At 64.9% G+C, this 108,796-nt stretch carries 122 protein-coding genes (2 of these 122 running past the window's edge); 53 read left to right on the forward strand and 69 right to left on the reverse strand.

What is annotated here, in order from left to right:
* The 14 genes from mraY to XM53_RS02820 form a co-directional block, all read right to left on the reverse strand.
* Window positions 1–76, reverse strand: partial view of a phospho-N-acetylmuramoyl-pentapeptide-transferase gene (gene mraY, locus XM53_RS02755; protein WP_057789996.1) — the 5' end (the start) only. It extends 1,007 nt beyond the left edge of the window; 76 of the gene's 1,083 nt are visible here — the first part of the coding sequence; it begins with the start codon at window positions 74–76; its stop codon lies off the left edge, out of view.
* Entirely contained in the window at window positions 77–1,519 is a 1,443-nt protein-coding gene (locus XM53_RS02760; protein WP_057789998.1) for a UDP-N-acetylmuramoylalanyl-D-glutamyl-2,6-diaminopimelate--D-alanyl-D-alanine ligase, read from the reverse strand.
* Complete coding sequence (locus tag XM53_RS02765; RefSeq protein ID WP_057789999.1) at window positions 1,516–3,015, reverse strand: UDP-N-acetylmuramoyl-L-alanyl-D-glutamate--2,6-diaminopimelate ligase; 1,500 nt, start codon at window positions 3,013–3,015, stop codon at window positions 1,516–1,518. The genes XM53_RS02760 and XM53_RS02765 overlap by 4 nt, the downstream gene beginning before the upstream one ends.
* Before the next feature lie 24 nt (window positions 3,016–3,039).
* Window positions 3,040–4,824 (reverse strand): peptidoglycan D,D-transpeptidase FtsI family protein, encoded by a 1,785-nt coding sequence (locus tag XM53_RS02770; RefSeq protein WP_057790001.1) that lies wholly within the window; start codon window positions 4,822–4,824, stop codon window positions 3,040–3,042.
* Window positions 4,821–5,165, reverse strand: a complete 345-nt coding sequence (gene ftsL, locus XM53_RS02775; protein WP_057790003.1) for a cell division protein FtsL — start codon at window positions 5,163–5,165, stop codon at window positions 4,821–4,823. The genes XM53_RS02770 and ftsL overlap by 4 nt, the downstream gene beginning before the upstream one ends.
* A complete protein-coding gene (gene rsmH, locus XM53_RS02780) occupies window positions 5,165–6,154 on the reverse strand; it encodes a 16S rRNA (cytosine(1402)-N(4))-methyltransferase RsmH (protein WP_057790005.1) in 990 nt (329 codons plus the stop codon). The genes ftsL and rsmH overlap by 1 nt, the downstream gene beginning before the upstream one ends.
* A gap of 3 nt (window positions 6,155–6,157) precedes the next feature.
* Complete coding sequence (locus XM53_RS02785) at window positions 6,158–6,661, reverse strand: division/cell wall cluster transcriptional repressor MraZ (RefSeq protein WP_144435427.1); 504 nt, start codon at window positions 6,659–6,661, stop codon at window positions 6,158–6,160.
* A 753-nt stretch (window positions 6,662–7,414) separates the two neighbouring features.
* Window positions 7,415–7,912 (reverse strand): GNAT family N-acetyltransferase, encoded by a 498-nt coding sequence (locus tag XM53_RS02790; RefSeq protein WP_201455367.1) that lies wholly within the window; start codon window positions 7,910–7,912, stop codon window positions 7,415–7,417.
* A 199-nt stretch (window positions 7,913–8,111) separates the two neighbouring features.
* On the reverse strand, window positions 8,112–9,101 hold the full coding sequence (gene acuI, locus XM53_RS02795) for an acryloyl-CoA reductase (RefSeq protein ID WP_057790007.1): 990 nt from the start codon (window positions 9,099–9,101) through the stop codon (window positions 8,112–8,114).
* A gap of 153 nt (window positions 9,102–9,254) precedes the next feature.
* Window positions 9,255–10,358, reverse strand: coding sequence for a dimethylsulfoniopropionate demethylase (locus XM53_RS02800; RefSeq protein ID WP_057790009.1), 1,104 nt, complete (start codon window positions 10,356–10,358; stop codon window positions 9,255–9,257).
* Window positions 10,358–10,606, reverse strand: a complete 249-nt coding sequence (locus XM53_RS02805) for a hypothetical protein (protein ID WP_057790011.1) — start codon at window positions 10,604–10,606, stop codon at window positions 10,358–10,360. The genes XM53_RS02800 and XM53_RS02805 overlap by 1 nt, the downstream gene beginning before the upstream one ends.
* Before the next feature lie 4 nt (window positions 10,607–10,610).
* On the reverse strand, window positions 10,611–11,120 hold the full coding sequence (locus tag XM53_RS02810) for a DinB family protein (protein ID WP_057790013.1): 510 nt from the start codon (window positions 11,118–11,120) through the stop codon (window positions 10,611–10,613).
* An 11-nt stretch (window positions 11,121–11,131) separates the two neighbouring features.
* Window positions 11,132–11,836 carry a DUF1326 domain-containing protein gene (locus XM53_RS02815; RefSeq protein ID WP_057790015.1) on the reverse strand — a complete coding sequence of 235 codons (705 nt, stop codon included), beginning with the start codon at window positions 11,834–11,836 and terminating at the stop codon, window positions 11,132–11,134.
* A 3-nt stretch (window positions 11,837–11,839) separates the two neighbouring features.
* The gene (locus XM53_RS02820; RefSeq protein WP_057790018.1) at window positions 11,840–12,643 is read right to left on the reverse strand and encodes a DUF2182 domain-containing protein; all 804 of its coding nucleotides are present in this window, start codon (window positions 12,641–12,643) and stop codon (window positions 11,840–11,842) included.
* A 68-nt stretch (window positions 12,644–12,711) separates the two neighbouring features.
* Between XM53_RS02820 and XM53_RS02825 the strand changes: the two genes are divergently transcribed.
* A complete protein-coding gene (locus tag XM53_RS02825; protein WP_057790020.1) occupies window positions 12,712–13,479 on the forward strand; it encodes a FadR/GntR family transcriptional regulator in 768 nt (255 codons plus the stop codon).
* 135 nt (window positions 13,480–13,614) lie between these two features.
* Here XM53_RS02825 and XM53_RS02830 read toward each other — a convergent pair whose 3' ends face one another.
* The 9 genes from XM53_RS02830 to XM53_RS02870 all read right to left on the reverse strand — a co-directional run bounded on the left by XM53_RS02830 (window position 13,615) and on the right by XM53_RS02870 (window position 20,749).
* Window positions 13,615–13,809, reverse strand: a complete 195-nt coding sequence (locus XM53_RS02830; RefSeq protein WP_057790022.1) for a Trm112 family protein — start codon at window positions 13,807–13,809, stop codon at window positions 13,615–13,617.
* Window positions 13,806–14,450, reverse strand: coding sequence for an LON peptidase substrate-binding domain-containing protein (locus XM53_RS02835; protein WP_057790024.1), 645 nt, complete (start codon window positions 14,448–14,450; stop codon window positions 13,806–13,808). Before XM53_RS02835 ends, XM53_RS02830 begins: the two co-directional genes overlap by 4 nt.
* A gap of 27 nt (window positions 14,451–14,477) precedes the next feature.
* The gene (locus tag XM53_RS02840) at window positions 14,478–15,392 is read right to left on the reverse strand and encodes a thioredoxin family protein (protein ID WP_057790027.1); all 915 of its coding nucleotides are present in this window, start codon (window positions 15,390–15,392) and stop codon (window positions 14,478–14,480) included.
* A gap of 198 nt (window positions 15,393–15,590) precedes the next feature.
* Complete coding sequence (locus tag XM53_RS02845) at window positions 15,591–15,887, reverse strand: hypothetical protein (protein WP_057790028.1); 297 nt, start codon at window positions 15,885–15,887, stop codon at window positions 15,591–15,593.
* Entirely contained in the window at window positions 15,877–16,941 is a 1,065-nt protein-coding gene (locus XM53_RS02850) for a hypothetical protein (protein WP_057790030.1), read from the reverse strand. Before XM53_RS02850 ends, XM53_RS02845 begins: the two co-directional genes overlap by 11 nt.
* On the reverse strand, window positions 16,941–17,354 hold the full coding sequence (locus tag XM53_RS02855; RefSeq protein WP_057790032.1) for a DUF4383 domain-containing protein: 414 nt from the start codon (window positions 17,352–17,354) through the stop codon (window positions 16,941–16,943). Before XM53_RS02855 ends, XM53_RS02850 begins: the two co-directional genes overlap by 1 nt.
* Complete coding sequence (locus tag XM53_RS02860; protein WP_057790336.1) at window positions 17,351–18,838, reverse strand: FAD-binding oxidoreductase; 1,488 nt, start codon at window positions 18,836–18,838, stop codon at window positions 17,351–17,353. The genes XM53_RS02855 and XM53_RS02860 overlap by 4 nt, the downstream gene beginning before the upstream one ends.
* A gap of 195 nt (window positions 18,839–19,033) precedes the next feature.
* Complete coding sequence (locus XM53_RS02865; RefSeq protein WP_057790034.1) at window positions 19,034–19,822, reverse strand: exodeoxyribonuclease III; 789 nt, start codon at window positions 19,820–19,822, stop codon at window positions 19,034–19,036.
* Window positions 19,823–20,062: 240 nt separating this feature from the next.
* Window positions 20,063–20,749 carry a response regulator transcription factor gene (locus XM53_RS02870; RefSeq protein WP_057790036.1) on the reverse strand — a complete coding sequence of 229 codons (687 nt, stop codon included), beginning with the start codon at window positions 20,747–20,749 and terminating at the stop codon, window positions 20,063–20,065.
* 172 nt (window positions 20,750–20,921) lie between these two features.
* Between XM53_RS02870 and ribA the strand changes: the two genes are divergently transcribed.
* Window positions 20,922–22,004, forward strand: coding sequence for a GTP cyclohydrolase II (ribA, locus tag XM53_RS02875; protein WP_057790038.1), 1,083 nt, complete (start codon window positions 20,922–20,924; stop codon window positions 22,002–22,004).
* A gap of 1 nt (window position 22,005) precedes the next feature.
* On the opposite strand, the gene XM53_RS02880 is transcribed toward ribA, so the two are convergent.
* Window positions 22,006–22,236, reverse strand: coding sequence for a DUF2842 domain-containing protein (locus XM53_RS02880; RefSeq protein ID WP_057790039.1), 231 nt, complete (start codon window positions 22,234–22,236; stop codon window positions 22,006–22,008).
* A 25-nt stretch (window positions 22,237–22,261) separates the two neighbouring features.
* A complete protein-coding gene (locus XM53_RS02885) occupies window positions 22,262–23,557 on the reverse strand; it encodes an adenylosuccinate synthase (protein ID WP_057790041.1) in 1,296 nt (431 codons plus the stop codon).
* 141 nt (window positions 23,558–23,698) lie between these two features.
* Here XM53_RS02885 and XM53_RS02890 point away from each other — a divergent pair, with 141 nt between their 5' ends.
* The 4 genes from XM53_RS02890 to XM53_RS02905 all read left to right on the forward strand — a co-directional run bounded on the left by XM53_RS02890 (window position 23,699) and on the right by XM53_RS02905 (window position 27,105).
* Window positions 23,699–24,097, forward strand: coding sequence for a DUF6524 family protein (locus XM53_RS02890; RefSeq protein WP_057790043.1), 399 nt, complete (start codon window positions 23,699–23,701; stop codon window positions 24,095–24,097).
* A 123-nt stretch (window positions 24,098–24,220) separates the two neighbouring features.
* Window positions 24,221–24,586 carry a preprotein translocase subunit SecG gene (gene secG / locus XM53_RS02895; RefSeq protein WP_057790045.1) on the forward strand — a complete coding sequence of 122 codons (366 nt, stop codon included), beginning with the start codon at window positions 24,221–24,223 and terminating at the stop codon, window positions 24,584–24,586.
* 170 nt (window positions 24,587–24,756) lie between these two features.
* Entirely contained in the window at window positions 24,757–26,400 is a 1,644-nt protein-coding gene (locus tag XM53_RS02900; RefSeq protein ID WP_057790047.1) for a CTP synthase, read from the forward strand.
* A 132-nt stretch (window positions 26,401–26,532) separates the two neighbouring features.
* Window positions 26,533–27,105: an outer membrane protein gene (locus XM53_RS02905; protein ID WP_057790049.1), complete on the forward strand. Its 573-nt coding sequence runs from the start codon at window positions 26,533–26,535 to the stop codon at window positions 27,103–27,105.
* Window positions 27,106–27,169: 64 nt separating this feature from the next.
* Here the strand turns inward: XM53_RS02905 and XM53_RS02910 are convergent, their stop codons facing one another.
* Complete coding sequence (locus XM53_RS02910) at window positions 27,170–27,919, reverse strand: hypothetical protein (protein ID WP_057790051.1); 750 nt, start codon at window positions 27,917–27,919, stop codon at window positions 27,170–27,172.
* 68 nt (window positions 27,920–27,987) lie between these two features.
* Here XM53_RS02910 and XM53_RS02915 point away from each other — a divergent pair, with 68 nt between their 5' ends.
* From XM53_RS02915 to XM53_RS02945, 7 genes are all read left to right on the forward strand, one after another.
* Window positions 27,988–28,455, forward strand: a complete 468-nt coding sequence (locus tag XM53_RS02915; RefSeq protein WP_057790053.1) for a tellurite resistance TerB family protein — start codon at window positions 27,988–27,990, stop codon at window positions 28,453–28,455.
* 57 nt (window positions 28,456–28,512) lie between these two features.
* Window positions 28,513–28,950: a tellurite resistance TerB family protein gene (locus XM53_RS02920; RefSeq protein ID WP_057790055.1), complete on the forward strand. Its 438-nt coding sequence runs from the start codon at window positions 28,513–28,515 to the stop codon at window positions 28,948–28,950.
* On the forward strand, window positions 28,947–29,687 hold the full coding sequence (locus tag XM53_RS02925; protein WP_057790057.1) for a phosphate/phosphite/phosphonate ABC transporter substrate-binding protein: 741 nt from the start codon (window positions 28,947–28,949) through the stop codon (window positions 29,685–29,687). Before XM53_RS02920 ends, XM53_RS02925 begins: the two co-directional genes overlap by 4 nt.
* A 146-nt stretch (window positions 29,688–29,833) precedes the next feature.
* Window positions 29,834–30,610, forward strand: a complete 777-nt coding sequence (locus XM53_RS02930; protein WP_057790060.1) for an ABC transporter ATP-binding protein — start codon at window positions 29,834–29,836, stop codon at window positions 30,608–30,610.
* 29 nt (window positions 30,611–30,639) lie between these two features.
* Window positions 30,640–31,362 carry a transporter substrate-binding domain-containing protein gene (locus tag XM53_RS02935; protein ID WP_057790061.1) on the forward strand — a complete coding sequence of 241 codons (723 nt, stop codon included), beginning with the start codon at window positions 30,640–30,642 and terminating at the stop codon, window positions 31,360–31,362.
* A gap of 138 nt (window positions 31,363–31,500) precedes the next feature.
* On the forward strand, window positions 31,501–32,385 hold the full coding sequence (locus XM53_RS02940; RefSeq protein WP_057790062.1) for an ABC transporter permease: 885 nt from the start codon (window positions 31,501–31,503) through the stop codon (window positions 32,383–32,385).
* Complete coding sequence (locus XM53_RS02945) at window positions 32,385–33,191, forward strand: ABC transporter permease (protein WP_057790063.1); 807 nt, start codon at window positions 32,385–32,387, stop codon at window positions 33,189–33,191. The genes XM53_RS02940 and XM53_RS02945 overlap by 1 nt, the downstream gene beginning before the upstream one ends.
* Window positions 33,192–33,207: 16 nt before the next feature.
* Here the strand turns inward: XM53_RS02945 and XM53_RS02950 are convergent, their stop codons facing one another.
* The 3 genes from XM53_RS02950 to XM53_RS02960 are packed head-to-tail and all read right to left on the reverse strand — an operon-like array spanning window position 33,208 to window position 35,055.
* The gene (locus tag XM53_RS02950) at window positions 33,208–34,005 is read right to left on the reverse strand and encodes a DUF4336 domain-containing protein (RefSeq protein WP_057790064.1); all 798 of its coding nucleotides are present in this window, start codon (window positions 34,003–34,005) and stop codon (window positions 33,208–33,210) included.
* Between the two features lie 5 nt (window positions 34,006–34,010).
* Window positions 34,011–34,556: a peptidylprolyl isomerase gene (locus tag XM53_RS02955; protein WP_057790065.1), complete on the reverse strand. Its 546-nt coding sequence runs from the start codon at window positions 34,554–34,556 to the stop codon at window positions 34,011–34,013.
* Entirely contained in the window at window positions 34,549–35,055 is a 507-nt protein-coding gene (locus XM53_RS02960; protein WP_057790066.1) for a peptidylprolyl isomerase, read from the reverse strand. Before XM53_RS02960 ends, XM53_RS02955 begins: the two co-directional genes overlap by 8 nt.
* Window positions 35,056–35,186: 131 nt before the next feature.
* Here XM53_RS02960 and XM53_RS02965 point away from each other — a divergent pair, with 131 nt between their 5' ends.
* The 8 genes from XM53_RS02965 to XM53_RS03000 all read left to right on the forward strand — a co-directional run bounded on the left by XM53_RS02965 (window position 35,187) and on the right by XM53_RS03000 (window position 45,227).
* Window positions 35,187–36,371, forward strand: a complete 1,185-nt coding sequence (locus tag XM53_RS02965; RefSeq protein ID WP_057790068.1) for a phosphoglycerate kinase — start codon at window positions 35,187–35,189, stop codon at window positions 36,369–36,371.
* 123 nt (window positions 36,372–36,494) lie between these two features.
* Window positions 36,495–38,093, forward strand: a complete 1,599-nt coding sequence (locus tag XM53_RS02970; RefSeq protein ID WP_057790070.1) for a hypothetical protein — start codon at window positions 36,495–36,497, stop codon at window positions 38,091–38,093.
* A 147-nt stretch (window positions 38,094–38,240) separates the two neighbouring features.
* Window positions 38,241–39,134, forward strand: coding sequence for a fructose bisphosphate aldolase (locus XM53_RS02975; RefSeq protein WP_057790072.1), 894 nt, complete (start codon window positions 38,241–38,243; stop codon window positions 39,132–39,134).
* 89 nt (window positions 39,135–39,223) lie between these two features.
* Window positions 39,224–40,540, forward strand: coding sequence for a glutamine synthetase family protein (locus XM53_RS02980; protein ID WP_057790074.1), 1,317 nt, complete (start codon window positions 39,224–39,226; stop codon window positions 40,538–40,540).
* Window positions 40,541–40,744: 204 nt separating this feature from the next.
* Window positions 40,745–41,422: a type 1 glutamine amidotransferase gene (locus XM53_RS02985; RefSeq protein ID WP_057790076.1), complete on the forward strand. Its 678-nt coding sequence runs from the start codon at window positions 40,745–40,747 to the stop codon at window positions 41,420–41,422.
* Window position 41,423: 1 nt separating this feature from the next.
* A complete protein-coding gene (locus tag XM53_RS02990; RefSeq protein WP_057790078.1) occupies window positions 41,424–42,785 on the forward strand; it encodes a glutamine synthetase family protein in 1,362 nt (453 codons plus the stop codon).
* The gene (locus XM53_RS02995; RefSeq protein ID WP_236544400.1) at window positions 42,778–43,926 is read left to right on the forward strand and encodes a hypothetical protein; all 1,149 of its coding nucleotides are present in this window, start codon (window positions 42,778–42,780) and stop codon (window positions 43,924–43,926) included. The genes XM53_RS02990 and XM53_RS02995 overlap by 8 nt, the downstream gene beginning before the upstream one ends.
* Window positions 43,923–45,227, forward strand: a complete 1,305-nt coding sequence (locus tag XM53_RS03000) for an NAD(P)/FAD-dependent oxidoreductase (RefSeq protein ID WP_057790082.1) — start codon at window positions 43,923–43,925, stop codon at window positions 45,225–45,227. The genes XM53_RS02995 and XM53_RS03000 overlap by 4 nt, the downstream gene beginning before the upstream one ends.
* Window positions 45,228–45,233: 6 nt before the next feature.
* Here XM53_RS03000 and XM53_RS22940 read toward each other — a convergent pair whose 3' ends face one another.
* A complete protein-coding gene (locus XM53_RS22940) occupies window positions 45,234–45,515 on the reverse strand; it encodes a hypothetical protein (RefSeq protein ID WP_144435429.1) in 282 nt (93 codons plus the stop codon).
* 110 nt (window positions 45,516–45,625) lie between these two features.
* Between XM53_RS22940 and XM53_RS03010 the strand changes: the two genes are divergently transcribed.
* Together XM53_RS03010 and XM53_RS03015 are read left to right on the forward strand one after the other, a co-directional pair.
* Window positions 45,626–46,513: a LysR substrate-binding domain-containing protein gene (locus XM53_RS03010; protein ID WP_057790087.1), complete on the forward strand. Its 888-nt coding sequence runs from the start codon at window positions 45,626–45,628 to the stop codon at window positions 46,511–46,513.
* 189 nt (window positions 46,514–46,702) lie between these two features.
* Entirely contained in the window at window positions 46,703–47,938 is a 1,236-nt protein-coding gene (locus XM53_RS03015) for a DegT/DnrJ/EryC1/StrS family aminotransferase (protein WP_057790089.1), read from the forward strand.
* Here XM53_RS03015 and XM53_RS03020 read toward each other — a convergent pair.
* The 5 genes from XM53_RS03020 to XM53_RS03040 all read right to left on the reverse strand — a co-directional run bounded on the left by XM53_RS03020 (window position 47,935) and on the right by XM53_RS03040 (window position 53,396).
* Window positions 47,935–48,900: a LysR family transcriptional regulator gene (locus XM53_RS03020; protein WP_057790092.1), complete on the reverse strand. Its 966-nt coding sequence runs from the start codon at window positions 48,898–48,900 to the stop codon at window positions 47,935–47,937. The two genes, XM53_RS03015 and XM53_RS03020, sit on opposite strands and share 4 nt — an antisense overlap.
* Window positions 48,901–48,909: 9 nt before the next feature.
* The gene (gene phaR / locus XM53_RS03025) at window positions 48,910–49,488 is read right to left on the reverse strand and encodes a polyhydroxyalkanoate synthesis repressor PhaR (protein WP_057790094.1); all 579 of its coding nucleotides are present in this window, start codon (window positions 49,486–49,488) and stop codon (window positions 48,910–48,912) included.
* A gap of 225 nt (window positions 49,489–49,713) precedes the next feature.
* On the reverse strand, window positions 49,714–50,493 hold the full coding sequence (locus tag XM53_RS03030; protein WP_082630696.1) for a L,D-transpeptidase: 780 nt from the start codon (window positions 50,491–50,493) through the stop codon (window positions 49,714–49,716).
* Between the two features lie 475 nt (window positions 50,494–50,968).
* Complete coding sequence (locus XM53_RS03035) at window positions 50,969–51,427, reverse strand: phasin family protein (RefSeq protein ID WP_057790098.1); 459 nt, start codon at window positions 51,425–51,427, stop codon at window positions 50,969–50,971.
* A gap of 160 nt (window positions 51,428–51,587) precedes the next feature.
* Complete coding sequence (locus XM53_RS03040; protein ID WP_057790100.1) at window positions 51,588–53,396, reverse strand: PHA/PHB synthase family protein; 1,809 nt, start codon at window positions 53,394–53,396, stop codon at window positions 51,588–51,590.
* A gap of 159 nt (window positions 53,397–53,555) precedes the next feature.
* Between XM53_RS03040 and phaZ the strand changes: the two genes are divergently transcribed.
* Window positions 53,556–54,854, forward strand: a complete 1,299-nt coding sequence (gene phaZ, locus XM53_RS03045) for a polyhydroxyalkanoate depolymerase (RefSeq protein WP_057790102.1) — start codon at window positions 53,556–53,558, stop codon at window positions 54,852–54,854.
* Window positions 54,855–55,189: 335 nt separating this feature from the next.
* Here the strand turns inward: phaZ and XM53_RS03050 are convergent, their stop codons facing one another.
* The 5 genes from XM53_RS03050 to XM53_RS03070 all read right to left on the reverse strand — a co-directional run bounded on the left by XM53_RS03050 (window position 55,190) and on the right by XM53_RS03070 (window position 58,668).
* Complete coding sequence (locus XM53_RS03050) at window positions 55,190–55,918, reverse strand: alpha/beta fold hydrolase (protein ID WP_057790105.1); 729 nt, start codon at window positions 55,916–55,918, stop codon at window positions 55,190–55,192.
* Window positions 55,919–56,052: 134 nt separating this feature from the next.
* The gene (locus XM53_RS03055) at window positions 56,053–56,805 is read right to left on the reverse strand and encodes an alpha/beta fold hydrolase (RefSeq protein WP_057790107.1); all 753 of its coding nucleotides are present in this window, start codon (window positions 56,803–56,805) and stop codon (window positions 56,053–56,055) included.
* Window positions 56,806–56,877: 72 nt separating this feature from the next.
* The gene (locus tag XM53_RS03060) at window positions 56,878–57,057 is read right to left on the reverse strand and encodes a hypothetical protein (protein ID WP_057790109.1); all 180 of its coding nucleotides are present in this window, start codon (window positions 57,055–57,057) and stop codon (window positions 56,878–56,880) included.
* Between the two features lie 165 nt (window positions 57,058–57,222).
* Window positions 57,223–58,458 carry an MFS transporter gene (locus XM53_RS03065; protein ID WP_057790110.1) on the reverse strand — a complete coding sequence of 412 codons (1,236 nt, stop codon included), beginning with the start codon at window positions 58,456–58,458 and terminating at the stop codon, window positions 57,223–57,225.
* A 24-nt stretch (window positions 58,459–58,482) separates the two neighbouring features.
* Window positions 58,483–58,668: a hypothetical protein gene (locus XM53_RS03070; protein ID WP_057790338.1), complete on the reverse strand. Its 186-nt coding sequence runs from the start codon at window positions 58,666–58,668 to the stop codon at window positions 58,483–58,485.
* 331 nt (window positions 58,669–58,999) lie between these two features.
* Between XM53_RS03070 and thrS the strand changes: the two genes are divergently transcribed.
* Window positions 59,000–60,979, forward strand: a complete 1,980-nt coding sequence (gene thrS, locus XM53_RS03075; protein ID WP_057790112.1) for a threonine--tRNA ligase — start codon at window positions 59,000–59,002, stop codon at window positions 60,977–60,979.
* A gap of 110 nt (window positions 60,980–61,089) precedes the next feature.
* Here thrS and XM53_RS03080 read toward each other — a convergent pair whose 3' ends face one another.
* Together XM53_RS03080 and XM53_RS03085 are read right to left on the reverse strand one after the other, a co-directional pair.
* On the reverse strand, window positions 61,090–61,458 hold the full coding sequence (locus XM53_RS03080) for a hypothetical protein (protein WP_057790114.1): 369 nt from the start codon (window positions 61,456–61,458) through the stop codon (window positions 61,090–61,092).
* Window positions 61,459–61,476: 18 nt separating this feature from the next.
* Window positions 61,477–61,788, reverse strand: a complete 312-nt coding sequence (locus XM53_RS03085) for an arsenate reductase family protein (RefSeq protein ID WP_057790116.1) — start codon at window positions 61,786–61,788, stop codon at window positions 61,477–61,479.
* 212 nt (window positions 61,789–62,000) lie between these two features.
* Between XM53_RS03085 and XM53_RS03090 the strand changes: the two genes are divergently transcribed.
* Window positions 62,001–62,207 carry a cold-shock protein gene (locus XM53_RS03090; protein ID WP_057790118.1) on the forward strand — a complete coding sequence of 69 codons (207 nt, stop codon included), beginning with the start codon at window positions 62,001–62,003 and terminating at the stop codon, window positions 62,205–62,207.
* 32 nt (window positions 62,208–62,239) lie between these two features.
* Here XM53_RS03090 and XM53_RS03095 read toward each other — a convergent pair whose 3' ends face one another.
* The 4 genes from XM53_RS03095 to XM53_RS03110 all read right to left on the reverse strand — a co-directional run bounded on the left by XM53_RS03095 (window position 62,240) and on the right by XM53_RS03110 (window position 64,549).
* Window positions 62,240–62,536, reverse strand: a complete 297-nt coding sequence (locus XM53_RS03095) for a hypothetical protein (RefSeq protein WP_057790119.1) — start codon at window positions 62,534–62,536, stop codon at window positions 62,240–62,242.
* Window positions 62,537–62,713: 177 nt separating this feature from the next.
* Window positions 62,714–62,992 (reverse strand): hypothetical protein, encoded by a 279-nt coding sequence (locus tag XM53_RS03100; protein WP_236544401.1) that lies wholly within the window; start codon window positions 62,990–62,992, stop codon window positions 62,714–62,716.
* A 277-nt stretch (window positions 62,993–63,269) separates the two neighbouring features.
* Window positions 63,270–63,758, reverse strand: a complete 489-nt coding sequence (locus XM53_RS03105) for a dihydrofolate reductase (RefSeq protein WP_057790121.1) — start codon at window positions 63,756–63,758, stop codon at window positions 63,270–63,272.
* Complete coding sequence (locus XM53_RS03110) at window positions 63,758–64,549, reverse strand: thymidylate synthase (protein ID WP_057790123.1); 792 nt, start codon at window positions 64,547–64,549, stop codon at window positions 63,758–63,760. Before XM53_RS03110 ends, XM53_RS03105 begins: the two co-directional genes overlap by 1 nt.
* 234 nt (window positions 64,550–64,783) lie before the next feature.
* On the opposite strand from XM53_RS03110, the gene XM53_RS03115 reads away from it, so the two are divergent.
* The 6 genes from XM53_RS03115 (at window position 64,784) to XM53_RS03140 (ending at window position 69,705) form a co-directional block, all read left to right on the forward strand.
* A complete protein-coding gene (locus XM53_RS03115; protein WP_057790125.1) occupies window positions 64,784–65,755 on the forward strand; it encodes a hypothetical protein in 972 nt (323 codons plus the stop codon).
* Entirely contained in the window at window positions 65,736–67,121 is a 1,386-nt protein-coding gene (locus tag XM53_RS03120) for a surface lipoprotein assembly modifier (protein ID WP_144435430.1), read from the forward strand. The genes XM53_RS03115 and XM53_RS03120 overlap by 20 nt, the downstream gene beginning before the upstream one ends.
* Before the next feature lie 85 nt (window positions 67,122–67,206).
* A complete protein-coding gene (locus XM53_RS03125; protein WP_057790130.1) occupies window positions 67,207–67,635 on the forward strand; it encodes a VOC family protein in 429 nt (142 codons plus the stop codon).
* A complete protein-coding gene (locus tag XM53_RS03130) occupies window positions 67,635–68,243 on the forward strand; it encodes a DUF1287 domain-containing protein (protein WP_057790132.1) in 609 nt (202 codons plus the stop codon). Before XM53_RS03125 ends, XM53_RS03130 begins: the two co-directional genes overlap by 1 nt.
* Window positions 68,240–68,944 (forward strand): DUF1194 domain-containing protein, encoded by a 705-nt coding sequence (locus XM53_RS03135; protein WP_057790134.1) that lies wholly within the window; start codon window positions 68,240–68,242, stop codon window positions 68,942–68,944. The genes XM53_RS03130 and XM53_RS03135 overlap by 4 nt, the downstream gene beginning before the upstream one ends.
* Window positions 68,941–69,705 (forward strand): DUF1194 domain-containing protein, encoded by a 765-nt coding sequence (locus tag XM53_RS03140; protein ID WP_057790136.1) that lies wholly within the window; start codon window positions 68,941–68,943, stop codon window positions 69,703–69,705. The genes XM53_RS03135 and XM53_RS03140 overlap by 4 nt, the downstream gene beginning before the upstream one ends.
* 89 nt (window positions 69,706–69,794) lie before the next feature.
* On the opposite strand, the gene XM53_RS03145 is transcribed toward XM53_RS03140, so the two are convergent.
* From XM53_RS03145 to XM53_RS03155, 3 genes are all read right to left on the reverse strand, one after another.
* Window positions 69,795–70,295: a MarR family winged helix-turn-helix transcriptional regulator gene (locus tag XM53_RS03145; protein WP_057790138.1), complete on the reverse strand. Its 501-nt coding sequence runs from the start codon at window positions 70,293–70,295 to the stop codon at window positions 69,795–69,797.
* A 108-nt stretch (window positions 70,296–70,403) separates the two neighbouring features.
* Window positions 70,404–70,661 (reverse strand): FAD assembly factor SdhE, encoded by a 258-nt coding sequence (locus tag XM53_RS03150; protein ID WP_057790140.1) that lies wholly within the window; start codon window positions 70,659–70,661, stop codon window positions 70,404–70,406.
* An 8-nt stretch (window positions 70,662–70,669) separates the two neighbouring features.
* Window positions 70,670–71,065 (reverse strand): helix-turn-helix domain-containing protein, encoded by a 396-nt coding sequence (locus XM53_RS03155; protein WP_057790142.1) that lies wholly within the window; start codon window positions 71,063–71,065, stop codon window positions 70,670–70,672.
* 99 nt (window positions 71,066–71,164) lie between these two features.
* On the opposite strand from XM53_RS03155, the gene XM53_RS03160 reads away from it, so the two are divergent.
* Both XM53_RS03160 and XM53_RS03165 read left to right on the forward strand, forming a co-directional pair.
* On the forward strand, window positions 71,165–72,367 hold the full coding sequence (locus XM53_RS03160; protein ID WP_057790144.1) for a pyridoxal phosphate-dependent aminotransferase: 1,203 nt from the start codon (window positions 71,165–71,167) through the stop codon (window positions 72,365–72,367).
* A gap of 49 nt (window positions 72,368–72,416) precedes the next feature.
* Window positions 72,417–72,833 carry a hypothetical protein gene (locus XM53_RS03165; protein WP_057790146.1) on the forward strand — a complete coding sequence of 139 codons (417 nt, stop codon included), beginning with the start codon at window positions 72,417–72,419 and terminating at the stop codon, window positions 72,831–72,833.
* 126 nt (window positions 72,834–72,959) lie between these two features.
* Here the strand turns inward: XM53_RS03165 and XM53_RS03170 are convergent, their stop codons facing one another.
* Entirely contained in the window at window positions 72,960–74,429 is a 1,470-nt protein-coding gene (locus XM53_RS03170; protein ID WP_057790341.1) for a class I adenylate-forming enzyme family protein, read from the reverse strand.
* A 281-nt stretch (window positions 74,430–74,710) separates the two neighbouring features.
* On the opposite strand from XM53_RS03170, the gene accB reads away from it, so the two are divergent.
* A complete protein-coding gene (gene accB, locus XM53_RS03175) occupies window positions 74,711–75,214 on the forward strand; it encodes an acetyl-CoA carboxylase biotin carboxyl carrier protein (protein WP_057790148.1) in 504 nt (167 codons plus the stop codon).
* A gap of 10 nt (window positions 75,215–75,224) precedes the next feature.
* The gene (gene accC / locus XM53_RS03180; RefSeq protein WP_057790150.1) at window positions 75,225–76,577 is read left to right on the forward strand and encodes an acetyl-CoA carboxylase biotin carboxylase subunit; all 1,353 of its coding nucleotides are present in this window, start codon (window positions 75,225–75,227) and stop codon (window positions 76,575–76,577) included.
* Between the two features lie 315 nt (window positions 76,578–76,892).
* Here the strand turns inward: accC and XM53_RS03185 are convergent, their stop codons facing one another.
* The gene (locus XM53_RS03185) at window positions 76,893–77,597 is read right to left on the reverse strand and encodes a methyltransferase domain-containing protein (protein WP_057790152.1); all 705 of its coding nucleotides are present in this window, start codon (window positions 77,595–77,597) and stop codon (window positions 76,893–76,895) included.
* Window positions 77,598–77,693: 96 nt separating this feature from the next.
* Here XM53_RS03185 and aat point away from each other — a divergent pair, with 96 nt between their 5' ends.
* Entirely contained in the window at window positions 77,694–78,344 is a 651-nt protein-coding gene (gene aat / locus XM53_RS03190; RefSeq protein ID WP_057790154.1) for a leucyl/phenylalanyl-tRNA--protein transferase, read from the forward strand.
* On the opposite strand, the gene XM53_RS03195 is transcribed toward aat, so the two are convergent.
* From XM53_RS03195 to XM53_RS03215, 5 genes are all read right to left on the reverse strand, one after another.
* The gene (locus XM53_RS03195; protein ID WP_057790156.1) at window positions 78,308–78,685 is read right to left on the reverse strand and encodes a DUF2155 domain-containing protein; all 378 of its coding nucleotides are present in this window, start codon (window positions 78,683–78,685) and stop codon (window positions 78,308–78,310) included. The genes aat and XM53_RS03195 overlap by 37 nt on opposite strands.
* Window positions 78,682–79,149, reverse strand: a complete 468-nt coding sequence (mlaD, locus tag XM53_RS03200; protein WP_057790157.1) for an outer membrane lipid asymmetry maintenance protein MlaD — start codon at window positions 79,147–79,149, stop codon at window positions 78,682–78,684. Before mlaD ends, XM53_RS03195 begins: the two co-directional genes overlap by 4 nt.
* A 28-nt stretch (window positions 79,150–79,177) precedes the next feature.
* The gene (locus XM53_RS03205; RefSeq protein ID WP_057790159.1) at window positions 79,178–79,561 is read right to left on the reverse strand and encodes an NADH:ubiquinone oxidoreductase subunit NDUFA12; all 384 of its coding nucleotides are present in this window, start codon (window positions 79,559–79,561) and stop codon (window positions 79,178–79,180) included.
* A gap of 240 nt (window positions 79,562–79,801) precedes the next feature.
* On the reverse strand, window positions 79,802–81,064 hold the full coding sequence (gene clpX, locus XM53_RS03210) for an ATP-dependent Clp protease ATP-binding subunit ClpX (RefSeq protein ID WP_057790161.1): 1,263 nt from the start codon (window positions 81,062–81,064) through the stop codon (window positions 79,802–79,804).
* Window positions 81,065–81,253: 189 nt separating this feature from the next.
* Window positions 81,254–81,886 (reverse strand): ATP-dependent Clp protease proteolytic subunit, encoded by a 633-nt coding sequence (locus XM53_RS03215; protein WP_057790163.1) that lies wholly within the window; start codon window positions 81,884–81,886, stop codon window positions 81,254–81,256.
* A gap of 368 nt (window positions 81,887–82,254) precedes the next feature.
* On the opposite strand from XM53_RS03215, the gene ctaD reads away from it, so the two are divergent.
* The 6 genes from ctaD to XM53_RS03240 all read left to right on the forward strand — a co-directional run bounded on the left by ctaD (window position 82,255) and on the right by XM53_RS03240 (window position 88,386).
* Window positions 82,255–83,931 carry a cytochrome c oxidase subunit I gene (gene ctaD, locus XM53_RS03220; RefSeq protein WP_057790165.1) on the forward strand — a complete coding sequence of 559 codons (1,677 nt, stop codon included), beginning with the start codon at window positions 82,255–82,257 and terminating at the stop codon, window positions 83,929–83,931.
* A gap of 85 nt (window positions 83,932–84,016) precedes the next feature.
* The gene (locus XM53_RS23375) at window positions 84,017–84,175 is read left to right on the forward strand and encodes a hypothetical protein (RefSeq protein WP_160321353.1); all 159 of its coding nucleotides are present in this window, start codon (window positions 84,017–84,019) and stop codon (window positions 84,173–84,175) included.
* 130 nt (window positions 84,176–84,305) lie between these two features.
* A complete protein-coding gene (locus XM53_RS22375) occupies window positions 84,306–86,771 on the forward strand; it encodes a bifunctional metallophosphatase/5'-nucleotidase (RefSeq protein WP_082630700.1) in 2,466 nt (821 codons plus the stop codon).
* Between the two features lie 642 nt (window positions 86,772–87,413).
* Window positions 87,414–87,701: a putative quinol monooxygenase gene (locus tag XM53_RS03230; protein WP_057790167.1), complete on the forward strand. Its 288-nt coding sequence runs from the start codon at window positions 87,414–87,416 to the stop codon at window positions 87,699–87,701.
* 11 nt (window positions 87,702–87,712) lie between these two features.
* On the forward strand, window positions 87,713–88,153 hold the full coding sequence (locus XM53_RS03235; RefSeq protein ID WP_057790169.1) for a MarR family winged helix-turn-helix transcriptional regulator: 441 nt from the start codon (window positions 87,713–87,715) through the stop codon (window positions 88,151–88,153).
* Window positions 88,150–88,386 (forward strand): hypothetical protein, encoded by a 237-nt coding sequence (locus XM53_RS03240; protein ID WP_057790171.1) that lies wholly within the window; start codon window positions 88,150–88,152, stop codon window positions 88,384–88,386. The genes XM53_RS03235 and XM53_RS03240 overlap by 4 nt, the downstream gene beginning before the upstream one ends.
* 24 nt (window positions 88,387–88,410) lie before the next feature.
* Here the strand turns inward: XM53_RS03240 and XM53_RS03245 are convergent, their stop codons facing one another.
* From XM53_RS03245 to XM53_RS03260, 4 genes are all read right to left on the reverse strand, one after another.
* Window positions 88,411–89,166 carry a MipA/OmpV family protein gene (locus XM53_RS03245; protein WP_057790173.1) on the reverse strand — a complete coding sequence of 252 codons (756 nt, stop codon included), beginning with the start codon at window positions 89,164–89,166 and terminating at the stop codon, window positions 88,411–88,413.
* A 90-nt stretch (window positions 89,167–89,256) separates the two neighbouring features.
* Window positions 89,257–90,039, reverse strand: coding sequence for an MBL fold metallo-hydrolase (locus XM53_RS03250; RefSeq protein ID WP_057790176.1), 783 nt, complete (start codon window positions 90,037–90,039; stop codon window positions 89,257–89,259).
* 136 nt (window positions 90,040–90,175) lie between these two features.
* On the reverse strand, window positions 90,176–90,547 hold the full coding sequence (locus XM53_RS03255; protein WP_057790177.1) for a cupin domain-containing protein: 372 nt from the start codon (window positions 90,545–90,547) through the stop codon (window positions 90,176–90,178).
* On the reverse strand, window positions 90,548–91,480 hold the full coding sequence (locus XM53_RS03260) for a hydrogen peroxide-inducible genes activator (RefSeq protein WP_057790179.1): 933 nt from the start codon (window positions 91,478–91,480) through the stop codon (window positions 90,548–90,550).
* A 143-nt stretch (window positions 91,481–91,623) separates the two neighbouring features.
* Here XM53_RS03260 and XM53_RS03265 point away from each other — a divergent pair, with 143 nt between their 5' ends.
* A complete protein-coding gene (locus tag XM53_RS03265) occupies window positions 91,624–91,875 on the forward strand; it encodes a YdcH family protein (protein WP_057790181.1) in 252 nt (83 codons plus the stop codon).
* A 286-nt stretch (window positions 91,876–92,161) separates the two neighbouring features.
* On the opposite strand, the gene XM53_RS03270 is transcribed toward XM53_RS03265, so the two are convergent.
* Window positions 92,162–93,472, reverse strand: coding sequence for a glycine cleavage T C-terminal barrel domain-containing protein (locus XM53_RS03270; RefSeq protein ID WP_057790183.1), 1,311 nt, complete (start codon window positions 93,470–93,472; stop codon window positions 92,162–92,164).
* A gap of 225 nt (window positions 93,473–93,697) precedes the next feature.
* Between XM53_RS03270 and XM53_RS03275 the strand changes: the two genes are divergently transcribed.
* Together XM53_RS03275 and folP are read left to right on the forward strand one after the other, a co-directional pair.
* Entirely contained in the window at window positions 93,698–94,627 is a 930-nt protein-coding gene (locus XM53_RS03275) for a dihydroneopterin aldolase (RefSeq protein WP_057790186.1), read from the forward strand.
* A 151-nt stretch (window positions 94,628–94,778) separates the two neighbouring features.
* Window positions 94,779–95,789, forward strand: coding sequence for a dihydropteroate synthase (gene folP, locus XM53_RS03280; RefSeq protein ID WP_057790187.1), 1,011 nt, complete (start codon window positions 94,779–94,781; stop codon window positions 95,787–95,789).
* Between the two features lie 33 nt (window positions 95,790–95,822).
* On the opposite strand, the gene XM53_RS03285 is transcribed toward folP, so the two are convergent.
* Window positions 95,823–96,749, reverse strand: coding sequence for a DMT family transporter (locus XM53_RS03285; RefSeq protein WP_057790189.1), 927 nt, complete (start codon window positions 96,747–96,749; stop codon window positions 95,823–95,825).
* Window positions 96,750–96,851: 102 nt separating this feature from the next.
* On the opposite strand from XM53_RS03285, the gene XM53_RS23380 reads away from it, so the two are divergent.
* Window positions 96,852–97,016: a hypothetical protein gene (locus XM53_RS23380; protein WP_160321354.1), complete on the forward strand. Its 165-nt coding sequence runs from the start codon at window positions 96,852–96,854 to the stop codon at window positions 97,014–97,016.
* A gap of 58 nt (window positions 97,017–97,074) precedes the next feature.
* Here the strand turns inward: XM53_RS23380 and ilvC are convergent, their stop codons facing one another.
* Window positions 97,075–98,097: a ketol-acid reductoisomerase gene (gene ilvC / locus XM53_RS03290; protein WP_057790191.1), complete on the reverse strand. Its 1,023-nt coding sequence runs from the start codon at window positions 98,095–98,097 to the stop codon at window positions 97,075–97,077.
* Between the two features lie 154 nt (window positions 98,098–98,251).
* Here ilvC and XM53_RS03295 point away from each other — a divergent pair, with 154 nt between their 5' ends.
* From XM53_RS03295 to XM53_RS03310, 4 genes are all read left to right on the forward strand, one after another.
* On the forward strand, window positions 98,252–98,710 hold the full coding sequence (locus XM53_RS03295; protein ID WP_057790192.1) for an Lrp/AsnC family transcriptional regulator: 459 nt from the start codon (window positions 98,252–98,254) through the stop codon (window positions 98,708–98,710).
* 8 nt (window positions 98,711–98,718) lie between these two features.
* Window positions 98,719–99,177: an Lrp/AsnC family transcriptional regulator gene (locus XM53_RS03300; RefSeq protein WP_057790343.1), complete on the forward strand. Its 459-nt coding sequence runs from the start codon at window positions 98,719–98,721 to the stop codon at window positions 99,175–99,177.
* Window positions 99,178–99,381: 204 nt separating this feature from the next.
* The gene (locus tag XM53_RS03305) at window positions 99,382–99,726 is read left to right on the forward strand and encodes a hypothetical protein (protein ID WP_057790194.1); all 345 of its coding nucleotides are present in this window, start codon (window positions 99,382–99,384) and stop codon (window positions 99,724–99,726) included.
* A gap of 164 nt (window positions 99,727–99,890) precedes the next feature.
* On the forward strand, window positions 99,891–101,018 hold the full coding sequence (locus XM53_RS03310; RefSeq protein ID WP_057790196.1) for an aminotransferase class V-fold PLP-dependent enzyme: 1,128 nt from the start codon (window positions 99,891–99,893) through the stop codon (window positions 101,016–101,018).
* 223 nt (window positions 101,019–101,241) lie between these two features.
* On the opposite strand, the gene XM53_RS03315 is transcribed toward XM53_RS03310, so the two are convergent.
* The 3 genes from XM53_RS03315 to XM53_RS03325 form a co-directional block, all read right to left on the reverse strand.
* A complete protein-coding gene (locus XM53_RS03315) occupies window positions 101,242–101,916 on the reverse strand; it encodes a M50 family metallopeptidase (RefSeq protein ID WP_057790198.1) in 675 nt (224 codons plus the stop codon).
* Window positions 101,917–101,918: 2 nt separating this feature from the next.
* Complete coding sequence (locus XM53_RS03320; protein WP_057790345.1) at window positions 101,919–103,121, reverse strand: UbiH/UbiF family hydroxylase; 1,203 nt, start codon at window positions 103,119–103,121, stop codon at window positions 101,919–101,921.
* 144 nt (window positions 103,122–103,265) lie between these two features.
* A complete protein-coding gene (locus XM53_RS03325) occupies window positions 103,266–103,910 on the reverse strand; it encodes a pyrimidine 5'-nucleotidase (protein WP_057790200.1) in 645 nt (214 codons plus the stop codon).
* Window positions 103,911–104,015: 105 nt separating this feature from the next.
* Between XM53_RS03325 and XM53_RS03330 the strand changes: the two genes are divergently transcribed.
* A complete protein-coding gene (locus tag XM53_RS03330) occupies window positions 104,016–104,666 on the forward strand; it encodes a GntR family transcriptional regulator (RefSeq protein WP_057790202.1) in 651 nt (216 codons plus the stop codon).
* Here XM53_RS03330 and XM53_RS03335 read toward each other — a convergent pair.
* Together XM53_RS03335 and carA are read right to left on the reverse strand one after the other, a co-directional pair.
* Entirely contained in the window at window positions 104,640–106,556 is a 1,917-nt protein-coding gene (locus tag XM53_RS03335) for a glycosyltransferase (protein WP_057790204.1), read from the reverse strand. The two genes, XM53_RS03330 and XM53_RS03335, sit on opposite strands and share 27 nt — an antisense overlap.
* Window positions 106,557–106,649: 93 nt before the next feature.
* On the reverse strand, window positions 106,650–107,798 hold the full coding sequence (gene carA / locus XM53_RS03340) for a glutamine-hydrolyzing carbamoyl-phosphate synthase small subunit (RefSeq protein ID WP_057790206.1): 1,149 nt from the start codon (window positions 107,796–107,798) through the stop codon (window positions 106,650–106,652).
* Window positions 107,799–107,992: 194 nt separating this feature from the next.
* Between carA and XM53_RS03345 the strand changes: the two genes are divergently transcribed.
* Window positions 107,993–108,454: a GatB/YqeY domain-containing protein gene (locus tag XM53_RS03345; RefSeq protein WP_057790208.1), complete on the forward strand. Its 462-nt coding sequence runs from the start codon at window positions 107,993–107,995 to the stop codon at window positions 108,452–108,454.
* Window positions 108,455–108,476: 22 nt separating this feature from the next.
* On the opposite strand, the gene XM53_RS03350 is transcribed toward XM53_RS03345, so the two are convergent.
* Window positions 108,477–108,796: the 3' end of a sensor histidine kinase gene (locus tag XM53_RS03350; RefSeq protein ID WP_057790210.1), read on the reverse strand. The gene runs 868 nt beyond the window's last position; the window shows 320 of its 1,188 coding nt (coding positions 869–1,188); its start codon lies off the right edge, out of view — the gene reads right to left on this strand; its stop codon occupies window positions 108,477–108,479.

Raw genomic sequence — 108,796 nt, forward strand, 5'->3', positions numbered from 1 at the left:
CCGAGCGGAAGGTGATATAGCGAAACAAGTTGAAGACATCGCCGCCATCCGACAGTTCGGTTAACCAGTAAAGCATTCAAACGTCCTCTTTTTCCGCGACGGCCTGCGCCAGCCGGCGCAGCGCGGTGACAACTTCGCTCACGTAGCTGCCTTTCGATCCCTTCACCAGGATCACGTCGCCCGCATCGACCAGCCGGTGCGCCTCGGCGGCCAGTTCGCCCGCGCTTTCCACCCAGCGGCCCCTTTGCGCCTCGGGCAGCGCGTCGTAAAGCGTCTTCATGCGCGGACCGACGCAATGGATGACCTGTATGTCCTTCACGAACGGCAGGTCCGCGACCTCGCGGTGCATCCGCGTCTCGTCCGGTCCCAGTTCCAGCATGTCGCCCAGCACGGCGATCCGCCGGCCTGCGGCCACCCGCCCGATATCGTCGCGCACCCGGGCGGCGGCCAGCACTTCCAGCGCCGCGGCCATCGAGGTGGGGTTGGCGTTGAACGCGTCGTCGATAAGTTCGATCGACATCGCCTCCTCGACCATGTCCAGCACCAGCACCTCGCGCGTGCCGCGCCCCTTGTAGGGCCGCCATTGCCCAAGGTCGCAAACCGCCACGTCGCGGTCGGCCCCCAACGCCTCTGCCGCGGCGATCACCGCCAGCGCGTTCAGCGCGAAATGCCGGCCCGGCGTGCCCACCTTGAACAGGATGTCGTCACCGCCCGCCTGCGCCTGCCCCACCGTCGCGGCGTCATGCACCGTCACATCCGTCAGCCGCATCTCTGCCGCCTCTGAGGTGCCGAACCGCACGACCGTTTCGGCCTTCGCCTTTGCCGCCTTGAGCAGGACATCCGCCGTGCCCACATCGGCATTGATCACCGCTGTGCCGCCCGGCTCCAGCCCGTCGAAAATCGCGGCCTTCTCGTGCGCGATCCCCTCGATATTCTCGAACGCCTCCAGATGCGCCGCCGCGATGGTGGTGATCAGCGCCACATGCGGACGCGCCATCACGGCCAGCGGAGAAATTTCGCCGGGGTGGTTCATCCCGATCTCGATCACCGCGAACCGGGTATCCCGCGGCATCCGCGCCAGCGTCAGCGGCACGCCCCAATGGTTGTTGTAACTGGCCTCGGCGGCATGGGTCTTGCCCTGCCGATGCAACGCGGCGCGCATCATCTCCTTGGTCGAGGTCTTGCCCACCGAGCCTGTGATCGCCACCACCTTCGCGTCGGTGCGCGCCCGGCCCGCGCGACCCAGATCCTCCAACGCCCGCAGAACGTCCTCCACGATCAACAGCGGCGCATCTTCGGCCAAGCCCTCGGGCACGCGGGCAACCAGCGCCGCCGCCGCGCCCTTGTCCAGCGCCTGCGCCACGAAATCATGCCCGTCGCGCACGTCTTTCAGCGCCACGAACAAATCGCCCGGCTTCAGCGTCCGGGTGTCGATCGACACACCTGTCGCGGTCCAGTCGCAGGTGCTGCGCCCGCCCGTGGCCGCCACGGCCTCGTTCGACGTCCAGAGCGGGCTCACGCCACGCCCCCGTCCAGCGCGGACACCGCCACGCTCGCCTGCTCGCAATCGTCGAAGGGAAAGATATCGTCGCCCACGACCTGCCCGGTTTCGTGCCCCTTGCCGCAAATCAGCAGCGCATCGCCCGGTCCCAGCATGTCGACGCCGCGCAGGATCGCCTCGGCCCGGTCGCCCACTTCGATCATCCGGTCCTCGCCTCCCGCCTGGCGCACGCCCTCCATCACGGCGGCGCGAATGTCGCCAGGCGCCTCGCTGCGCGGATTATCATCCGTCACGATCACCGCGTCGGCATTTTCCGCCGCCGCCCGTCCCATCAGGGGCCGCTTGCCCCGGTCGCGGTCGCCGCCGGCGCCCACGATGGCCACCATCCGGCCCAGCACATGCGGGCGCAGCGCGTAAAGCGCGGTCGACACCGCCTCGGGCGTGTGGGCGTAATCCACGAAGACCGCAGCACCGTTGGCCCGTGTCGCCGCCAATTGCATCCGGCCCCGCACCGTGCGCATCACCGGCAAGGTGGCGAACACCCGGTCGGGATCCGCCCCCGCACCGATAGCCAGCCCCGCGGCCAGCATCACGTTGTCGGTCTGAAAGCCGCCGATCAGGTTCAGCTCCACCTGGTGCACCTGCCCCCGCCAGGAAAAGCGCAAGGTCTGCGCGGTGGGCGAAAACACCCGGTTCAGAATACGGATATCCGCGCCTTCCGCCCGACCAACGGCCAGCACGTCCTGCCCACGGCCAAAGGCCACGTCCGCCATACCCGGCCCGCGCGGGTCATCCACGTTGATGACGGCCACGCCGTCCTCGGGCAGCACCCGTTCGAACAGGCCCGCCTTGGCGTTGAAGTAATCGTCGAAATCGGCGTGGTAATCCAAGTGATCCTGGCTCAGGTTCGTGAACCCCGCCGCCACCAGCCGCACGCCGTCCAGCCGTCTTTGCGCCAGCCCGTGGCTCGACGCCTCCATCGCCGCATGGGTGATGCCGTTGGCCTCGGCCTCAGCCAGCACCCGGTGCAGCGTGATCGGCTCGGGCGTGGTATGCGCCAGCGGCGCCTCCCACGCGCCCTCGACGCCCGTGGTGCCCAGGTTGACTGCCTCCAACCCCAGCGCCATCCAGATCTGCCGGGTGAAGCTCGCCACCGAGGTCTTGCCGTTGGTCCCCGTGACCGCCACCATCGTCTCGGGCTGCGCGCCGTACCAAAGCGCCGCCGCGAACGACAGCGTCTGGCGCGGGTCTTCGGCCACCACCAGCGCCGCGTCGCTGTCGGCCAGCTCCTCTGCGGCCAGCGCCACGCCCTCGGGGTCGGTCAGGATCGCCGCCGCCCCCATGCGCAACGCATAGGATATGAACTCGCCGCCATGCACCTTGCTGCCCGGCAGCGCCGCGAAAAGATATCCGTCCTTCACCTCGCGGCTGTCCACCGCCAGCCCGGTGATCTCGGCCCGCCGGCCCCCTTGGGCGGTCAGGCCCAGCTCTGCCAAGGATTTGCTCTGCCCCACGCCGTCGGCCTTTGTCTCAACCCGTCAATTCGATGTCAGCGTTATACCTGTTAATGGCGCGGGTTCAATCTCGGGCCGCAACCCCAACAGCGGCGCGACGCGACGTGTGATTTCCGACGCCACCGGCACCGCCGTCCAGCCCGCCGTGCGGCGCGGCTCGGGGCCCGTCGTCTCCACCGGCTCGTCCAGCGTCACCACCAGAACATAGCGCGGATCGTGCGCCGGGAACACGCTGGCGAAGGTCGCGATCACCTTGTCCTCGTAATACCCGCCCGTGGGCTTGGGCTTGTCGGCCGTGCCGGTCTTGCCGCCTACCGCGTAGCCTTCGACCTCGGCGAACGACGCCGTGCCGTCGGTCACAACGCTGCGCAGCATCTGCAACGTCTGCCCCGCGGCGCGTTCCGACATCACCCTTGGCCCCAGCTGCCCCTTGGGTTGCTTGATCAGCGTCGGCTTCACCAACCGCCCGCCATTGGCGATCGTGGCATAGCCCGCCGCCAGGTGCAGCGGGCTGGACGACAGCCCGTGCCCATAGGAAATCGTCATCAGCGACAGGTCGGTCCATTTGCTGGGCAACAGCGGCTTGCCCCCTTCCGCCTCGACAATCTCGAACGGCGTCGGCTCGAAAAAGCCCAGCGATTTCAGGAAATCCTGTTGCCGGTCGATCCCGATCATCTGCGCGATCCGCGCGGTGCCGATGTTGGACGACTTGACCAGCACCGTTTTCACATCCAACTCGTTGCCGTAATTGCGGAAATCGCGGATGCGGTACTTGCCGAAGCGCAGCGGCCCCTTGGTGTCGATCATCGTCGACGGGTTCACCAGCCCAAGATCCAGCGCCTGCGCAATCGTGAAGGCCTTGAAAACCGAGCCCAGCTCGTACACCCCCTGCACCGCCCGGTTGAACAGCGGGCTGTCACCCGGCTTTTCGCCCTTGATCGGCGGACGCGGGCGGTCGTTGGGGTCGAAATCCGGCAGGCTGGCCAGCGCTACGACCTCGCCGGTCTGCACTTCCATCAGCACGGCGGCCGCGCCCTTGGCGTTCATCAGCATCATGCCGCCCTGCAACACCCGCTCGACCGCCGACTGCACCGACAGGTCGATCGACAGTTGCAGCGGTTGGTGCCCCATCGCCGGGTCACGCAGCCGCTTGTCATAGAACTTTTCCACGCCCGCGACACCGATCACCTCGGCGGCGTGCACGCCCTCGCGCCCGAAACTGGCCCCGCCCAGCACATGCGCGGCCAGCTTGCCATTGGGGTAAAGCCGCATCTCGCGCGGGCCGAACAGCAGCCCCGGCTCGCCGATGTCATGCACCGCCTGGCGCTGCTCGGGGCTCAGTTTCTTCTTCACCCACAGGAACTTGCGCTTGCCGGTGAAATCCTTCTTCAGCCGCTCGACCTTCAGGTCGGGAAAAATCGCCGCCAGCGCCTCGGCGGCGCGTTCGGGTTCGACCATCTGCTGGGGTTGCGCATAAAGGCTGTAGGTCTCGAAATTCGTGGCCAGGATGCGCCCCTCGCGATCCACGATATCGGCCCGCTGCGCCAGGATATCGGCGCCCGCAAAGCCCGTGCGCGGCTCGGCCGGCTCGGAATTGGCGAGAACGCCCATCCGCCCGCCGATCACGGCAAAGGCACAGACGAAAAACGCGCCCATCACCAGCAGCCGACCCTCGGCCCGCATCCGCGCACGGTCGCGCATTTCTTCATGGCGCAGCCGGATGTTCTCGCGCTCGATGGCGTCGGGATTTTCGCCCGCTTCCCGGGCTTTCAGGATACGCGCCAGCGGGCGCAAGGGTGTGCGGATCATGGCTGTTGCTCCCGCTCCATCACGTCGATCACATTGGAAATCGGCAGGGGCCCTTCGGTCGGATAGGACACCTGGTCGATCTTGCCGAACTGGTAGGGCTGGAACGGCAACAGTCCCAGCTGATCGAAATTGATCTCGACCAGGTCGCGCAGGCGGTCGGGCCGATTCAGATAGGCCCATTCCGCGTTCAGCACCCGCAACCGCTGCCGCTGATCGGCAATCTTCTGCTGCACGGCTTCCGACCGCGCCTGCGCGGCCTGCGTCTCGTAGTTTTCCCGGTAGGCCCAGAAGGCCAGACCGATGACCATGACGGCGGTCAAAACATAGAAGAAACTGCGCATTACCTCACCCCTTGTCGATTATGCGTCTTCAGCATCGGCATCCCGATGCTGCCCCTGTCCACCGGGCGCGGTGCGGCCTCCGTGCGCTGCGCGACGCGCAGCTTGGCACTGCGCGCCCGAGGGTTTTCGGCCAGTTCCGCATCGTCCGGCCCGATGGCCTTGCGCGTGTCCTGCCGAAACGTCGGCGGATCCTGCTCCACCACCGGCGCATGCCGGCTGCCGCCGCCGGTGTTCCCGGTCTTCTCGGCCAGAAAGCGTTTGACCATGCGGTCCTCGATGGAATGAAACGTCACCACGGCCAGGTGCCCGCCCGGCTTCAGCGCGCGCTCGGCGGCCTCCAGCCCCTCGACCAGCTCGCCGTATTCGTCATTCACCGCGATGCGGATCGCCTGAAAGCTGCGCGTCGCGGGATGCACCTGCCCCGGCTTGGGGCGCGGCAGGCATCCTTCAATGATGTCCGCCAGTTGCAGCGTCGTGACGATCGGCACGTCCTCGCGCTTTTTCACGATGGCCCGCGCAATCCGCCGGCTCGCCCGCTCCTCGCCGTAAAGAAACAGGATGTCCGCCAGCTCCGCCTCGTCCATCTCGTTGACCATGTCCGCCGCGCTTGGCCCGTCCTGGCTCATCCGCATGTCCAGCGGGCCATCTTTCATGAAGGAAAACCCCCGCTCGGCCCGGTCCAGCTGCATCGACGACACGCCAAGGTCCAGCACCACGCCGTCCAAGTCCTGCCCATACTCATCCAGCCTGGAAAACGTCCCCTGCACCAGCTGCACCCGCTCGTCGGCCCAGCCTTGCGCCATATCGATCGCCAGCGGGTCGCGGTCCACGCCGATCACCTTGTCGGCCCCGGCCTCCAGCAACCGGCGGGTATAGCCCCCCGCGCCCAGCGTACCGTCGAGCCAGACACCCTGCACCGGCGCCACCGCGCGCAGGATCGGCTCTATCAGAACGGGAACATGGGGATTGTTTGCGGCAGCACTCCCCATCGCTCATCCCTCCCCGGGCGGATCGATCAAGGTCAGCGGATCGAAATCGCCATCCTGCTCTTCCAGGAAGGCCGCAGTTTCCGCCGCCTCGACCTCTTCATAAGTGGCCGCGTTCCAGATCTCGAAATAGTCGCCCATCGCGACCATCACCGCCTCGCCTTCCAGCCCGATTTGCTGGCGCAACCGCTGAGGCAGCACAATGCGCCCGTCCTTGTCCACTTCCGTGTCCCAGGATTTCCCAAGGATCATCCGGCTCGCGCGTTTGCGCGCGTCCGACCCACGCGGCAACTTGCGAATGCCGTCCTCGATCTCGGCCATGGCGTCGATCGTGTAGGCATGAAGACAGTTTTTCAGATGCGGCCCGTGCAACACGACAACACGCGGCAGCGGGGCTTCAGGACAACGCGGATCGCCATCGGCCAGCACAGCGCGAAAATCGGCAGGGATCGACATCCGACCCTTGCCGTCAACCTTCTGGTTGAACTCGCCTCTGAAGCTCAGAACCACTGTCCGGCCCGTCCCTCGCCCCCCCCGCGTTTCAAAAAAGTACCGTCCGAAACACGAAACGGCGGATTGAGCTGCTGCCACTGCCCAATCCGCCGCCCTCGTCCCGCTCTCGCGGGGTGTCCAGCTGCGCGCGCCACCTGGGGGGATGTCTGCTCGCCCGCGCGCCGGATCTCTTCGTTCTGATGAAGCGGGTGCCTGTATGAAACCTGCTCTGGTCTTTGTTTTATTCGGGGTCGTTGTGTGCCCCTGTGTCCGTCCTCATCGTGGTTAAAGGTATGACATGGTACTTCATGGAACTCAACGAAAAAGTGCCGCGTTGAGGTACAGGATGTTGATTTTGACCCTTCACCAGATCAACATCCTGTGCCGTATTGCGCCAATTAAACGCAGAACCTAGCGGACCCAAAAATTAACAACACAATATATGGTATCCTCGTCACGAAGCGTACGTTTCCCACGCTTTCCCAATTTTTTTCTCCAAAGACGCCGGAAAGTGGGACGAACAGGGGGCATTTCCAACGAATCCCTCGTGAATCCCATGTCGTGCAGGCCCCCGATTCGCATGATTCCGCTTATAGGTCCATGAATTCCCAAGGACCCCTTGCATCGTTCCCATGATTTCCCGAAAAGACCCGCCCTCCGGCCCGTAGGGTGGGTGAAAACCCACCTTTGGTGGGTGAAAACCCCCGCGCCGTCCGGTGTCCCCCAAGGCCGTGGGCTTTCGCCCACCCTACCCCGCGCGCGGCCCGCGCCTCAGGGCTCCAACCACTTGAACATCACCAGCGCATCCACCAGGCCCTGCTTGGGATGCCGGAACGCCCGTGGCAGCCGCCCCACCGTCTCGAAGCCCAGCTTCGTCCACAGCGCGATTGCGCCCTCGTTGCTGGTCACGACGAAATTGAACTGCATCGCCTCATAGCCCAGCTCCCGCGCCACGCGTTGCGAATGCACACACATCGCCCGCGCCACGCCCTGCCCGCGCGCGGCGGGCGCGGTGATATAGCCGCAGTTGCACACATGACTGCCCCCGCCCGCCTGGTTGGTCTTGATGTAATAGGTCCCCAGGATCTGGCCGTCCCGCTCGGCCACGTAGGTCGCGCGCGGCGTCTCGCACCAGTATCCCATAAGGCGGCTTTGCGACAGCTCCGGCTCGATGGCATAGGTATCGCCCGCCCGCACCACGTCGCGCAGGATCGGCCAAAGCGCCTCGTGATCGGACTCCCGCACCCCCCGGATGCTCAGCTCGCTCATGCCACCGGCTCCCCCTTGCGCCGGTTCGATCCGGCTGCACTGCATCGGATGAACCGCCGCCGGCTCACCCTTTGCCCAACAGGTGCCATGTTTCCCCCGCGTCCGAAAGGCTTTATCGCGATCCCTGCCCGGCGCGCAGCCGGGTCTTTCCCGCATAAGCGGGCACGGGCACGCGACCCGCGCCCGCCCCCCTTTTGCCTTACGCGTTGACGTCGACGACGACGCGGCCCTTCACCTGGCCTTTCAGGATGTCGCGGCCCAGCCCCGGCAGGTCCGACAACGTCGCCGGCTGCACCATGCTCGCCAGCTTATCCATCGGCAGGTCCCTGGCGATCCGCTCCCACGCGCGCACCCGGTTGTCATAGGGCTGCATCACGCTGTCGATGCCCAAGAGGTTCACACCCCGCAGGATGAACGGCGTGATCAACGCGCCTTCGATCGCCGCGCCGCCCGCCAGGCCGATGGCCGCGACCGAGCTGCCGTATTCCATCTGCTTCAGCACCCGGCCCAGCATGGCACCGGCCACCGCGTCGATGCAGCCGCCCCAGGCTTCCGCCTCCAGCGGTTTCTTGGTGACTTCGGTCAAATCCTCGCGCGGCACGATCCGGCTGGCCCCAAGGCTCTTCAGGTAATCCTCCTGCTCCGGCCGCCCGGTGACGGCCGCCACCTCGTGCCCCAGCTTGGCCAGGATCGCCGTGGCCACGCTGCCCACGCCGCCCGCGGCGCCGGTCACCAGGACCGGCCCCTTCTTCAGCCCCTGGTCCTCCAGCGCCATCACCGCCAGCATCGCCGTGAACCCCGCGGTCCCCACCGCCATCGCCTGACGCGTGTCCAGCCCCTCGGGCAGAGGCACCAACCAGTCGGCCTTCACCCGCGCCTTCTGGGCGTAACCGCCCCAATGCGCCTCGCCCACGCGCCACCCGGTCAGCACCACCTTGTCGCCAGGGCTATAGCGGTCGTCCGAGCTCTCCTCGACCGTCCCGGCAAAGTCGATCCCCGGCACATGCGGGTACGTCCGCACCAGCCCGCCACCCGGCCCGATGCACAGCCCGTCCTTGTAGTTCACCGTCGAATACTCGACCGCGACCGTCACCTCGCCCTCCGGCAGGTCGTCCACTCCGATCTGCTTCACCTCCGCCGAGGTCTTGCCGCTCTCCTCGTCCTTCTCGACAACCAGTGCGTTGAACATGTCCAGTCTCCTGTCTTGCATAGCGAGGCTCCCCCGCTTTCATCGTTCCAAATATGTGCGGGGCCGCCCCGACGCCGCCCCTGCTTTTCCTCTGGCCAAAAATATCCCGGGGAGCGCGAGGGGCTGGCCCCTCGCTTCCCCCCGACGCAGGCGTCAGTTCCAGAAACCTTCCTGCACGACCCCGCGCCGGACCTGGTCCGGCGCCTCCACCTGCAGTTCGGTGCCCGCGTCCCAATGGGTCATCCGCACCATGCCGATGGCCACGTTGGTGTTGAAATCCGGACTCCACGCGGCGGAACTCACCCGCCCCACCCGCTTTCCATTCGCCGTCACCGGCCACCACCGGTCACAGCCCGGCACTTTCGGGCCATCGATAGCAATGGCGCAGATCTGCTGCACCGGGCCTTCCTTCGACACCCTGAGCAGCGCATCGCGCCCGATACACCCAATGGCGCTCTGCGTGTTGCAGAACCGCCCCAGCCCACATTCATGCGGCGTGTTGTCGTCGGTCATGTCGTTGCCATAGCTCAGCAGACCGCTCTCGATCCGCTCGATCAGGTTCGGACAGCCCGCATGCACGTCCAGATCCTTGCCCGCCTCCATCAGCGCGTTCCAAAGCGGCATCCCGATATCTTCGCCCTCGACATAGATCTCGAAGCCGCCCTGCTTGGAATAACCCGACCGCGCGATCACCATGTCCCGCCCCTGGAAATCGAACACACCGAAGCGGAAGAACCGCACATCGCGCACCCCGTCGCCGAAAACCCGCGCCATCAATTCGTCGGCTTTGGGTCCCTGCACCGCCAGCGGCGACACGTCCGGCTCGTCCACCAAAACATCCAGCCGCCAGCCATGCGCCGTGGCCTTCACCCAGTAGAGCAGGTCACTGTCGGCAATCGAGATCCACCAGCGATCCTCGGCCAACTTCACCGCCACCGGATCGTTCAGCATCCCCCCCGTCTCATCCACGATGGGCACGTAATAACACTGCCCCGCCGTCATCCCCCGCAGGTCGCGCGGCGTCAGCATCTGCATCAGCCGCCCCGCATCCGGCCCGCGCAGCTCCACCTGCCGCTCGCAGGCCACGTCCCAGACCTGCACCGCGTCCTTGAGATGCCGGTAATCCTCCTCGATGGACCGAAAGACCGTGGGCAACAACATGTGGTTGTAAACCGTGTAGCCTTTCACCCCGGCGGCCTCGACACCGTCGGAGAAAGGCGTGCGCCGCAACCGGCGCGACAGGGAAATCATCGGCATCAGGCAGATCCCTTCAGGTTGCTCTTGCAGATCACCGGCGCGTCGCCCGTGGCGGAATAGGCCGCGACCCCGCAGGACGCACAACGATACTCGACGAACCGGCCATTGCTGTTGCCGGTCTCGCTCCATTTGCACGCGCGCTTGGCGGGCTTGTTCCCCGGTCCGCCGAGGCGTCCACCCATGCGTCCGCGCCCCAGGCTCAATCCGACAGCCACGATCACCACCAGCGCCAGGACAAAGGCCAACATCGGCTCAGCCCTCCCCGGGCAGCAGGAAAAGGTCACTCACCGGCGCCTCCAGCCCGACGTCGGTCATCATCGCGTGCACCTGCCCGCGGTGGTGTGTCTGGTGGTTGAACATATGCGCCACGCACAAGGTCCGGGGCGAGACCATGTCGCGCTTTGCCGTGCCCGAGTACCAGTGCAGGTTCCCCGTCAGGTCCATCGCCCGCAATGAATTGGCCCAATGCCCGATCTTGCCGTCCACGTGATACCGCGCCGCACTCCACGCGCCCAGCGTCGGGTGCAGATCGACGCTCTGCTTCACGCCCACCGTCGGCGCCTCGACCGACGGATCGAACCGCGCCATCCACATCAAATCGCCCCACAGCAGGTGATTGAGCGTGCCAAGGATCGAGCCGAAGAACGCCCCGCGATCCTCGGTCAGCACCTCCAGCGACTGGCCGTCCAGCGACTCGGTCAGCTGCCGGTTCTGCCACGCGTTGTACCGCGCCATCATGCGGCAATATTCGGGTGTGATCATCGCCGGCTTCCCTACTTCGGGCCTTTCCAGTCGATCGGACAGACCTCCGCCGACATGCCACCGAAATCCCAGACCCGGCCGTAATCGCGCACCCGGCTTTTCAAGCCCTTCGCGGCGATGATATCCGGCCCCATCCAGTATTTCGAGTTCGTCACCATCACCGGATGGTCGGGGCTCGCGCCGTCCAGCATCTCGATCTCGCCCTGGATCTTGCGCCCGATGTAAAGCCCGCGCTTCTTGCCGTCGCGGACGATCTCGACCTTCTCGCGCTCGGCCCCGATGATCTCGCTCACCAGCATGGTGAACAGACCCGTCGTGCCTCCGGCAGCCCCGCTGAAGATCTGAAGGATCCCGTTATAGGCCTTCCCGCTGGCGCGCTCGTCCACATAGGCCGCGACCTTCCAGTTGCCTTCGCCCATGCGCCCCGGAATATCCACCAGCAGCCCCACATTCAGACCGCTCAGGTCCTCGCCCTCGTAATGCCCCTCGTCGATGGCGATGGCCATCCACGCATGACAATGCCCTTCCGTGGGCGGATGCGCCCCCAGGCTGACCACGCAGGGGCAGAACACGGTGCAAGAGCAGTTCAGAAACAGCTCGCCCTTGATCGCCCACTCGGTCGGCGTCATCTTGCGCCGCTTGGGGTTGGCCATCCGGTTGTCGATGCGCTGCGACACCGGCAGCTTGTCGGCGTCCTTGCGGCGTGTCAAAGCCATGCTCTATCCTCCCGTTACCAGCGGCGCGGCCAGAACCGCCACCCCGCCCGCGATCAGCGCCACACCCATCGGCCGGATCACCCGGTGCCCGATTTGCGGCAGTTTCTCCAATACCATGAAAAGCGTGGCCAGGCCCATCCAAAGCAGGCTCATCACGCCGCCCACGAAGCCCAGCGCCATGAAGCCCCAGCAGCAGCCCACGCAGAACGCGCCCAGCCCCAGCCCCATGCGCACGCCGCCGCCAAATCCCGTGCGCCAATGCCCCAGGAAATAGGTCATCGGGCTGTGACACACCCCGTGGCAAACCTCCTTGGCCCGCGTGAACTGAAACGCCCCCACGACGATCAGCAGCCCGCCCGCAATCACGGACGACTTCGCGATCCCCAGCATGTCGATCACCCCGCCATAAAGCAGCGCCACCTGCACGCCCGCGATCACCGCCGCGAACCCGACCCAGGCGATGGAATACCCCGCCAGCACGCCCAGCCACCCGGCGGTCGTACCATCGGCACTGCGGCACAGGTCGTCGTAACAGCGCAGCGTGGGCACCATAGTCGGCAGCATCATCGCCGCCATCATGATCGCCCACATGGCGAAAAGCGGCCCGAACCGGTCCATCGCCATCCCGCCGCCCATACCCATCTCCATGCCGGGCTGCATCGCCCGCATCTTTTCGCCCATCGGCCCGGGCCGGCCCAGCAGGTCCAGATCCATGCCGGTCGCCATCAGGTACATCACCACCCACGCCGCCAGGATCGCCGCGAAAAACGCCAGCCAGGCAAAAGAGCGTAGGGAAAGAGCCGACATGCCGAAGATCACCCTTGGTTCGAGTCACGATTGCCCTTATGAATGTCAGACAATTAAAGGTCTGACAAATGAAAACCGCCCATCCCGCCACGCCCCGCCAGGATCTCTCCGCCCAGATCGCCGAGGCGATCCGCGACGCCATCGTCGAAGGCCGGATGATCACCGGCGAACGCCTGCCGTCCGAGGCGGAGCTGTCCGAGCAATTCGGCGTCTCCCGCTCGACCGTGCGCGAGGCGCTCAAACGCCTGGCCGCGCAGTCGCTCATCCGCACCCAGCGCGGCGCGTTCGGCGGCGCCTTCGTCAACCGGCTCAGCTTTGAGGCGGCCTACAGCCAGCACATCACCACCTCCACGCTGCTTCTGTCGATGAACGCCGTCAGCTTCGAGACCGCCTGCGAGGCCCGCTATACCCTCGAACGCGCCTGCGCCCCCCTCGCCGCCCACCGCCGCACCACGGGCAGCCTCGCCACCATGCGCACCGAGATCGCGCGCCAGTCGCAACCCGACCTCTCGGATGAGGCCTTCTGCGCCTCCGACGTAACCCTGCACCGCGCCCTCGTTGACGCGGCGCAAAACCCCGTGCTCAGCTACCAGCTTGCCGGCGCGGTCGAGGCAATGCAGCCCTTGATGAACATGATCACCTTCACCGCCCGCTCCCGCGGCGAAATCGTCGCCCTGCACACCGCCCTTACCGACGCGCTGGAACATCAGGATGCCCAAGCCGCCGACACCGCCCTGCACCGGCTCGAGGCCTACACTCTCACCCTTGGCCGCGACGTGATGGCCAGCCGCGCGCGAAACGCGACCAAGCGCACGCCACCCTCTTCCTCTGGCTGAAAATATCCCCGCCGGAGGCCCCGACGGCACCAGCCTCACGACGACCGGATAGCGCGTCACACCTGAACCCGCCCCGAGGTGGCGGCCAAAGGCCGACGCCGAGACAACCGGCGTGCGGGCCCAGCGCGCACTCCGCTAGTCCAAGCTGCGCGCCTCGTCGATCAGCAGGATCGGAATGCCAGACCGGATCGGAAACGCAAGCCCGGCATTCCGGCTGATCAGCTCATGCGCGTCCGCATCGTATTCCAGAACCGAATGTGTCTGCGGGCAGATCAGCGCCTCCAGCATGTGCCGGTCGAACTCGGGCGCCGTCGCATCCGCGTCGCTCATTGCATCATCTCCCTGTCGTCGCCACTGCGCAGATCGTACTCGATCAGGGTCACCAATGTCTCGCGCCGCGTCGACAGGCTCGGCGCTTCCAAAAGCGCCTGCTTGTCCTCCGGCTCGAATCCCAGCAGCATCGACAGCGAGTTGATCAGCAACTCGTCCTCCGCCTCCTTCAGCGTCTCCCAGTCGGTCGAGAGTTCCCGCGCCTCGAAATAGCGCGACAGAAGGTTCATGAAGGAGTCGCGGTTGAATCCCGGATCGCTGTCGCCCGGCTCCAGATCCTGCTCGAACCCCTCCCAGCCGACCTGCGCCCGGCGATAGGGCGTGAACCCTTCCACCTCGGACGCCACGCGATACCGCGACACGCCCGACAGCGTGATCATGTACCGCCCGTCCTCGGTTTCGGAAAACTGGGTCACACGCCCGGCACAGCCGATCCGGTGCAGCCCATGCTCGCCGGCTCGTGCGCCGGGGTCCGGCTGCACCATCCCGATCAGCCGATGCGGCGTTTTCAGCGCATCGTCGAGCATCGCCAGATAGCGCGGCTCGAAGAGGTGCAACGGCAGTCGCGAGCGCGGCAAAAGCAGCGCACCCGGCAACGGAAAGACCGGGATTACCTCCGGCAGATCACCCTGTATTATCATGTCCGGTGACCTAGCCCGCGGGGCGCGTCAGGCAAATATCATCGAGCTCAATTTGCGGCGCCCCGCCTGCGCCACCGGATCGCTGGGTTTGAGCGCGTCGAATATGGTGAAAAGCTGCGTCTTCGCGGCGGCGTCATTCCACTCGCGATCGCGCCGGAAAAGCTCCAACAGTTCGTCCACCGCCTCCTGCGTCTGGCCCGAGGCGTGCAGCGCCTGCGCCAGGTCGAACCGCGCCTGGTGGTCGTCCGGGTTTGCCTCCACCTTCTCGCGCAATTCGCTGACCGGCCCCGCATCCGCAGCCTGCCGCGCCAGCGCCAGCTGCGCCGCCGCCGCTTCCAGTTCCGGCGCCTTGGAAATCTCCGCCGGCGCGCCGTTCAGGATCGCCTCGGCCTGCTCCAGGTCGTCCATCGCGATATGGCTCGACACCAGGCCCGCATAGGCGGCGGCGTTCTTGTCGTCCTCCTGCAGGATCGCGGCGAAGGTCTGCGCCGCATCCGCCGCCGCCCCCTGCTCCAGCATCTCCTGCGCCGCCGCGATGGCTTCGTCCAGCCCCGAGTCGCCCTCCGCGCCGCCCGCGGCCTGCACCACGCGGTTCACGAAAGCGTCGATCTCCGATCCCGGCACCGCGCCCTGGAACCCGTCGATCGGCTGACCCTGCCAGAAGGCATAGACCATCGGGATCGACTGCACCCGCAACTGCTGCGCGATCATCTGGTTCTCGTCGACATTGACCTTGGCCATCTTCACGGCGCCGTTCGCCTTGGTCACCGCCGCCTCCAACTGCGGGCCCAGCGTCTTGCACGGCCCGCACCACGGCGCCCAGAAATCCACGATCACCGGCACGGTCTGCGAGGCCTCGACGACCTCGGTCATGAAGTCCGCCTCCGAGACGTCCTTGATCAGGTCGGTCTGGGGTTGGGTCTGGCCACCAAGTTCAAGCATCGGATCCTCCGCATCGCGTGGGCATGTCATTTGCCGTCTAAATGGCCCACGCGGCCCCATGTTGCAAGGGGCGGCCGGGCCGGCGCCGGTTCGCACACCGTGCGCTCTGTTCACTCCAAGGGGCGGACAATGGCACCGACGCTTTACCGACGCAAATACCGACGCGATACCGACAGGCTTTCAGCGCCTCCGAATCGCTTAACTTTTGCCCGCGGGCAGCGGCAGACACCCCGGCAGCCCGGCGGGCAGAACCACCCGTCCGCCGGCCCGGTACAGCGCCAGTCCCAGCCCCGGCGCATCGCTGCGCACCGCGACGCATGCGCCTCCGCCGCCCACAACCGCAGCCCCGCGCGGCAGGTTGGCGACGAAATCCTCCTCGGGAAACAGCACGATAGCCCCCGGCGCCGCGTCCGTGGCCACCATCACCAGCATCAGTGTTCCGATCCAGCCCGCCACCACGCAGGCCAAAGCCAGCGCCCAGCGCCTAATAGTCATGGACGTGCTCCAGCCGCAGGCGCGCGACGCCCTCCGCCTCGTCCATCTCGCGCAATCGCTGGGCCAGGTCGGTCACGTTAACGATTACCAGATGCCGCGAATCGCCATAGCCCTGGCGTTCGAAGGAATGGATCGCCCCCGCCACCGTCTCGGCCTGCGACAGCGCCGTGAACATGATCTGGTCATTGCCCGCGATCTCGACGAAGTCTGCCCCCGCCCCGGCCATCTCCTGCAGGATGTGTGTCAGTGCGCGATAGCGCGGCGTCTCGATCTCGATGCCGCCGTCCACCGGCCCGACCACGTCGACCGTGCCCATGCCCTGCAACGCCGCCTCGCTGATCCCGGTCACGATCATGCGCAGGGTCAATGCGTCCGCGCCCACCTGCGCCACCGCGTCCTCGATCACCCGCGCATAGGCCGCCTTCGCGCCATATTCCAGACCCAGCGCAATCCGCCGTTCGCGGTCACGCAACACATCGGTGGCATTGGTCGCCAGATCCTCGCGGTCGGCCTGGAAATCCCACTTGTACCACGGCACCTGTTGCAGGAACTGCGCATAGGCCCGCGCCTGGTCGGCCGACAGATCGTCCAGCGCCGCGCGCTCGGGCCCGCGCCACCACGCCGCCAGCCGTCCCAGCGTTTCCTCATAGGCCGCCTTGGCCAGCAGCTCGGCGGTAAAGCTCACCCCGATCACATAGATCGTCTGCTTGCTCTGGGTGGTGAACCCGCCATGCTCGGCGCTCTCATGGCTCAGCGCACACAGGCTCGACCAGAACCCGCCGATCGCCTGCATGTACCCGAACTCATGCGGGTCGCCCGCGCTGATCACCTGCGCATAATCGTCATAGGCATGGACGATATGCCATTCCGGATAGGTCATCAGCGTCCGCGACTCCGCGCGCCGATGCTCGGGCGGCAGACGGGGCGTATAGGTCTCGGGCTTGGCCGCAGGGATACAGGCAAGCTCGTTATAGGCCACCGGCGCCAGCAGCCCCGCGATCAGCACGACCATGACCAGCCCCAGCCGCACCAGCCATCGAAAAAGACGCCGCATCAGGCGCGCGCGCCCCGGTCCAGCACGGTTCCCGCGAACAGCGCAAAGCCCCCCAGCGCGATATGCGGAAGGTTGGCAAGGATCCGCGGCACCGACAGCGAAAACCCCTGGGACGGGTTGGTAACGATTCCGAAATCAAGAAAACCGTAAGCTGTGAAGATTCCGAATATCCCGTCTGCCAGGTACAGCGCACCGAAAATAATCAGGAAAATTTTTGCCGCCCGGTGGCCGATGATCCCTGCCGCAAGCGCCCAAAGCGCAGACACCACGTGCAGCGCATCGTCGAACGGATCCAGCGCGAAGATCCCGAAGGCCAGACCGTCCTCATCGGTCAGCCCGGGAATGTAGTTTATCGAGGCCGCCGCCAGCAGCGCGGCGGTGTAGAAGAAACAAATCCTGCAAAGAAGGCTCATAACGTCACCAGATAACGGTCCCAAAGGTTGTTGCGGAATATAAGGTCCGGATCGAGCGCGCGTTTCGCCGCCGCGAACTCCGCCGCGCGTGGATAGGCGCGCAGCAATTGTTCGGGTGTGGCGTGGGGCCGGTACGGCAGATAGTAAGTTCCGCCGATCCCCGTCACCCCGTCGATCATCGCACGGGTCATCCGCGCCATGTCCGCCTCGGCCCGCGCGGTCATCTCCTGGCTGAACGACATGACGGCGGCAATCCGTGGCACGCCCGCATAGGCCAGCACGCTCTCGGAGTCGCGGTCGACAAAGCGCAGCGTGACGTTCAGAAACTCCTGGTAAGAGGCCGGAATGATCTCGCGGCAAAGCGCCAGGAACTCGGTGAACCGTTCCGGTGCCACGAAATATTCGTGCAGGATATCCGTCCGGTTCGGGTCGCGGTCATCCAGCGTGATCACCGGCTCGTTCATCAATGCATTGCGCGTCACCGCCCCACCGCCCAGCGCCGGGCCCAGTTCCGTCTCGAACCACCAGCGCAGCGACTTGAACGGCTCGTTCCCCAGTTGCCAGCGATAGACACGCGCCGCCACATGCGCCGCCATGTTCGACCCGCCCGCAGTCTCCAGCGCGTCCTGATCGTCGGTCGGCCGATAGGTGATCAATAGCGCCTTCTCAAAGAACGACGCGCGTTCGACGTTAAGCCGCCCATAGGCCATGCTGACCGTTTCGTCATTCAGCGCTTCAACGAACCGCGCCCCGAATTCCTCTGCCCGCATCTCCTCGAACTGGGGCACCAGCCGCCGGTTAGGCGCCATCTCGACCACCATCTGGGTGATCGCCCCGGTCAGGCCGTAGCCCCCCATCGTCTGCCCGAAAAGCTCCGCGTTCTGTTGCCGCGAGCAGGTCACCAACTCGCCATCGGGCAGGACCATGTCAAAGCTGCGCACCGTGGCCCCCATCGGCCCCAGCTTGACCGGCCAGCCATGCGCATTGACGCAAAACGTCGCCGCGACCCCGAAATCATTGTTGGATTGCATGACCTTGGGCCCGAACCCAAGCGGGTCCAGCGCGGCAATCACTTCAGACCAGCGTGTCCCGGCCTGCACCCGGAACGTGCCGTTGTCACTGTCGGGTTCCACGAAGCCGCCCTGACAGGTGATCGCGTGTCCGTCCCGCGGAATGGCCCGTCCGCCCATCGAATGCCGTGCCGCCCCCACGTTGACCGGTCGGCCTGCCGCCCGCGCGTTGGCAATCTCGGCGCGAAGGGCCGCAGCAAGCGCATCGCCCCGCTTGTCTTTGATGATCAGATGAGAGTGCACGGGCGTCGCGCTCAGTCCGCTGGCATCGTTCAAACGGCCCGGGCCGCCTTCGGGCCTGATCCACGACACCCCGTCATTGCCCGGCAGATCCGCGCTCAACCGCGACGTCAGCGCCCCGCCCAAAAGGGCTCCGCTGCCGAACAGAATCGCACGTCTGGACAGTTTGCGCATAAGATTTCCCTGCTGCGCCATTCCTTTATCACATGATCAGAGAAACGGGCGAAAATCACAGGTCCGGTTTTCCATACCCGGACCTTTACCGGGCTGAACCCGCGCTTCGGGCCCGCTGCCGAATGCGCGATGCCACCCGGCGCACACAAGAATTTTCAAAAATTCTGGCCCAAAAAATCCCCGATTTTTTGCCGGCTACAAATCGAACGTCGCAAAGACCGGCGCGTGGTCCGACGGCTTTTCCCAGCCTCTTGCGGCCCTGATGATCCGGCTGGAATGCGCCGCCGACTTGATGTCGTCACTGGCCCAGATGTGATCCAGCCGCCGCCCCTTGTCGGCCGCATCCCAGTCCTTGGCCCGGTACGACCACCAACTGTAAAGCTGTCCATCGGGAATGTCCGCGCGGGTGACGTCGGTCCAACCGCCAGCCTCCTGCGCGTTGTTAAGATGCTCCACCTCGACGGGTGTGTGGCTCACCACCTTCAAAAGCTGTTTATGGCTCCACACATCATCCTCGCGCGGAGCGATGTTGAGATCGCCCACAAGAATGGATTTCTGCGGCCTCTCCGCACGGAACCAGTCGCGCATCTCGGTCAGGTAGTCCAGCTTCTGACCGAACTTCACGTTCACCTCGCGGTCCGGCACATCGCCACCCGCTGGAACGTAGAAATTATGGATCACCACGCCGTTCTCCAACGCGCCCGCCACGTGACGTGCATGACCCAGCAAAGCAAAGTCCTTGTCGCCCACGTCGCGGATGGGCAGCTTCGACAGGATCGCCACGCCGTTGTACCCTTTCTGCCCGCGGGCGATCATGTGGGTGTAACCAAGCGCCGCGAACCCCTCGAACGGGATCTTCTCGACCGGTGATTTGCACTCCTGCAGGCACAGAATATCCGGCGCCTCCTCCTGCAACAGTTTCAGGACGATCGGCTCGCGCAGGCGGACCGAGTTGATGTTCCAGGTGGCAAGCGTAAAGGACATGAGGCTCCTGTCGGTTCGGTGTGTCGGGTCGCGGGGATATAAAACCCAGCGCCGCTCACAGCACAAGCCGGAAGGCATCCGGTGCAACCAAGATGTCCCAACTCGGAAAAACCATTCTGGTGAAAAAAGACCCCGGCCAGGCCGGGGTCAGTCCAACAGGGAGGTGCATAGGTTTAGACCCGTATGCGGCGGGTTGGTCGTATCTCTGCCGGGCGGCGCGGCACGCGGCCTGCCCCCCGATCAAGCCAGAAGGCGATAGCCGCCCGACTCTGTCACCAGCAAACGCGCGTTGGAGGGATCTGGTTCAATTTTCTGACGCAGACGGTAGATATGGGTTTCGAGCGTGTGGGTCGTCACCCCGGCGTTATAGCCCCAGACCTCGTGCAACAGCACATCGCGCGCCACAACGCCCTCGGGCGACCGGTAGAGGAACTTCAGGATATTGGTTTCCTTTTCCGTCAGACGGATCTTGCGATCCTCGTCGGTGATCAGCATCTTCATCGCCGGCTTGAACGTGTAGGGTCCAAGCTGAAAAATCGCATCCTCGGACTGTTCGTGCTGACGCAACTGCGCCCGAAGACGGGCCAGCAGGACGGGAAACTTGAACGGCTTGGTGATGTAATCGTTCGCGCCCGCATCCAGGCCCAGGATCGTGTCGGCGTCTCCGTCATGCCCTGTCAGCATCACGATGGGCGCCTTCACGCCCTGCTTTCGCATCAACCGGCATAGTTCGCGGCCATCGGTGTCGGGCAGGCCTACGTCAAGGATGACCAGGTCATGAATGCCCTCCTTGGCATGTGCCATGGCCTCGGCACCGTTCCCGGCTTCCAGGACGTCGAAGTCCTCGGTCATCACAAGCTGTTCGCTAAGCGCCTCGCGCAGGTCGTCGTCATCGTCCACAAGCAGAATTTTCTTCAGCTGAGCCATCGTCTTGTTCCTCGTTGCCTGCACGCTACTTGTGCCACCGCACCGCCACCGACAAGATCTGTGACAGGTCAATCACGGGCTAGTTATGGAACAGAGTGAATTGTTTCATTCGGTTACAAAAGACTGTAATCGAGAGCCTCTAACCAACGTCACGGATCAGGAAGGGCGCGTGATGCAGCTTGGCCCCGACAAGACGGAACTCCTTGCCCGGGCCCGCGCGGACCTTCGCATGGGGGTGCCGGTGGTGCTGCGCGACGGCGACGCGGTTGCGATTGTCGCGGCGGCGGAAACCTGCGATCCGGCCCGGCTGGCCGCGTTGCAATCGGCCGGGCTGGACCTGCACCTGGCGATTTCCGCCCGCCGCGCCGCCACGCTGAAGGCCCGTGCCTATGATGGAGATCTTGCGCGCGTCATAATTCCCAAGGAGGCGCCCCTGTCCTGGGTGCAGGCCGTTGCGGATCCCGCTGACGACCTTCGGAGCCCGATGAAGGGCCCGCTCACCTCGGCGCGTGACGGCAAGGCCGACACCCATCGCGCAGCTCTGTTACTGGTCAAGTCCGCCCGCCTTTTGCCTGCCGCGATTGTAATGACGATTCCACCCGATACGCTTGATCCCTCCCTGACCTCGCTCAACGTGGCCGACATCACCGCGCATCTGAAAGAGGCCAGTCCGATGGACAAGGTGGTCAGCGCCCGCCTGCCGCTGGAAGTGTCCGAGGCCGGGCGCTTGCACATCTGGCGCCCCGAGGACGGCGGCGAAGAGCATTACGCCATCGAGATCGGCAGCCCCGCGCGCGGCGCGCCCGTGCTGTCGCGGCTGCATTCGGCCTGCTTTACCGGCGACCTTCTGGGCAGCCTGAAATGCGATTGCGGCCCCCAGCTTCGCGCGGCCCTGGCGCAAATGGGCGCCGAGGGCGCGGGTGTGCTGCTTTACCTCAACCAGGAAGGGCGCGGCATCGGCCTTGCCAACAAGATGCGGGCCTATGCCTTGCAGGATCAGGGTTTCGACACGGTCGAGGCCAATCACCGGCTGGGCTTCGAGGATGACGAGCGCGATTTCCGCATTGGCGCCGACATCCTGCGGAGTATGGGCTTCGGCGCGGTCCGTCTGCTGACCAACAACCCAGCCAAGATCGAGATGATGAAAAGCTGCGGCATCGACGTGGTGGAACGCGTGCCGCTCAAGGTCGGCGAAGGGGCGCATAACCACGCGTACCTTGCGACCAAGGCCGCGAAATCAGGCCACCTGCTGTGACCTAATCGCGCGCGTCCGGGTCGGGCTGCCCGACCCCACGAAAGACGGGTTTCAGCGGCAGGATCCAGGCGATGCCAAGCACGATGAAGACGACCAGTTCCGTCAGGATGCCCACGTCGTACCGCATCCGCAGCCAGTCGGTCAGGTTGACCGCCACCACGATGTAAAGCGGCAGCGCGATCAGCAGGATCACCAGCGACCAGCGGCGGCGGGCTTTGTAACTCAGGGCCATGCTGTCCTCTTGCGGTCGTTCGATCTCAGTCGGCGAAGGGGTCGGTCACGAGGATCGTGTCCTCCCGCTCCGGAGAGGTGGAGAGTAGAGCGACGGGGCACTGGATCAACTCCTCGACCCGGCGCACATACTTGATCGCGTTTGCCGGCAGATCGGCCCAGCTGCGCGCGCCCTCGGTGGTCTCGGACCAGCCCTGCATTTCCTCATAGATCGGCTTGCAGCGCCACTGCTGGTCGGTCGCGGTGGGCAGATAATCCAGCTGCTTTCCGTCCAGTTCGTATCCCACACAGATCTTCAGCGTGTCGAACCCGTCCAGCACATCCAGCTTGGTCAGAGAAATGCCGTTCACGCCCGAGGTGGCACAGGTCTGGCGCACCAGCGCGGCGTCAAACCAACCGCAGCGGCGCTGACGGCCCGTGACGGTGCCGAACTCGCGCCCGCGCTCGCCCAGCCGCTGGCCGTCTGCGTCCTGCAATTCGCTTGGGAACGGCCCCTCGCCCACGCGGGTGGTATAGGCCTTGACGATCCCCAGCACATAATCGATGGCCCCCGGCCCCATACCGACGCCGGTCGCGGCCTGCCCCGCGATGACGTTCGAGGACGTCACGAACGGATAGGTCCCAAAGTCGATATCCAGCAATGCGCCCTGCGCACCCTCGAACAGGATGCGCTTGCCCGCCTTGCGCTGATCGTTCAGCACTTTCCAGACCGGCGCGGCATAGGGCAGAAGCTCCTGTGCAATCTCTTTCAGCTGCGCCACCAGCTTGTCGCGGTCCACGGGCTCGATCCCCAGCCCCTTGCGCAGCGGATCGTGGTGCTGCAACGCGCGGTCCACCCGCGCCTCCAGCGTGGCGTCGTCGGCCAGGTCCGCCACGCGGACCGAGCGGCGGCCGACCTTGTCCTCGTAGGCCGGCCCGATGCCACGGCCCGTGGTGCCGATCTTGGTGCCCTTGCTGGCGGCCTCTTCGCGCGCACGGTCAAGCTCGCCATGAATGGGCAGGATCAGCGGCGTGTTCTCGGCAATCATCAGCGTCTCGGGGGTGATTTCGACCCCTTGCTCGCGGATCGCGGCGATTTCCTTCAGCAAATGCCACGGATCCAGCACCACGCCGTTGCCGATCACGCTCAGCTTGCCGCCGCGCACCACGCCCGACGGCAGCGCGTTCAGCTTGTAGACCTTGCCGTCGATGACCAGCGTGTGGCCCGCGTTGTGCCCGCCCTGGAACCGCGCGATCACATCCGCGCGCTCGCTCAGCCAGTCAACGATCTTGCCTTTCCCCTCGTCGCCCCACTGGGCGCCGACAACGACGACATTTGCCATGAAAACCTCTCAGGCGGTGTTGGAACCCCGCGCCCGTATACCCACACCGCCAGCCTTGCGAAACCTGAATTTCGCGCACGGGCTGGACAGCCCGCCCCGGGCCGGGCACTTCTTGTTTGAACGCAAGGCAGGAGAGCGCGGATGACCGGATTTATCGTCAGATGGGCAATGGCCTTTGTCCTGCTGGCCGCGACGTTCAACCCGACCCGGTACAATTTCATCGTCTGGGCGCGGAACAACTGGGATGCGCAGATGCCGCTGACGGTGCTTTTCGCGCTGCTGCTTCTGGTGGGCTACATCATCTACCTGCGCGCCACGCTGCGCTCGATCGGGGCGTTCGGCATGGGCCTGATCCTCGCCATCGCGGCGGCCTTGGCTTGGGTGCTCGTGGACTATGGTTTCCTCGACCTCGATGATCCGACGCGGAACCTTTGGCTGGGCCTTGTCGCACTGTCGCTGGTTCTCGGCATCGGCCTCAGCTGGAGCCATGTGCGCCGCCGCCTGTCGGGCCAGTCCGACATGGACGACGTGGACGAGTAATCCTCAGTCCCCGAACGCCGCCCCCGTCCAGCCGCGCGCCTGTGTAACGGAAAAAACGGCGGGTTGCGGGGGACGCTCGAATTGCTTAGATACCGCCCATCCGAACCCGAGGGACCGCGTCTTATGGAAAATGTCATCCTGCTTGTTCACCTGCTGCTGGCGCTCGCGCTGATCGGTGTCGTGCTGTTGCAGCGCTCCGAAGGCGGCGGCCTGGGCATGGGCGGCGGTGGCGGCAACGTGTCCACCGGGCGGTCCGGCACCACGGCCCTGGGCAAGCTGACCTGGGTGCTTGGCCTGTCGATCTTTGCCACCACGCTGACCCTGACGGTCATCGCGGCGCAGAACGCGGGCGGATCCTCGGTTCTGGACCGGATCACCGACGACCGGCCCGCGGCCGAGGAAAGCAGCCCCGGCCTGGATGACAGCGGCGACGGCCTTTTGCCGCCGTCGGCAGGCGACGACGCTCCGTTGACACCCACCGCCGACTGACCCAGAAACACCACTAAGGCTTGCGGACGCGCATAGTCGCGTCACAGCATATTGCGCCTTTCATCAGAATCCTTTAAGGCTCGAGTCCCGTGGTAATGCGGTGCGCGAGGCGTCGATTCGACCGCATCTAACAGGCGTAAAACGCCGCAATCACGGGGGATTGCCAGCGCATGGCACGATATATTTTCATTACCGGCGGCGTTGTTTCCTCACTCGGCAAGGGCCTTGCATCTGCGGCACTCGGGGCACTTTTGCAGGCGCGCGGCTTTTCGGTCCGTCTGCGCAAGCTCGACCCCTACCTGAACGTCGACCCCGGCACGATGTCGCCGTTCGAGCATGGCGAGGTCTTCGTCACCGACGACGGCGCCGAAACCGACCTCGACCTTGGCCACTACGAACGCTTCACCGGCGTTCCGGCCCGCATGACGGATTCGGTCAGTTCGGGCCGCATCTATTCCAACGTGCTGGAGCGTGAACGCCGCGGCGATTATCTGGGCAAGACCATCCAGGTGGTGCCCCACGTCACCAATGAAATCAAGGATTTCATCGGCATCGGCGATGACGAGGTCGATTTCATGCTGTGCGAGATCGGCGGTACCGTGGGCGACATCGAGGGCCTGCCCTTTTTCGAGGCCATCCGCCAGTTCAGCCACGACCGCCCGCGCGGGCAGTGCATTTTCATGCATCTTACGCTTCTGCCCTATCTTGCCGCCAGCGGCGAGTTGAAGACCAAGCCGACCCAGCACAGCGTCAAGGAACTGCAATCCATCGGGATCGCGCCCGATATCCTCGTCTGCCGCTCGGAACAGCCGATCCCGGAAAAGGAACGCGAGAAGATCGCGCTATTCTGCAACGTCCGAAAGGAAGCAGTCGTAGCGGCGTATGACCTCAATTCGATCTACGAGGCGCCGCTTGCCTATCACCATGAAGGTTTGGATCAGGCCGTTCTCGATGCCTTCGACATCTCGCCTGCCCCGCGCCCCGACTTGACCATCTGGAAAGACGTCGTGGACCGCATTCACAACACCGACGGGGCGGTCAATGTCGCCATCGTCGGCAAATACACGCAGCTGGAAGACGCCTACAAGTCGATCAAGGAAGCGCTGACCCATGGCGGCATGGCCAATCGCGTGAAGGTCAACGTCGAATGGGTCGATGCCGAAGTGTTCGACCGCGAGGATGCCGCCCCGCATCTGGAAGGCTATCACGCCATTCTTGTTCCCGGCGGGTTCGGCGAGCGCGGCACCGAAGGCAAGATCAAGGCCGCGCAATTCGCCCGCGAGCGCAAGATCCCTTACCTGGGTATCTGCCTGGGGATGCAGATGGCGGTGATCGAGGCCGCGCGCAACAAGGCCGGGCTGAAGGACGCGGGCTCGGAGGAATTCGACCACGAGGCCGGCAAGAAGCGGTTCACGCCCGTCGTCTATCACCTCAAGGAATGGGTGCAGGGCAACGAGAAGGTCAAGCGCAAGGTGACCGACGACAAGGGCGGCACCATGCGCCTGGGCGCTTATGACGCCGTGCTCAAGGAAGGCTCCAAGGTGGCCGAGGTCTATGGCGGCACCGCGATCGACGAACGCCACCGCCACCGCTACGAGGTGGATATCGAGTACCGCAACAAACTGGAGGAGTGCGGACTGGTCTTTTCCGGCATGTCCCCCGACGGCCGCCTGCCAGAGATCGTCGAATGGAAGGACCACCCCTGGTTCATCGGCGTGCAGTTCCACCCCGAGCTGAAATCGAAACCGTTCAAGCCGCACCCGCTGTTCGCGGATTTCGTACGTGCCGCAGTGGAAACCTCTCGCCTGGTCTAACCCTCTATAAACAGGAACAAAGTCTGGTCATTGGAAATTTCTGACGACTGCTTTGAACCGTCTCTCATGTCGCGCCGACCTATGTCCGAGCCCCGGGATTGGCCCGGGCCGCGCATAGACATGAGGTACATTATGAAAAAGTTCTACAAATCCCTGACCGCCGCCGCCGCCCTGTCCGCGGCCCTGTCCACCACCGCCGTCGCCCAGGATGCCGAGAAATGGCAGGGCTTCTATGTCGGCGGACGGGTCAACATGCAAAACCTCGGCATCTCGGGTGTGCCCATCGGCATCGATCCAGAGATCAACGCCGGTGTCTTCGGCGGCTACAACCATGCCGTTGCCCCCAACTTCGTGCTGGGTGCCGAACTGGGCTATGACAGCAAACTGGATTACAGCGTGGCCGGCACCGGTCTGGATCTGGAAAACAACATCAGCCTGCGCGGCCGCGGCGGCTATGCCTTCGGCAACTCGCTGCTCTACGGCACGCTGGGCTATGGCTGGACGGAATGGGACGTGGCCGCGGCCGGTATCTCGGGCTCCGGTGAGGGCTTTTCCTACGGCATCGGTCTCGAAACGATGCTGAGCGAGAATATCACCACCCGGTTCGAATACACCCGCACCAACTATGACTTCTCTGGTCCCGCCTTGGGCGGCCGCAACGGCGAAGTCGACGCCTTCTCGGTCGGTGTCGCCTACAAGTTCTGATCCTTGCAAACCCAATCTGCCAGGGCGCCTGTTACCGGGCGCCCTGATGTCGTTCCCGCATGTGTCAGTACCGCAGATTCGTCAGGTCGTCGTTCGGGTCTTCCTGCGGCGGATGGAATCGCAGCATCCGGCGTGAGACACCAAGTTCGAGCACCGGACTGAAGAGATCCCGCAAAAGTGAGCGGCTTTGGTGATAGACGGCCGTCTCGGCGTTGCGGTCGAGGCGCAGCTGATTATCAAGAAGCGTCGCAACGATCCGCTCGTCCAAAATGTAACGGCCCTGCCGGCCTTCCCGACGGTCCTCGGATTGGGTCTCCAGCCATCGCAGGATGCGCGGACGATCCTCGACATCCTGGTCGGGCCAGACCAGGTAGAAGCCGGAATTCAGCCGCAGGCAGATCGAATCGAGCATCAGCGCCGCGCCGGCCAGCTCTTCGGGTATGTCGCGTTTCGGCATATAGTTGAAACGATGCGGCTGACCGTTCAGGAACACGGTCAGCGCCGTGCCAAGGTCCATGAATTTCTGGGCCATGACCCAGCCAAGAACGCGCCTCGGATCGCCGGACCAGTCGTAGTCCCGGACAAAACTGCGCGCCTGATCTTGTGAGCAGCCGCGCAGATACGCCAGCTGCTCCTCTGGCGCGGCGGTCGAACGGGTGGCAACAGGCTTTGCAACGTGACGCGGCATGGCGGACTTCACACTCGAAGATGTCATACGGATGAAGCCACTTTGACGCGCAAACTGGCCGTTAGTTTGGAGCAATTGTGTCACGTTTCCGGCCACACGCGCGGATGCGCGGATTTGCGCCTGCAATTTTGTTTTCTTGCGCGCGGGCGCTGCGCTAAACGGAACCAACCGATCTTCGATGCACGGAGCCGCCCATGCAGAAACCCTCGCTGCTACACCGTTTGTTGCACGCGTTCGACGCGCCCGAACCGCCGCCCCTGCCCGCCCCCGACGAAAAACTGGCGCTCGGCGCGCTGATGGTGCGCGTGGCGATGTCCGATCACAGCTACAAGTTTGCGGAGGTCCACCGGATCGACCTGCTGCTGCGCCGGCTTTTCGGACTCGGGCCGATCGAGGCGGCCAAGATGCGCGCCACCTCCGAGCGGCTGGAGCGGGAGGCGCCCGACACCGAGGAATTCGGCGACATCCTTCGCAAGACCGTCAGCTTTGCCGCACGCGTCGATGCGCTCGAGGCATTGTGGGAAGTGACGCTTGCCGATGGCGTGCGCCACGACGAGGAACTGGAAGTGCTGGAAGACGTGCGCCGCACGCTGGGACTTTCGCCCGAGGACAGTGAGGCCGCCCGCGCCCGCGCGGAAACCGAACTGGGCGGCAGCCAATAGCGTCCCGACGCGCAGATTCTCGTTGGCGGCGGCGGGCGGGTTGCCTATATCCCCTTCATGTTTGCTGATTTTCTGAAAAAACTCACCGACTCGACACCGGAAACCCTTCCGCAAGAGGATGCCCGGCTGGCCCTGACCGCGCTCTTGGTGCGCATTGCCCGGTCGGACGGGCATTTCGACACCGAGGAGCGGCAGCGCATCCTGGCCATTGCGCGCACCCGCTACCAGTTGTCCGAAGGCGATGCCGCGGCATTGCTGGAGCAGGCCGAACAGTTGGAAGGCGAAGCGCCCGATACCGTGCGATTTACCCGGGCCATCAAGGACGCCGTCGCCTATGACGACCGTCTGCGTGTGATCGAGGCGCTATGGCAAGTGGCGCTGGCCGATGGCGAGCGTGACGCGAGCGAGGATGCGATCATCCGCATGGCGTCGAACTTTCTTGGCGTGACAGACGTGGACAGCGCCCTTGCCCGCCAACGCCAGGAAGAAGGATGATCGCCAGCCTGCCGATGTATGACCGGCTCGAACTGAGGGCTGCGACCGACAGTTTCTGGCAGGCGATACGACAGGCTCTTGGACACGGTCCCGATCCATTGACGCGCGAAGGCGATTCCTGGGATCAATGGGAATCGCCGGACCTCTTACTGTCTCAGACCTGCGGCTATCCCTACCGCGCCCGCCTGCATGGCAAGGTTCAAATTGTCGGCACGCCGGATTACGGGTTGGAGGGATGCGGTCCTGGCGAATACCGTTCGGTCTTCGTGGCGCGCAAGGACGATCCCCGCAACGATCCGACCGATTTTTCCGCCGCCCGCTTTGCCTATAACGAGCCGATGTCGCAAAGCGGCTGGGCGGCGCCCGGCGCCTATGCTGGGTCACGCGGCTTTGCCTTTACCGACACGCGGCGCACCGGCAGTCACATCGCCTCGGCCCGCGCCGTGGCAGAAGATCAGGCAGACCTGGCCGCGCTCGACGCGCAAAGCTGGCGGCTGATGCAGCGCTACGACACCTTCGCCGACAAGCTGCACGTCATTGCCGCGACGCCGCCCACCCCCGCGCTGCCCTTCATCACAGCCAACGGTCAGGACGCGGACGCGATTTTCGACGCCCTTCTGAGCGCATTCAAGGCCCTGCCGACCGAGACCCGCGATGCGCTTGACTTGCGCGGGATCGTGCGGATCCCGCCCGAGGCCTACCTTGCGGTAGAGACCCCGCCCCCGCCGCCCGCTTGACGCAACGGCACCTCGCCGCATTCGCCCAAAACCCGGGCAATCCGCACGAAACGGACGAAAAAACATCGTTTTGCAAGTTGCATTGGCCCAAATTTACTGCCCTATTGTCCGGTGTGACTGCCTGACCTGCAAACCGGAAGCTGCCTTTGCCTGACGAAACGCCCGTCATAGAGATCCGCAATCTGCACAAGGCCTATGGCAGCCTTGAGGTCATCAAGGGCGTGGACATCACGGCGCCGAAAGGCAGCGTGGTGTCGCTGATCGGCTCTTCGGGGTCGGGCAAATCCACCATCCTGCGCTGCGCCAACCTTCTGGAAGACAGCCAGCAGGGCGATATCCTGTTCAAGGGCGAGCCGGTGACGTGGAAAGGGTCCGGCCTGAACCGGCACCCGGCGGACGCCAAGCAGGTGCTGCGCATCCGCACGAACCTGTCGATGGTGTTCCAGCAGTTCAACCTGTGGGCGCACCTGACCATTTTGCAAAACGTGATGGAGGCGCCGGTGACCGTGCTGGGCCGCCCCAAGGACGAGGTCGAGAAAGCCGCGCGCGGCTACCTGGAAAAGGTCGGCATAGGTGACAAGTGCGATGTCTATCCCGCGCAGCTGTCGGGCGGGCAACAACAGCGCGCCGCCATTGCGCGGGCGCTCTGCATGGAGCCCGAGGCGCTCTTGTTCGACGAGCCGACATCGGCGCTCGACCCCGAACTGGAACAGGAAGTGGTGCGCGTGATCAAGGATCTGGCCGCCGAAGGGCGCACCATGATGATCGTGACCCACGACATGAAGATGGCCCAGGACGTGTCCGACCACGTCATTTTCCTGCATCAGGGCCTGATCGAAGAAGAAGGCGATCCGAAGACACTTTTCGGGTCCCCCAAATCCGAGCGGCTGCGTCAGTTTCTAAGCTCGACGATGGCCGCCTGAACCAAAAGAACCAAGCAAGGGAGACACTTATGAAAAAGCTAGTTCTTTCCACACTTGCCGCGGCGCTTGCCGGCGGCATGGCGATGGCCCAGGACAAGACGATCCGTCTGGGCACCGAGGGCGCCTATGCGCCGTGGAATTTCGTCAACGATGCCGGCGAGATCGACGGCTTCGAGCGCGAGCTGGGCGACGAGCTGTGCGCGCGCGCCGAGCTGACCTGCGAATGGGTCAAGAACGACTGGGATTCGATAATACCCAACCTGGTGGGCGGCAACTATGACGTCATCATCGCGGGCATGTCGATCACCGACGAGCGCGACGAGGTCATCGACTTTACCCAGAACTACACGCCGCCCGATCCGTCGGCCTATGCCGGCATGTCCGAAGACGTCGATGTGGCCGGCGGCGTCATCGCCGCGCAGACCGGTACGATCCAAGCCGGTTACGTGGCCGAATCCGGTGCAACACTGGTCGAGTTTGCCACGCCCGAGGAAACCATCGCCGCCGTCAAGAATGGCGAGGCGGACGCGGTTCTGGCCGACAAGTCCTTCCTTGCCCCGATCGTGGCCGAGGATGCGGACATGATGTTCGTGGGCGAAGATGTTCCGCTGGGCGGTGGCGTCGGCATGGGTGTCCGCGAATCCGACACCGAGCTGAAAGAGACGTTCGACGCCGCCATCCAGTCGATGAAGGACGATGGCAGCCTGAACGAGCTGATCAAGAAATGGGAAGTCGCCTCGACTTTCGAATAAGCTGACTCTGCCGCGCCCCGGGCATTCCGGGGCGCGCGCTTTGGGCCTGACGGGGACACATGGCCGACACCACGCGCATCTTCACGCCGGGCGTATCGCGCTGGCCTTCGCCCTTGGGCCGGGCCGCGGAGCTATGCAATGTTTGAGTTCTGCTCCGATCCTTCGGTCCTTGGCGATTTTCAGTGGCTGGCCTGCTACCTGACGACCGCCAAACACGCCAATCTTTACTTCGCCGTCGGCCTTGTGCTGGTCCTCTTGGCCATAACCGCACCGACCGCGCTGGCCTTCGGCTTTGGCGCCGCAACCGCGGCACGGTCGAAATTCCGGCCGCTGGCCTGGCTGGCGCATGGCTACATCAACCTTGTGCGCGGCGTGCCCGACACGGCCTTTTTCCTTTTCTTCGTCATCGCGCTGGACCAGGCGTTCGAATGGATCCGGCACAAGATCAAATGCCCGGACTGGGACCAGCCCATCCGGCAGGGCAACGACTTCATCGTGTGCCAGGCAGCCAAGCTGCCCTTGGGCGAGGCGGACCAGTGGGTGCACGAAATCTACGGCTTTTTCATCGCCGTCCTGACCTTTGCGCTGGTCTTCGGCGCCTTTGCCGGAAACGTGCTTTACGGCGCGATGCGCACTGTGCCCCGCGGCCAGATCGAAACCGCCGAGGCCTATGGCATGACCCCGCGCCAAAGCTTCTGGCGCATCCTCGTGCCGCAGATGTGGGTCTATGCCCTGCCCGGGCTCAGTAATATCTGGATGGTGCTGACCAAGGCGACCCCGCTGCTGTTTCTTCTGGGCGTCGAGGATATCGTTTATTGGGCGCGGGAGCTGGCGGGCACTGCGCTGCCGAAGTTCACCGACTATCCCCACGGCGACTGGCGCATGTGGTATTTCCTGGCGCTGCTGGTCTTTTACCTTGGCCTGACGCGGGTGTCCGAAATCGTGCTCGACCGGCTGATGATCAAGCTGTCGCATGGGCAGGCCACCACCGGCGGCGAAGCCCTGCGCAAGGCGGCGGCGTGATGAGCTGCTGGCAGACGATTCAGGATTACGCGCTGCGGTCCATCGGGCTGGGCGAGCGCCTGTTGCCGCGTGAGGATTTCACGCTGTGCCAGCAGGTCACGCTGATCGGCTCGGGCATGATCTGGAATGTCTATTTTGGCGTGCTGGCGATCATCTTCGGCTTCGGCCTCGCCACGGTGGTGGCCGTCGGCAAGGCCTCGCCCAACCGCCTGCTGCAAAAGCCCTCGGCGTGGTTCATCTACATCTTCCGGGGCTCGCCTCTCTTCATCCAGTTCTTTTTCGCCTACGCAGTCTTTCTGAACCTCAAGTCGGTCTATCCGATCTTCGACGCGTTCACAGCCGCCTGGCTGGGTGCGTTGATCGTCCTGTTCCTCAACACCGCCGCCTATTCTGGCGAGATCTTCTACGGTGCCCTGCGCTCGATCCCCAAGGGCGAGGTCGAGGCGGCGGATGCCTACGGGTTCTCGGGCTTCACCCGGTTCCGGCGGATCATCTGGCCCACCATGTTGCGGCTGGCCTGGCCCGCCTATACCAACGAGGCGATCTTTCTCTTCCATGCCACCACGTTGGTCTTCTTCTCGGCCTTTCCGGCGTGGCAGCAACGAGGCGACGCGCTCTATTACGCGAACTACTTTGCCGATAAGACCTTCAACCCTTTCGTGCCCTACCCGATCCTTGCGGGGTATTTCATCCTGCTGACATTGGTCGTGATCTCGATCTTCGGGCTGGTGAACCGGCGGCTGAACCGTCACCTGCCGCAGGAACGCCGCGCCCGGATGCGGTTTCGCCCGAACATCATTCGCTGATAGGTCCGCCGCTGCCTTAGGCTTGGTCGTCGTCCTGCGCGCGGGCCTTCATGTCCCGCATCGCCCGGTCCCATTGGCGCGGCGCCAGCAACTTGCGAAAGGCACGCTCCAGTTCAGCCGTGCCGTTGCGCGCGTACCAGCGCCCGTGCGCGATGATCACGCGCCGCGCGCCCCAACCGACGATGGTCTCGATGTCCTCGGCAAACGCCTGTTTGTCGCGAAAGGTCCAGCGGATCAGGGGCGGCGTCTTGCCATCGGTTTCGTCGATCCCGTTCAGCCACACGAAAGGCCGGCACCGCGCGGGCAGCGTGGCGGTCTCGAACGCCTCGATCAGGTCGGTCAGGATTGTCGTGGCGGAGCCCTTGTGAAAGAACGCGATTTCTTTGTGCGTCCGGCTGCCGCGCACCAGTATCTGGGCGATCTGACCGTCCCACGGCACCTCTGCCTCCCGGGGCTGCAATTCCTGCCCGTCCGGCAAGCCGACCCCGTGCGTTGCCGCACGTTCCGGCGTACCAGGCGCCATCCAGAGTTGCGCTTCTGGAAAGGCCGCGGCCCATTCGGGAATGTGCAGAAAGTGAAACTGGTTCGGCGCAACGAGGTGGCGCACCGGCCCCAGCACCGCCAGGGCCTCCTGCAAATCGTGGGTAAGCGGGGTTGGAGAATGCACCCAGAGGTCGCCGTTCTCCAGCCGGATCACGGTGGCGCGGGTGGGAAAGGGAAACCCCATCACCGTCACGGGCGCACCGTCGATGATCCAAATGCTGTCGGCCACGGGTTTGAGCACATTCAGCGGCTCGTACCCCGTGGCCGTCACGCGTCTTACTCCGTGACCGTAACGGATACCATGCGGTCCGGCTCGCCGATGACGGCGCCGTTGGGGCCTTCGCCCCGCTTGATGTCATCCAGCACGTCCAGCCCTTCGGTCACGCGGCCCACGACGGTGTATTCCCCGTCGAGGAACGGGCCCGGCGCGAACATGATGAAGAACTGGCTGTTGGCGCTGTCAGGGCTCTGGCTGCGGGCCATGCCGACGACACCCCGGTCAAAGGTGATGTCGGAGAATTCGGCGGCCAGATCGGGACGGTCGCTGCCGCCGCGCCCGGCCATGGACATGTCGCCGCCCATCTTGCCGAATTCGACGTCGCCGGTCTGGGCCATGAAGCCGTCGATCACGCGGTGAAAGACCACGTTGTCATAGGCGCCTTTGCGGGCCAGTTCGGTTATCTGTTCGACATGACCGGGGGCCACGTCCTCCAGCAGGTCTACTTTGATTGTGCCGTTGGCCTCGCCCGCGACCTCGATTTCAAGGCCGGTGGCCAGCGCCGGTGCGGCCAGAAGGGTGAAGAAAGCAGAGAGTTTAAGCATCGGCGGCCACCTTTACGCTGATCATCCGGTCGGGGCTTGCGGGCGGCTCGCCGCGCGTGATGGCATCGACATGCTCCATCCCGTCGATCACGCGGCCATAGACCGTGTATTGACGGTTGAGGAAGTGGTTGTCCGAGAAGTTGATGAAGAACTGGCTGTTGGCACTGTCGGGGTTCTGGCTGCGCGCCGCACCCAGTGTGCCACGATCATGCGGAACGCCCGAAAACTCGGCCTTGAGATTGGGCAGGTCGCTGCCGCCGGTGCCGGCCATACGCAGGTTGAAATCGTTTTCCATGTTTCCGTTGGCCACGTCGCCCGTTTGCGCCATGAAGCCGTCGATCACACGGTGAAAGGCCACGTTGTCATACTGGCCCGAGCGCGCCAGCTCTTTCATGCGTTCGCAATGGCCCGGGGCCACGTCGGGCAGCAGCTCGATCGTAACGGTGCCGTCTTTCAGCTCCATCAGGATCGTGTTCTCGGGGTCTTTGATCTCGGCCATCCGGGGCCTCCTTGTTGACTTGGGCTGAGCCATACCTAGGCGCTTGACCCGGGATTGCCAAGCCAGAGCTTGACGCCCTTGCAAGGTCGCGCCAAAAGGCCTGCGACTGCCACCCAAGAGGAATGTACGCGATGGCCTGGAAGACGCTTGATGACATGGACCTCGATGGCAAGACCGTGCTGACACGGGTGGATATCAACGTGCCGGTCGAGAACGGACGCGTCACCGACGCCACGCGGCTGGAACGCATCAAGCCCACCATCGATGCCATCCTCGCAGCGGGCGGCAAGCCGCTCTTGCTGGCGCATTTCGGGCGTCCCAAGGGTAAGGTTGTCGACGCGATGTCACTGCGCCAGGTGGTGCCCGCCTTGCAACAGGCGACGGGGCATACCGTGCAGTTCATCGAAACGCTGGAAGGCGCCGAAGAGCCCACCGCCGAGGCCAAGGCGGCCGAGGTTCTGCTTTTGGAAAACATCCGCTTTCACCCGGGCGAAGAGGCCAACGACGCCGAGTTTGCCGCGCGGCTTGCCGGTCTTGGCGATGTCTATTGCAACGACGCCTTTTCCGCCGCGCACCGCGCCCATGCCTCGACCGAGGCGCTGGCCCGTCACCTGCCCGCCTGCGCCGGGCGGCTGATGCAGGCGGAACTGTCGGCGTTGGAAGCGGCGCTTGCCACGCCCGAGCGGCCCGTGGTGGCCGTGGTAGGCGGTTCCAAGGTCTCGTCCAAGCTGGACCTGCTGGGCAACCTGGTCGAGAAGGTGGACAAGCTGGTGATCGGCGGCGGCATGGCCAACACGTTCCTGGCGGCGCAGGGGCTCAGCGTCGGCAAATCGCTGTGCGAGCACGACATGGCCGACACCGCGCGCCAGATCATGGTCAAGGCCGGTGGCGCGGGCTGTGAAATCCTGCTGCCGGCCGATGTCGTGGTGGCCGAGGAGTTCCGGGCGGGAGCCGCGCACCGGACCGTTCCGGCCCATGCCTGCCCGGACGATGCGATGATCCTGGATGCCGGGCCGCAGGCCGTCGCGCGGATCACCGCCGCGCTTGATACCGCACGGACTCTCATCTGGAATGGCCCGCTGGGCGCCTTCGAGATCGAGCCGTTCGACGCGGCCACCAACGCCGCAGCGGGCCATGCCGCCAAGCGCAGCCGCGACGGCCATCTGACCTCGGTCGCAGGGGGCGGTGACACCGTGGCGGCCCTCAACCAGGCGGGCGCGGCAGAGGATTTCACCTATATCTCGACCGCCGGTGGCGCGTTCCTGGAATGGATGGAAGGCAAGACGCTGCCGGGTGTGGCGGCGTTGGGCGGCTGAGAGCATCCCTGCCGCATCACGGGTGCGAAGATCGCTTTTCCAAGGTATGGAAAACCGGACTGTGGTATCGAATGAGGCAGGCCTAGCCTGACCCAGCACGATTTTACCCGGGGAGAGCCCATCATGCGCCGTTTCACACCTGCCATCGCCGCCGTCCTTTGCCTTGGCCTTGCTACGCCGGGCGGCGCAGAGGGCGACCCGAAGCCAAGCCTGCTTGACCTTGTCACCGTCGACGGTATCGCCGAAAGCCTGGCCAGCGTCGCCATATCGGCCCTGCGAACGCAAATGGAGGTCGAGTACGAGCATCTGCAGACCGATATCCTGCGTGGGACCGTGGCCCTGACCGGGGTGACCCTGCGCCCGCAGCTGCCGCACGACCGCGCCCGACAATGCGAGATCACGGTGCAGCGCATCAGCGTCGACCTGGGTCAGCCGGCGGCGGCTTTCGGGGTGGCGACGATTTCGACAACGATGGTCGGGGCCAATGCCGCGATTGCCTGCGTGCCGCGCGATGTGGGGCTTGGCCTGCGCTCGGCCGGGTACAACGCGATCGAGGTGGATCGCATGACCTACGAGGCCGAGTACGTGCACAGCACCGGCGAGATCCGCGTCAACGGCTCGGCGGCGGTGAACGACCTTGCGGTCCTTGACCTCGAGGCGGCCGGCGCGATCCTGCCGCGGCTGGACCAGTTCGGCCTGCCCGGCGATCCTGCGATCCGCGTGCGGCGCGCCGTCGTGGGCCTGCAGGATCAGGGCGGGTGGGAGCGGCTGTCGTCGCTTATCCCGGAAAACCTGCGCCAGCCCGAGGTGATCCAGGGACTTGGCACCGAGGAACTGACCAACATGCTGAGCAACAACGGCACCCGCGCCCTGACCGCGACCGAGCGGCGGTTCATCGACGACCTGATGGAGCATGTGGCGGGCTTCGTGCGCGAACCCGGCGAGATCACGATCGAGGCGCAATTGCCCGAGGCCGGCATCGTGCTGGAACCCGAGATATACGAAAGGCTTGAGGAGTTGTTGCAGGCGCTGGCGCCCGATGCGCGCATTGCACCGCTGGCGCAGTCCGAATTGCTGGACGCAGGCATTCTGGCGCGGCTGGACAGCGGCGACGTCAGCGCGGCCGAGCGGCTGACGGTTGCGCGCGCGCTTCTGACCGGCAGCGGCGTGCCCCGCGCCGAGGCACTGGTGCCCGACATCCTGTCGCCGCTTGTCGAGGACGGTGGGACGCAGGCCGCCGAGGCCGCGCTGCTGACCGCGCAGGCGCAGGCCGGGACCGATCCGGCGGCGGCCTATCAGAACACGCTGACCGCGTCCGCGGGGCGCCAGCCCGGGGCGATCGCCATGCTGGACCGGCTGGAAGAACGGCTGACCACGATAGAAGTCATCGCGGCGCAGGACGCGCATCTTCAGGCGCAAGGCGCTGGCACCGACCTGCCCCCGGGCGACGATATTCGCGCGGTGCGGGCGCAGGCGCTGGCGTATTTCACCGGGCTGGGCGCACCGCGGTCTTACAGGCAGGCCTACTACTTTGCCCTGATCGCCGAGGCGGCGGGCGATATCGGTGCCCGTCCCTTGCGCGAGGATATCGAGAACCGTTTCGAGAATCGCGGCGCGGCCGTTCGCGCGGCGTGGGCCGCCCTAAGGTCCGAAATCCAGACCCGCGCCCTGACAGATTGGATCCAGCGCGACCTCGCGGCGCGGTATCGCAAGGGGGGCTGAGGCGCAGCCCCCCATTTGACGCCCATCCTGCGGGCAATCCGCGCAGGCAGATACGTCCGAGCGCAGCTTAAAGCCACCGAGCATTGCGCGGCGCGCGGGCCTCACGTATGACACGGGAAAATCGTAATTACCGGCAAGAGGGATGGCATGTCGAAGGCTGAACAAACGGAGCAGGTGCGCGCGGGGCAAGGGTTTATCGCGGCGCTGGACCAGTCGGGCGGATCGACCCCAAAGGCCCTGCGGCTTTACGGGATCGAGGAAGACGCCTACGGCTCGGACGAGGAGATGTTCGACCTTGTCCACGACATGCGAACCCGCATCGCACAGGCGCCGGCCTTTACCGGCGACAAGGTGCTGGGCGCGATCCTGTTCGAGATGACCATGGACCGCGAGATGGGCGGCAAGCCCTCGGCGCAGTATCTGTGGGAAGAGCGTCGCGTGGTGCCTTTTCTGAAGGTGGACAAGGGCTTGGCGGACGAAGCGGACGGCGTTCAGCTGATGAAGCCGATCCCCGATCTGGATAGCCTGCTGGGACGGGCCAATGACGCGGGCATCTTCGGCACCAAGATGCGGTCGGTGATCAACGCGGCCTCGCAATCGGGAATTGCCGCTGTCGTGGATCAGCAGTTCGAGATCGGCAACATCATCCTCGATCACGGGCTTGTGCCGATCATCGAGCCAGAGGTCACGATCTCGATTCAAGACAAGGCCGAGGCCGAGACGATCCTGTGCGACGAGATCGCCAAGCATCTAGACACCCTGCCCGAGGGACGCGAAGTGATGCTGAAGCTGACGCTGCCCGAGACGGCCAACCATTACAAGCCGCTGGTCGATCACCCGCGCGTGCTGCGCGTGGTGGCGCTTTCGGGCGGGTATTCCCGTGACGAGGCCAATGACCGGCTGTCGAAGAACACCGGCATGATCGCCAGTTTCTCGCGCGCGTTGACCGAAGGGTTGTCGGCGCAGCAGTCGGATGCGGAGTTCAACGACACGATCGCGGCGTCGATCGACAGTATTCACCGGGCGTCCGTTTCCGGTTAACGCTCTGACATAAAACGTTTTTACCCGAAGAATCCGGGCTGTCGAATGTATCTGGCCCCCGGCAGTCTTTCTGGGTAAAGAGATCCCTCATGGACCTTTCGACATACCAGACCTTTCGCGTGGCGGCGTGCGACCTCAATGGGCGTATGCGCGGCAAGCGCGTGCCGGGCGACTATGCCACCAAGCTGGACAAGGGCGCGATCCGGATGCCCATCTCGGCGCTCAACCTCGATATCTTCGGGGCCGATATCGAAGACAGCCCGCTGGTGTTCGAGACCGGAGACGCCGATGGCATCCTTCTGCCCACCGGGCGCGGTGCCCTGCCCCTGCCCTGGCTGGAAACCGAGCAGCCGCTGGTACCCATGGCCATGTATCACGAGGATGGCCGTCCCTTTGAGGGCGACCCGCGCCATGCCCTGGACGCCGTACTGGCGCGCTATGCCGAGCGGGGATGGCGCGTGGTGGCCGCGACCGAGCTGGAATTCACCCTGGTCGATGACAGCGACGATACGCTCAGCCCGGTTAAGAATCCCCTAACGGGGCGCGAGATCGGATCGGAAGAGATCCTGTCTATGGCGCAGCTGGACCTTTTTGATCCTTTCCTGTCAGAGCTTTACGACGCCTGCGCCGCCATGGGCATCCCCGCGCAGACCATGACCAGCGAAAGCGGCGTAGGGCAGTTCGAGATCACGCTGAACCACCAGGATGCGATGCGGGCCGCCGACGACACCTGGTTGTTCAAGCGGCTCATTCGCAATCTGGCGCGCACGCACGGTTTTGCGGCGACCTTCATGGCCAAGCCCTTTGCCGACGACGCGGGCAACGGGATGCACCTGCATTTCTCGGTCTGGGACGAGGACGGCAAGAACGTTTTCGATAATGGCGGGGACGAGGGAACCTCCCTTTTGAAACAGGCGGTTGCGGGCTGTATTTCAGCCATGCGGGAAAGCACGCTTCTGTTCGCGCCCCATGCCAACAGCTATGACCGGCTGGTGCCGGGGGCCCATGCGCCGACGGGGGTGGCCTGGGCCTATGAAAACCGCACGGCGGCCATTCGCGTGCCGGGCGGCAGCCCCAAGGCGCGGCGGATCGAGCACCGGGTGGCGGGGGGCGACACCAACCCTTACCTGACCTTTGCGGGTGTCATGGGGGCTGCGCTGACAGGCATCGAGGACGGGTTGGAGCCGCCCGAGCCGATCACGGGAAATGCCTATGATCTCAACCTCTTGCAGCTGTGCGAAGACTGGGAGAGCGCGATTGACCTGTTCGAGACCGCGCCGATCCTCGCCCGTGTGTTCGACCCAATGCTGATCCAGAACCTGGTGATGACCAAGCGGCAGGAACTGGCGCTTTTCGCCGAGATCGACCCGGCGGAGCACTGGAAAATCTACCTCGAGACGGTCTGAGCGAGTCGAAGATTAACGTCGCAAACCCACGTCGGTATTGCGTCGGTATCCGGGTGGCATCGCGTCGGTATTTTCGTCAGACCGAAATCGTTACGATACCGGACGCGCAGACCCCGTGGCGTGGGCGCTGGAAATGGCTTAGAACGGCCTTGAACGGGCCGAATGGCTCGGCTAGCGTAAATTTGATCAAATTTCTGGTGTGACATGAAAATCGGCATCCTGATGACCGGACACGCCCTGCCCGACCTGATCGAGAGCACGGGCGACTACGACGCGATGTTCGCCGACCTGCTAGGGCGCGACGGCTTTACCTTCGAGCGGTATGACGTGGTGGACGAGGTCTATCCCGACAGCCCCGATGACGCCGATGGCTGGCTGATCACCGGATCGAAACATGGCGCTTACGAGGATCATCCGTGGATCAAGCCGCTGGAGACGTTCATCCGCGACATCCGCGATGCGGGCAAGCCGCTGATCGGAGTGTGCTTTGGTCACCAGATCATCGCGCAGGCCCTGGGCGGCAAGGTGGTGAAATTTCCCGGCGGCTGGTCGGTGGGGCGCACCGAGTACGAGATCGACGGCACGCCGATGACCATGCACGCCTGGCACCAGGACCAGGTGGTCGAGCTGCCCGAGGGCGCCGAGGTGATCGGGCGTTCGGAGTTCTGCGAGAACGCGGCGCTGATGATCGGGGACACGATCCTGACGATCCAGCCGCACCCGGAATTCACCGCGCATGTGTTGCAGACCATCATCGACCAGCGCGGCGCGGGCGTGGTGCCCGACGACCAGCTGGCCCGGGCCACTGCCACTGCCCAGACGCCCACGGACGCCGCCGCCTTTGCCGCGCGGATGGCGGCGCATTTCAGGAAAGGGGCCTGACATGGCCAACGATTGGACGACCGGACTGCCCGAGGCGGCGCAGGCCTATCTGGAGAACCGGCGGCTGGACGAGGTGGAGTGCATCGTCGCCGACCTGCCCGGCATCGCGCGGGGCAAGGCGGTGCCGGCGACCAAGTTCGCGCGGCAGGACTATTTCCATCTGCCCGACTCGATCTTTTACCAGACCATCACCGGGGACTGGGGCGAGGCCGCGGGGGCCGAAGGGTTCATCGAGCGAGACATGATCCTGACGCCGGACATGAGCACCGCGACGGCGGCGCCCTGGACCGGGGACTGGACGTTGCAGGTGATCCACGACGCCTATGACCGCGACCGCAAGCCGATACACTTCGCGCCGCGCAACGTGCTGAAGCGCGTGGTGCAGCAATACGAAAAGCTGGGGCTGAAGCCCGTGGTGGCGCCGGAAATGGAGTTCTTCCTGATCGCGCGGAATCTGGACCCGCGTCAGGAGATCGAGCCGATGGTGGGCCGGTCGGGCCGTCCGGCGGCGGCGCGGCAGGCCTATAGCATGACGGCGGTGGACGAGTTCGGCCCGGTGATCGACGACATCTACGATTTCGCCGAGGCGCAGGGCTTCGAGATCGACGGGATCACGCAGGAGGGCGGCGCCGGGCAGCTGGAGATCAACCTGCGGCACGGCAATCCGGTAAAGCTGGCCGACGAGGTGTTCTATTTCAAGCGGCTGATCCGCGAGGCGGCGCTGCGGCACGATTGTTTCGCCACCTTCATGGCCAAGCCCATCGCCGCCGAGCCGGGAAGTGCGATGCATATCCATCACTCGATCATCGACATGGAGACCGGCAAGAACGCGTTTTCCGGGCCGCAAGGTGGCGAGACGGACATGTTCTATCAGTTCATCGGCGGCTTGCAGGAATACATGCCGGCGGCGATCGGCGTGATGGCGCCTTATGTCAATTCCTATCGCCGCTACGTCAAGGACAATGCCGCGCCCATCAACCTGGAATGGGGGCGCGACAACCGGACGACGGGCATCCGCGTGCCCCTGTCCAAGCCCGAGGCGCGGCGGGTGGAAAACCGGATCGCGGGGATGGACTGCAACCCGTACCTTGGCATCGCGGTCAGCCTGGCCTGTGGTCTTTTGGGGATCAGGAACGAGCTGCGCGCCAAGCCGCAGTTCCGGGGCGACGCCTATGAGGGCGAGCCGGATTTCCCCGACGGGTTGGGCGCGGCGCTGGATCTGTTCGACGAGGCGACCGAACTGCACGACGTGCTGCACCCCGAGTTCGCGCGGGTCTATTCCATCGTCAAGCGCACGGAATATGCCGAGTTTCTACAGGTGATTTCCCCGTGGGAGCGCGAGCATCTCTTGATGAATGTCTAGGGCGGGGCTTGCCCTTGGTGTGATGGCCTTGGCTGTGGCGGGGCTGTGGCTGCTGCGCGACGGCCCTGCCCCGGCCCCGACACCGGCTGCCGAGGTGTCGTCCGGGATCGAGCGGCACGCCTTCCTGGAGGGGCTGCCGCTGGACGAAGGGGGCTATGCGCTGTTGCTGCACGAGCAGGTGACCGGCGACGGGCTGCGCGTGGTGCGGGATGCCGACGCGCTGAAGGCGGCGCAGGGACAAGCCTATTACACCGACAATCCGGGCGCGCAGCTGAAGCGGACGTTGCTGTCGGTCGTATTCCTGAGCCCGCCGGGAATGCCGCCGGACGGTGCCTTTGTCACGGTGCTGCAAGACAAGCAGGCCGTCGAGACGTACCGCTGTTACCGCGCTTTCTGTGCCGGGAACGAGGCTTTCGATCCGCCGCATGAGCGGGACATGGCGGGTCTGGTCGAGGCGTCGGAGCCGGTCGACCTGGTGACCGAGAATTTCGACCACCACGACGCCGCACGCGCGCGGATGTTCAAGCTGATGCAGGACCCGGACGTGGTGCTGATCGAGCCGCCGGACCTGCCGGCGCCGGGAACGATCGTCTTTCCGGCACGGGTGCGGCTGAGCCTGCCCGCGATCCTGCTGGAGGTGGACGAGAGCGGGCACCAGCCGGTGGAGCCGTTCGACGAGGCGGCGCTTGAGGCGCGGTTCATCGCCGGGTTCACCCATGCCTTTCCCGAAACCGATGCCTATCGCCTGAACCCGATGCATGTCGGGCGGCTTTACCCGTCGCAGCATGGCTGGCCCGTCGTGGGCAAAGAGATCGACGGGTACCTGCGCGACACTGATGGAGAGTTGCGCGGGCTGGGCGGGATCATGGTGATCGAACCGTCGCTGACGGTCGATCTGACCGAGCGCATCGTCGAGGCACTGCAAGCCGAGGATGCCTTTGCCGCGATGCCAGAGTTTGCGCCGCCCGAGCCGCCCTTTGTGGCGGAAAGGCTGGCGGAGATGGCCGAGGCGTATCTGGGCCATCCCTGCCCCGAGTGTTTCAAGATCGAGTTGGATGTCGCGACGGTCGACGGCATCCGGGTGGAGAGGCTCGATGCGCCCTCTTTCTTACTGAGCTATTACAGGATCTTGCCGCAATGAATCTGCTTTATTCCAACGACAAACCGGGGACGTACCCTGATAGCTGGTATGCCGCGACGACCGAGCCGCTGGCGCCGTTCGAGCCGTTGCGCGGCGAGACCCGCGCGGATGTCTGCGTGGTGGGGGCTGGGTTCACCGGGCTGTCGGCGGCGCTGCATCTGGCCGAAGCTGGCCTGGACGTGGTGCTGCTGGAGGCGCATCGCGTCGGCTTCGGCGCGTCGGGGCGCAATGGCGGGCAGTTGGGCAGCGGGCAGCGGCAAGACCAGCAGACGCTGGAAAAGATGGTGGGGCGCGACGACGCGGCCAAGCTGTGGGAGTTGGCGGAAGGGTCGAAGGACCTTGTGAAAGGGCTGGTGGCCAAGCACGGAATCGACTGTCACCTGAAGCCGGGGATCGCGCATATGTGCTTTTCCAAGGCGGAAGTGCGCGAAGAGCATGACTATGCCGATTTCCTGTTCCGTCGCTATGGCTATGACCAGATCGAGACGCTGGACCGGGACGCCGCACAGGCGCTCTGCCCCTCGCCGAAATACGTGGGCGGGTCGCTGGACATGTCGGCGGCGCATCTGCACCCGCTGGCCTTTGCCCTCGGCCTAGCGCGGGCGGCGCGGGACGCGGGCGTTAGGATATACGAGCGGGCCGAGGTGCACCGGATCGACGAGGGCGCTCCGGCGGTGGTGGCCACCGATGCGGGACGGGTGACGGCGGATCACGTGATCCTGGGCTGCAACGGATATCTCGGCGGGCTGAACCGGCAGGTTGCGGCCAAGGTGATGCCGATCAACAATTTCGTGGTGGCGACAGAGCCGCTGGGGGACGACGCGGCCAAGGTGCTGACGCGGGACGTGGCGGTGGCGGATTCGAAGTTCGTGGTGAATTACTTTCGCCTGAGCCATGACAGGCGGCTGCTGTTCGGCGGGGGCGAAAGCTATGGTTATCGGTTCCCGGACGATATCGCGGCGCTGGTGCGCAAGCCGATGACGCAGATCTTCCCGCATCTGCGGGACGTGAAGATCGACCATGCCTGGGGCGGGACCCTGGCGATCACGATGAAGCGGATGCCGTACCTGGCGCGGGTGGCGCCGAATGTCTTGTCGGCCTCGGGCTATTCGGGACACGGGGTGGGCATGGCCACGTTCTCGGGCAAGCTGATGGCCGATGCGGTGCGCGGAGAGGCCGAGGGCTTCGACACGCTGGCGCGGGTGCCGGCGCCGACTTTTCCGGGGGGCACGGCATTCCGCTCGCCCCTGCTGGTGCTGGCGATGACGTGGTACGCGACGCGCGACCGGCTGGGGGTCTGAGGCGGGTCAGCCGCACGGAACGCGAAAGGCGTGATGGCGGGCGCCTGCTCCAGTGTGGCGGACGACCCTCAGGGGCCCGCGCCGCCAGGTGACGACTCCGGACGGGCCGGTGCGGGTGTCCTCGAAGCCAAGATCCGCCAGAAGGTGCGGCGAGATATCGGCGAGCCGTTCGAGATCGGCAAGCATCTTCCCGTCGGCCGGATCAGGATTTCTCACGGGCTGCATCCAATGGCGCAGACGCTGCGCGAGCGATGGACGTGACGGGGTTGGCAGGGCGATATCGACCATGGAAATGCCTTTCGGGATCATGATGCCCCGAAGATAGGGCGCGACGCGGCTTGCGTTCAAACCATTCTTTCTGGCACCATGGATGAGAAAACCTGATCCATGGAGCGGCGATGAAACTGCCCCCGCTGAATGCCCTGCGCGCCTTTGAGGCCGCCGCCCGCCACGAAGGCTTTGTCGGGGCTGCGGAGGAATTGCACGTGACACGCGGGGCGATCAGCCGGCAGATCAAGCTGCTGGAAGAGCACATCGGAACGCTGCTGTTTCGCCGCCACGGCAAGGGCGTCGCACTGACCGAGGCCGGGCGGCGGTTGCAACCCGTGCTGACCCGGGCGTTCGGCGACATCCTGGCCGAGGCATCGCGGATCGGGGCGGAGGCATCGGATTTGCGGATCATCTGCCCGCCCGCCACCTCGATCCGCTGGCTGCTGCCGCGGCTTGAGAGGTTCCGCGCCCTGCACCCCGAGATCGGCGTGCGGCTGACCACGGATTTCGTGGGGCCATACGGGTTCGACGCGCACCAGTATGACGTGGGGTTTTCGGTCACGCACTGGCCGGACCGGCCCGGCGACCTGAAGGTGGAAACGCTGTTTCCGGTCGAAGTCACCCCCGCCTGCGCGCCGTCATTGCTGGCCGCAAAGGGACGGCCCGAGCGGCCCGAAGACCTAGCCCGGTTCCCGCTGTTGCACGAGACGCCGCGCCGTGCCGATTGGCGCGCGTGGCTGGAGGCGTTCGACGTGCGGGGCGTGGACGCCAACCAGGGCAGCGATTTTCCCAATCTCGACATGGCGGCCAAAGCGGCGACGTTGGGTGCGGGGGTGGTGATGGCAGACCTAGCGCTCAATCGCGACGAGTTGGAGTCGGGCCTGTTGGTCAAGCTGTTTCCGGAGATGGTCTGCACTTCGCCCACGGGGGGCATCTGCCTGATTGCATCGCGCGACAGGTGGGATGACCCGAAGGTGGCGGCGTTTCGCGATTGGGCGGTGGCCGAGACGCGGTGAGGTGTCAGCGACGTCGGAGGCGGATTAGTCCCCCACGTCGAAACGGAGTTTCGACGCCCCCCTGGGATATTTATCGCCAGAGGAAGCGCGGGCGTGGTGTTGCCCGTCATGAAATCTTCGCTTTGGAGTTGAACAAATTTGGTGTAATACTTTCGGAAAATCAAAAAACGACATACAGGAAATCCGAAAATGACCCAGGCCGCCACGTCCCCCGCCCCCAATGTCTATGACGCCGAACCCATCCCCGAGGCGGCCCGGGCCGAGATCGACCGGATGCTGCAATCGGGCGACCTGTTCCGGTATACCGCACCCGAGGATGCGCCGGTCAGCCTGCTGGAGCGGGAATTCGCGGCGGTGATGGGCACGCGCTATGCGCTGGCGGTGTCGTCCTGTTCGGCGGCGCTGTTCCTGTCGCTGAAGGCGCTGGGGCTGCCGCGGGATGCGCGGGTGCTGATCCCGGGGTTCACCTTTGCCGCGGTGCCGTCGTCGGTCATTCATGCCGATTGCGTGCCGGTGCTGTGCGAGGTGGGCGAGAATTACCGGATCGACATGGCCGATTTCGAGGCCAAGTTGGACGAGCGGATCGACGCGGTGATCGTCAGCCACATGCGGGGCCATACCTCGGACATGGATGCGATCATGGGGCTGTGCGACGTGCGCGGCATCCCGGTGATCGAGGACGCGGCGCACAGCCTGGGCACGATCTGGGGCGGGCGCAAGATCGGCACTCTGGGCCGCGTGGGCTGTTTCAGTTTCCAGTCCTACAAGCTGGTGAATGCGGGCGAAGGCGGGATCCTTGTCACCGATGACGCGGACCTGGTGGCGCGGGCGGTGATCATGTCGGGGGCATACGAGCATAACTGGGCCAAACACATGGCGGGGGACGACCCGCTGCTGGCGGCGGCCTTTGCCGACTGGCAGAACCGTCTGCCGCTCTACAACCTGCGCATGGGCAACCTGAGCGCGGCGATCATCCGCCCGCAGCTGCCCGAGGTGGCGCGGCGGGTGCGTGACGGGCGTGACAACCACGATTACGTGGCCGGGCGCCTGAACGGGTCACCCTGGATGCAGGTGCCCGACAAGCTGGAGTCTGAGGAGCGGGCGCCGGATTCGATCCAGTTCAACCTTGTGAACATGAGCGATGCCGAGGTGCGCGCCTTTTCCGCCGCCGCCGCCGAGCGCGGCGTTAAGGTGCAGGTGTTCGGCATGTCGGCTGACAATGCGCGCGCCTTCTGGAACTGGCAGTTTCTGCCGGGGCCGACGCCCGAGCTGCCGCGGACGCGGGCAATGCTGATGCGGGCCTGTGACGTGCGACTGCCTGCGCGGCTGACGCGCCAAGACCTCGATTTCGTGGCCGATGCGCTGATCGCCGCGGCGGAGGTCGCGGCGGGTCCGATCGAGCCCGAGCGCGTATACGGCACCTAGAGCAGCTCCAGCTGATCTTTCAGGAAGGGATGCTCGGCCGAAGCCGGGGCAATGATCGTGTCGCGCAGGATCGGGCGCAGGGTTTCGGCCAGCTGCGCCGGCAGGTCCTGAAGGATGTCCTTGCGCGCGGTCAGGCTGATGGTGCGGGTCAGCGGCTCGAACGGGAGCGGCATGACGTCGATCTGGTCGGCAAAGCGGCGGGCGCGCATCAGCGCCAAGGGGGGCAGGATGGTCCAGCCGGTCCCCTGCCCCACCAGCGCCAGGATGGCGTGGTAGCTGTCGAGCTCGAACCGGTGTGGCAGGCTGAGCTTCTGCCGGGCGAGATGCGCCGATAGCAGCCGGCCCATGTAATGCCGTTGGGTGTACTGGATGAGCGGCAGGCGTTTCAGCTGTCGCAGCACGTCGCCGTCCGGTTTGATCCGGGCCTTGGGGGCCGCGACGACGAACCCCTCGCGCAAGAGCGGATGAACCTCGGCCCAGTCGTCGCCGGCGTTGAGTTCGGCAGCGACGATCATGTCGAGCGTGCGGCTTTCCAGGAGGTCGTAGAGGTAGTGGCTGGCGCCGGTTTCCAGCAGGAACTGGCTGGTCTTGAGCTCGCCCGCCACATGGGTCAGCAGCTGCGGCGTGACGTCGGCCTCGAAATCCTCGATCATACCAAGGCGGAAGCGGGTCAGCATCGACATGTCGGACATCGCCAGTTCCGCGCGGGCCTGGGCGGCCTCGTTCAGGATGACCTGGGCGCGGCGTTTCAGGATCTCGCCCGCGGGCGTCAGGCGGATGGGGCGGGCGTTGCGTTGCAGGAGCGTGGCGCCCACCGCGCCTTCGAGATTGGTCAGCTGCTGGCTGACCGCCGAGGGGCTGGCGCCGAGCCGCTTGGCCGCGGCGGAAATCGAGCGCTCGTCGGCCGCGGCCATGAACACCTCGATCCCCCACAGGGTGATGCGGCCGGGGCTGTCGACCATGCGCGCGCCTTACTTGCTGAGCTTGGACAGCTTGTCCTGCAGGTCGGCCAGTTGCTTCTTGATGTCGTCGAGCCCCTCGTCACCGGCCGCCCCCTTGGACGGCGCGTCCTCGTCCGGGGTCTTGCCGGTCATGCCGGGCACGCCGCCGCCGGTCATGGCCTTGAGGAACGCCTCTTGCTGGGCGCGAATCGTGTCCATTCCGGGCATCTGGTTGAAGGACTTGGCCAGCGGGTTCGCCTTGGCCATGTTCTCCATCATCTGGGACTGGCCCTGTTGCAGCATCTCGAAACTGGCGGCGAGGAAGTCGGGCACCATCGAGGTGGCCTGGGTGGTGTAGCTGCGCACGAGGTCGGTCAAAACGTTGATCGGCAGCACGTTCTCGCCCCGGCTTTCGTGTTCGGCGATGATCTGAAGCAGGTATTGCCGGGTGAGGTCGTCGCCCGATTTCAGGTCGATGATCTGCACCTCGCGGCCGCCGCGGATGAACTCGGAGATATCCTCGAGCGTGACGTAATCCGAGGTCTCGGTGTTGTACAGCCGGCGGCTGGCGTACCGTTTGATCAGAAGCGGTTTTTCGTCTTCGGCCACGTGTGTCCTCCCCGGAATGCGTGCACTGCAGCAAAGCCTATGCCAGTGCAGAACAAAATGAAAGGGCGGTAGTTGTGTGGCGCGTGGCCGGACCTCCATGGGACGGAGGCCCGGCTATCAGACCGTGCGCAGCTCAGGCCGGCGGGATCGCGTATTGTCCGTTGAACAGGACCGGGCGCGCGTCAGACGCTTACCAATTCTGGCGCAGCGCCGATACCCCGGCGCTTATTGGCTGGCTTCGTACTCTGCCTTGCGCCGCTGTTCTTCGGCGACATAGGCATAGACGCTTTCGGGATCGACGGGTTTCGGAACCATTTCGCCGCCCCGGTTGGCCGTCTCGACACCTTCCGCCGCCACGGACTCCTCGTAGCTGCGCACCACGACCGGAGCGCCGACATCCACGCGTGCGTGAAGGTCGATGATGTCCTGGTTGAAGAGCCGGATGCATCCGGCGCTGCCCTGGTTGCCGATGGTCGCCGGGTCGTTCGTGCCGTGGATACGGTAATAGGTGTCGCGACCGCCGCGATAGAGGTAGAGCGCGCGGGCGCCCAGTGGGCTGGCCTTGCCGCCGGGGATGCCCTTGGCGAAGGGCGCATAGGCGTCGGGGTCGGAGCGGATCATGTTGGCCGTGGGCGTCCAGCCCGGCCATTCCGCCTTGCGCCCGATCTTGGCGCGCCCACTGAAGCCGCGCCCTTCACGCCCGACGGCGACGGGGTAGCGGATGGCGCTTTCGGGGCCTTGCACGAAGTAGAGGAACTTGGCGTAGGGATCGACGACGATGGTGCCGGGGGCCTCGTCGCCGGTATAGGTCACGGAGGTGCGGCGGTTCGGCTCGCGCAGGTATTGCGGGTCGATGGCGTCGATGGTGATGTACCCTTCCTGCATCTCGCGGTACTCGGGATAGGTCGCCCCGCCGGGCATGTCCGAGGGCATCGGCCCCGCACAGGCAGCGAGAAGAACGCTGCACGCCAGGAGAACGAGATTTCTTGCTGCGGCAAAGGGCATGGTTCGGTCCGATGAGTCGTTGTGGTTCGTCGGCCACCTTATGGGACTGCGACCTGATGGCAATCACTTGGTCCGGGGTGTGTGATCGTGGGGTCACAGGTGCGTGGTGGCGGGCGGCGAAATGCGGCCATCTGGAAGTGCGGCGGCGAATGTTCGCTTAGAAGCGTTCAAGGACAAGTGTGATCTATTGCTTTTAGCGCCATCGCAGGGCTGCCCCGGGGCTCGTAGATCCAACGTCTATTGTGTCCGGCTGCGCGCACCGAATTTTAAGATCGAGTCCCTTGTAAGACATCGGTGTTGCGCCCTGGCCGGTTAACAGCCGCGAAGCGGCCCGGCCATCGTCAGCCCCTCCCATGGGCTGGCGATCGCCTCCGTCATATAAAAAAGGGCGAGCCGGTGAGGCTCGCCCTTCGATGTTCCGGGCCAATAAGGGAGGAAGATGGCCCGTACTCTTTAAACCGGTGACCGGCTCCGCTTACTTGGCAGCGGTGGTCGAGGCTTTCTTGGCCGCGGCGGTCATGTCGTCGGTCGCTTTCTTGACGGCCTTGGAGGCGTCTTCCTGCAGGTCTTTTCCAGCAGCCATCATCAGCTCGACCGTGTCCATCTGGACTTTCTTCGCGATCTCGGCGAAGGCGGCCATGTGCTCGGCGGCCGATTCAGCGTTGGCCGACGCGAAGTCGGTCATGGCTTTGGCATAGTCTGCCGGCTCGGATTTCGCCTTGGTCACGTCTTGCAGTTTGGTCAGGGTTTCCTGGGTCCACTTGCCCGACAGCTCGGCCGATTTGGTTGCGGCTTCGAGCGCGACGCCCGACATTTTCTCGCTCAGCGCGGCCTGGTTCTTGAACGCTTCTTCCATCGCTTTGGTGTCGACGGGGAATGCGCCCATCATGTCTTTCATCATTGCGTTGAAGTCTTGTGCTTGTGCTTTTGCCATGGGTACGGCTCCTATGTGTTCGGTTTCAGTCGTGTTCGTTTTGCAAGCGGTTGGCCCGCTGTTTGCATCTGCAGCATATATAGACGCTGCAACGCAGCATTGCAACCCCTTTTGCTGCACTGCAGCAAAACTTTCACACGATCTGGAAAAGTGTTTCGCGTCAGGCACTTGCCTTGCGCAACACATAGGTTCCGGGCGCCGGACCAAGGCTGGGATGCTCGGAATCGCCCGGTGTGCGGGCCTTGACCTTGGTGCCCGAGCGCTTGCGCAGCCAGGACTCCCACATCGGCCACCACGAGCCTTCACGCTCTGTCGCCCCTTCCAGCCACTCATCGGGCGTGGGGGGCAGGTCCTTGTTCATGTAATAGCCGTACTTCTTTTTGGACGGCGGATTGACGATGCCGGCGATGTGGCCGGACTCGGACACGATGAAGCTGCGGTCTTTCGATCCCGTCTGAAGGAACCCGCGATAGCAGTCGCGCCAGGCGGCGATGTGATCGCTTTGGCAGGTGACGGCCATGATCGGCACGGTCACGTCGCTGATACGCACCTTTTCCCCGCAGACGGTCATGCCGTCGGTGACGAAGGCGTTGGCCTGGCACAGGTCGCGCAGGTACTGCTTGGTCATGGCGCCCGGCAGGTTGGCACCGTCGCCGTTCCAGTAAAGCAGGTCGAAGGCGGGCGGTGTCTCGCCCATCATGTAGCTGCGGATCGCGGGCTTGTAGATCAGGTCGTTCGAGCGCAGGAACGACATGGTGCGCCCCATGATGAAAGAGCGCAGGATGCCCTGCTCCTCGACCTCGCGTTCGATGCCGTCGACGAAGTCGTCCTGGAGGAAGGGCACGAACTCGCCCTGCTCGCCAAAATCGGTGAGTGCGGTGAAGAAGGTGGCGGACTTGACGGACGTGTCGCCGCGCTTGGCCATCAGCGCCAGCGTCAGGTGCAGCGTTGTGCCGGCGATGCAATAGCCCACCGCGTTGACCTGTTTCTCGCCGGTGATCGCCTTGGCCTCGCGGATGGCGGTCAAGAAGCCTTCCTCGATGTAGTCGTCGATCAGCACGTCGGAATAGCTGGCGTCGGGGTTGACCCAGGAGACCACGAAGAGCGTGTAGCCCTGATCGGTGATCCACTTGATCAGGCTGTTTTCCTTTTTCAGGTCGAGAATGTAGTACTTGTTGATCCAGGGCGGGAAGATCACCACGGGGGTCTTGTGGACCTGCGCGGTGGTGGGGCTGTACTGGATCAGCTCCATCAGGCGGTTGCGATAGACCACTTCGCCCTCGGTGACGGCGACGTTCTCGCCCAGCTTGAACGCCTCCTCGTCGCACAGGCGCACGACCATCTCGCCATTGTTGGCCTCGAGATCCGACACCAGGTTCTCCAGCCCCTTCACCAGGCTTTCGCCCTCGGTCTCGATCGCGCGTTCAAGCGCGTCGGGGTTGGTGCCAAGGAAATTCGTCGGACTCATCATGTCGACGATCTGGTTGGCGAAGTAGGTCAGGCGCTTGCGATCCTTGGGGTCGAGGTCGTCAGCCTCGGCCACGGCCTTTTCCACGGCCTGGCGGTTGAGCGCGTATTGCTGTTTCACCAGCCGGAAATAGGGGTGCGTCCGCCACAGGGGATTCGTGAAACGCTTGTCGCCCTCCAGCGGGTCGGGATCGTCCTCGCCAGCGTCGGGGGGCGGGTGTCCCTGAAGCAGCGATTGCTGCGCCTCCATGAAGTGGCGCACGGACTTGCCCCAGTATTCCAACTGCTGTTCGTAGATCTTTCCGGGATTCTCCATCAGCGCCTGCCAATATGACGCTGCTGCACGTGCATAAAGATCCTGTCCCGGACCGTTCAGTTCGGGCATGGGCGGGTCGCGGTGGCTGAGCGCCTGCACAAGCCTTTGTGACAAGGCTTCGACCTTTTCGAGATTTTCGTTCATCCGCTCGAGATTTTTTTCGTCAGCGGTGTCGGGCGTTGCCATTTCCACGAAATCCTCTACTCTTTCTGCCATGCAGCATGGCGCGGTGGGCCTGCGTCTGGTATGCATGTGTTAACGTCGCTTCGCGTATACAGATCCCATGGGTTTGCGGGACTGCGACGAATGGAACCAACTCGGCCGGTCCGGCCGAAGGAGTAAGTAATGCGTTACATGGCCACCTACGACTTGATGGAAACCATTCGCAACACCAACCAGTGGCTGGGTGCGACGGCCTATTCCATGGCATCTTACCCCATCTTCGCGCTGACCCCAAACCCCGCGTTTCAATGGCTGGCCGCCTGGGGCGAGGTGACCGAGCGCACGTTCCAACGGATGGTCGCCAAGCCCGACTGGGGGATCGAATCGATCACCGGCGAGGACGGGCGCGACCACCTGATCAGCATCGAGACGGTGGTGGAAAAGCCGTTTGGCGATCTTATCCACTTCAACGTGCAGGGGCGCGACGAGATGGACCGCCGCGTTCTGCTGGTGGCGCCGATGTCGGGGCACTATGCGACGCTCTTGCGCTCGACCGTGAAATCGCTGCTGCCCGACTGCGAGGTCTATGTCACCGACTGGCACAATGCCCGCGACATCCCGGTCAGCGAAGGCAAGTTCGATGTCGAGGATTACACGCTCTACCTGGTGGAATTCATGCGGCACCTCGGGAATGACCTGCACGTCATTGCCGTGTGCCAGCCCGCGCCGCTGACGCTGGCCGCGACCGCCTATCTGGCCGAGCAGGACCCCGAGGCGCAGCCGCGCTCGCTGACGCTGATCGGCGGGCCGATCGACCCGGACGCGACGCCGACCGAGGTGACGGATTTCGGCCACAGCGTCACGATGGGCCAGCTGGAAGGCACGATGATCCAGCGTGTCGGGTTCAAATATCCCGGCGTGGGGCGCAAGGTCTATCCCGGCCTGCTGCAACTGGCGTCGTTCATGTCGATGAACGCCGAGCGGCACAGTCAGGCCTTCCTGAACCAGATCAGCCGCGTGGCGCAGGGCGAGGCCAGCGACCGCGACCCGCACAACAAGTTTTACGACGAATACCTGGCGGTGATGGACATGCCGGCGGAATTCTACCTTTCGACGGTCGAGCGGATCTTCAAGGCGGGTGAGATCGCCAAGAACGCCTTTGTGGTCGATGGTCACAAGGTGGATATCGGCGCGATCAGCAAGGTCGCGGTGAAAACCGTCGAAGGCGGCAAGGACGATATCTCGGCCCCCGGGCAATGCGTGGCGGCGCTGGACCTTCTGACCGGCTTGCCGGACAGCATGAAGGCCAGCCACCTGGAACCCGAGGCGGGCCATTACGGCATCTTCGCGGGCCGGTCGTGGCGCAACAACATCCGGCCCCTGGTGCTGGATTTCATCGACGCCAATTCCGAGGACCCGGCAGAACGCAGCCGCACGAAACCGCGCAAGAGCAAGAAGAAGGCCAAGATCGCGGCGGAGTGAACGGAGCACTTGGGCGGAGAGATCCCGGATCAAGTCCGGGATCAACCCAGTCTTTGTCCACGCGCGGAACAAAGGCGCGGCAAGGCCGCGCCGCCGCGCGATCGCCAGACCGCCCCCCGGGCTGGCGATTGGGCGACGTAAGTGCCTCACACCGAGATTTTGCGGATATGGCTACCATAAAGTGCCTTGAACGCCGGGCGGTTCGCCATCCCGCGGTCTGGCAGTTGCGCGGCCAAGTCAAACAAAAGCCATCCCGGACCTGATCCGGGATCTCGTGCTCAAAAAGATCCTGTCAAGTCCGAGGAAGACTGGCTGAATTGCCGGCTTGGCCCGCCCTACCCCGCCTCGACCCGCCGGTGCAGCACCAGCGGCTGTTTCAGCCAGACGCGCAGCGCGGCGGTCACAGCCTCGGGGGATTCGAGCGTCGGCAGGTGACCTGCGTCCTGCACCAGCGCAAGCTCGGCATTGGGGATGAGACCGGCCATGAACTCATGCCGCTTCACCGGGGTCAGGGTGTCATGCACGCCGCACATCACCAGTGTCGGTACGGCGATCTTGCGCAGCGTCGCCTGGTAGTCGCGGCGGCGTTGCAGGGCGCGGACCTGCCGGGTGATGGCCTCGGGGCCGAGGTTTTCGGCCATCTTGGTGACCATGTGCAGGATCGAGGTGCGTTCGGCGTTGGGCGCCAGGTGCTCGGGGCGCAGGAGCGCCGCCACGGCCTGGTCGATGAAGCCCGCGCGCAGCTTGGTCACGATGGGTTCGTAATTGGCCGCCGATTGCGGCGTTTCGGCCATCGAGTTGGTGTCCATCAGGCAAAGCCGCGTCACCCGGTCGGGGGCGCGGCGCGTGATTTCCAAAGCCACGATCCCGCCCATCGACAACCCCGCCAGCGCGAAGCGGCGCGGCAGGTGATCGAGCAGGCCCGAGGCGATTTCCTCGATCCGGTCGCCGTGGGAAATGGGGGCGACGGTGACAGGCAGGTCGGGGCTGAGCGCCGTCATCTGGGGGCCGAAGACGCGTGCGTCACACATCATGCCCGGCAGAAACACCAAGGGGTCTTTCATCGCTGTTGTCCTTAACCTGCCCGCGCGCTTTGCGCTGTATTATGCGCGTGATTCTGCCACAGCCGTTCGGGAAAACCAAGAAAAGTTGCGCAGTCTACGGCAATCCGCCGATCCGGTCGGGGCGATGTCGGCGCTCAGGCAAGCCGCTCCAGCACGTCGTCGATGGACCGCTCGATAAGCGCGAGGCAATCTGGATCGGAGAAGCGGTGATCGGCGCCTTCCACGAGCGTAAGACGCATATCCTTGCCCTTGGCGTGGTCCAGCAGACGCAGGGCGACGGACATGTCGACGTCCGCATCCGCCGTGCCTTGCAGGAAGCGCACCGGGAACGGCAGTTTCAGGTCCGAGCGCAGGACGAGGTTGTCGCGGCCGTCCTCGATCAGGCGGTGGGTGATGATGTAGGGCTCGTCATATTCGCTGGGCAACGCGAGGCGGCCCTTGGCCTTCAGCTCGGCGCGCTGCGCCTCGGTGAAGCCGGCCCACATGCTGTCCTCGGTGAAATCGGGGGCGGCGGCGACCGTGACCATGCCGGCGATGCGGTCGGGGATGGCGCGGGCCATGAGCAGGGAAATCCAGCCGCCCATGGACGAGCCGACCAGGATTTGCGGGCCGTCGGTCAACGCCTCGATCACGGCCTGGGCGTCCGCCGCCCAGTCGCCGATGCAGCCGTCGGTGAAGGCTTCGCTGCTTTGTCCATGCCCGGAATAGTCGAAACGGAGATAGGCGCGGCCGGTACGCTTGGCCCAGTCTTCGAGATACAGCGCCTTGGTGCCGTCCATGTCGGATTTGAAGCCGCCGAGAAAGACCACGCCCGGCCCGTCGCCGTCGGTCTTGTGATAGGCCAGACGTCGCCCTTGGGGCGAAGTAAGCGTCTCTGTCTCTGACATCTCAGGTTCCCTTTCGAGGTTTGACGGGAACCTGTCACCCTAAGGGCGGCGTTTCAAGCCGCTTGGGCCGTGTCAGAGAATGGAGCCGATGGTGCGCTCGATCCGGTCGAGCGTGTATTCCCGCTCCTGCCCCGGCTTGTCGGGGACGGCGCTTGCCGGGAAGCCGAGATAGGTGGTTCCCGCCGCCTGGTCGGGATCATCCGCATCCCCCGCGTCGTCGGAGGTGTCGGAGCTGGTATCGAGACGTGCCATTTAATGTACCGTTCTTCTTTGTCCGCGTCTGCGACCCATCGGGCCGTCCAACAAAGTTAGCATCCCATCTGAAAATGAAAATTCTCTTTTTGTCACAATATGTTACAGTGAACATTCGCATACGGGCGAATACAGAGCAGTGCAACTGCATACAGATCTGGGTGGTCAGGCGACATCGCGCAGCCCCAGAGCGGCCAGCCCGCCAAGCGCCGACATGGCCGCGAACCCGATGAGGGCGGCATTGGGACCGACCCAGCTGAGCGCGCCGCCAAAGGCGCCGGCCAAAAGCAGGATGATCCCGATGGCCAGATTGGCGACGGCGGAATTCACCGTGCGCCGATCCTCGGGCGAGATGTCGACAAGGTAGGTGGAGCGCGCCTGACGGACGCCGTGATAGGCGACCATCAACACGAAGAGCACGCCGGGGATGATGGCCGTTGTCTGGGCCAATCCCGCGATGTTCGCCAGGACGCCCGCCGCCATGGCCAGCGCCCCCAGAAGTCCTGCCGCGAGCAGCATCAGGCGGCTGGAGCGGTCGGCCAGCCAGCCCCAAGCGTAGGAACTGACGAACCCCGCCGCCGAGGACGCCACCAGCAGCGCGCCCAGCGTGCGCAGGTTGTTGTCGTCGTCTTGGGTGGTCATCACGGCCAGGAACGGCGGCGCCAGCGCGGTGGCGGTCAGCAGGCCACGCACGAGGATGAAGCGGCGCAGGTTGGCGTCTTCGCGGATCACGTCGCGGAACCGGTGCAGGCCGGTGTCCTGTTGCGGGGTGCTGTCGTCCTCATCGAGGATCGAGAAGATGAAGGCGGCGGCGATCCAGAGGCAGGCCGCCAATGCGATGGCGGCGATCACGGCGGCTTTGGTCTGGATGAGGCCCGAAAGCATCAGCCCGGCAAAGACCAGCACCGCGATGGACGCGACCGAGCCTGCCATGCCTGTGACCGCGCCGCGCTTGGTCTGGCCCACGGTCTTGCCCAGGATATCCTTGTAGGAGACCGAGCAGGCCGCGCGGAAAAGCGCGAGCGTGGCCAGCAAGACGCAAATGGCGAGGCCCGCGGCCCAGCCTTGCAGGAAAATGGCCGAGGTGGCGATGCCGGCGGCCATGGCCCCCTGCCCCGCGCTGCCTGCGACCCACATCCAGCGCCGTTGCTTGCGCCGTTCCAGCCACGGCGCCAACAGCACTTGCGGCAGAAGCGCCCCGGCCTCGCGCAGGGGCACAAGAAGGGCGACAAAGCTGCCCGGCGCGCCCAGAACGCCCAGAAGCCAGCTGAGCACCAGCTTGGGGTCGATGAGACCGTCTGCGATTTTTGTGAGGCTTAGGGAAAAGATATGCCGAAGCCCGTTGCGGGCCTCGGCCTTGTCACTTTCCTGTCCTGTCAGTCGTTCGAATGCGGCTTGCACTGCGCACCATGTCGTTGAGGCTGGTTAGCCTCCGACATAGGGCGCGGACTTGGGACGGTAAAAAACTTTTTGATTGTGCAGGCGACCCAGAAGGTCGTGGATGCGGCGGGTCACCGGCTCGGGCTGGTTCGATTTCGAGCTGTGCAGCGCGTTCTCGATCAGCTCCATGTCTTCGACGGAGAGTTCGAATTTGTCGTTGTAGCGGGCCATGATCATCTGCTCCTTAACGTTGCCGTCGCGTGCGATAAGCAAAACTGAATGCACGTTTCGCACTCGTTATATAGGAGTTCTTCGCATATCGTAAAGTAGAATTTTTCTCGCTTTATTAATGGGTTGCAAATCGTCGCGCTGCGACGCGGCGCGGCGGATTCGCATACTTTTGCACACCGAATCCGCGTCTGGATGGCCGACCTGGCGAAAGCAAAGCCCGCCGCGGACAGGCCGCGCTTGACTTGGGCCACGGCCCGCGCCACAACCCCGGTCAAGACCATAACCCGCAACCGGGCGTTCCGTGGGCGCCAAACTGACGAGGAGGCCAGACATGGCTCAGATCTCCCTTACCCTTCCCGACGGCAATGCGCGGCAATACGACGCTGGGATCACCCCGGCCGAGGTGGCCGCCGACATTTCCAACTCGCTGGCCAAGAAGGCGATTTCGGCCCATGTGGACGGCAAGCACTGGGACCTGGCCTGGCCCATCGAGAGTGACGCGCAGATCGCCATCAACACGATGAAGGACGAGGACGCCGCCAACGAGCTGGTGCGCCACGACCTTGCCCACATCATGGCCCGCGCGGTGCAGGAGATCTGGCCCGAGACCAAGGTCACCATCGGGCCGGTGATCGAGAATGGTTGGTATTACGATTTCGACCGGGCCGAGCCGTTTACGCCCGAGGATCTGGGCGCGATCGAGAAGAAGATGCGCGAGATCATCAACCTGCGCGATCCGGTCCGCACCGAGGTGTGGGAGCGGGACCGGGCGGTGCAGCACTACAAGGACAATAACGAGCCCTACAAGGTGGAGCTGATCGACGCCATTCCGGGCGACGAGCCGTTGCGGATGTACTGGCACGGTGACTGGCAGGACCTGTGCCGGGGTCCGCATTTGCAGCACACAGGGCAAGTGCCGGCGGATGCGTTCAAACTGATGTCCATCGCGGGCGCCTATTGGCGCGGCGATTCCAGCCGCCAGATGTTGCAGCGGATCTATGGCGTGGCGTTCACGTCCAAGGAAAAGCTGAAGGCCTATCTGAATTTCCTGGAAGAGGCCGAGAAGCGGGACCACCGCAAGCTGGGCCGCGAGATGAGCCTGTTTCACATGCAGGAGGAAGCGCCCGGCCAGGTGTTTTGGCACCCCAACGGCTGGACGATCTATACCCAGCTGCAGGATTACATGCGCCGCAAGCAACGCGCGGGCGGATACCGCGAAATCAACACGCCGCAGGTCGTGGACCGCAAGCTGTGGGAGAAATCCGGCCACTGGGACAAGTACCAGCATCACATGTTCATCGTGGAGGTGGACGAGTCCCGCGACGGCGAAGATGACGATGCCAGCGTCAAGAACAAGGACCAGACGCGGATCAACGCGTTAAAGCCGATGAACTGCCCCTGTCACGTGCAGGTGTTCAACCAGGGTCTGAAATCCTACCGCGATCTGCCCCTGCGGCTGGCCGAGTTCGGATCCTGCGCCCGGTTCGAGCCCTCGGGCGCGCTGCACGGGATCATGCGGGTGCGCGGGTTCACCCAGGACGACGCGCATATCTTCTGCACCGAAGAGCAGATCCAGGAGGAATGTGCGCGGTTCATCGACTTCACGGCGGATATCTACCGCGAGCTTGGGTTCCCCGAGTTCGAGATCAAGTTCGCCACGCGCCCCGAAAAGCGCGTGGGCAGCGACGAGTCCTGGGATTACGTCGAAGGCGCGCTGGAGAACGCGATCAAGGCGGTGGGGCGTGAGTACACGCTGGAGCCGGGGGATGGCGCGTTCTATGGCCCCAAGCTGGATTTCTACCTGACCGACGCGATCGGCCGGGTCTGGCAATGCGGCACGTTCCAGGTGGACCCCAACCTGCCCGAGCGGCTGGATGCGACCTATATCGGCGCGGATGGCGAAAAGCACCGGCCCTTCATGCTGCACCGCGCCTGCCTTGGCTCGTTCGAGCGCTTCGTCGGCATCCTGGTCGAGAACTGGGAAGGCAAGCTGCCCTTCTGGCTGGCCCCGCGGCAGGTGGTCGTGGCCTCCATCGTGTCCGAGGCCAATGACTATGTGCTGGAGGTCGTAGACCAGCTGAAGGCGGCGGGCGTGCGGGCCGAGGCGGACCTGCGCAATGAAAAGATCAACTACAAGGTCCGCGAGCATTCGGTGGGCAAGGTGCCGGTGATCCTGGCCGTGGGGATGCGCGAGGTCGAGGAAAAGACCGTGTCGGTGCGCCGCCTGGGCGAGAAACAGACCAGCGTGCAGAGCCTCGAGGAGGTGACGGCCGCGCTGGCCAAGGACGCGACTCCGCCCGATCTCGCCTGACGCCTATTGCAAGGAACCGCACGCCCCGGGCTTGACCCGGGGCCTCTTGCCCTTCCGCGCGAGGCCCCGGCTCGGGGGCCGGGGCGGGGTGCGCTTGTGTCGGCCGAGATCTAGAAATGCGCCTTGGGCTCGTCGGGTTTGCCGGCGGCGATGGCCAGCAGGCCGGCCAGCCCGACGAAACCGACGGGGAAAAGCGTGAAGGGCCCAATGCCGAAGGTGTAGGCCATCAGCCCGGCCGAGATCAGCATCAGGATGCCGCCCCAGAGCGCCCGCGCCTTGGACATGGCCGCGCCCGCAATCGCCAGCAGCGGCGAGACGAAGCTGGCGGTGCGCACCAGACCTTCGCGGTCGAGCGCGGTGGCCAGCCCCTCCACCTCGCCGTACTCGCGGATGAATTCGGTATAGCCGAAGGTGAAGAAGCCCACGATCAGGGCGAGGCAGCCGCCGATGATGCCCAGTACAAGTGCCGCGTTGCGCATGGTCGTCTCCTGTCTGCGTTACGTCAGCGCCGCCTGCACGTCCTTGCCCCAGCCAAGGTAGAGCGTGCCGCCATTGTCGATCAGCGGGCGCTTCATCAGCGTGGGATGTGCGGCAAGCAATTCGAGCGGGTCCTTGACCCGTTCCGCCGCGTCGAGGCCGCGCCAGGTGGTGGAGCGGGTGTTGAGCAGGGCTGCGCCGAATTGTCCATGCGCCTTGGCGAGGACGTCGGCGGGCACGCCATCGGCGCGGACATCGCGAAACTGGGCATTCGGCAAGGATTTCAGCGCCTTGCGGCAGGTGTCGCAATTTTTCAGCCCGTAAAGGATCATCTCCGCTCCGCTCATGTTTTCATCACGTCTTCCCTACCTAAGCATCCGTGTCGCGTGTTTCACTTGCTTTTTACGTGATGCGCCCAATCTTCTTTCATGTGGTCTTGGATCTGCATCCCGCGGCCTTTGAGCCGACCAGCGGGAGCGCAGGCCCCCCTTGGCGACATGGCCCGGCATATCCGGGGAAGACAACGGCAAGAAGGAGAAGCGGAATGCCGACAGGCACCGTTAAATGGTTCAATACGACGAAGGGCTATGGTTTCATCGCCCCGGAAGAAGGCGGCAAGGACGTCTTTGTGCATATCAGCCAGGTGGAGCAATCCGGCATGACCGGTCTGGCCGATAATCAGAAAGTCGAATACGAGCTTCAGGAAGGCCGTGACGGACGGCCCATGGCGGTCAATCTCAAGGCGGTCTGACCCCGCCGCAGGCCCGCGCGACGCAGCAGATTTCAGGCCGGGTTCTCGGCCTGAACCTTATCCCAGTTTTCCCCCATCGCGACGATGCAGGACGTGCCGGTGGCATATGTCACCACGAGCGTCCAGCCGCCGCGATCATCCGTCCATACCTCCATCACCTGATCCGGACCTTGGGTGCCGCGCGCAAAGCGTGTTTCGCCGAATTGGCGCGACAGCTTTTGCGTCAGGGTATGGCTGGGTTCGCAGAGAATGTCGGCGATCGGGCTGGTCGCCGTCGCGGGCGTCGCGCCGAGCGCGATCAGCGCAAGGCCGGTGATGTGCCTCAACATGGGGCTGCTCCTGTTCGTGCCTGGACCCCGAATGTAACAGATCGATGACAGTGCGTATAGCCCTCGTATATACGGAGGCTATACTCGCACCGGGAAGCCGACGGGCTTTGCGCCATGAAAAAGGGCGCGCCTTGCGGCCCGCCCTCTGGGTGAAATCCGTTTTCCGTCAGCCGCGGCTCAGAAGCAGCCCTTTTGGCCTTCGGCGCAGTTATGCGACCGGCGTGACTTGTAGACATGGTGCTTTTTCGCCGGCGCGGGGTGCTGCATGACCTGGCGATAGCTTTGCGACTGGTTCGGGGTGCCGCAGGAGATCATGCCGCCAAGCGACACCGGTTGCAGGCCGCCGGGGCAGTAGTTTTCCTTGGAATGATAGGGATAAAGCTTGCCATCAGCGAGCGCCGGCCCGGCAGTGACGGTCGCGGCCAGGGCAACCAGAATGGGTTTGAGAATGCGCATAATGTCCTCGTTCGTTATGAATTTTTCAGCACGTCCCACGGATACCAGATATGGTACGCGAAGGTTGGGGTGTGTCAATTTCTAATGTGGAAACGACTGGTGCAGTTGCATGGACAAAGGCACTGCCGGGACGCGCCCGACCTGGAGGGCGCTTTGGTCGTAAAGGTCAGTGTGCCGCCGTCAGGACCGCACGCCGAGCATATGGCGAAGGACATCGCCATCGCGCCCTCCGGGGGGAGGTCGGGCGCGGCCCGGCAGAGCCGGGCGGGATGGTCGATCAGCGTTTGCGCAAGAGTTCGACGACCTCGCACCGCGGGTCTTCGTCCTGAAGCACGAAGCGAGTCGTCTCGACCCACTCCGCTGCTTCATACTCCGGAAACCACGTATCGGCATCCTCGACGGCCAGATCCACCTCGGTGATCACCAGGCGGTCGGCGCGGGGCAGAAGGGCGTCATAGATCCCGGCCCCGCCGATGCCGCAGATATGGGCGTAGCCGGTATCATGCGCGGCGGCGATGGCGCTGTCTACTGAGCGGTGGACGTGCTCGGCGCCTTCGGGGCTGCCGGAGGACACGACCAGATTGAGCCGGTTCGGCAGGGGCCGGAATTTCGCGGGCAGGCTTTCCCACGTGCGGCGGCCCATGATGCAGGCCGTGCCGGTGGTCTCGCGCGAAAAGAACTTGAGGTCGGCGGGGATGTGCCACGGGATGCCCCCCTGCCGCCCGATGGCGCGGTTGCGGTCGGTCGCCACCACCAGCGAGATCATCAGACCGCCACCGGCGCGGGAATATGCGGGTCGGGGTCATAGCCCGTGATCTCGAAATCCTCGTACCGGAAGTCGAAGATCGATTTGACATCCCGGGTGATCGTCAGCTTGGGCAGCGGCTTGGGCGTGCGGGAAAGTTGCAGTTTCACCTGATCCACGTGGTTGGAATAGATATGCGCGTCGCCGAAGCTGTGGACGAAATCGCCGGGCTCATAACCCGTGACATGCGCCAGCATGTGCAGCAAGAGCGCGTAGGAGGCGATGTTGAACGGCACGCCGAGGAACATGTCGGCCGACCGCTGATAGAGTTGCAGGTGCAGCTTGCCCCCCGCGATGCGCACCTGCCAGAGCGTGTGGCAGGGCGGCAGCGCCATGTCGGGCACGTCGCCGGGGTTCCAGGCCGAAACGATCAGGCGGCGGCTGTCGGGCGTGTCGCGGATCATCTTCATCAGGGTTTCGATCTGGTCGATCTCGCCCACCGGCCCCGGCCAGTGGCGCCACTGGTGGCCGTAGACGGGGCCCAGATCGCCATTCTCATCGGCCCATTCATCCCAGATGGAAACGCCCTTTTCCTTGAGGTAGGAGATGTTGGTCTCGCCCGAGAGGAACCACAGAAGCTCGTGGATGATCGAGCGCAGGTGCAGTTTCTTGGTGGTCACCAGCGGAAAGCCGTCGGCCATGGCATAGCGCGATTGCAGCCCGAAGGCCGAGATCGTGCCGGTGCCGGTGCGGTCGGTCGAGGGCACGCCATGCGCCATCACATGGGCCAATGCGTCGTGATATTGCTTCATCGGGTCTTTCCGCCTTTGGGCATTCGCGGGGCGTGGACAACTAGTGCGAGTCGCACTCCACTATATCTTGCGGGGCGGCGCAAACAATCCTCCAGATCGGGTGGCGGTTGCAAGGCCACACCCCCTGATTTTCCGTCTTCAGCCTGCGAGAAAAACTTTGACTTTGCCCGCTAGACCCCTGACTCTTGGGCAAAACAAAGAAAAAACGAACACATATTGAGGGCAGTACTCATCATGAACCGTTTCGTGGCATCACTCGTGCTGCCGGCGTTCCTGCTGGCATGTGGCGGGGGCAGCAACCCGTTCGATCCCGACCCTACGGCACCGGACCCGACCGTGCCGGACGAAGACAACCCGGTTACTGACGCGGGTATCCCGACCGCGCTGGCCGGCGACGTGGGCCGCATCAGCTTCAACGCGACCGCTGGAACAATGACAGTGACGGGCCTGACACAGGACGGCACGCCCGTTCCGCTGACCTATCGGCGCCGCCCGGGTCTGGACCGGAACGGCTATCAGGCCTACACGTACCAGGACGACCCCCTTGACCGCCATGTGACGGCCTATGCCGCCGAGGCGAACAACGGCTCTGGCGTGCGTGGCGGCATCGCCGTTTCGGGCGGACCGCGCAACCGATTTTTCGGCGGTGGCTTCTACGAACGCGACGGCGCCTATTCTCCCGGCACGGGGCAGGTCAGCTATGCCGGCAATTATGTAGGTGTCACCAATGGCAACGGCAGCAGCGAAGACCTGGCGCCCGTGCCCGGCACCACCCCCGGCCAGTTGCGGCCGTCACAGGCCGCCGAGGTCACCGGCCGCGTTTTCCTGAACGCAGACTTCGCCGATGGTGCGGTCGAAGGCAACGTCATCAATCGCCAGATCGTCGACGGCGGCATCGCCTTGCCGTCACTGGTGCTGATCAATACGCCGATCGACAGCGAAGGCACCTTCCTGGGGTCGGTGGAATACGAAAGCAGCGAGTTTCCCGGGGAAAACGTTGTCGGCCAGACCATAGGGTCGTATGGCGGGATCTTCGGCGGGACAAACGCCTCCGGCGTGGCCGGTATCGTGCGCCTTGAAGAGTTCGACGGACCGAACGACGTCGTACTGGGTGCCGACTCGGAAGAGGAATACGGTGTCTTCGTGCTCGACCAGTGTGGCCAACCTGTCCAAGATACCGTGGGCTGTGCCGGCACCAACCCGTAACGCACGCGGTGCCGCCGCATTGGCGCTGATGGCGGCGCTTTCGGCCTGGGGTCTTTCGGCCCCGGCCGAAGACAGCGTGGAGATATCCCTGCCCCAGGCGCAGGCGCTGGCCGTCGAGGCGCTGAAGCAGAACCGCCCGAAACTGGCGTATCAGCTGAGCGAGGGCCTGCTGCAGGCCAATCCGCGCGACGGACAGGCGCATTACACCCAGGCGCTGGCCTTCGCCCAGGTCAAGGCCTATGGGTTCGGTCGCAAATCCGCGCGCAAGGCGTTCAATACGGCCCAGACACAGGTGCAGAAATACGAGGCGGCGCATCTGGCCTCGCAGATGGCCTATGCCGACGACCGGCTGACCCTGTCGCAGTTCTGGCTGCGCCGCGCGGTGCAGCACGCCCCGACCGAGGAGGTGCGCAAGGACTCGATTAAGGCGTTCCGCACGGTGCGCGCGCACAACCCGCTGAATTTCAACTTGAAATTCTCGGTCTCGCCGTCGGACAATGTCAACAACGGCTCCAACAGCCCATACAATATCATCGACGGCGTGCCGGTGGTGGGCGTGCTGTCACCCAGCGCGCAGGCCATCGACGGCATCGTCGCCACGACCGATCTGCAGGCCAGCTACCGCATTGCCTATGGCGAGCGGTTCATGACGCGGCTGACCGGGCGGGCCTATACGCGGCAGGTGAAATTCAACAATGCCGTGCCGGGGCTGAGCGGATCGGACATTTCGTCCACGCGGTTGCAGGCCGGGGTGAACCATATCCTGGTCGACCCGTCGAAGCGCGGCCAGTGGGAGTTCGACCTGACCGGCGGGCGCATTTGGTACGGCGACAGCCCGCTTTACGATTTCGCGCGGCTTGGGATCGAACGGCACAATCGGCTTGGCGAGAACTCGCGCCTCAGCTTTGGCGGCGCGGTGGAGTTTCAGGAAGACGAGACCTGGCCCTACAACGACGCCACGCAATACGAAGGGTTCGCGCAGCTGAGCTACAAGCTGGCGAACGGTGCCCGGATAGGCGGGTATCTCAATTACCGCACCACCGACACCGACGGAGTGAACCAGGCGCGCGACCAGTGGACCGGGATCGTCAGCTACACGATGGGGCGCGAGATCGGACCCGCGCTCTTGAGCTTTCAGCTGGGCCACAGCATCGTGGATTACGACCGCTACCAGATCATCGGCCCCGTCCCAGGCGGGCGCAGTGACAACAGCACCTTCGGCGGGGTGACGGCCAGTTTTCAGGACTGGAGCTATATGGGGTTCGTGCCGACGGTGTCTTTGAACGCCGAACAGACGCGCTCAAACATCAGCCGCTTCGACGTGGACGAAACCTCGGTCAGTTTCGGCATCCGTTCGGAATTCTGACGGCCCCTGCCCCGCTCTGGACAGCGGGGCGCTTTCGGCTAACTGTGGCTGGGAACCCGAAACACGAAAAAGGAGCCGCACGCTTATGGCGCTGAAATACCTGCACACGATGGTCCGGGTGAAGGACCTGGAAAAATCCATGGCGTTCTACGAACTGCTGGGCCTGAAAGAGACCCGGCGGATGGACAGCGACGAGGGCCGCTTTTCGCTGATCTTCATGGCGCCTCCGGGGCAGGAGGAATGCCCGGTCGAGCTGACCTACAACTGGGACGGCGACGACGCGCTGCCCGACGACAGCCGGCATTTCGGACATCTGGCCTACCGCGTCGATAACATCTACGAGATGTGCCAGCATCTGGCCGACAACGGCGTGACCATCAACCGCCCGCCGCGCGACGGGCACATGGCGTTCGTGCGCAGCCCCGACAACATCTCGGTCGAGCTATTGCAGGAAGGCGACGCGCTGGAGCCCGCCGAGCCCTGGGCCAGCATGGAAAACACCGGGCACTGGTGATGGGTCTGCGCCGCCTTGCATTCGTCCTGGCGGCGCTGGCCGCCACGCCTGCCCTCGCAGACCCGCTGGCCCAGGCGGCGGCGGAGCAGGTGGGCGTGACAGTGATCTATGACCCGGCCTATGTGGGGCTGGAGTTTCCCGGCGGGGACGTGCCGCGCGACCGCGGTGTGTGCACCGATGTTTCGATCCGGGCCTTGCGCGATGCGCATGGGATCGACCTGCAACTGGCGGTCAATCGCGACATGAAGGCCGATTTCGGGGCCTACCCCGCCCTTTGGGGATTGAGCACGACCGACCGCAACATCGACCACCGGCGGGTGCCGAACCTGGAAACCCTGCTGCGCCGGATCGGCGCGGCGGGGGAACCGAGCGATGACCCGGACGATTTCGCGCCAGGCGATATCGTCAGCTGGCGGCTGGCGGGATCGGGCCTGCCGCATGTCGGGATCGTGGCCGAGGGCCGCAGTGCTGATGGCGCGCGCCCGCTGGTGACGCACAACATCGGTCGGGGGACGCGGACCGAGGACATCCTGTTCGACCATGACATGGTGCTGCGCGCGCGGCTGGATGCGGCGGCGCGGGATCGGCTGCGGGCGTTGGCGCAATGAGGGCGTGGCGCGCCCTGGCCCTTGCGCTCTTGGCGCTGCTGCCGATCCGGGCCGGGGCCGAGGGGTGCCGGCTGGCGCTGGTGTTGGCGGTGGATGTGTCGTCGTCGGTGGATGCCGCCGAGTATGATCTGCAACGGGTCGGGCTGGCCGCCGCGCTCGATGCCGAGGAGGTGCGTCACGCGATCCTGCGGGGGGCACCGGGGCACGTGGCGCTGGCAGTTTACGAATGGTCGGGGTTCTACCAGCACAAGCTGCAACTGGACTGGTCGGTGCTCGACAGCCCCGCCGCGATCGACGCCGCGGTCGAGACCCTGCTGAAGATGCGGCGCAGCCATGACGAGTTTCCCACCTCGATGGGGCCGGCGCTGGGGTATGGCGCGAGCCTTTTGCAGAACGGGCCGGTCTGCGAGCGGCGGGTGATCGACGTGTCGGGCGACGGGGTGAACAACTATCGCTACGGCCCGCGCGAGGCCTACCGGCATTTCCCGATGCAGGACGTCACCGTGAACGGACTGGTGGTGCTGGGCGAGGACCCCAGCGTGCTGACATGGTACGGGGCCGAGGTGCTGCACGGGCCGGGCGCGTTTCTGGTGGTGGCCAATGGGTTCGACGAGTTCACCGAGGCGATGACCCGGAAACTTTACCGTGAAATCAACGACATCATCCTTGGCAGCGTGACGCGGCCGGGACCGCACGGATGAGAGCGCGGGCGGCGGTGCTGGCCTGTGCCGCGCTGTGGCCGGGGCTGGGCCAGGCCGAGTGCCGGCAGGCGCTGGCGCTGGGGATGGATGTGTCGGGATCGGTCGATGCGACGGAATACCGTCTGCAAACCGACGGGCTGGCCGCGGCACTGCTGGCGCCGGATGTGCAGGAGGCGTTTCTGGCCGTGCCAGAGTCGCCGGTGCGCCTGATGATCTTTGAATGGAGCGGCGTTCGGGACCAGCGCCTGCTGCTGGACTGGACCGAGATCGACCGCGCGGCGCGGCTGGCTGAGGTTGCGGCCCGCCTGCGCGCGACGCGCAAGGCCAAGGGCGACGATCCGACCACGGCGATCAGCGCGGCGATCCTCTACGGTGTCGCGGCGCTGAACCGTCAGGCGGGGTGTTTTCGCCGAACGCTGGACATCTCGGGCGACGGGCCGGCCAATATCGGGCTGCACCCGCGCGACCTGAACGACGCCGATCTTGGGGATGTGACCGTCAACGGGCTGGTGATCGGGCCGCAATCGCGCTCGAACACCTCGAAGAACCTGCACAATGTCAAATCGCTGGAAGGCTACTACCGGGCCTTCATCCTGCAAGGGCCCGGCGCCTTTGCCGAGGTGGCCGAGGACCATGCCGATTTTGCCGCCGCCATGCGCCGCAAGCTGATACGCGAGCTGCAACTGCCGAACCTGTCCCGGCTCGTGCCGCCACAGCCCGCGGGCCTGCGCCTGCCTCAAGGCGTTTCGCATTTGCCCTGAGTTTTCAGCCAAAGGCGAAGCGCGTGCATCACTCGAAAAGTGCGCAGCGCTTCGCGATAAGCTGACTCCCAGGTTTTTCGCGATCCGTTTCAGTAGATATAACGGATCTGGTCGGTCCAGTAGCGTTCGACCCGGCGCAGGGCGCCGGTGATCTGGTCGATGCCGTCATGGGTGATGACACCGCGCGATTGCAGCCCTTCGGCGTGCCGTTCGAACAGGCCCGCCACCACGTCGCGGATGCCCCGCCCCTTCTGCGTCAGCCGCACGCGGACCGAGCGGCGGTCGATCTCGCAGCGTTGGTGATGCATGTAATCCATCTCGACCAGCTTCTTGAGGTTGTAGCTGACATTGCTGCCCTGGTAATAGCCGCGCGTCTTGAGTTCTCCCGCCGTCACCTCGTTGTCGCCCACGTTGAAGAGCAGCAGCGCCTGCACCGCGTTGATCTCCAACACGCCGATCCGCTCGAACTCGTCCTTGATGACATCCAGAAGCAGCCGGTGCAGCCGCTCTACCAAAGACAGCGCATCGAGATACCCCGTCATGAACCCGTCCGACTGCACGGCAGTCGGCATTTGTTGTTGAAAACTCATCCTCGTCTCCATGCGATACTGCTCGGAGACCGGTTTTGCAAATAAAGCCGAATAATCGGTTAAATGCCGCCAATACAGTGTAAAATGCGAGCTATTTTACGGCTTGCGTCACCCGGCGGAGACGGCACGGACCTGCCCGATCAGCGGGGCCAGGTGCGCCGGCGGCGCGGTCTGCCCGGTGATCCACTGGTAAAGATCCTGGTCGTTTTCCTCCAGCAGCACCTCGTAAAGGTCCAGCTCGGCCGGTGACAGCGCGGCCAGACGCGCCTCGGAGAAGCGCATCAACAGGATGTCCATTTCCTTGGTGCCGCGTCGCATCGACCGCATTCGCAGCCGCTTCAGCCTGGTGTCGCCGGTCTCGGTCACGGGCTGTATCAGACCCGGTCCTGCAGGGCCTTGCGCAGGGTCTTTTCCAGCCGGCCCAGCCGTTCGGCGGTGCCGACGATCTGGGTGCGCAGGGCGCGGATCTCGGTCATCATGGCGGTCACGTCGGCATCGGCCTCGGTATCGGCGGGCGCGTCGGGGCCGTCGCCCTCGCCCATCAGAAGCCAACGCAGGCTGACATTCAGCAGGCCCGACACGGTCGACAGCTTGTTGGCGCGCGGTTCGCTGATGTCGTCTTCCCACCCCTGAAGGGTCTTGAGCTTGACGCCCAGGCGCTGTGCCAGTTGCTTTTGCGTCATGCCCGCCGCCTCGCGTGCGCCCGCAAGCCGGTCCCCAAAGGTGGTGGCATCGGGATCGAACCAGTCAGTTTGCGTCTCGGCGGTCATGATCTTCCTTTCCGGGGGTTGGCCCATCGAATGCGTCTTGCCTAGCATACGGGCCATGACCTACGAAGACCACAGCCGAAAAACCACCCGAGGTGCGACATGAATCCGCTATCCGCGACATTGGCCCGCGTGAAACCTTCGCCGACCATGGCGATTTCCGCCAAGGCCCTGGAAATGAAGGCCGCGGACGAGGACGTGATCGGCCTGAGCGCGGGCGAGCCGGATTTCGACACGCCGGAAAACATCCGCGCGGCAGGCATCCGCGCCATCGAGCAGGGCCGCACGCGCTATACCGCGCCCGACGGCATCCCCGAGCTGAAGGACGCGGTCTGCGCCAAGTTCAAGCGGGATAACGGGCTGGACTACACGCGCGCGCAGGTCAGCATCGGATCGGGCGGCAAGCAGATCCTCTACAACGCGCTGATGGCCACGCTGAACCCGGGCGACGAAGTGGTGATCCCCGCGCCCTACTGGGTCAGCTACCCGGACATGGTGACGCTGGCGGGCGGCACGCCTGTGATCGTCGAGGCGGGGATCGAGACCAGGTTCAAGCTGACAGCGCGGGCGCTGGAGGCGGCGATCACGCCCAAGACCCGCTGGTTCATCTTCAACTCGCCGTCGAACCCCACCGGCGCGGGCTATTCCTGGGACGACCTGAAGGCGCTGACGGATGTGCTGATGCGGCATCCCCATGTCTGGGTGATGACCGATGACATGTACGAACATCTGGCCTATGGCGATTTCCGCTTCTGCACGCCGGCGCAGGTGGAGCCGGGCCTTTACGAGCGCACGCTGACCTGCAACGGGGTCAGCAAGGCCTATGCGATGACCGGCTGGCGGATCGGCTATGCCGCCGGCCCCGAGGTGCTGATCGGCGGGATGCGCAAGATCCAGTCGCAATCCACCTCGAACCCCTGTTCGATCAGCCAGTGGGCGGCGGTCGAGGCGCTGAACGGCACGCAGGATTTTCTGGCGCCACATAACGAGATCTTCGTGCGCCGCCGCGACCTGGTGGTCGACGCGCTGAACGCGATTCCGGGCATCACCTGCCCGCGGCCCGAGGGGGCGTTCTATGTCTATCCGTCGATTGAGGGCCTGATCGGCAAGACCAGCGCAGGCGGCACGCGGATCGACAGCGACGAGGCCTTCGTGACAGCGCTGCTGGAGGAAACCGGCGTCGCGGTGGTGCATGGCGCGGCCTTCGGCCTGTCGCCCTATTTCCGTGTCAGCTATGCCACATCGGATGCCGCGCTGAAGGAGGCCTGCGCCCGGATAGAGGACTTTTGCGGGAAATTGTCGTAGTGAGTCAGGCGATTAACCGACGCCACATCGAGACGCATGGGAGACCCGCTTGAGCGGCGAGTTGCCAGACTATTACTTCCGTGTCCGTGAAAACGGGGCGTTCGTGTTTCGCGTGGACACCGAGAACCGCCAGCGGCGGATCGAGATGGACCAGATCGCGGTCATCAACATCAAGAACGGCCAGGTCAAGCCCCATGGCGACCGCGAGCTTTCGGATGAGGATGCGCGGGTCATCAAGGAATGGATGGATGCGCGCACCGAATTGCTGGCGCGGCGGGACATCGACGACATTCACCGCGCGGTGGACTACCTGAACCTGACCACGCATTGGGCGCAATCGCGGGCCACGGCCGAGCAGCTGGAAGACGTGACCGACGCGCTGTTGCTGGCGATGCACGACCTGCGGACGGTGCTGGTGCGCAAGAAGGCGGACCGGATGCTGGCCGAGGACAAGGACGACGATTAAGCCACCAATTTCCGCGCGGAAATTGGCCCGGAAAATGCGTATTTTCCGGAACAGGATTTACGCAAATCCTGTTCCATTTTCTTGCAAGAAAATGCTGCGGAAATTTGCAAATTTCCGCCCCCGTCTTCAGTCCTGCGACAGCCGTTCGCGCAGCGCGGTCTTGACCACCTTGCCGTAGTTGTTCTTGGGCAGTTCCTCGACCGTGATATAGGCCTTGGGACGCTTGAAACGGGCAATCCGGGCCAGGCAATGGGCATCGAGCGCAGGCTCATCCAGCGTTTCTCCCTTGGGCACCACGAAAGCCACCACCTCCTCGCCCCATTCGGCGCTCTTGCGGCCCACCACGGCCACCTCGGAAACGTCGGCGTGGGTCAGCAGCGCCTCCTCGACCTCACGCGGATAGACGTTCTGCCCGCCCGAGATGATCACGTCCTTCGAGCGGTCCTGCAACGTGAGATAGCCCTCGGCATCGAGGCACCCCATGTCGCCGGTCATCAGCCAGCCGTCGCGGATGGTCTCGGCCGTGGCGGCGTCGTTGCGCCAGTAGCCCGGCATTACCAGGTCGCCGCGCACCATGATCTCGCCCACAGCACCAGGCGGCAGGGGGTTGCCCGCCGCGTCGCCCACGCGCAGTTCGACCCCGGCCTGGGCGCGGCCCACGGTGGCAAGTGCGCGGCGCGCGGTCACGTCCTCGCGGCTCAGCGAGGTGATCGCCATCGGCGCCTCGCCCTGGCCGTAGATCTGAATGAAAACCGGGCCAAACACGTCCAGCGCCGCCTCGATATCGGCCACGTACATCGGTCCGCCGCCGTAGACGATGCTGCGCAGGCCGGTGCCGTCGCGGCGCTGCTCGCGCGCATGGTCGGTCAGGCGGCGGACCATCGTGGGCGCGGCGAACATGTGCACCCGTCCGAAATGCGCCGCGAGGTCGAGGATCTCGCCCGGGTCCACGCCGCCGCTTTCGGGCACCACGTGGCGCGCGCCCATGAGGACATGCACCAGGCTGTAGAGCCCGGCTCCGTGGCTCATCGGCGCGGCGTAGAGCGTGGTGTCTTGGGGGCCGACCGTATCGACCGAGGCGAGGTAGGCCAGGCTCATTGCCTGAAGCATCCGGTGGGTGATCTGCACGCCTTTGGGCCGCCCTGTGGTGCCCGAGGTGTAGAAAAGCCAGGCCAGATCCGACGGCGCCCGCGGCACGAGGGATAGCGCGTTGCCCGTGATTTCCTCCGGCGCTGCGACCGGACAGGCGACGCCCGGCAGCGTCTCGGCTTGAGCGCCTGTCGCGATGCAGAGCGACGCCCCGGCATTGTCAAGGATCCAGGCCACCTCTTGCCCGTGCAGGCGGGCGTTGACCGGCACGGCCACCGCACCGGCGATCCAGCAGCCATAAAGCGCCACGAGGTAATCGGGATGGTTCGCCATGAAGAGCGCCACGCGGTCGCCGGGACGCAAGCCGCGCGTGGCCAGTCCGCCGGCGAAGGCGGCCGCACGGGCGTGAAGCCCGGCGTAATCGGCAACGCTTTGCGTGCCGTGGAAAAGCGCGGGCGCGGTCCCGCGTGTCTCTGCCTGGCGCTCAAGCCAATGGGCGATGTTCATGCGCAACCTCGCGGCCGACCTGGTGCCGCCAGTGTTTCCGCGACCGCCGGTCTGTGCAATCGCAAACTCTGCCCGGCCATCGCGCCGCGCGCCTTGGATGGCGAAAAGCCACCGGCGCGCGATGCCATTGATTTTCCCCTCGCAATCCGGCGCCAAATGCCCCAGATTTCCTTGCAAATAGGCGCTTTCAAGTGGGCCCGTCCTGGCCTATAAGCGCGCAAAACAAGACAGGCGTGGCCGGACGGGACAGCGGGCCGCGACCCAAGCTTCGAGGATACGGGATGCCGGACAAGACTTCCAAGACGAACCACGACGCGGATGTGGCGTTTATCAAGGCGCTGGCCGAAGTGCTGAACGACAACGACCTGACCGAACTGGAGGTCAAGCGCGAATACGGCGACGACGACACGCTGAATGTCCGCGTCAGCCGCAAGCAAAAGGTGGTTCAGCAGATGGCGGCGCCTGCCCCGGCCCCCTCTGCCGCGCCGTCCGCCCCGGCGGCCGCACCGGCCTCCGAGCCTGCCGCGCAGACCGAGGACCCGGCCAGCCATCCCGGCGCGGTCACTTCGCCCATGGTCGGCACGATCTACATGCAGGCCGAACCCGGCGCGCCTGCCTTTGTCTCGGTCGGCCAGCAGGTGGCCGAGGGCGACACGCTGCTGATCGTCGAGGCGATGAAGACCATGAACCACATCCCCGCCCCCCGTGCCGGGACCGTGAAGCGCATCCTGGTCGAGGACGGCGCCGCGGTGGAATACGGCGCCCCCCTGATGATCATCGAATAAGGGCCAGGCGATGTTCGACAAGATCCTTGTGGCAAACCGGGGCGAGATCGCCCTGCGGGTGATCCGCGCCGCGCGCGAGATGGGCATCCAGAGCGTCGCGGTCCATTCCACCGCCGATGCCGACGCGATGCATGTGCGCATGGCCGACGAATCGGTCTGCATCGGGCCGCCGCCAAGCACCGAAAGCTACCTGTCGATCCCGTCGATCATCGCCGCCTGCGAGGTGACGGGCGCGCAGGCCATTCACCCCGGTTACGGTTTTCTGTCCGAGAACGCCAATTTCGTGCAGATCGTCGAGGACCACGACCTGATCTTCATCGGCCCCACCGCCGAGCATATCCGCATCATGGGCGACAAGATCAGCGCCAAGGATACGATGAAGGCGCTTGGTGTGCCCTGCGTGCCCGGATCGGAGGGCGGCGTGCCGGACCTGGCCGCGGCCAAGGCCCTGGGCGACGAGATGGGCTATCCGGTGATCGTGAAGGCCACCGCGGGCGGTGGCGGGCGCGGCATGAAGGTGGCGCAGACCGCCGCCGACATGGAAAGCGCCTTTCTGACCGCGCGGTCCGAGGCCAAGGCGGCCTTTGGAAATGACGAGGTCTATATCGAGAAATACCTGACCACGCCGCGCCATATCGAGATCCAGGTCTTCGGCGACGGCAAGGGGCGCGCGGTGCATCTGGGCGAGCGCGACTGTTCGCTGCAACGGCGGCACCAGAAGGTGTTCGAGGAGGCCCCCGGCCCCTGCATCACCGAGGAAGAGCGCGCCCGGATCGGCAAGATCTGCGCCGATGCGGTGGCCAAGATCAATTACGCCGGCGCGGGCACGATCGAGTTTCTGTACGAGAAGGGCGAATTCTATTTCATCGAGATGAACACCCGGCTTCAGGTCGAACACCCGGTGACCGAGACGATCTTCGGCGTCGACCTGGTGCAGGAACAGATCCGTGTGGCCGAAGGGCTGCCGATGTCCTTTGCCCAGGAGGATCTGAAAATCAACGGTCACGCCATCGAGGTGCGCATCAACGCCGAGAAGCTGCCGACCTTTTCGCCCCGGCCGGGCAGGATCACGCAGTTCCACGCGCCGGGGGGCCTGGGCGTGCGCATGGATTCGGCGCTCTATGACGGCTATTCGATCCCGCCCTATTACGATTCACTGATCGGCAAGCTGATCGTCCACGGCCAGGACCGTGCCACCGCGCTGGCGCGGCTGAACCGCGCCCTGGGCGAGCTGATCGTGGACGGTGTCGATACCACGGTGCCGCTGTTTCACGCGCTGTTGCAGGAGGCCGACATCCACTCGGGCGACTACAACATCCACTGGCTGGAACACTGGCTGGAAACCAACCTGCAAGACGGCTGAGCCCGGCCCGCAAGGCCGGCAACCCCGCAAGGAAGACGCGCGAGGTCGTGCCCGGTAAGGACGCTTTACGCCGTCCGCGCCACGTCCGAACGCGTCTGTTTCGGGGCAATTGCTTTTCCGAGGCCTGCGGCACACGCCCGACCGCCCGTCCGACATCGCGCCGACCGAGAGCGTTTCGCCAATGCCCCGAGGCATCAGCCGAAGGCGAAACACGCGCACCGATTGAGTGTCGCGCGGCGTTGCATGGGCACGCCGTGTTTCAGGCGTATCGCGAGACGCATCAGGGCCTCGGCCCGCATCCCCCGTGCCGTCCGCTTAGCTGTCCCTGGCAATCAGCGTGAAGCTTGCGCGGCAGATCGGCCCGGTGCGGTAGTAATCCGACAGGCCGTCGCGCAGGGCCGGGGGCAGTTGGGTCCAGTCTGTCCAGTCCACCTCGAACCCCGCCGCCTCGGCGGCCTGGGTGATCGCACCGCGGCTGGGGATCATGTGCGGCGGACGGGCCGTGCCACCGGTGGCGCGGCGCGGTTCCAGCCGCAGGATGGGATCGTCGGAATTCGCCACCATCCCGTCGCCCAGCACCATCCGGGGGCGCAGCGCCGCGACATCGGCAAGGATGCCGTAGAGGTCGCCGACATCGCGCAGCACGTCCATCAGCACCACCAGTTCGAACCGCCTGGCCCTGTCGGCGGCGTCCTGCAGAAAATCGAGCGGGGCGGCATGGCGCATCTCGACGCGTTCGCGGGCACCGATCGCGGGCAGATCCTCGAACCGGGCGACAAGGTCCGCCTGCGCCTCGACCCCCACGACCTGCAACGCGCCGGCCTGCGCGAGGTCGGCACACCAGTGGCCATCGCCCGCACCAAGGTAGAGCACGCTGCTGTCGGTGATCACGTGGCGGAAACAGTCGAACAGCATCCCGTACCGCGCCTGGCGCCGGTTGGCCCGCTGTCGCAGTGTGTCTTGCACCGCGCCGTTTTCGTCAGATGTGCCCGGGGCGGGCGTGTCGTTCAGGCCGTCCATGTCATCTCCTTTGCCATGCACCGTGCAAAGGCGTACCATACGACCCTGTAACGAAGCGTAAACGCCGCCCCGCCCTGCCCCGCCATCCGGACGCCGATGTCAGACCGCCAGCCGCCTCTAGATCCAGACCTGTTGTTGCAGGCCTACGCCGCGGGAATTTTTCCGATGGCCGAGTCGCGCAACGATCCCGACCTTTTCTGGGTCGATCCACGATTGCGCGGCGTTCTGCCGCTGTCGGAGTTCCATGTCTCGCGATCGCTGGCGCGGCGGCTGCGGCGCGGGGCCTATTCCGCCACGCTCAACGCCGATTTCGCCGGCACCGTGGACGGCTGCGCCGACCGGGCCGAGACATGGATCAACGGGCCGATCCGGTCGCTTTACCTCGAGCTGCACGCCAGGGGCCACGCCCATTCGCTGGAGATCTGGCAGGACGATGTGCTGACCGGCGGCGTCTACGGCGTGACGCTGGGCGCGGCGTTTTTCGGCGAAAGCATGTTCTCGCGCCGCACGGACGCGTCCAAGCTGGCGCTGGCGCATCTGACGGGGCATTTGCGGCGTTGTGGCTTTCAGCTTTTCGACACGCAGTTCCAGACCGAGCACCTGGCGAGCCTGGGGGCGCAGGAGATTCCCCGCGCGGAGTATCGCAAGAGGCTGGGCCGCGCGCTGGAGGCGGAGGCGGATATCAACCACCCGCCCTTCGATCCGTCCCCTTACTGGGTCATGCAGCGCAATACCCAGATGTCGTAGCGTTGATGTTCCACCGCGTTCAGCGCGGGCGCCGAGGCCAGCATCCAGCCCGAAAAGATCGGCGGCGCGCTTTCCTCGGGGTGGATGGTGAGAAAGGCATAGGCGTCGCCCGCCGGGTTGCCCGCGGGATAGCGGCATTCGCCCAGTTCCACGCGCATCCGGCCGATGCTTGCGGCGCTGGCATTGGCGATTTCCAGATCGCCGGTTTCGGTGGTGATCTTGTCGACCCAGCGCAGCACGACGCCGGTGCCGACCTCGACCTGGTCCTGCGCGGCGGCGGGCGCGGCGAGGGCCAGCGCCACGAGGGCGGCGGCCGGAAAACTGCGATACCGGAGGATCATTCGGAGGCCTCTCCGCCCGTGTCGTCGCCCGCGATGAACTTGGTCAGCAGCGCGATCAGGCTGACGGAGCCCTGCGTGAACTCGATCTCGTCGCCGGCGGCGAAGTAGAAGGGCGAGCCGCCCGGCAGGATCTCGACGAAATTGCCGCCCAAAAGCCCCTCGGAGCTGATCGCAAGGGCACTGTCGTCGGGCACCTCGATGTCCTCGCGCACGGTAAAGACGGCGCGGGCGCGGTAGGTTTCGGGGTCAAGCTGCATGTCGGTGACGCGGCCCACCTTGACGCCGGCCAGGCGCACATCGGTGCCCACGTCGATGCCGTCGGCGCTGCGGAAGCTGGCGCGCAGCTCGTATTCCGGCGCGGTGCCGGAAAAGCCGCTGACCTGCCCGGCATAGATCACGAAGGCAGCGGCGACGGCCAGCACGGCCCCGCCGACGGCGACCTCTGTCATGTTCTCGCTGGCCATGGGCGGCTCCTGGCTGATGCGGTCGGGGTTACTCGGGGCTCCACGCCTCGTAGTCGCGGCGCTCGGCCGGATCGGCGCGGCGGATCGAGCCGGCGGGCGCATAGGCCAGCGCGGTGCCGGTGAGGTTTTCCTCGTGCGGCTTTTCCCACGGCTTGCGCTTCAGCGGCGCCTCGGTCGGCGGCTCCTTATAGGTGTGATGCAGCCAGCCATGCCATTCGGGGCTGACGCGGCTGGCCTCGGCTTCGCCGTTGAAGATCACCCAGCGGCGCTTGCCGTCGGAGGTCTGGTAAAAGATGTTGCCCTGTTCGTCCTCGCCGACCTTCATGCCCTTGCGGCGGGTGTGAATCATCGTGTTGAGCGTGGCGCCGTTCCACCATGTGACGGCGCGCAGAAGCGAGGTGAGCAGACCCATCGTGATCCTCCGGAATATCCCTGGCCCGGGTATGCCGCAGATTGCCGGCAAGGTCCAGCCCGGACACGGCCGCCGCGGCCGTGTGCCCGGCATGGTTGCGCCAAGTCGGACGCTCATTGGCATCCCTGCGTGCCGATTGCGCCCGGGACCATTTTCTTTCAAAGAAAATGGGCAAGAAAATTCGAATTTTCTTGCCCAAATTTTCCAAAAAATTTGTGCTCTCGAAGGCACGCCGCCGGATCAGCCCGCGCTGGTGCCTTCCTTCTTGGTCTCGGCATGAACCATGAGCGGTGCCGCCTCGGAGGTGACAGCCTCTTCGTTGACCACCACTTCCTCGACATCTTCCATGCCGGGCAGCTCGAACATCGTGTCGAGCAGGATATCCTCGAGGATCGAGCGCAGCCCGCGCGCGCCTGTCTTGCGTGCGATCGCCCGCTTCGCGATTGCGTTCAGAGCATCCTCGGTAAAGCTCAGCTGGACATTCTCCAACTCGAACAGACGCTGATACTGTTTGACCAGTGCGTTCTTCGGCTGGGTCAGGATCGTGATGAGCGCATCCTCGTCGAGGTCCTCCAGCGTCGCGATGACCGGCAGGCGGCCGACGAATTCCGGGATCAGGCCGAATTTCAGCAGATCCTCGGGTTCGAGGTCCTTGAACACCTCGCCCACGTTGCGCGCGTCATTGTCGCGCACATCGGCGCCAAAGCCCATGGCGCTGCCCTTGCCGCGCTGGCTGATGATCTTGTCGAGTCCGGCAAAGGCGCCGCCGCAGATGAACAGGATGTTCGTGGTGTCCACTTGCAGGAATTCCTGCTGCGGATGCTTGCGCCCGCCTTGCGGCGGCACCGCGGCCACGGTGCCTTCCATCAGTTTCAGAAGCGCCTGTTGCACCCCCTCGCCCGAAACGTCGCGGGTGATCGAGGGATTTTCGGACTTGCGGGTGATCTTGTCGACCTCGTCGATATAGACGATGCCGCGCTGTGCGCGCTCGACGTTGTATTCCGACGACTGCAACAGCTTGAGGATGATGTTCTCGACATCCTCGCCCACATACCCCGCCTCGGTCAGCGTGGTGGCGTCGGCCATGGTGAAGGGCACATCGAGAATCCGCGCCAGCGTCTGCGCCAGAAGCGTCTTGCCGCAGCCCGTGGGGCCGATCAGCAGGATGTTCGACTTTTGCAGTTCGATGTCGTTCTTGCCGGAGTGATTGAGGCGCTTGTAGTGGTTGTGTACCGCCACGGACAGCACCCGCTTGGCGGTGAACTGCCCGATCACGTAATCGTCCAGCACGTCGCAGATCTCGCGCGGGGTGGGCACGCCGTCGGTGGCCTTCAGCCCGGCGGTCTTGGTCTCTTCGCGGATGATGTCCATGCACAGCTCGACGCATTCGTCGCAGATGAACACCGTCGGGCCCGCGATCAGTTTTCGGACCTCGTGCTGACTCTTGCCGCAGAAGCTGCAGTAGAGCGTGTTCTTGCTGTCACCGCTGGAGTTATTCGCCATTCTCGCACCTTTTGACGTCTTGCGTCACGTATCCGACCCTTCGTGTTGCGCCATCTGTGGGATGTGGCCGGATCAGCCGGCCTTCGCGCGGGTCTTGGGTTTCTCGTCCGTCCCGGCTAGCTTAGGGCAGAGCGTTTGGCACCTCAATGTCAAAATCGCCCCTGCCCCGTTCCAGCCCGACCGTGCGGATCAGCTGCCTTCGTCGTCGCCTTTCGCCCGGTTTTCCACGATCTCGTCGATCAGGCCCCACTCCTTGGCCTGCTCGGGAGACATGAAGTTGTCGCGCTCCAGCGCCTCCTCGACCTTCTTCAGGGATTGTCCGGTGTGTTTTACGTAAATTTCGTTAAGACGCCGTTTCAGCTTCAGCGTTTCCTCGGCGTGGATCATGATGTCCGTGGCCTGGCCTTGGTAGCCGCCCGAGGGCTGGTGCACCATGATTCGGCTGTTGGGTAGCGAAAAGCGCATCCCCGCCGCGCCCGCCGTCAGCAAGAGGCTGCCCATGCTGGCGGCCTGGCCGATGACCAGCGTGCTGACCTTGGGCTTGATGTACTGCATCGTGTCATAGATCGACAGTCCCGAGGTCACGACGCCGCCGGGGCTGTTGATATACATCGAGATTTCCTTGGAGGGGTTTTCCGCCTCGAGGTGCAGAAGCTGCGCCACGATCAGGCTGGACATGCCGTCATGCACCGGGCCGTTCACGAAGATGATCCGCTCCTTCAGCAGGCGCGAGAAGATGTCGTAGGCCCGTTCGCCACGGCTGGTCTGCTCGACCACCATGGGGACGAGCGTGTTCATGTAGGTTTCCATCGGGTCTGTCATGTTGCCTGCCTCTTGATGCGCATGGTCCGGGCCGTGGATCGGCCCGCGTCGCAGTGAACCTTATGCGTGGGCCGGGGGGGCTTCAAGAGCGACCGGCTATTTTCGGTCGCGCAGTTCCACGCCCCGGGCCCGTGCCGGTCAGACACCGTCACAATGAAGAAATCGTTAAGTTTTTTCGGGGTTTTGACGGTTTTCGACGCGCCGCGCGCTGCGACAAAAAATGTCCCGCTATGTCAATCTGGCGCATTGCTCATCCTCGCGGAGCATTCTAGAACCATTCTCGTGTTGCGGGACACGCTGCGGAGGAGTCTGACCGGCCCTTCGCCATTCGGTGTCCTTCGTATAAATGACCAGCAGGAGGCACCCAGATGGCAGACGCAGCCATTCACGGCCACGGACATGAAGACAATCGCGGGTTCTTCACCCGCTGGTTCATGTCGACAAACCACAAGGATATCGGGATTCTCTACCTGATCACGTCGGCTTTCGTCGGCCTGATCTCGGTGGCGTTCACCGTCTACATGCGGCTCGAACTGATGGAGCCGGGCGTTCAGTACATGTGCATGGAAGGTGCGCGGTTCACCGCGGCAGCCGCCGGCGAATGTACCCCGAACGGGCACCTGTGGAACGTCATGATCACCTATCACGGTGTGCTGATGATGTTCTTCGTGGTGATCCCCGCCCTCTTCGGCGGCTTCGGCAACTATTTCATGCCGTTGCAGATCGGTGCGCCGGACATGGCGTTCCCGCGCCTGAACAACCTCAGTTTCTGGCTTTATGTCACCGGCACCTCGCTGGGTGTCGCCTCGCTTCTGGCGCCGGGCGGCAACGGGCAGCTCGGCTCGGGCGTGGGCTGGGTGCTTTATCCGCCTCTGTCGACCAACGAGGCGGGCATGTCGATGGACCTGGCGATCTTTGCCGTGCACGTGTCGGGCGCAAGCTCGATCCTGGGCGCGATCAACATGATCACCACCTTCCTGAACATGCGCGCTCCGGGGATGACGCTCTTCAAGGTGCCGCTGTTTTCATGGTCGATCTTCGTCACCGCGTGGCTGATCCTGCTGTCGCTGCCGGTTCTGGCGGGCGCGATCACCATGCTGCTGACCGACCGCAACTTCGGCACGACCTTCTTCGACCCGGCCGGCGGTGGGGACCCGGTGCTCTATCAGCACATCCTGTGGTTCTTCGGTCACCCCGAGGTCTACATCATCATCCTGCCCGGCTTCGGCATCATCAGCCACGTCATCGCGACCTTCGCGCGCAAGCCGATCTTCGGCTACCTGCCGATGGTATGGGCGCTGATCGCCATCGGCTTCCTCGGCTTCGTCGTGTGGGCGCACCACATGTACACCGTGGGCATGTCGCTGACCCAGCAGTCCTACTTCATGCTGGCCACTATGGTGATCGCGGTGCCGACGGGCGTGAAGGTGTTCAGCTGGATCGCCACGATGTGGGGCGGCGCGATCGAGTTCAAGACGCCGATGCTCTGGGCGTTCGGCTTCCTGTTCCTGTTCACCGTGGGCGGCGTCACCGGCATCGTCCTTTCCCAAGCGGGCATCGACCGGGCGTACCATGACACCTACTACGTGGTGGCGCACTTCCACTACGTGATGAGCCTGGGTGCCGTGTTCGCCATCTTCGCGGGGGTCTACTTCTACTTCCCCAAGATGACCGGACGGATGTACCCCGAATGGGCCGGCAAGCTGCACTTCTGGGCGATGTTCATCGGTGCGAACCTGACCTTCTTCCCGCAACACTTCCTGGGACGTCAGGGGATGCCCCGCCGTTACATCGACTACCCCGAGGCCTTCGCGGTCTGGAACTACTGGTCGTCGATCGGTGCCTTTCTGTCCTTCGCCTCGTTCATCTTCTTCTTCGGTGTGATCGCCTATTCGCTGTTCCGCGGCGCCAAGGTGACCCAGAACAACCCGTGGAACGAATATGCCGATACGCTGGAATGGACCCTGCCCTGCCCGCCGCCCGAACACACGTTCGAGCAGCTGCCCAAGCGGGAAGACTGGGACAAGCAGCCCGCGCACCACTAAGCGGCGGCTATCCAGCCTGAACCAACACGTAGGCCCCGGAGCAATCCGGGGCCTGTTTCGTTCAAGAAAGGCGTTGCGGGATGGCGTGACCCTTTTGCTGGTCAACGGTGCCACCGGGGGCGGCCAGACACGGCTGTTGCTGGGCGTCAGCCGGATGGCCCATCCGGCGGGGAGTGCCGCGATGGTCGCGCTTGCGGCGCTGACCGCATGGTCCTTTCTGCGGCACCTTCGCACCCGGCGGTGACAGTGCGACGATGCAGGGCATCACAAAAGCTTAATATCTTCGCCGCACCTTTGTTACCGTTGCCGGTCTCTTGTCTTTGCGGGACCGCGTCGCTGCGACGCGGACGCTGCCTGCAAAGAGGATCTCGACCATGTTTTTCAGACACGATTTCGGCCTGCCCAAGATCAAGACTGCACACCCCTGGAAAGACAAGTTTCCCGGCTTTTGGGAGTGGTGCAACCCGCGCGGGGAGAAAGACCCGGCGCCCGCGCCCACTGCCAATGACGACCTCGTGCGCGTCGTCGGGCGCACGGCCACGCTCGACCTGCTGGCCAATGACCTGCCGGGCGAGGATGGCGACACCGAGGATCTCTTCATCTCCGAGATCAACGGCCAGGACGTGGGCCGCCGCAAGGTCGTTCTGTTGCGCGATGCCGAGACCGGGCGCGTCGAGGGCTTCGTCAAGATCCAGAAGGACGGCACGGTCAAGGTCAAGGCGCTGCCATGGTTCGACGGCGAGCTGGACTTTACCTATCGCGTGTCCAACGGCGAGACCGAAAGCGAAGAGGCCAGCGTCACTGTCGAGCTGCTGGACCGTAACGACACCTTCACCCTGAACCTGCTGCATATCGCCGACCAGGAAGCCGGCGCGGCGGCGGTGCAGGACGCGCCCAACCTGTCGGCGGTGCTGAACGCCCTGCGCGACGAGGACGTTGGTGCGGACGCGACCCTGACCCTGTCGTCTGGCGACGCATTCATTCCCGGCCTCTTCTATGACGCCTCGGCGGCGGTCTTCGGCTCGGCGGGCATCGCCGATATCCAGATCCAGAACGAGCTGGGCATCCAGGCCATCGCCCTGGGCAACCACGAGTTCGACTTCGGCACCGCCACGCTGGCCAGCCTGATTTCGGGCGATGCGGCGGGCGATTTCTCGGCGCTGTCGGGCACGGCGTTGGACGGCACGGATTTCGCCGGGGCGCTCTTTCCCTACCTGTCGTCCAACCTCGACTTTTCGACCGACGCCAACCTTGCGCCGCTTGCGGTCGAGGGCGGGCTGGCCCCGCAGGCGGGCGTCGTCACCTCCTCGACCGTGATCGAGCAGGACGGCGAGCGGATCGGCGTCATCGGTGCCACCACGCCGACGCTGGGCTCGATCTCGTCCCCGGGTGGTGTCGGGATCGCGCCGGTCTGGGCCGGCACCGAGCCGACCGAGGCCGAGCTTGACGCGCTGGCCGTCACGATCCAGGCCGAGGTCGACGCCCTCCTGGCCGCGAACCCCACGATGGACAAGGTGATCCTGCTGGCACACATGCAGCAGATCGACATCGAATTCGCCCTGGCCGAGCGCCTGTCGGACGTGGACATCATCGTCGCCGGCGGGTCGAACACGCGCCTCTTCGACGACAACGACCGCATCCGCGACGGCGACAGCGACCAGGGCCAGTACCCGGCCTTCATCGACAATGCGGGGGGCACCACCACGGCGGTGGTCAATACCGACGGCAGCTATCAATACGTGGGCCGGCTGGTCATCGACTTCGATGCCTATGGCAACATCATCCCCGAAAGCTATGACGCGGATGTCTCGGGCGCCTATGCCACCGATGACCAGGGCGTGGCCGATCTGAATGCGGAAAGCCTTATCGACCCGGAAATCCAGGCCATCGCCGATGCGATCCAGGATCAGATCCTGGCGACCGAAGGCAATGTCTTTGGCATCTCGGACGTGTTCCTGAACGGCAACCGCTCCGGCACCGGCACGGGCGACGACCCCGACGGCGTGCGCACGCAGGAGACCAACCTTGGCAACCTCACGGCAGATGCGAACCTGGAATATGCCAACGACGTTCAGTCCGACATCGACGTCTGGGTGTCGATCAAGAACGGCGGCGGCATCCGCGACTCGATCGGCCAGACGGTGGTGCCCGCGGGCGGCTCCGAGCCGGTGCGCGGCGTGAACGAGCAGATCCTCGATGAAAATGGCGATGTGGTGAAGCCCGAGGGCGGCATCAGCCAGAACGACATCCAGACGACGCTTGCGTTCAACAACGATCTTGTCGTCGGCCAGCTGACCGCGACCGAGCTGGTGGCGGTGCTGGAACATGGCGTGGCCGCCCTGCCCGGCGTGGCAGGCCAGTTCATCCAGGTGGCGGGCGTGCAGTTCAGCTTTGACCCCGATGCGCCCGCCGGTTCGCGGATCGACGACGCGGCCTTTGTCGACCCCGACACCGGCGAAATCCGCGCGGTGCTGGTGAATGACGGCGTGATCGTGAACCCCGATCAGGAATACGGCGTGGTGACGCTGGGCTTTTTGGCCGCGCCACGCTTTGACGATACCGGCAATTTCATCGGTGGCGGCGACGGCTACCCCTTCCCCGAGGATTTCGATTTTGTGGGCCTCGAAACAGGGGGGCCGCGGACCGGCGACGCGACCTTTGCCAACGACGGCACCGAGCAGGACGCGCTGGCCGAGTACCTGCTGGACACTCACAACACCGCCGCCACGGCATTTGCCGAGTCCGATACCGGGCCGGACATGGACACGCGCATTCAGAACCTGGCGTTCCAAGACGGCGCGGCGCTGGATGCGGCGGTGGACGATTTCCTGTTCGCCTGATCCGGCGTCGGACATCAAGAGAGGCCCCGGCGCAATCCGGGGTCTTCGCTTTTCGTGGCGCAGATGAGCGACGTGGACCGGGCGCTAAATGTTCGCCTCAAACCCTTTGCAGACAGGTATGATCTATATCCCCGAGCGCCATCGACGGGCCGCGGCGCGGCGATCCGGCGGTAGTTCCGCAGCACTTTATCCCGGCCAAATCCGAAACTGGATTGAGCGATTCACCGTACTTCACCCAATCGCCGGGCCGTGGGGGCGGCCCGTCGATGGCGCGGGGCCTGCGGCCTGACTCCGCGCCGGGGCTCTTAGATCTAACGTCTTTCATGTCTGGTCGTCCGTACCCCGCACCGAATGTTGGCACCATGCCCCCAGCCGGTGAACAGCCGAGAAGCGGCCCGGCCATCGTCAGCCCCTCCCTTGGGCTGAAGCTCGCCTCCGTCGTGACCGGCAGCAACGATGCCCTCTTCATCATCACGCCACGGCCCGCCGCTCGTCACCCACACATCCCGGACTTGATCCCGGATCTCATGGTCAAGAGATCCTCGGATCAGGCCCGAGGATAATCCGCGCGATGCGGCGGGTTTACACTTACCATGATATATATCATGTTAATTAAAACATGGAATCAAAGGAGCCACCCCCATGTCCCTCAGCGTATTCGCCACCATCCACCCCAAGCCAGACTGCTTCGACGAGGCCCGCGATGCCATCCTTGGCATTCTGGATGACACCCGCGCCGAAGCGGGCTGCCAGCATTTCACCCTGCACCGCAACGCCGACAGCGGCACCCTGCACCTGACCGAGATCTGGGACGATCAGGCCGCCTTCGACGCGCATCACGCGCAGGCCTACACCCGCGCGGTGTTCGAACGTTACGAGCATCTCTTGGCCGCGCCAGTGAAACTGACCTTCATGCACCCTCTGGCCTGAAAGCCCGGCGCATGTTTTTTCTCAAGGACCTGCCCACGCGGCGCATGATCGAAAGCTATTCCGGCCATTACGACACCGACCCGGACACGATCCGCGACGGGCTGACCCTGTTGCGGCGGGCCAGCCTGCTGATCCGGCGGCTGGACGCCTATTTCGCGCGACACGGGTTTTCGCAGCTGCGCTTCCTGTTCCTGATCGTGATCGACCGCGAGACCGATCGGGACAGCCTGACCGTGGGCGAGATCACCGAGCGGCTGGACGTCTCCGGCCCGGTGGTGGCGCGCACCCTGCGGATGCTGCTGGACGACGGGCTGGTGACCAAGATGACGGACGAGGACGACAGCCGCATCCGCCATATCGCCCTGACGCCCGAGGGGCGGGACAGGCTGACGGCGATCTTGCCCGGCTATTTCCGCATCATTGCGGACGAGATGGACGGCAAGGCACCATGAGGCGCGTCTTGCGGATTTTCCTGGTGTGGCTGGTTGTGTGGCCGCTGGTCATGGCGGGGCTGGCGGCCTTGCGCATGGTCGCCCCAGACTGGCCGATGACCCTGCGAACGCTGGTGCTGACGGGGGTGTTGGTGCCGGCAATTTCGCTTGCGATCACGCCGGCTGTCACTCGGCTGACACGTGAGGATTACCTGCAAAAACGCAAAGGCCCCGGCAAAACCGAGGCCTTCTGACAGGTAAAACCGCAAAGCGCGCCATCAGCGCCCGAAGTTGAACCGCCGCATCGCGATCAGGGACACCTGAAAGCTGTCATCGTCCTGCACAATGGGCGAATCCGCCGCGTCGCCAACATACCGGTTCCAGGCCAGCGTGCCGTCCAGATACCAGTTCTGCGACAGTTCGTACTGCGCACCGACCTCGATCCCCGCGCTGACAAGACCCGAACCGGGCGCGTAGGCGGGAAAGGCCGATACCGCGGCCTCGGCCGGGGTGACGCCGAAATAGGTCGAGGTATAGTCGCCCGACCCCCAGAGCATCCGTGGGCCCACGGTGACGGTCCAGTCGTCCGACGGGCGGAAGATCGCATCGGCGCCCAGCTCTCCGACCCAGCTTTCGTGACCGATCACGCCATAGCGCACATCGGCGAAGGCTTGGAAATTCTCTGCCGTGTAACCGACGCCGCCGCCGATCTCGAGGCTGAAGTCGACATCACGCAACCCGGTCAGTTCCACGTAGTCCGAGCTGTCGCGTTCGCGGATCACGCGAAGCGAGCCGCGCGGCCGCCAGCCCAGGTCGACGGCATTGGGATCGGGATCGCCGAATTCCAGCCTGCCGATCTTGAGGTGGCCAAACTTGAACCCGCCGGTCACACCCGCCTCGTAATCGTCCGAGCCGAAATACTCGGGCTGGTAAATCCCGCCGATACCCGCCGAGAAGGACAGGCTGGGCCCGGACTGGGCAAGGGCCATGCCGGGCAGAACCGTCACGGCGGCAATCAGGAATGTGGATTTCATGGAGTTCCCTTGTGTGTCTTCAATGCGTTGGAATATGCGGCGCGTGGCCCGCGCGCCACGGGCGGGCGCGGCGGGGGCACTTACCATTTATCAGCTGAGGGTGCCGTTGTACCAGTCGTGCAGCGACACCTCGGTCTCGGCGCCTGCCTCGCTCAGCATCTGGGCAAAGGCCTCGGGGTCCTGCGTACCGCCGTCACGGCCGCGATAATGATACGGGATCACAACGGCTGGCGCGAATTCTGCCACTGCGTCGGCGGCCTGTTCGGCGGTCATGGTGAAGGGCAGGTTCATGCACACGAGCGCCACGTCGATATTTTCCAAGCTGCGCATCTCGTCAGTGCCCTCGGTATCGCCCGAGATATAGATGCGGCCTGCATCGGTCGTCACGACAAAGCCGATATCGCCGCGGTCCTGCGGGTGAAAGTCCATCCGGCCTTCGGTGATGTTGTAGGATGGCACCGCCTCGATCCCCAGTCCCATCATCTCGGTGGTCTCGCCCGCAGCGATGGCTTGCGTGCGGCCCTGCATGTCCTCAGGCATCATGCCCATGACGTCGGCATTGGTCAGGATCGGCACCTCGGGCAGCGCGCCCAGAAGGTCGGCGTTGTAGTGGTCGCCGTGCCGGTGGGTGACAAGGATCAATTCAGGGTCGGGCAGACCCTCGTATTCCGACGCGTCACCCACCGGATCGACATAGACCACGCCCGCCGGTGTCTCCATCACGAAGGACGCGTGCGAGATCGGGTGAATGCTGACGGCCCCGTCAAGAAAGCTCATGCTGGTGCCTTCCTCGGCGGCAAGGGCAAGCGAGGGCAGCACGGTCACGGTGCCGGCGGCGGCGGTGCCGATCAGGAAATTGCGTCTGGTGGTCATTGGGATCCTCCCGGTCTTTACACATGCACTGGCGGACGGGCACATGGCCCGACCGCGGTTCGGTCAAAAGAATAGTACGATCCACAACGTCGGCGAGGCCTGCGCGCGCGTGCGGCGCGGAAATCTGCCCGCACGGTCAGTAACCTCCCGGTTTCCAGCCCATGAAGGCCTTGGTCACCTCCTCGGCGACGTCCCACGTCACCCGCATCCCGTCCCTGACAAACGCGGTGTCACCGGGGCCGAGATCCAGCACGTCGCCCGTGGCGTTATCGGTGATGCGGCAGCGCCCTTCCAGGATCACCATCATCTCGTCGCCCTGTTCGGTGCAGGCGAACGCCCCTTCGGAACAGCGCCAGATGCCGCGGCGCGTGGCGTGCCCCGGCCCGCCCGCATCCAGCCGTCCGTGACAGACCGGCTCGCCGCGCAGGATGCGATACTCGCTCTCCGGCGCATCGAAGGGCCATTGTTCCAGCGGTCCGACATCGTCTCCGGGTCTGTATCTGCGCATCTATCCCTCCAGCGTGACCAGGTCGGCGAAATGCTCCTGCACCACCGCCTGCACGATCCCGCCGATCCGCCGGGCCAGAACCGCCTGCGCCGCCCGCCGGCGCCACACCAGCCCGATCGACCGGGTCAGGCGGTCGTCGCGGAACGGCCGGATCGCCACGTCGGCCTCCTTGCCCTCCACCTCGGACCGGACATAGAGCGCGGGCAGGAAACTGACACCCATGCCCAGCGCCGTCATCTGGCGCAGCGCATCGAGGCTGGTGCCCTCGTAATCCTGGCGCAGTCGCGCGCCCACGTCCTCGCACAGGCGCAGGATCTGGCCATGCAGAAGGTAGGCATCGGACAGCGACAGCACGTCCTGCCCCCGAAGATCCGCCTCGTCGGCCCGGGGCTGCGCGGCCAGCGGATGGTCCTGCGCCACGGCCAGCTTCAACGGCTCGCGAAAAAGCCGCATCACGTCCACATCGGCCGATTGCACCGGCAGCTGCGTCAGGATCAGGTCGTGCCGACCCTCGACCAGATCGTCCTGCAGGACGCGCGGCGCGGCATCGCGGATCACCAGTTTCAGCGCCGGGTAGGCGCGGTGCAGCCGCCGGGTGACATAGGGCAACAGGTAAGGACCCAGCGTCGGCGTCGTGCCCAGCCGCAGCGTGCCGCCGACGCCGTCCTTCGCCTCGCGCGCCCGTTGGGCCAGCGTCTCGACCTCGTCGATCACCTTGCGGGCTTGCGCCAGCACTTCGCGCCCGGCAGGCGTCAGCACGGCCCCGCGCCGCCCGCGCTCGACCAGCTCGACGCCAAGGGCGGATTCCAGCCGAACGATCTGCTGGCTGAGCGACGGCTGGCTGATCCCGGCGCGCTCAGCCGCCTTGCGGTAATGGCCCGCCTCGCTGAGCGCCAGGAAATAGCGCAACTGGCGCAAGGTGATATCGTCCATCGCATGGTCCTTCGCGGCGTGTTTTTCAAGATAGGGCTTTCCTATCGAATTTTTAGCCATGATAGGATTTAACCGACGCTCGCCCCTCCCCATCTCGATGTCGTCGGCGCAGGACGCGCCCCATCTTCAAGGGAGGAGCCCAGATGAAACGACGCAGACTTTCGCCCAAGAGCCTGAAAGCCCGGATCGACACGCTGACCCGCCGCCACCGCGAGATCGACCTGCGGATCACCCGCGAGCAAAGCCAGCCTACGGGCGACGCCCTGCGCCTCAAGCAACTCAAGCAGGAACGGCTTGGCCTGCGCGACGCGATCCGCCTGACCCAGACGCTGCTCAAGCGGCTGGATCCGCGCCCCGTCCGTCTGGCCGGACAACAGCAATTCCATTCGGGCTAAGCCAGTGGTCGATTTCTACATCGCCCTGATGGCACCGCGCTTCCTGCGCAGCCACAATCTGGACGACCTTGAAGAGGTTCTGACAGACGACTGAACTCGCACGGGGGCCGTACCCTCATCCCGGCCCCCGTGCATGGCGACATGCCCGGATCGCGCGAGTCCACCATGAGAACGATCCATTCCGGGGGCATGTCGCCAAACCGTGGGCAGGTCCGGCGCGGCGAACAGGGGCGTCGCTGCCGGGCCTGTCCCGATCTGGAGAAGCACGCCTGAACCGCAGCGGTGCTCAGGCGCGGACCTCTCGCACATTGGGGTGTTCGGAGGGCCGGAACGGCACCTCGCAGACGTCTGCTTCGGCGGCCTGACCGGAATGCTCGGAATAGATTTCGGGCAGTTCGACCCGCAGGCGTGACCCGATCCGCGACAGACCCCACGGCACGAACGCCAGCGCGATGTTGACCTCCAGCTCGGGCGACCACCAGGCCGAGGTGACATACCCCACGCGATTGCCGTCGCCATCCTGCACCAGCCAGAAATCAGAGGCATAATCCGTCACCGGCAAACCGCCCAACTTGATCCCGACCATCTTCAGCTTGAAGGGATAATCCCCCGCCTCAATGGCGTCCCGCTGACGCTCCAGCGCCGCCTTGCCGATGTAATCCGCGAGTTTCTCTTTCGGCACCTGGTAGGCCAGGTTCACCTGGAACGGCGAGGTTTCGTGATCCATGTCCTGCCCCCAGGACAGGATGCCGGCCGCAATCCGCCGGTGATGCCCGGGCGCGATCACCCGCAGGCCATAGCGCGCGCCGGTGCCGCGAATGGCGTACCACACTTTCTCGGCGTTCTCGGACGCGTCCCGCACATAGACCTCATAGCCCTTTTCGCCGGAAAACCCGGTCTGGCTGATGACAACCGGCGCGCCGCCGATCTGCGCTTCCATCATTCCGTAATAGGGCACGTCCCGCACTTGATCTCCCAGCAGGTCGACCATCAGGTCCTCGGACAAGGGCCCCTGCACCTGCAAGGGCGCGACGTCGATCTCATCAATCTCCACGTCCCAATTGCCGTGCACGTTGACGCCGCGCAGCCACAACAGCAGGTCCGAGTCCGAAATCGAGAACCAGAATTCATCCTTCGACAAGCGCAGCAGCACGGGATCGTTAAGGATCCCGCCCTTTTCATCGCACAGAATGCAATATTTTCCGTGCATCGGCCGAATTTTCGTGGCGTCGCGGGTGATCACGAAATTGACGAACGACTCGGCGTCCGGCCCGCGCACCCTGATCTGCCGCTCGACGGCCACGTCCCACAGGGTGACCCGGTGCACCAGGCTGCGGTATTCGGCCATGGTGCCGCCATCCTCCTCCCGGACATAGCCGCGCGGGTGGTACATCCGGTTATAGACCGTGGCCCGCCACGCCCCCGCCTCGACCGACAGGTGCCAGAACGGCGATTTGCGGACGCGGGTCGAGACCAGCATCTCGACCGGGGTCGCCCCCGACTGGCGCAGGTTGACGGGCACCAGCCGATCGCTTTGGTCGATATCCGCGACATTGGGATGGGTGAAGGTTCGGTTCTGCGCGTCCTGAGTTGCCATCGGCGCTCTCCTTGTTCTTATCGGATCAACGCATCGCGGCGCGACTGCGTTCCGTCTGCCCGGGCCGCGCGGATAGGGGGCACAACGGCACGGGCGGACCCCTGCCGAAAAACCGCATGGCGTCCGATCTGCCGGAGCCGACGCCCCGTCCGTCGCATTTACGGGTTCCACCCCTCCCCCGCCCCATGATATGCCCGGCAGGATGGAAGTTGGGGGGAGGCCCACATGTCCCAGGAAATCCGGCTCGCTTTCGCGCACCCGTCCGAGCGCGCCGACGCAACCGCCCCCGATGGCCCGCTAGACCGTATCTCGGTGCGCGACCACGTGGTCGAGGTCGAGATCGGCGCCTTCCAGGCCGAGCGCGGCACCACCCAGCGGGTGGCGTTCAACGTGGTGGTCGAGGTGCGGCCCATCACCGACCCGATCGACGATGACGTGGACCGCATCCTGAGCTATGACAAGGTGACCGAGGCGATTGCCGCCGAACTGGCCGAGGAACGCCTGAACCTTCTGGAGACGCTGGCCGAACGCATCGCCGAGCGTATCCTGCTGGAGCCGCAGGCGGTGCGCACCTTCGTGCGGGTCGAAAAGCTCGACCGCGGACCGGGGGCGCTTGGCGTCGAGATCGTGCGCTCGGTCGAGGACCTAAAGACCAAGCCCGTGGGGCATCACGCCGATACCACGCCGCATCCGCATGTCGTTTACCTCTCGAACACCGCCATCGGTTCGCCCAACCTGTCGCGCTGGCTGGATCAGCTTCAGGCGAGGGCCGAGCCGGTGATCCTGTGTGTCGGCCACAACCGCGTCGACAGCCCCAAGACCGGTCATCGCATGTCGCAGCGCCGCGTCGACCTGCTGGCGCTGGAACAGAACGCCTGGGTTCTGGCGGGCCGCGACGACCGCTGTGTGGTGGTGGGCACCCGGACCGAGCTGGACTGGGCCATGAAGAACGGCCAGATCAGTGTCTGGGCCCCGTCCAAGATCGTGCTGGACGCGGTCGACGGCCCGCGCAGCGGGCCGGACGATCCGGTGGGCCTGGCGGCGTGGTTCGCGGGACACATGGACGCCTCGGACCTGCTCTTGATCGGCGAGATGCCGCCCAAGGACCCGCCTGTGCCGGTTCTGGTGCAGGAGATCGCCCAAAGCGGCTTGTGAGGTCCCGTCTCACAAGCCGTCCCGGACTTGATCCGGGACCTCCCCGCCACTTCGCTCCCCGCCGTCCCGGACCTGATCCGGGACCTCTTGGCCAACCGGCACACCCCGCCCGAACCCGATCCGGGACCTCACGACCCAAAGACCAACCGACATGCCGCATTACCGCCCCATCCCCCGCACCGACCACGCCCGCGCAACGACCGCCCTGCCCCTCGCGGGCGGCTGGTGCTGGTTCGACACGGTCGAGGAGATGCACCGAGACGCGCCACCCCGCCTGATCCCGGCGCAGGACGTCCCGGCGCCTATGCTGACCCGCCTGACGTCGCCCCGCGCCCCCGTCACAGGCCTCGACATGGCGCGCCCCACCCTGATGGGCATCCTCAACGTCACGCCCGACAGCTTTTCGGACGGCGGCGCGCATTTCGACCCCGACGTGGCCCTGGCCGGGGCCGAAGCGATGATCGCCGGAGGCGCCGGGATCATCGACATCGGCGGCGAATCCACCCGTCCCGGCGCGTCCGAAGTGCCAGTGGACGAGGAGATCGCCCGCACCGCCCCGGTCATCGCCGCTCTGCGCCAGCGCTCGGACGTTCCCATCTCCATCGACACGCGCAAGGCCCCCGTCGCCCGCGCCGCGCATCAGGCCGGCGCGAGCCTCGTCAATGACGTGGCGGGCTTCACATTCGACCCCGCCCTCGCGCCTTTCTGCGCCGAAATGGGCCTGCCCGTCTGCGTCATGCACGCCCAGGGCACGCCGGATGTGATGCAGACCGACCCGCGCTACGACAACGTCGCGCTCGACATCTTCGACTGGCTGGAAGAGCGCATCGCCGCGCTGGAAGCCGCAGGCATCCCCCGGAGCCGGATCATCGCCGACCCCGGCATCGGCTTCGGCAAGACGCTGGAACATAACCTGACGCTTCTGCACAACCTCGCACTGTTTCACGGGCTGGGCTGCGCGGTGCTGCTTGGCGCGTCGCGCAAGCGCTTCATCGGCACGATCGGCGGCACCGAAGAGGCCCGCCATCGCGCCCCCGGTTCCATCGCCGTAACGCTGGCCGGGGTGGCGCAGGGCATCCAGATCCACCGGGTGCATGACGTGGCAGAGATGCAAGAGGCGCTCAAGCTGTGGATCGCCGCCACGGTGCCGGCGGAAAATTAGAAATTTTCCGCTTCGATAAAATTCGTACGAATTTTATCCGGCGCCGAACAACCGTCTGAGCGCGCCCAGTTGGCTGAGCGCCACGCCCCCCAGGATCAGCGCAAGGCCGAGGTAGAGGCTTGGCGGCAGCGCCTCGAACAGCACCACCGCGCCGAAGATGATCGACCAGACCGGCACCTGGTAGTTCACCAGGCTCAGAAACACCGGCCCGGCATCCCGGATCACCTGCACCAGCAGAATCTGCGCCACGCCCGTCGGCAGCAGGCCAAGGTAGATGAGCGCCCAGAGCACCCGGCCCTGCGGCATGTCCGGCAGGCCCTCGGAGATCAGCGCATAGGGTGTGAACACCAAGGCCGCCACGGTCAGGACGGCGGCGGCCAGCGACAGGCGATCCACCTCGGGCGCCAGCCGCGTGAAGATCGAGCCCACCGCGTAGCATCCCGCCGCACCCACGCAGGCCAGCCGCGCCAGCATCTCGAACTCCGCACCCGTGGCGCGCAACGCCTCGGGTCCGATCAACACGGCCACACCCAGCGTGCCCATCACAAAGCCTATCGCCCGGCGCATATGCATCCGCTCGCCCGGCACCAGAAAATGCGCCAGCGGCAAGACCAGCAACGGTACCGCCGCCATGCAGACCCCGGCAAAGCCCGAGGCAACGACCTGTTGCCCCCAGCTGAGCAGAAAAAACGGCAAGGCGTTGGAAAAAAGCCCCATCGCCACGATGAACGCCCAGAGCCGCCTGGCCCCCGGCCCGCGCCGGCGCGGCAGCCCCCGGCCCGTTGCGCGGCAGAGCACCAGCAGGAACAGCGCCCCCAGGCACAGCCGCACCGCCACCACCGCCAGCGGCCCCACCCCCTGCAACGCCACGCTGACGGCCATGAAGGACGCGCCCCAGATCATGCCCAGCGCACACAGCCTGAGCCAGTTCCTCGGCGCGACGACAACGTTATTTTCCATTCAGATCAAGCCTCCGGTCCTGTGGCCGCGTGTCAAAACGTCCCGAATGCATTGCCATTCGTGGCGGCGCAGTCAGGTGTTGGGACCGAAAGGAGGCGCATCATGGACATAGCCATCGGCGCCGCGGCCCTGTCGATCATCACCCTGGTGATCGTTCTCATCCTCGCCGCGCGCAACAAGCAAAAGACCGAAGAACGGAAAAAGGATTCCGACGTCCCGCCAAGTTCGCTAGCCAAGGACGGCGACTCGCACAAGCCGGTCGACTGACACCAATGAAAAGAGCCGGCAATTCACCGGCTCTTTCCTTTTTTGTGTGCCGATGGCCTCAGTTTTTCTCTTTGTCGACCATCTTGCCGGCGGAGATCCACGGCATCATGGCGCGCAGCTTCTCGCCCACTTCCTCGATCTGGTGCGCGTCGTTCATCCGGCGCGTGCCCTTGAAGAACGGCTGGCCGACCTTGTTCTCGGTCATAAAGTCGCGCACGAACGCACCGGTCTGGATGTCGTGCAGGATCGCCTTCATTTCCTTCTTGGTCCGCTCGTAGGGCAGCACGCGCGGGCCGCTGACATATTCGCCATACTCGGCCGTGTTCGAGATCGAGTAGTTCATGTTGGCGATGCCGCCCTCGTAGATCAGGTCGACGATCAGCTTCACCTCGTGCAGGCACTCGAAATAGGCCATCTCGGGAGCATAGCCTGCCTCGACCAACGTCTCGAAGCCCATGCGGATGAGTTCAACGAGGCCGCCGCAGAGAACCGCCTGCTCGCCGAAAAGGTCGGTTTCGCATTCCTCGCGGAAGTTCGTCTCGATGATGCCAGACCGCCCGCCGCCGATGGCCGAGCAATAGGACAGACCCAGTTCCAGCGCCTTGCCCGACGCGTCGTTGTGGACAGCGACCAGGCAGGGCACGCCGCCGCCCTTGGTGTATTCGCCGCGCACGGTGTGGCCGGGGCCCTTGGGCGCCATCATGATGACGTCGACGCCTTCTTTCGGCTCGATCAGGCCGAAATGCACGTTCAGACCGTGGGCAAAGGCAATCGCCGCGCCTTCTTTCAGGTTGTCATGCACGTATTTCTTGTAGGTCTCGGCCTGCAATTCGTCGGGCATGGTGAACATCATCAGATCGCACCAGGCCGCCGCTTCGGCGATGCCCATGACCTTCAGGCCCTCACCTTCGGCCTTCTTGGCCGAGGGGCTGCCCTCGCGCAGCGCCACGACGAGGTTCTTGGCGCCCGAGTCGCGCAGGTTCAGCGCGTGGGCGTGACCCTGGCTGCCATAGCCCAGGATGGCGACCTTCTTGTCCTTGATCAGGTTGATATCGCAATCGCGATCGTAATAGACGCGCATGGTTCTCTCCTTTGTCGTCAGATGACGTGGAAGATGACGGATATTTCGAAAGCGATCCCGACTTTCTGGGTATGATTTTCCGAATTGATGCGATAATCATTCACTGTTCTTTAAATACTCGAAAATTCCATGCGCCAGATACCCTGACTGCCCCATGCACCTCGACGACACCGACCGCCGCATCCTGCGCCAGTACCAGCACGACCCGACGCTCGGCCCCGCCGAGCTGGCCGGGCTTGCCGGTGTTACCCCCGCCACCTGCGCGCGGCGGCTGGACCGGATGGCAGAGGCCGGGCTTTTACGGGGCAACCACGCGGTGATCGACTGGGCGGCGCTTGGCTACAGCGTCGAGGTCAGTTTGCGCATCACGCTGGACAAGACCGTGCCCACCGCCTTCGACGCCTTCACCGAGGCCGCGCGCGCCATTCCCGAGGTCCTGGAAATCCAGTCCTTTCTCGGCCGGGTCGACACGCGCCTGTCGGTCATCGCCCGCGACATGGCCCATTACCAGGAGATCTATCGCACCGCGATCCTGACCCTGCCCCATATCGCCGATATCGAGGCGCTGATGCACGTGGCGCGTATCAAGACCGACGAGGTCTTGCCGCTATGAGCCAGCCCATGATCGAACTTGACACCACTGACCGCCAGATCCTGCGGGCACTGGTGCAGGATGCCACGCAATCGGCGGGCGCCATCGGGCGCGCCTTGGGCCTCAGCCAGCCCGCCGCATGGCGGCGCATCAAGCGGCTGCGTGACGCGGGCATTCTGAAAACCCAGCGGCTGGATCTGGACAAGGAGGCACTGGGTTTCGGCGTCACCGTCTTTCTGGGCCTGAAACTGGCCACCAAGGGCCGCGTCAGCCTGGCCGATTTCGAACGCGCGGTGTCGGCCATCCCCGAGGTGCAGACGGTCGAGCATATCCTTGGCCTTTACGACTATCGCCTGCGCGTCGTCGCCCGCGACATCTCGGATTTCGAACGGGTTCTGCGCCGCCGCATCATGACGCTTCCGGGTGTCGGAGACGTCGAGGCGAACGTGCTTCTAAGCGAAGAGCGCCGCCCGGGCCCGATCGGCTGATACCACTTTCGCGGTATGCCGCCGTATGCGTGTATGCAAAAGTATTCTTTAAATACAGTGACTTATTCGCTCTCCGCATGACGGCTATGCAGAATGATGACTAGCCGCGTCCCGCGTGGCAGGTCTATGCTGCATTGCAGAATTAGTGCGCCAACCCGATATCCCACGAGGTCGGCCACCACCTGCAACCGAACGAGGTCCCCCATGAAAACGATCCTGACGGCCGCCGCCCTAGCCCTGACGACAACCACCGCCAATGCCGATACCGTCACGCTGACACGGGCGAATGCCGGCACCACCCTGCATGAAACCGATGCCGACATGAGCGTCTACTGGGTCGAGGATGGCGACGCCTACGCACTGACCGCCACCTATGTCACCGGCGAGGCGCCCGCCGATCCCGCTCGCCTGCGGATGCACCTGGCGGATGGCGACGCGGTTACCTTCGGCCTGCCCGGCGTGCAGGACCGAGTGTTCACATTCGGCCGCGAGGGCGACACCGTCTCGGTCCGGTCGGCCCGCGTCAGCGTCGACTACGCCAGCAAGTAACGGCTGCAATCCGTCGTTTCCCGGCCGCGGCGCACCAGGCGCCGCGGCTTTTGCATGTTCGATGTGCCGAAAATGCTTCTGAAGGTGACGGTGGAACTCCCTGTCATACCGAGGTAGTCAGAGGGCATACCGATGCAAACGTTCCAACCCAGGACAGAACGCTCATGACCGCTCTTCGCCCCGATATCGACCCCGATGGCCTGCTGGAATATTCCGTCGTCTTCACCGACCGCTCGCTCAACCACATGAGCAAGGTTTTCCAAGGGGTTATGACCGACATCTCATCCATGCTGAAAGAGGTCTACAACGCCTCTGCCGTGGCCATCGTGCCCGGCGGCGGCACCGTCGCGATGGAGGCCGTCGCCCGTCAGTTCGGCCACGACGCCCATGCGCTCATTGTGCGCAACGGCTGGTTTTCCTATCGCTGGAGCCAGATCTTCGACGCCGGGCAATTCACCTCGGACACCACCGTCTGCATGGCCCGCCAGACCGGCAACGGCGCTCAGGCGCCCTTTGCCCCCGCCCCGATCGAGGAGGTCACCGCGAAGATCCGCGAAGCCAAGCCCGACGCCGTTTTCGCGCCGCACGTGGAAACCAGCGCCGGCATCATCCTGCCCGACGACTACATCACCGCGTTGGCCGAAGCCGCGCACGAGGTGGGCGCATTGATGGTGCTCGACTGCATCGCCTCGGGCTGCGCCTGGGTCGACATGAAAGAGACCGGCGTCGATGTGCTGATCTCGGCCCCGCAAAAGGGCTGGTCCGCCTCGCCCTCGGCAGGGCTGGTGATGATGTCGGACCGGGCGGTCGAGCGTTTGGCGACGACCTCCTCGAACAGCTTCGCCATCGACCTCAAGAAATGGCACGCGATCATGGCGGCCTATGAAAACGGCGGCCATGCCTATCACGCCACCATGCCCACCGACGCGCTGCGCGGATTCCGCGACACGATGCTGGAAACCAAGGAGTTCGGTTTCGGCAAACTGTGTGAAGCCCAGTGGGAGTTGGGCAATGCGGTGCGCGCCATGCTGGCCGACAAGGGCGTGACGTCGGTGGCGGCCGAGGGCTATGGCGCGCCGGGCGTGGTGGTCAGCTATACCATCGACCCGGATGTGCAGAACGGCAAGAAATTCAGCGAGCAGGGAATGCAGATCGCCGCTGGCGTGCCCCTGCAAGTGGGCGAGCCGGACGGGTTCATGACCTTCCGGCTGGGGTTGTTCGGTCTGGACAAGCTTTATGACGTAGAAGCCGCGAAGACCCGGCTGCAAGAGGTGATCGACAGGGTTCTATAGCCCCCGCGCGGAATAGAGGCGCAGCTAGCTGCGCCGCCGCGCGATCGGCAGACCGCCCGTCACGCCGAAGGCGTGCCGACTATGAACGGCGCACCTCTGGTGCAACGGTCTGGCGATTGGTAGCCGCAAGCGATTCAATTCGAGGTTTTTCGGAGTTGGCAGCCATAAAGTGCGCGGAACGACCGCCGGGTCGCCATCCCGCGGTGTGACGATCGCGCGGCCCCTACCGCAACCGGATATTGCTCTGCGCCCCCAGCCCCCGGCGCAGGCACATCCAGATCACCCAGACGCTGATCCCCAGCCACAGCCCGCCCCACATCCAGGTGGTGCCGCCGAACTCCTCGGCCAGCATCCGCGCGTCGGAATGCAGCCAACCGCGCGCAATCGTGTCGCTGTAGATGTCGAGCGGCACGTAGATCATGCAGGCCAGCCCGATTACCCTTAACAAAAGGTCGCTGACATCCCGCGGCAGGTATTTCGTCGCCAGCAGCATCGCCGCGCCCGTCCCGGCCCCGAACACCAGCGCGAAGGGCGACCGCACGTAAAGCACCGTCACCGCCAGCAGCGTCAGCCCCAGCACACCCAGCACCGCGCGGTCGGCCCGCGTGCGCACCGCCGCCATGAAGAGCGCAACGCCGATCAGCAACGAGCCGAGGTATCCCGCGCTCAGGCTCAGAAACCGGCTGCCCCCGCGCGAGGTCACCGCCCCGCCCTGCATCGGGTCGAGCGTCAGGTTCAGCACCTCGCCCCCGGTCAGCAGCACGGCCAGCACGTGGCCCAGCTCGTGCAGGAACACCACCAGCAATTTCAGCGGGATCACCACGGGCGTTTGCCACAGCAGGGCTATCGCCGCCACCAAGAGCAGCAATTGCCAGTGGCCGCGCAGAAATGCCTGCATTCTCAGCCCCTTGCGCCCAGCCCCAGCTGCATCAGCGTCTTGCGCACAGGGGCGAGGCCATAAAGCGCATTCAAGGCCTGCGCCCGCGCGTCGCGCAGCACCGGCGCGCTGACCATCGAGGCGCGGTTCAGCACGTCGATGCCCGTGACCCGCGCCATCACCTCCCAGTGGCGGCGCTTGTGATAGGTTTCCAGCATCTCACGGTCGCCCAGCCGCTCGGGATTGGCCTGCGCCAGCTCCAGCAGCACGTGCAGATCGCCCAATGACATGTTCAACCCCTGCGCCCCGATGGGCGGCACCACATGCGCGGCCTCGGCCACGAGGGCGACGCGCTCGCCCGCCATCCGCTCGGCCACCTGGGATATGATCGGCCAGACCGTGCGGCGCGAGGCGAGCGTCAGCGGCCCGAAAAGGTGGCACGACCGCGTGCTCATCTCTACCTCGAACGCGGCCACGTCCAGCGCGGCCAGCCGCTGCGCCTCGGAGCCTTCCTCCATCCACACCACGGCGGAGGACGGCCGCCCCTCGTAATCCGGCAGCGGGACCAGCGTGAAGGGGCCGCCCGTGCGGTGGATCTCGGTCGAGACATTGTCATGCGGGATCGGATGCGTCACGGCAAAGGCCAACGCCTTTTGCCCGTAGCGCGTTGTTTTCACCGGGATGCGCGCCGCCTCGCGCATGGGCGAGCCGCGCCCGTCGGCGGCCAGCACCAGCCGGGTGCGGATCTTGCTGCCATCGCTGAGGCCCACCCGCGCCTCGGCCTCGCGGGTGAACAGGCTGTCCGCCGCCACGCCAGGGCGAAACTCCACCGTGTCCAGGCTGTCCAGCTGCGCCACCATCTCGCGCCGCAACAGCCAGTTGGGCAGGTTCCAGCCAAAGGGCTTGTCCGAGATGTCGCCCGCGTCAAAATTCTTGATGATGCGCGGCTCGGGCACGTCGCCTCCCGCGTCGACGATGCGCATGACCTGCAAGGGGGCGGCATGGACGTCAAGCCTGTCCCAGATTCCCGCCTTCGCCAGAAGCGCCTGCGCCGGTTGCAGGATCGCGGTGGTGCGCAGGTCCGACCCTTCGGCGTCGCGCTCGGTCACCGGCGCGGCCGGATCGACGCACAGCACGCGGAACCCCGCACCGCCAAAGAGCGCCGCCGCCGACAGCCCGGCCACGCCGCCGCCGGACACTAGGATATCGAAATCAAATGGGCGCATGGTGCCTGCCTCCTTCGCGCTCAACATAGGCCGCCTTCACGCTTGCCGCCAGCGGCATCGGAGCGCAGCGAGATCGATAAGCTTTAATCAATTATCGTCAGAACTTTGTGGGTTGAACCTAATGTGATACATGAGGTTTCGCACCTACACCAGCCGCGACAGGAACCCCGATAGATCATCGGTATGATGATGCACGTGATCCGCCTCGACCGGCTCGGGGCCGACCAGCACGGTGCGCATTCCCATCGCGTGGGGCGCGGCCAGGTTGCGCACGTCATCCTCGAACATCGCGGCCCGTTCCGGCACGACGCCATCGGTGGCAAAGACGCGGTCGAACGCCGCCCGGTCGGGCTTGGGTTGAAAACCCGCATGTTCCACGCCGTAGATCGCATCGAAGAGGCCCTCCAGCCCCCGCGTCTCGACCACCCGCTGCGCGTACGGCGCCGATCCGTTGGTATAGACGATCTTGCGCCCCGGCAGCGCCCGGATATGGGCGGCCAGTTCCGCATCCGCCTCAAGCACGTCGAAGGATATGTCGTGCACGTCCGTCAGGTAGGGCCCCGGATCGACGTCATGCTCGCGCATCAGCCCGGCCAGCGTGGTGCCGTGACGCCGCCAATAGTCCAGCCGCAGCCGGTCGGCCTCGGCCCGGTCCACGCCCAGCGCGTCCATCACGAATTGCGTCATCCGCACCTCGATCTGGTCGAACAGGCGCATTTCCGGCGGATAAAGCGTGTTGTCGAGGTCGAAGACCCATGTCTCCACATGCGCGAAAAACGCCTTCGCCATAGCCTCTCTCCGATCTTAATTGTCGCAGGGCCCTGCAAGGCTTGCACCCCGCGCCCTGCCCCGCATATCCTCGTCGTCTGAAACCACATACCAAAAGAGAGTGCGATGACCATAGCCGCGCCGCAGAAAGATGCCTACCACATGATCCTCGAGGCGATCGACACCGGCGATTACAAGCCCGGCGACCGCCTGGTGGAAAGCGACCTGGCAGAGCGGTTCGGCGTGTCGCGCACCCCCATCCGCGAGGCGCTGCAACGGCTGGAGACCCAAAGCCTGCTCACGCGCGACGGCCGCAGCCTGATCGTGTCGTCGCTGGATCACAACCAGCTGGCCGAGCTTTACGTGGTGCGCGCCGAGCTGGAGGGGCTGGCCGCCAACCTGGCCGCCCGCCACGCCGCGCCCGAAGAGGTCCGCGTGCTGCGCGACATGGTCACCGACGACCGGGCGCTGATCGACGACCCAAAGGCGATGGCGCGCGCCAACCGGCGGTTCCACAAGCAGATCCACCTGGCCTCGCATAACAGGTTCCTGGTGCAGCAGTTGGACCTGGTCTATCGCTCCATGGCGCTGATGGCGACCACCTCGCTGGCCGCCCTGGGCCGCCCCGAAGATGCGCTGGCCGAACATGACGCCATTGTCACCGCCATCGAGACCGGCGATGCCGAGGCCGCGGGTGAAGCTCTGCGCGCCCATATTTCCAAGGCCTTCGTGACCCGGCTGAAGCTGGATTCAGGGGAACTGGGCACGCTGATCTGACGCGGTCTTGGCGACCGGCGGGGGCGCCACGCCCAGTGACAGGCCATGCGCCGTCTTGTCCCAGAAGAACGGCTTCAGCACCAGTTCATAGACCGCCTTGTAGGCGGCAATCGCCCCCAGCGGCCAGTAAAAGTGCATGGTCGGCACCCACGCCATCAGGTGCCGGTGCTTGGACCCTGTGACCGAGGCGAGATAGATCGTCAGGTTCAACGCCTCGATGGACAGGAACAACGCGCCGAACGCCGCCAGCACCGTTCGCGGCAGAACCGGATCAAGCGGATGCGGCAGCCCAAAGAACACCAACCAGAAGGACCACAGGAAAGGCGCCAGCATCACCTGGCTCAGCGCCGTGACGAAATGCGCCTGAAAACCCCAGAATTTCCACGCCCCCAGCTGCCGATAAAGCAACCGGGGGCGCCGCATATGCACCAGGTAGGTCGTCATGTACCCCTTGAGCCAGCGTGAGCGCTGCTTGATCCAGGCCCAGGGGTGACAATTCGCCTCCTCCTCCGTGACGGTGGCGACCATTTCGGTGCGAAATCCGTGCCGGGCCAGCCGAAACCCCAGATCGGCATCCTCGGTCACGTTATGCGCGTCCCAGCCGCCCAGCGCCTCTAGCGCATCGCGGCGGAAATAGAGCGTCGTGCCCCCCAGCGGAATGGCAAAGCCCAGCCGCGCCATGCCCGGCAGGATGGTGCGGAACCACGTGGCGTATTCGATCGTGAAACACCGCGCCAGCCAGTTCTGGCGCGGGTTGTAATAATCGAGGATTCCCTGCAGGCAGGCGACCTCGGGCGGCGCTTGCTGAAATCTGCGCGCGATGCGGGTGATCTGGTCGGGCTCGGGCGCGTCCTCGGCGTCGAAAATACCGATGATGTCCCCGTCGCAGAAATCCAGGGCATAGTTCATCGCCCGCGGTTTGGTGCGGGGATGCCCGTCGGGCACGACCACCACGCGGATCCAGCTGGGCAGGTCGATCTGCGCCAGCGTGGACTGGGTCATGGCGTCCTCTTCCTCCAGCACCAGAACCACGTCCAGCAGACATTTGGGATAGGTCAGCTGCGTCAGGCGCGCCACCAGTGCGTGGGCAATCTCGGTCTCGCGAAAAAGCGGGACCAGAACCGACACCTTGGGCAACGGCGCCTTGTCCAGCGGCTCGGGCAACGCGGGTGGGACCGGCCCTTCGGTCAGCCGCGCCGTGAAAGCCGCCAGCTTGAACAGTGCCGACACGATCAGCGTGAACGCCGCCCACCCTGCCAGCACTGCCAGGGTCGCGCGCGGAAAGGCCAGCGTCACCGCGGCCAGTGTCACCAGGGCCGACAGGACCAACGCCAGACGCCGGGCATAGCCCTGCGCCCAGGTCCGGCAGCTTTCGATCACGGGCACGCGGGCTTGCGCGGCCTCGATCAGCCGCGCGTCGTAATGCCGGGCGACATGGGCCTGCACCACCTCGCGCGGGGCCATCAGGATACGGGCGGTGCGAAATCTGGCCGGCAAGTGCGCCCGAACGAAGCTCAGCGCCTCGGGGTCGCCGCTGACGATGGCGGGTTTGCCGTCACGGTCGGTGACCGGAAAAAAGGCATACCGCAAAAGGATGTGTGGCGCGGCCTCGACCTCTATGGGTGCAAGCGCGGCAATCTCTTCGGCCTCGACCCTGCGCGAGCGGAACCGGCGGGCATGGGAATCCAGAAGGTCGCTCCGCGTGACCAGCCCCTCGGCCAGCAGGATGCGCCCGACATCGGCGTCGCAATGGCGTCGAACCTGCCGCGCGAGCAGGGCATCGCGGATATTCAGGGTGCCGCGACGCAAAAGATCCGCCTCGACCGCTCCCGCGTCAAAGCCGGTGGCGTCCCCGGAGGGGCCCGCCTGGCGCAGTTCCGAAATCCCCATGGCTGTCTGCCCTGTTGCGTGACAGACGTAGCGTATCACCAGATGGTTAACGGCTCGTAAAGAAACGGTTAATGCAGTGACCGCGAAGGACGCTCAGCGGTCCATCGATGCCGCGAAGCGTTCGAACAAATAGAAGCTGTCCTGCGGGCCGGGGCTGGCCTCGGGGTGATGCTGCACCGAGAACACCGGGCGGTCGGCCATGCGGATGCCGCAGTTCGACCCGTCGAAGAGCGAGACATGCGATTGCACCACGCCTTCGGGCAGGGTCTGGCTGTCCACGGCGAACCCGTGGTTCATCGACGTGATCTCGACCTTGCCGGTGGTCAGGTCCTTCACCGGGTGGTTCGCGCCGTGATGGCCGTGGTTCATCTTGATCGTCCGCGCGCCCAGCGCAAGGCCCAGCATCTGGTGGCCAAGGCAGATGCCAAACAGCGGCAGGTTCTTTTCCAGCACGCCCCGGATCATCGGCACGGCGTATTCGCCGGTCGCCGCCGGGTCGCCCGGGCCGTTCGACAGGAACACGCCGTCGGGCGATTGCGCCAGCACGTCCTCGGCGGTGGCCGTCGCGGGCATCACCGTCACCTCGCAGCCCGCGCTGGCCAGGCAGCGCAGGATGTTGCGCTTGGCGCCATAGTCAATCGCCACGACCTTGTGCCGGGCCTGCGTCTGGCGCGGGAAACCGTCGGGCCACGCCCAGCGCATCTCGTCCCAGCGATAGCTTTGCGCGCAGGTCACCTGTTTCGCCAGGTCCATGCCTTCGAGCCCGGCAAAGGCGCGGGCCTTGGCGACCAAAGCGGCCGTGTCGAACTTGCCGTCGGCGCGGTGCGCCAGCGCCACATGCGGCGCGCCCTGCTGGCGAATGGCCCGCGTCAGGCGGCGTGTGTCGACGCCGCCGATGGCCACCCGGCCCCGCCGCGCCAGCCATTCGCCCAGCCGCTCGGTCGAGCGCCAGTTCGACGGCTCGGTCGGGTCCCACTTGACCACCATGCCCTCGGCCACCGGATCGGCGGTCTCGTCATCGTCGGGGTTCACGCCCACGTTGCCGATATGTGGAAAGGTGAAGGTCACCACCTGCCCCGCATAGCTGGGGTCGGTCATGATTTCCTGATAGCCGGTCATCGCGGTGTTGAAACACAGCTCGGCCGCGACCTCGCCCTCGGCCCCGAACCCGCGCCCGTAGAACAGCGATCCATCGGCCAGGGCAAGACAGGCGGTCGGACGGGCATCGGGCGCGTGCGGCATCGGGGATTCTCCATCGGGCAAATTGCGCGGAACCTAGGGTCACCCGCGCGCGCGGTCAAGGCCGTGTTTTGCGCCGCAGCGTCACCCCTCATGGCCTGCAAAACAAGGGCTGCCGCATTGATCCGCGCGGTTGCGCCCCTATATGCTTTGCGATATTGTGACACGCTTACGGGATGACAAGAGGATACCCTGACATGGGATTGCGCGAACGCGTGAACGACGCCCTGAAACAGGCCATGAAAGACAAGGACACGACGCGTCTGGGCACGCTGCGGCTGATCAATGCCGCGATCAAGGATCAGGACATCGCCCGCCGCGGCACCGACAATGACACCGGCTGTTCCGATGGCGACATCCTCGCCATCCTTGGCAAGATGACCAAGCAGCGCCAGGAAAGCGTCCGCGCCTACGAGGAAGGCGGCCGGCTGGACCTTGCACAGGAAGAACAGCGCGAGATCGAGGTGATCGAGGAATTCCTGCCCCGCCAGCTGGATGAAGAGGAAGTCGCCAAAGCGATCGACAGCGCCATCGACAAGACCGGCGCCAGCTCGATCCGCGACATGGGCAAGGTGATGGGCCACCTCAAGGAAAACTACACCGGCCAGATGGATTTCGGCGCGGTGGGCCCGCGGGTCAAGGACCGGCTCTGCGCCTGAACGACCGTGCGCGCCGGTGTGTCTAGGCCGCCGGCGCCCCGGTCAGCATCTCGCGCGGGATGCCGAACGTATAGGTCAGGCCGGTGCTGTCGGTCGCCATGCCCATCTCGCCGCGCAGCTGGCCTTCGATGCACAGCTTGACCAGCTTCGATCCGAACCCCTGGCCCGCCGCTGCGCTGCGCGCCACGTGGCCCGGTCCCGCCTCGTGCCATGTCATCTGGACCGTGTCGTCGCCATCGGCCCAGGTGATCGCCAGCGCGCGGCCCGGCCCGCTCAGCGCGCCGTATTTTACCGCATTGGTCGACAGCTCGTGGATCGCCAGCGCCAGGTAGATCGACGCGG

Origin of the sequence: Roseovarius atlanticus, from assembly GCF_001441615.1 — a bacterium.
GTDB classification, from domain to species: Bacteria; Pseudomonadota; Alphaproteobacteria; order Rhodobacterales; family Rhodobacteraceae; genus Roseovarius; species Roseovarius atlanticus.

Excerpts from the sequence above, each read along its gene's own strand:
- XM53_RS02770 (WP_057790001.1), bottom strand. The coding sequence starts at position 4,824 with ATGATCCGCACACCCTTGCGCCCGCTGGCGCGTATCCTGAAAGCCCGG.
- ftsL (WP_057790003.1), bottom strand. The coding sequence starts at position 5,165 with ATGCGCAGTTTCTTCTATGTTTTGACCGCCGTCATGGTCATCGGTCTG.
- rsmH (WP_057790005.1), bottom strand. The coding sequence starts at position 6,154 with ATGGGGAGTGCTGCCGCAAACAATCCCCATGTTCCCGTTCTGATAGAG.
- XM53_RS02790 (WP_201455367.1), bottom strand. The coding sequence starts at position 7,912 with ATGAGCGAGCTGAGCATCCGGGGGGTGCGGGAGTCCGATCACGAGGCG.
- acuI (WP_057790007.1), bottom strand. The coding sequence starts at position 9,101 with ATGTTCAACGCACTGGTTGTCGAGAAGGACGAGGAGAGCGGCAAGACC.
- XM53_RS02800 (WP_057790009.1), bottom strand. The coding sequence starts at position 10,358 with ATGCCGATGATTTCCCTGTCGCGCCGGTTGCGGCGCACGCCTTTCTCC.
- XM53_RS02805 (WP_057790011.1), bottom strand. The coding sequence starts at position 10,606 with ATGTTGGCCTTTGTCCTGGCGCTGGTGGTGATCGTGGCTGTCGGATTG.
- XM53_RS02810 (WP_057790013.1), bottom strand. The coding sequence starts at position 11,120 with ATGATCACACCCGAATATTGCCGCATGATGGCGCGGTACAACGCGTGG.
- XM53_RS02815 (WP_057790015.1), bottom strand. The coding sequence starts at position 11,836 with ATGGCTTTGACACGCCGCAAGGACGCCGACAAGCTGCCGGTGTCGCAG.
- XM53_RS02820 (WP_057790018.1), bottom strand. The coding sequence starts at position 12,643 with ATGTCGGCTCTTTCCCTACGCTCTTTTGCCTGGCTGGCGTTTTTCGCG.
- XM53_RS02825 (WP_057790020.1), top strand. The coding sequence starts at position 12,712 with ATGAAAACCGCCCATCCCGCCACGCCCCGCCAGGATCTCTCCGCCCAG.
- XM53_RS02830 (WP_057790022.1), bottom strand. The coding sequence starts at position 13,809 with ATGAGCGACGCGGATGCGACGGCGCCCGAGTTCGACCGGCACATGCTG.
- XM53_RS02835 (WP_057790024.1), bottom strand. The coding sequence starts at position 14,450 with ATGATAATACAGGGTGATCTGCCGGAGGTAATCCCGGTCTTTCCGTTG.
- XM53_RS02840 (WP_057790027.1), bottom strand. The coding sequence starts at position 15,392 with ATGCTTGAACTTGGTGGCCAGACCCAACCCCAGACCGACCTGATCAAG.
- XM53_RS02845 (WP_057790028.1), bottom strand. The coding sequence starts at position 15,887 with ATGACTATTAGGCGCTGGGCGCTGGCTTTGGCCTGCGTGGTGGCGGGC.
- XM53_RS02850 (WP_057790030.1), bottom strand. The coding sequence starts at position 16,941 with ATGCGGCGTCTTTTTCGATGGCTGGTGCGGCTGGGGCTGGTCATGGTC.
- XM53_RS02855 (WP_057790032.1), bottom strand. The coding sequence starts at position 17,354 with ATGAGCCTTCTTTGCAGGATTTGTTTCTTCTACACCGCCGCGCTGCTG.
- XM53_RS02860 (WP_057790336.1), bottom strand. The coding sequence starts at position 18,838 with ATGCGCAAACTGTCCAGACGTGCGATTCTGTTCGGCAGCGGAGCCCTT.
- XM53_RS02865 (WP_057790034.1), bottom strand. The coding sequence starts at position 19,822 with ATGTCCTTTACGCTTGCCACCTGGAACATCAACTCGGTCCGCCTGCGC.
- XM53_RS02870 (WP_057790036.1), bottom strand. The coding sequence starts at position 20,749 with ATGGCTCAGCTGAAGAAAATTCTGCTTGTGGACGATGACGACGACCTG.
- ribA (WP_057790038.1), top strand. The coding sequence starts at position 20,922 with ATGCAGCTTGGCCCCGACAAGACGGAACTCCTTGCCCGGGCCCGCGCG.
- XM53_RS02880 (WP_057790039.1), bottom strand. The coding sequence starts at position 22,236 with ATGGCCCTGAGTTACAAAGCCCGCCGCCGCTGGTCGCTGGTGATCCTG.
- XM53_RS02885 (WP_057790041.1), bottom strand. The coding sequence starts at position 23,557 with ATGGCAAATGTCGTCGTTGTCGGCGCCCAGTGGGGCGACGAGGGGAAA.
- XM53_RS02890 (WP_057790043.1), top strand. The coding sequence starts at position 23,699 with ATGACCGGATTTATCGTCAGATGGGCAATGGCCTTTGTCCTGCTGGCC.
- secG (WP_057790045.1), top strand. The coding sequence starts at position 24,221 with ATGGAAAATGTCATCCTGCTTGTTCACCTGCTGCTGGCGCTCGCGCTG.
- XM53_RS02900 (WP_057790047.1), top strand. The coding sequence starts at position 24,757 with ATGGCACGATATATTTTCATTACCGGCGGCGTTGTTTCCTCACTCGGC.
- XM53_RS02905 (WP_057790049.1), top strand. The coding sequence starts at position 26,533 with ATGAAAAAGTTCTACAAATCCCTGACCGCCGCCGCCGCCCTGTCCGCG.
- XM53_RS02915 (WP_057790053.1), top strand. The coding sequence starts at position 27,988 with ATGCAGAAACCCTCGCTGCTACACCGTTTGTTGCACGCGTTCGACGCG.
- XM53_RS02920 (WP_057790055.1), top strand. The coding sequence starts at position 28,513 with ATGTTTGCTGATTTTCTGAAAAAACTCACCGACTCGACACCGGAAACC.
- XM53_RS02925 (WP_057790057.1), top strand. The coding sequence starts at position 28,947 with ATGATCGCCAGCCTGCCGATGTATGACCGGCTCGAACTGAGGGCTGCG.
- XM53_RS02935 (WP_057790061.1), top strand. The coding sequence starts at position 30,640 with ATGAAAAAGCTAGTTCTTTCCACACTTGCCGCGGCGCTTGCCGGCGGC.
- XM53_RS02940 (WP_057790062.1), top strand. The coding sequence starts at position 31,501 with ATGTTTGAGTTCTGCTCCGATCCTTCGGTCCTTGGCGATTTTCAGTGG.
- XM53_RS02945 (WP_057790063.1), top strand. The coding sequence starts at position 32,385 with ATGAGCTGCTGGCAGACGATTCAGGATTACGCGCTGCGGTCCATCGGG.
- XM53_RS02955 (WP_057790065.1), bottom strand. The coding sequence starts at position 34,556 with ATGCTTAAACTCTCTGCTTTCTTCACCCTTCTGGCCGCACCGGCGCTG.
- XM53_RS02960 (WP_057790066.1), bottom strand. The coding sequence starts at position 35,055 with ATGGCCGAGATCAAAGACCCCGAGAACACGATCCTGATGGAGCTGAAA.
- XM53_RS02965 (WP_057790068.1), top strand. The coding sequence starts at position 35,187 with ATGGCCTGGAAGACGCTTGATGACATGGACCTCGATGGCAAGACCGTG.
- XM53_RS02970 (WP_057790070.1), top strand. The coding sequence starts at position 36,495 with ATGCGCCGTTTCACACCTGCCATCGCCGCCGTCCTTTGCCTTGGCCTT.
- XM53_RS02975 (WP_057790072.1), top strand. The coding sequence starts at position 38,241 with ATGTCGAAGGCTGAACAAACGGAGCAGGTGCGCGCGGGGCAAGGGTTT.
- XM53_RS02980 (WP_057790074.1), top strand. The coding sequence starts at position 39,224 with ATGGACCTTTCGACATACCAGACCTTTCGCGTGGCGGCGTGCGACCTC.
- XM53_RS02985 (WP_057790076.1), top strand. The coding sequence starts at position 40,745 with ATGAAAATCGGCATCCTGATGACCGGACACGCCCTGCCCGACCTGATC.
- XM53_RS02990 (WP_057790078.1), top strand. The coding sequence starts at position 41,424 with ATGGCCAACGATTGGACGACCGGACTGCCCGAGGCGGCGCAGGCCTAT.
- XM53_RS02995 (WP_236544400.1), top strand. The coding sequence starts at position 42,778 with ATGTCTAGGGCGGGGCTTGCCCTTGGTGTGATGGCCTTGGCTGTGGCG.
- XM53_RS03000 (WP_057790082.1), top strand. The coding sequence starts at position 43,923 with ATGAATCTGCTTTATTCCAACGACAAACCGGGGACGTACCCTGATAGC.
- XM53_RS22940 (WP_144435429.1), bottom strand. The coding sequence starts at position 45,515 with ATGGTCGATATCGCCCTGCCAACCCCGTCACGTCCATCGCTCGCGCAG.
- XM53_RS03010 (WP_057790087.1), top strand. The coding sequence starts at position 45,626 with ATGAAACTGCCCCCGCTGAATGCCCTGCGCGCCTTTGAGGCCGCCGCC.
- XM53_RS03015 (WP_057790089.1), top strand. The coding sequence starts at position 46,703 with ATGACCCAGGCCGCCACGTCCCCCGCCCCCAATGTCTATGACGCCGAA.
- XM53_RS03020 (WP_057790092.1), bottom strand. The coding sequence starts at position 48,900 with ATGGTCGACAGCCCCGGCCGCATCACCCTGTGGGGGATCGAGGTGTTC.
- XM53_RS03030 (WP_082630696.1), bottom strand. The coding sequence starts at position 50,493 with ATGCCCTTTGCCGCAGCAAGAAATCTCGTTCTCCTGGCGTGCAGCGTT.
- XM53_RS03035 (WP_057790098.1), bottom strand. The coding sequence starts at position 51,427 with ATGGCAAAAGCACAAGCACAAGACTTCAACGCAATGATGAAAGACATG.
- XM53_RS03040 (WP_057790100.1), bottom strand. The coding sequence starts at position 53,396 with ATGGCAACGCCCGACACCGCTGACGAAAAAAATCTCGAGCGGATGAAC.
- phaZ (WP_057790102.1), top strand. The coding sequence starts at position 53,556 with ATGCGTTACATGGCCACCTACGACTTGATGGAAACCATTCGCAACACC.
- XM53_RS03050 (WP_057790105.1), bottom strand. The coding sequence starts at position 55,918 with ATGAAAGACCCCTTGGTGTTTCTGCCGGGCATGATGTGTGACGCACGC.
- XM53_RS03055 (WP_057790107.1), bottom strand. The coding sequence starts at position 56,805 with ATGTCAGAGACAGAGACGCTTACTTCGCCCCAAGGGCGACGTCTGGCC.
- XM53_RS03060 (WP_057790109.1), bottom strand. The coding sequence starts at position 57,057 with ATGGCACGTCTCGATACCAGCTCCGACACCTCCGACGACGCGGGGGAT.
- XM53_RS03070 (WP_057790338.1), bottom strand. The coding sequence starts at position 58,668 with ATGGCCCGCTACAACGACAAATTCGAACTCTCCGTCGAAGACATGGAG.
- thrS (WP_057790112.1), top strand. The coding sequence starts at position 59,000 with ATGGCTCAGATCTCCCTTACCCTTCCCGACGGCAATGCGCGGCAATAC.
- XM53_RS03080 (WP_057790114.1), bottom strand. The coding sequence starts at position 61,458 with ATGCGCAACGCGGCACTTGTACTGGGCATCATCGGCGGCTGCCTCGCC.
- XM53_RS03085 (WP_057790116.1), bottom strand. The coding sequence starts at position 61,788 with ATGATCCTTTACGGGCTGAAAAATTGCGACACCTGCCGCAAGGCGCTG.
- XM53_RS03090 (WP_057790118.1), top strand. The coding sequence starts at position 62,001 with ATGCCGACAGGCACCGTTAAATGGTTCAATACGACGAAGGGCTATGGT.
- XM53_RS03095 (WP_057790119.1), bottom strand. The coding sequence starts at position 62,536 with ATGTTGAGGCACATCACCGGCCTTGCGCTGATCGCGCTCGGCGCGACG.
- XM53_RS03100 (WP_236544401.1), bottom strand. The coding sequence starts at position 62,992 with ATGCGCATTCTCAAACCCATTCTGGTTGCCCTGGCCGCGACCGTCACT.
- XM53_RS03105 (WP_057790121.1), bottom strand. The coding sequence starts at position 63,758 with ATGATCTCGCTGGTGGTGGCGACCGACCGCAACCGCGCCATCGGGCGG.
- XM53_RS03110 (WP_057790123.1), bottom strand. The coding sequence starts at position 64,549 with ATGAAGCAATATCACGACGCATTGGCCCATGTGATGGCGCATGGCGTG.
- XM53_RS03115 (WP_057790125.1), top strand. The coding sequence starts at position 64,784 with ATGAACCGTTTCGTGGCATCACTCGTGCTGCCGGCGTTCCTGCTGGCA.
- XM53_RS03125 (WP_057790130.1), top strand. The coding sequence starts at position 67,207 with ATGGCGCTGAAATACCTGCACACGATGGTCCGGGTGAAGGACCTGGAA.
- XM53_RS03130 (WP_057790132.1), top strand. The coding sequence starts at position 67,635 with ATGGGTCTGCGCCGCCTTGCATTCGTCCTGGCGGCGCTGGCCGCCACG.
- XM53_RS03135 (WP_057790134.1), top strand. The coding sequence starts at position 68,240 with ATGAGGGCGTGGCGCGCCCTGGCCCTTGCGCTCTTGGCGCTGCTGCCG.
- XM53_RS03140 (WP_057790136.1), top strand. The coding sequence starts at position 68,941 with ATGAGAGCGCGGGCGGCGGTGCTGGCCTGTGCCGCGCTGTGGCCGGGG.
- XM53_RS03145 (WP_057790138.1), bottom strand. The coding sequence starts at position 70,295 with ATGAGTTTTCAACAACAAATGCCGACTGCCGTGCAGTCGGACGGGTTC.
- XM53_RS03155 (WP_057790142.1), bottom strand. The coding sequence starts at position 71,065 with ATGACCGCCGAGACGCAAACTGACTGGTTCGATCCCGATGCCACCACC.
- XM53_RS03160 (WP_057790144.1), top strand. The coding sequence starts at position 71,165 with ATGAATCCGCTATCCGCGACATTGGCCCGCGTGAAACCTTCGCCGACC.
- XM53_RS03170 (WP_057790341.1), bottom strand. The coding sequence starts at position 74,429 with ATGAACATCGCCCATTGGCTTGAGCGCCAGGCAGAGACACGCGGGACC.
- accB (WP_057790148.1), top strand. The coding sequence starts at position 74,711 with ATGCCGGACAAGACTTCCAAGACGAACCACGACGCGGATGTGGCGTTT.
- accC (WP_057790150.1), top strand. The coding sequence starts at position 75,225 with ATGTTCGACAAGATCCTTGTGGCAAACCGGGGCGAGATCGCCCTGCGG.
- XM53_RS03185 (WP_057790152.1), bottom strand. The coding sequence starts at position 77,597 with ATGGACGGCCTGAACGACACGCCCGCCCCGGGCACATCTGACGAAAAC.
- aat (WP_057790154.1), top strand. The coding sequence starts at position 77,694 with ATGTCAGACCGCCAGCCGCCTCTAGATCCAGACCTGTTGTTGCAGGCC.
- XM53_RS03195 (WP_057790156.1), bottom strand. The coding sequence starts at position 78,685 with ATGATCCTCCGGTATCGCAGTTTTCCGGCCGCCGCCCTCGTGGCGCTG.
- mlaD (WP_057790157.1), bottom strand. The coding sequence starts at position 79,149 with ATGGCCAGCGAGAACATGACAGAGGTCGCCGTCGGCGGGGCCGTGCTG.
- XM53_RS03205 (WP_057790159.1), bottom strand. The coding sequence starts at position 79,561 with ATGGGTCTGCTCACCTCGCTTCTGCGCGCCGTCACATGGTGGAACGGC.
- clpX (WP_057790161.1), bottom strand. The coding sequence starts at position 81,064 with ATGGCGAATAACTCCAGCGGTGACAGCAAGAACACGCTCTACTGCAGC.
- XM53_RS03215 (WP_057790163.1), bottom strand. The coding sequence starts at position 81,886 with ATGACAGACCCGATGGAAACCTACATGAACACGCTCGTCCCCATGGTG.
- ctaD (WP_057790165.1), top strand. The coding sequence starts at position 82,255 with ATGGCAGACGCAGCCATTCACGGCCACGGACATGAAGACAATCGCGGG.
- XM53_RS22375 (WP_082630700.1), top strand. The coding sequence starts at position 84,306 with ATGTTTTTCAGACACGATTTCGGCCTGCCCAAGATCAAGACTGCACAC.
- XM53_RS03230 (WP_057790167.1), top strand. The coding sequence starts at position 87,414 with ATGTCCCTCAGCGTATTCGCCACCATCCACCCCAAGCCAGACTGCTTC.
- XM53_RS03235 (WP_057790169.1), top strand. The coding sequence starts at position 87,713 with ATGTTTTTTCTCAAGGACCTGCCCACGCGGCGCATGATCGAAAGCTAT.
- XM53_RS03240 (WP_057790171.1), top strand. The coding sequence starts at position 88,150 with ATGAGGCGCGTCTTGCGGATTTTCCTGGTGTGGCTGGTTGTGTGGCCG.
- XM53_RS03245 (WP_057790173.1), bottom strand. The coding sequence starts at position 89,166 with ATGAAATCCACATTCCTGATTGCCGCCGTGACGGTTCTGCCCGGCATG.
- XM53_RS03250 (WP_057790176.1), bottom strand. The coding sequence starts at position 90,039 with ATGACCACCAGACGCAATTTCCTGATCGGCACCGCCGCCGCCGGCACC.
- XM53_RS03255 (WP_057790177.1), bottom strand. The coding sequence starts at position 90,547 with ATGCGCAGATACAGACCCGGAGACGATGTCGGACCGCTGGAACAATGG.
- XM53_RS03260 (WP_057790179.1), bottom strand. The coding sequence starts at position 91,480 with ATGGACGATATCACCTTGCGCCAGTTGCGCTATTTCCTGGCGCTCAGC.
- XM53_RS03265 (WP_057790181.1), top strand. The coding sequence starts at position 91,624 with ATGAAACGACGCAGACTTTCGCCCAAGAGCCTGAAAGCCCGGATCGAC.
- XM53_RS03270 (WP_057790183.1), bottom strand. The coding sequence starts at position 93,472 with ATGGCAACTCAGGACGCGCAGAACCGAACCTTCACCCATCCCAATGTC.
- XM53_RS03275 (WP_057790186.1), top strand. The coding sequence starts at position 93,698 with ATGTCCCAGGAAATCCGGCTCGCTTTCGCGCACCCGTCCGAGCGCGCC.
- folP (WP_057790187.1), top strand. The coding sequence starts at position 94,779 with ATGCCGCATTACCGCCCCATCCCCCGCACCGACCACGCCCGCGCAACG.
- XM53_RS03285 (WP_057790189.1), bottom strand. The coding sequence starts at position 96,749 with ATGGAAAATAACGTTGTCGTCGCGCCGAGGAACTGGCTCAGGCTGTGT.
- XM53_RS23380 (WP_160321354.1), top strand. The coding sequence starts at position 96,852 with ATGGACATAGCCATCGGCGCCGCGGCCCTGTCGATCATCACCCTGGTG.
- ilvC (WP_057790191.1), bottom strand. The coding sequence starts at position 98,097 with ATGCGCGTCTATTACGATCGCGATTGCGATATCAACCTGATCAAGGAC.
- XM53_RS03295 (WP_057790192.1), top strand. The coding sequence starts at position 98,252 with ATGCACCTCGACGACACCGACCGCCGCATCCTGCGCCAGTACCAGCAC.
- XM53_RS03300 (WP_057790343.1), top strand. The coding sequence starts at position 98,719 with ATGATCGAACTTGACACCACTGACCGCCAGATCCTGCGGGCACTGGTG.
- XM53_RS03305 (WP_057790194.1), top strand. The coding sequence starts at position 99,382 with ATGAAAACGATCCTGACGGCCGCCGCCCTAGCCCTGACGACAACCACC.
- XM53_RS03310 (WP_057790196.1), top strand. The coding sequence starts at position 99,891 with ATGACCGCTCTTCGCCCCGATATCGACCCCGATGGCCTGCTGGAATAT.
- XM53_RS03315 (WP_057790198.1), bottom strand. The coding sequence starts at position 101,916 with ATGCAGGCATTTCTGCGCGGCCACTGGCAATTGCTGCTCTTGGTGGCG.
- XM53_RS03320 (WP_057790345.1), bottom strand. The coding sequence starts at position 103,121 with ATGCGCCCATTTGATTTCGATATCCTAGTGTCCGGCGGCGGCGTGGCC.
- XM53_RS03325 (WP_057790200.1), bottom strand. The coding sequence starts at position 103,910 with ATGGCGAAGGCGTTTTTCGCGCATGTGGAGACATGGGTCTTCGACCTC.
- XM53_RS03330 (WP_057790202.1), top strand. The coding sequence starts at position 104,016 with ATGACCATAGCCGCGCCGCAGAAAGATGCCTACCACATGATCCTCGAG.
- XM53_RS03335 (WP_057790204.1), bottom strand. The coding sequence starts at position 106,556 with ATGGGGATTTCGGAACTGCGCCAGGCGGGCCCCTCCGGGGACGCCACC.
- carA (WP_057790206.1), bottom strand. The coding sequence starts at position 107,798 with ATGCCGCACGCGCCCGATGCCCGTCCGACCGCCTGTCTTGCCCTGGCC.
- XM53_RS03345 (WP_057790208.1), top strand. The coding sequence starts at position 107,993 with ATGGGATTGCGCGAACGCGTGAACGACGCCCTGAAACAGGCCATGAAA.